Origin of the sequence: Sphingomonas sp. SFZ2018-12 (genome assembly GCF_022496715.1) — a bacterium.
Taxonomy (GTDB): Bacteria; Pseudomonadota; Alphaproteobacteria; order Sphingomonadales; family Sphingomonadaceae; genus Sphingomonas.
Genome location: NZ_WTFM01000001.1, coordinates 1,364,219 through 1,477,872, shown reverse-complemented (window position 1 = coordinate 1,477,872; position 113,654 = coordinate 1,364,219). Strand labels below are relative to the sequence as shown.

Annotated in this window: 110 protein-coding genes and 2 tRNA genes (2 of these 112 running past the window's edge); 60 read left to right on the top strand and 52 right to left on the bottom strand. The window is 67.4% G+C overall.

All coding sequences use genetic code 11. From position 1 onward, the window contains the following. Positions 1–684 carry the start of an endopeptidase La gene (gene lon / locus GO308_RS06880; RefSeq protein ID WP_240884772.1) on the bottom strand. Its footprint begins 1,713 nt before the window's first position, so only the first 684 of its 2,397 coding nucleotides appear in the window; its start codon is at positions 682–684; its stop codon lies beyond the left edge, outside the window. A 143-nt stretch (positions 685–827) separates the two neighbouring features. Here lon and GO308_RS06875 point away from each other — a divergent pair, with 143 nt between their 5' ends. Beyond that, positions 828–2,489 (top strand): M1 family metallopeptidase, encoded by a 1,662-nt coding sequence (locus GO308_RS06875; RefSeq protein WP_240885208.1) that lies wholly within the window; start codon positions 828–830, stop codon positions 2,487–2,489. A 281-nt stretch (positions 2,490–2,770) separates the two neighbouring features. On the opposite strand, the gene GO308_RS06870 is transcribed toward GO308_RS06875, so the two are convergent. The 6 genes from GO308_RS06870 to serS all read right to left on the bottom strand — a co-directional run bounded on the left by GO308_RS06870 (position 2,771) and on the right by serS (position 9,668). Continuing rightward, entirely contained in the window at positions 2,771–4,177 is a 1,407-nt protein-coding gene (locus GO308_RS06870) for a leucyl aminopeptidase family protein (RefSeq protein ID WP_240884770.1), read from the bottom strand. An 8-nt stretch (positions 4,178–4,185) separates the two neighbouring features. Next, positions 4,186–5,538 carry a 30S ribosomal protein S12 methylthiotransferase RimO gene (gene rimO, locus GO308_RS06865; protein ID WP_240884768.1) on the bottom strand — a complete coding sequence of 451 codons (1,353 nt, stop codon included), beginning with the start codon at positions 5,536–5,538 and terminating at the stop codon, positions 4,186–4,188. A gap of 524 nt (positions 5,539–6,062) precedes the next feature. After that, on the bottom strand, positions 6,063–6,407 hold the full coding sequence (locus GO308_RS06860; RefSeq protein ID WP_197417078.1) for a DMT family protein: 345 nt from the start codon (positions 6,405–6,407) through the stop codon (positions 6,063–6,065). Continuing rightward, complete coding sequence (locus tag GO308_RS06855) at positions 6,404–7,432, bottom strand: potassium channel family protein (RefSeq protein WP_066674457.1); 1,029 nt, start codon at positions 7,430–7,432, stop codon at positions 6,404–6,406. The genes GO308_RS06860 and GO308_RS06855 overlap by 4 nt, the downstream gene beginning before the upstream one ends. An 8-nt stretch (positions 7,433–7,440) precedes the next feature. Beyond that, a complete protein-coding gene (surE, locus tag GO308_RS06850) occupies positions 7,441–8,211 on the bottom strand; it encodes a 5'/3'-nucleotidase SurE (protein WP_066547401.1) in 771 nt (256 codons plus the stop codon). After that, positions 8,211–9,668, bottom strand: coding sequence for a serine--tRNA ligase (serS, locus tag GO308_RS06845; protein WP_240884766.1), 1,458 nt, complete (start codon positions 9,666–9,668; stop codon positions 8,211–8,213). Before serS ends, surE begins: the two co-directional genes overlap by 1 nt. A 102-nt stretch (positions 9,669–9,770) precedes the next feature. Between serS and GO308_RS06840 the strand changes: the two genes are divergently transcribed. Next, positions 9,771–10,247: a host attachment family protein gene (locus GO308_RS06840; protein WP_066479731.1), complete on the top strand. Its 477-nt coding sequence runs from the start codon at positions 9,771–9,773 to the stop codon at positions 10,245–10,247. 23 nt (positions 10,248–10,270) lie between these two features. Continuing rightward, positions 10,271–11,221 carry a hypothetical protein gene (locus GO308_RS06835; RefSeq protein ID WP_240884764.1) on the top strand — a complete coding sequence of 317 codons (951 nt, stop codon included), beginning with the start codon at positions 10,271–10,273 and terminating at the stop codon, positions 11,219–11,221. Positions 11,222–11,627: 406 nt separating this feature from the next. Here GO308_RS06835 and trpS read toward each other — a convergent pair whose 3' ends face one another. From trpS to secB, 3 genes are read right to left on the bottom strand one after another with little or no spacing between them, the layout of a single operon-like run. Then, the gene (trpS, locus tag GO308_RS06830; RefSeq protein ID WP_240884762.1) at positions 11,628–12,635 is read right to left on the bottom strand and encodes a tryptophan--tRNA ligase; all 1,008 of its coding nucleotides are present in this window, start codon (positions 12,633–12,635) and stop codon (positions 11,628–11,630) included. A gap of 20 nt (positions 12,636–12,655) precedes the next feature. After that, positions 12,656–14,218 carry a murein biosynthesis integral membrane protein MurJ gene (gene murJ, locus GO308_RS06825; protein ID WP_240884760.1) on the bottom strand — a complete coding sequence of 521 codons (1,563 nt, stop codon included), beginning with the start codon at positions 14,216–14,218 and terminating at the stop codon, positions 12,656–12,658. Between the two features lie 22 nt (positions 14,219–14,240). Continuing rightward, positions 14,241–14,762, bottom strand: a complete 522-nt coding sequence (gene secB / locus GO308_RS06820; RefSeq protein WP_066480156.1) for a protein-export chaperone SecB — start codon at positions 14,760–14,762, stop codon at positions 14,241–14,243. Positions 14,763–14,928: 166 nt separating this feature from the next. Here secB and GO308_RS06815 point away from each other — a divergent pair, with 166 nt between their 5' ends. The 4 genes from GO308_RS06815 to GO308_RS06800 all read left to right on the top strand — a co-directional run bounded on the left by GO308_RS06815 (position 14,929) and on the right by GO308_RS06800 (position 19,160). Further along, on the top strand, positions 14,929–15,573 hold the full coding sequence (locus tag GO308_RS06815; RefSeq protein WP_066480154.1) for a Tim44/TimA family putative adaptor protein: 645 nt from the start codon (positions 14,929–14,931) through the stop codon (positions 15,571–15,573). A gap of 17 nt (positions 15,574–15,590) precedes the next feature. After that, positions 15,591–16,847, top strand: coding sequence for a murein transglycosylase A (locus tag GO308_RS06810; RefSeq protein ID WP_240884759.1), 1,257 nt, complete (start codon positions 15,591–15,593; stop codon positions 16,845–16,847). Further along, positions 16,828–17,409, top strand: a complete 582-nt coding sequence (locus GO308_RS06805; protein WP_240884757.1) for a Smr/MutS family protein — start codon at positions 16,828–16,830, stop codon at positions 17,407–17,409. The genes GO308_RS06810 and GO308_RS06805 overlap by 20 nt, the downstream gene beginning before the upstream one ends. A gap of 71 nt (positions 17,410–17,480) precedes the next feature. Further along, complete coding sequence (locus GO308_RS06800) at positions 17,481–19,160, top strand: bifunctional diguanylate cyclase/phosphodiesterase (RefSeq protein WP_240884755.1); 1,680 nt, start codon at positions 17,481–17,483, stop codon at positions 19,158–19,160. Here the strand turns inward: GO308_RS06800 and dapE are convergent. The 9 genes from dapE to rpmH form a co-directional block, all read right to left on the bottom strand. Continuing rightward, the gene (dapE, locus tag GO308_RS06795) at positions 19,117–20,274 is read right to left on the bottom strand and encodes a succinyl-diaminopimelate desuccinylase (RefSeq protein ID WP_240884753.1); all 1,158 of its coding nucleotides are present in this window, start codon (positions 20,272–20,274) and stop codon (positions 19,117–19,119) included. The genes GO308_RS06800 and dapE overlap by 44 nt on opposite strands. Positions 20,275–20,359: 85 nt before the next feature. After that, positions 20,360–21,028, bottom strand: a complete 669-nt coding sequence (locus GO308_RS06790) for a glutathione S-transferase family protein (RefSeq protein ID WP_066547381.1) — start codon at positions 21,026–21,028, stop codon at positions 20,360–20,362. 36 nt (positions 21,029–21,064) lie between these two features. Continuing rightward, positions 21,065–21,664: a heme-binding protein gene (locus GO308_RS06785; RefSeq protein WP_240884751.1), complete on the bottom strand. Its 600-nt coding sequence runs from the start codon at positions 21,662–21,664 to the stop codon at positions 21,065–21,067. 74 nt (positions 21,665–21,738) lie between these two features. Next, complete coding sequence (locus GO308_RS06780; RefSeq protein ID WP_240884749.1) at positions 21,739–22,080, bottom strand: gamma-glutamylcyclotransferase family protein; 342 nt, start codon at positions 22,078–22,080, stop codon at positions 21,739–21,741. Continuing rightward, entirely contained in the window at positions 22,077–22,712 is a 636-nt protein-coding gene (yihA, locus tag GO308_RS06775) for a ribosome biogenesis GTP-binding protein YihA/YsxC (RefSeq protein ID WP_066547370.1), read from the bottom strand. Before yihA ends, GO308_RS06780 begins: the two co-directional genes overlap by 4 nt. Positions 22,713–22,860: 148 nt before the next feature. Further along, positions 22,861–24,567 (bottom strand): membrane protein insertase YidC, encoded by a 1,707-nt coding sequence (gene yidC / locus GO308_RS06770; RefSeq protein WP_240884747.1) that lies wholly within the window; start codon positions 24,565–24,567, stop codon positions 22,861–22,863. A gap of 28 nt (positions 24,568–24,595) precedes the next feature. Then, on the bottom strand, positions 24,596–24,808 hold the full coding sequence (gene yidD, locus GO308_RS06765; RefSeq protein WP_066546851.1) for a membrane protein insertion efficiency factor YidD: 213 nt from the start codon (positions 24,806–24,808) through the stop codon (positions 24,596–24,598). Then, a complete protein-coding gene (gene rnpA, locus GO308_RS06760) occupies positions 24,805–25,101 on the bottom strand; it encodes a ribonuclease P protein component (protein WP_240885207.1) in 297 nt (98 codons plus the stop codon). Before rnpA ends, yidD begins: the two co-directional genes overlap by 4 nt. Before the next feature lie 26 nt (positions 25,102–25,127). After that, positions 25,128–25,262 (bottom strand): 50S ribosomal protein L34, encoded by a 135-nt coding sequence (gene rpmH / locus GO308_RS06755; protein ID WP_010545931.1) that lies wholly within the window; start codon positions 25,260–25,262, stop codon positions 25,128–25,130. A 200-nt stretch (positions 25,263–25,462) separates the two neighbouring features. Here rpmH and GO308_RS06750 point away from each other — a divergent pair, with 200 nt between their 5' ends. Further along, positions 25,463–26,971 carry a YifB family Mg chelatase-like AAA ATPase gene (locus GO308_RS06750; RefSeq protein WP_240884746.1) on the top strand — a complete coding sequence of 503 codons (1,509 nt, stop codon included), beginning with the start codon at positions 25,463–25,465 and terminating at the stop codon, positions 26,969–26,971. 27 nt (positions 26,972–26,998) lie between these two features. Here GO308_RS06750 and GO308_RS06745 read toward each other — a convergent pair whose 3' ends face one another. Continuing rightward, positions 26,999–28,165 carry a hypothetical protein gene (locus GO308_RS06745; RefSeq protein ID WP_240884744.1) on the bottom strand — a complete coding sequence of 389 codons (1,167 nt, stop codon included), beginning with the start codon at positions 28,163–28,165 and terminating at the stop codon, positions 26,999–27,001. Between the two features lie 211 nt (positions 28,166–28,376). On the opposite strand from GO308_RS06745, the gene GO308_RS06740 reads away from it, so the two are divergent. Further along, positions 28,377–28,461, top strand: a tRNA-Leu gene (locus tag GO308_RS06740). Positions 28,462–28,499: 38 nt separating this feature from the next. On the opposite strand, the gene GO308_RS06735 is transcribed toward GO308_RS06740, so the two are convergent. Beyond that, a tRNA-Arg gene (locus tag GO308_RS06735) sits at positions 28,500–28,576 on the bottom strand. A gap of 83 nt (positions 28,577–28,659) precedes the next feature. Between GO308_RS06735 and GO308_RS06730 the strand changes: the two genes are divergently transcribed. Further along, complete coding sequence (locus GO308_RS06730; RefSeq protein ID WP_066479692.1) at positions 28,660–29,391, top strand: queuosine precursor transporter; 732 nt, start codon at positions 28,660–28,662, stop codon at positions 29,389–29,391. Positions 29,392–29,556: 165 nt separating this feature from the next. Here GO308_RS06730 and purQ read toward each other — a convergent pair whose 3' ends face one another. The 5 genes from purQ to GO308_RS06705 all read right to left on the bottom strand — a co-directional run bounded on the left by purQ (position 29,557) and on the right by GO308_RS06705 (position 33,523). Further along, positions 29,557–30,222 carry a phosphoribosylformylglycinamidine synthase subunit PurQ gene (gene purQ / locus GO308_RS06725; protein WP_066546845.1) on the bottom strand — a complete coding sequence of 222 codons (666 nt, stop codon included), beginning with the start codon at positions 30,220–30,222 and terminating at the stop codon, positions 29,557–29,559. Beyond that, positions 30,219–30,449, bottom strand: coding sequence for a phosphoribosylformylglycinamidine synthase subunit PurS (purS, locus tag GO308_RS06720; RefSeq protein WP_066546841.1), 231 nt, complete (start codon positions 30,447–30,449; stop codon positions 30,219–30,221). Before purS ends, purQ begins: the two co-directional genes overlap by 4 nt. 88 nt (positions 30,450–30,537) lie before the next feature. After that, positions 30,538–31,317, bottom strand: coding sequence for a phosphoribosylaminoimidazolesuccinocarboxamide synthase (gene purC / locus GO308_RS06715; protein WP_066479683.1), 780 nt, complete (start codon positions 31,315–31,317; stop codon positions 30,538–30,540). A gap of 104 nt (positions 31,318–31,421) precedes the next feature. Then, on the bottom strand, positions 31,422–32,612 hold the full coding sequence (kynU, locus tag GO308_RS06710) for a kynureninase (protein ID WP_240884742.1): 1,191 nt from the start codon (positions 32,610–32,612) through the stop codon (positions 31,422–31,424). Continuing rightward, on the bottom strand, positions 32,609–33,523 hold the full coding sequence (locus GO308_RS06705) for an alpha/beta hydrolase (RefSeq protein WP_240884741.1): 915 nt from the start codon (positions 33,521–33,523) through the stop codon (positions 32,609–32,611). Before GO308_RS06705 ends, kynU begins: the two co-directional genes overlap by 4 nt. A 48-nt stretch (positions 33,524–33,571) precedes the next feature. On the opposite strand from GO308_RS06705, the gene parC reads away from it, so the two are divergent. Both parC and GO308_RS06695 read left to right on the top strand, forming a co-directional pair. Beyond that, positions 33,572–35,818: a DNA topoisomerase IV subunit A gene (gene parC / locus GO308_RS06700; protein ID WP_240884739.1), complete on the top strand. Its 2,247-nt coding sequence runs from the start codon at positions 33,572–33,574 to the stop codon at positions 35,816–35,818. 138 nt (positions 35,819–35,956) lie between these two features. Further along, a complete protein-coding gene (locus GO308_RS06695) occupies positions 35,957–37,624 on the top strand; it encodes a bifunctional diguanylate cyclase/phosphodiesterase (protein WP_197417097.1) in 1,668 nt (555 codons plus the stop codon). Here GO308_RS06695 and GO308_RS06690 read toward each other — a convergent pair. From GO308_RS06690 to GO308_RS06675, 4 genes are read right to left on the bottom strand one after another with little or no spacing between them, the layout of a single operon-like run. After that, the gene (locus tag GO308_RS06690; protein ID WP_240885206.1) at positions 37,597–38,793 is read right to left on the bottom strand and encodes a CCA tRNA nucleotidyltransferase; all 1,197 of its coding nucleotides are present in this window, start codon (positions 38,791–38,793) and stop codon (positions 37,597–37,599) included. The genes GO308_RS06695 and GO308_RS06690 overlap by 28 nt on opposite strands. Positions 38,794–38,819: 26 nt before the next feature. Further along, positions 38,820–39,419, bottom strand: coding sequence for a CoA pyrophosphatase (locus GO308_RS06685; RefSeq protein ID WP_240884737.1), 600 nt, complete (start codon positions 39,417–39,419; stop codon positions 38,820–38,822). After that, on the bottom strand, positions 39,416–39,979 hold the full coding sequence (locus GO308_RS06680; protein WP_066479666.1) for a DUF1285 domain-containing protein: 564 nt from the start codon (positions 39,977–39,979) through the stop codon (positions 39,416–39,418). The genes GO308_RS06685 and GO308_RS06680 overlap by 4 nt, the downstream gene beginning before the upstream one ends. Positions 39,980–40,020: 41 nt before the next feature. Continuing rightward, positions 40,021–40,557, bottom strand: coding sequence for an N-acetyltransferase (locus tag GO308_RS06675; RefSeq protein WP_240884733.1), 537 nt, complete (start codon positions 40,555–40,557; stop codon positions 40,021–40,023). A gap of 100 nt (positions 40,558–40,657) precedes the next feature. Here GO308_RS06675 and GO308_RS06670 point away from each other — a divergent pair, with 100 nt between their 5' ends. The 3 genes from GO308_RS06670 to GO308_RS06660 all read left to right on the top strand — a co-directional run bounded on the left by GO308_RS06670 (position 40,658) and on the right by GO308_RS06660 (position 42,509). After that, positions 40,658–41,290 carry a glutathione S-transferase N-terminal domain-containing protein gene (locus GO308_RS06670; RefSeq protein WP_240884732.1) on the top strand — a complete coding sequence of 211 codons (633 nt, stop codon included), beginning with the start codon at positions 40,658–40,660 and terminating at the stop codon, positions 41,288–41,290. Positions 41,291–41,358: 68 nt separating this feature from the next. Continuing rightward, the gene (locus GO308_RS06665; RefSeq protein ID WP_240884731.1) at positions 41,359–41,730 is read left to right on the top strand and encodes a dihydroneopterin aldolase; all 372 of its coding nucleotides are present in this window, start codon (positions 41,359–41,361) and stop codon (positions 41,728–41,730) included. Beyond that, complete coding sequence (locus tag GO308_RS06660; RefSeq protein ID WP_240884729.1) at positions 41,727–42,509, top strand: SDR family oxidoreductase; 783 nt, start codon at positions 41,727–41,729, stop codon at positions 42,507–42,509. The genes GO308_RS06665 and GO308_RS06660 overlap by 4 nt, the downstream gene beginning before the upstream one ends. Positions 42,510–42,526: 17 nt before the next feature. On the opposite strand, the gene GO308_RS06655 is transcribed toward GO308_RS06660, so the two are convergent. After that, a complete protein-coding gene (locus GO308_RS06655) occupies positions 42,527–43,243 on the bottom strand; it encodes a hypothetical protein (RefSeq protein WP_240884727.1) in 717 nt (238 codons plus the stop codon). A 359-nt stretch (positions 43,244–43,602) separates the two neighbouring features. Between GO308_RS06655 and GO308_RS06650 the strand changes: the two genes are divergently transcribed. From GO308_RS06650 to GO308_RS06630, 5 genes are all read left to right on the top strand, one after another. Then, the gene (locus tag GO308_RS06650; RefSeq protein ID WP_240884725.1) at positions 43,603–44,277 is read left to right on the top strand and encodes a TonB family protein; all 675 of its coding nucleotides are present in this window, start codon (positions 43,603–43,605) and stop codon (positions 44,275–44,277) included. 81 nt (positions 44,278–44,358) lie between these two features. Then, positions 44,359–45,141, top strand: a complete 783-nt coding sequence (locus GO308_RS06645) for a MotA/TolQ/ExbB proton channel family protein (RefSeq protein ID WP_066479656.1) — start codon at positions 44,359–44,361, stop codon at positions 45,139–45,141. A gap of 122 nt (positions 45,142–45,263) precedes the next feature. Continuing rightward, a complete protein-coding gene (locus GO308_RS06640) occupies positions 45,264–45,731 on the top strand; it encodes a biopolymer transporter ExbD (protein WP_066479653.1) in 468 nt (155 codons plus the stop codon). A 27-nt stretch (positions 45,732–45,758) separates the two neighbouring features. Further along, positions 45,759–46,187, top strand: coding sequence for a biopolymer transporter ExbD (locus GO308_RS06635; protein WP_066479652.1), 429 nt, complete (start codon positions 45,759–45,761; stop codon positions 46,185–46,187). Positions 46,188–46,554: 367 nt separating this feature from the next. Further along, positions 46,555–46,932: a tetratricopeptide repeat protein gene (locus GO308_RS06630; RefSeq protein WP_066479650.1), complete on the top strand. Its 378-nt coding sequence runs from the start codon at positions 46,555–46,557 to the stop codon at positions 46,930–46,932. Between the two features lie 87 nt (positions 46,933–47,019). On the opposite strand, the gene dcd is transcribed toward GO308_RS06630, so the two are convergent. From dcd to GO308_RS06605, 5 genes are all read right to left on the bottom strand, one after another. Then, on the bottom strand, positions 47,020–47,571 hold the full coding sequence (dcd, locus tag GO308_RS06625) for a dCTP deaminase (RefSeq protein ID WP_066479648.1): 552 nt from the start codon (positions 47,569–47,571) through the stop codon (positions 47,020–47,022). Between the two features lie 83 nt (positions 47,572–47,654). Then, the gene (locus GO308_RS06620; protein WP_240884724.1) at positions 47,655–48,659 is read right to left on the bottom strand and encodes a phosphatase PAP2 family protein; all 1,005 of its coding nucleotides are present in this window, start codon (positions 48,657–48,659) and stop codon (positions 47,655–47,657) included. Positions 48,660–48,722: 63 nt separating this feature from the next. Then, complete coding sequence (locus GO308_RS06615; protein WP_197417098.1) at positions 48,723–49,178, bottom strand: cytidine deaminase; 456 nt, start codon at positions 49,176–49,178, stop codon at positions 48,723–48,725. Beyond that, positions 49,175–49,870 (bottom strand): GH25 family lysozyme, encoded by a 696-nt coding sequence (locus GO308_RS06610; protein WP_240884722.1) that lies wholly within the window; start codon positions 49,868–49,870, stop codon positions 49,175–49,177. The genes GO308_RS06615 and GO308_RS06610 overlap by 4 nt, the downstream gene beginning before the upstream one ends. A gap of 5 nt (positions 49,871–49,875) precedes the next feature. Beyond that, a complete protein-coding gene (locus tag GO308_RS06605) occupies positions 49,876–50,358 on the bottom strand; it encodes a UPF0262 family protein (protein WP_066671943.1) in 483 nt (160 codons plus the stop codon). A 140-nt stretch (positions 50,359–50,498) separates the two neighbouring features. Here GO308_RS06605 and GO308_RS06600 point away from each other — a divergent pair, with 140 nt between their 5' ends. Further along, positions 50,499–52,013 (top strand): replicative DNA helicase, encoded by a 1,515-nt coding sequence (locus GO308_RS06600; RefSeq protein ID WP_066479643.1) that lies wholly within the window; start codon positions 50,499–50,501, stop codon positions 52,011–52,013. Between the two features lie 46 nt (positions 52,014–52,059). After that, positions 52,060–53,010: a DUF808 domain-containing protein gene (locus GO308_RS06595; RefSeq protein ID WP_240884721.1), complete on the top strand. Its 951-nt coding sequence runs from the start codon at positions 52,060–52,062 to the stop codon at positions 53,008–53,010. Positions 53,011–53,016: 6 nt separating this feature from the next. On the opposite strand, the gene GO308_RS06590 is transcribed toward GO308_RS06595, so the two are convergent. Together GO308_RS06590 and GO308_RS06585 are read right to left on the bottom strand one after the other, a co-directional pair. Then, complete coding sequence (locus GO308_RS06590) at positions 53,017–53,400, bottom strand: hypothetical protein (protein ID WP_066479641.1); 384 nt, start codon at positions 53,398–53,400, stop codon at positions 53,017–53,019. 132 nt (positions 53,401–53,532) lie between these two features. After that, positions 53,533–55,611 (bottom strand): NAD(+) synthase, encoded by a 2,079-nt coding sequence (locus GO308_RS06585; protein WP_240884719.1) that lies wholly within the window; start codon positions 55,609–55,611, stop codon positions 53,533–53,535. Positions 55,612–55,756: 145 nt separating this feature from the next. Here GO308_RS06585 and GO308_RS06580 point away from each other — a divergent pair, with 145 nt between their 5' ends. Further along, positions 55,757–56,404, top strand: a complete 648-nt coding sequence (locus tag GO308_RS06580) for a L,D-transpeptidase family protein (protein ID WP_240884717.1) — start codon at positions 55,757–55,759, stop codon at positions 56,402–56,404. Here the strand turns inward: GO308_RS06580 and GO308_RS06575 are convergent. The 5 genes from GO308_RS06575 to GO308_RS06555 form a co-directional block, all read right to left on the bottom strand. Further along, positions 56,355–56,570: a hypothetical protein gene (locus GO308_RS06575; protein WP_066550791.1), complete on the bottom strand. Its 216-nt coding sequence runs from the start codon at positions 56,568–56,570 to the stop codon at positions 56,355–56,357. The two genes, GO308_RS06580 and GO308_RS06575, sit on opposite strands and share 50 nt — an antisense overlap. A 64-nt stretch (positions 56,571–56,634) precedes the next feature. After that, entirely contained in the window at positions 56,635–57,891 is a 1,257-nt protein-coding gene (locus GO308_RS06570; protein WP_240884715.1) for an N-succinylarginine dihydrolase, read from the bottom strand. Positions 57,892–57,905: 14 nt separating this feature from the next. Beyond that, positions 57,906–58,916: an arginine N-succinyltransferase gene (locus GO308_RS06565; RefSeq protein ID WP_240884713.1), complete on the bottom strand. Its 1,011-nt coding sequence runs from the start codon at positions 58,914–58,916 to the stop codon at positions 57,906–57,908. Next, the gene (locus GO308_RS06560; RefSeq protein ID WP_240884705.1) at positions 58,916–60,121 is read right to left on the bottom strand and encodes a hydrolase; all 1,206 of its coding nucleotides are present in this window, start codon (positions 60,119–60,121) and stop codon (positions 58,916–58,918) included. Before GO308_RS06560 ends, GO308_RS06565 begins: the two co-directional genes overlap by 1 nt. Positions 60,122–60,172: 51 nt before the next feature. After that, complete coding sequence (locus tag GO308_RS06555; RefSeq protein ID WP_240884703.1) at positions 60,173–61,090, bottom strand: DUF481 domain-containing protein; 918 nt, start codon at positions 61,088–61,090, stop codon at positions 60,173–60,175. 147 nt (positions 61,091–61,237) lie between these two features. Here GO308_RS06555 and GO308_RS06550 point away from each other — a divergent pair, with 147 nt between their 5' ends. After that, positions 61,238–61,729, top strand: coding sequence for a hypothetical protein (locus GO308_RS06550; protein ID WP_240884701.1), 492 nt, complete (start codon positions 61,238–61,240; stop codon positions 61,727–61,729). Here the strand turns inward: GO308_RS06550 and GO308_RS06545 are convergent. Further along, on the bottom strand, positions 61,695–62,213 hold the full coding sequence (locus GO308_RS06545) for an RNA pyrophosphohydrolase (protein ID WP_240884699.1): 519 nt from the start codon (positions 62,211–62,213) through the stop codon (positions 61,695–61,697). The two genes, GO308_RS06550 and GO308_RS06545, sit on opposite strands and share 35 nt — an antisense overlap. Positions 62,214–62,268: 55 nt before the next feature. On the opposite strand from GO308_RS06545, the gene GO308_RS06540 reads away from it, so the two are divergent. Genes GO308_RS06540 through GO308_RS06525 form a run of 4 tightly spaced genes read left to right on the top strand, consistent with a single transcriptional unit; the run spans position 62,269 to position 67,105 of the window. Further along, positions 62,269–63,198: a histone deacetylase gene (locus GO308_RS06540; RefSeq protein WP_240884697.1), complete on the top strand. Its 930-nt coding sequence runs from the start codon at positions 62,269–62,271 to the stop codon at positions 63,196–63,198. A gap of 13 nt (positions 63,199–63,211) precedes the next feature. Then, positions 63,212–64,591: a deoxyribodipyrimidine photo-lyase gene (locus tag GO308_RS06535; protein ID WP_240884695.1), complete on the top strand. Its 1,380-nt coding sequence runs from the start codon at positions 63,212–63,214 to the stop codon at positions 64,589–64,591. 52 nt (positions 64,592–64,643) lie between these two features. Next, positions 64,644–65,900, top strand: a complete 1,257-nt coding sequence (locus GO308_RS06530) for a cyclopropane-fatty-acyl-phospholipid synthase family protein (protein WP_240884693.1) — start codon at positions 64,644–64,646, stop codon at positions 65,898–65,900. Beyond that, entirely contained in the window at positions 65,897–67,105 is a 1,209-nt protein-coding gene (locus GO308_RS06525) for a beta-lactamase family protein (protein WP_240884690.1), read from the top strand. The genes GO308_RS06530 and GO308_RS06525 overlap by 4 nt, the downstream gene beginning before the upstream one ends. A 181-nt stretch (positions 67,106–67,286) precedes the next feature. Here the strand turns inward: GO308_RS06525 and GO308_RS06520 are convergent, their stop codons facing one another. The 3 genes from GO308_RS06520 to GO308_RS06510 form a co-directional block, all read right to left on the bottom strand. Beyond that, positions 67,287–68,003: an SDR family NAD(P)-dependent oxidoreductase gene (locus GO308_RS06520; RefSeq protein WP_066480126.1), complete on the bottom strand. Its 717-nt coding sequence runs from the start codon at positions 68,001–68,003 to the stop codon at positions 67,287–67,289. Between the two features lie 8 nt (positions 68,004–68,011). Then, positions 68,012–69,457 (bottom strand): amidophosphoribosyltransferase, encoded by a 1,446-nt coding sequence (gene purF, locus GO308_RS06515; protein WP_240884689.1) that lies wholly within the window; start codon positions 69,455–69,457, stop codon positions 68,012–68,014. A gap of 118 nt (positions 69,458–69,575) precedes the next feature. Beyond that, positions 69,576–71,201, bottom strand: a complete 1,626-nt coding sequence (locus GO308_RS06510; RefSeq protein ID WP_240884688.1) for an EAL domain-containing protein — start codon at positions 71,199–71,201, stop codon at positions 69,576–69,578. Positions 71,202–71,421: 220 nt separating this feature from the next. On the opposite strand from GO308_RS06510, the gene ffh reads away from it, so the two are divergent. From ffh to GO308_RS06465, 9 genes are all read left to right on the top strand, one after another. Beyond that, on the top strand, positions 71,422–72,921 hold the full coding sequence (gene ffh, locus GO308_RS06505; RefSeq protein WP_240884686.1) for a signal recognition particle protein: 1,500 nt from the start codon (positions 71,422–71,424) through the stop codon (positions 72,919–72,921). 123 nt (positions 72,922–73,044) lie between these two features. Beyond that, a complete protein-coding gene (gene rpsP, locus GO308_RS06500; protein ID WP_240884678.1) occupies positions 73,045–73,506 on the top strand; it encodes a 30S ribosomal protein S16 in 462 nt (153 codons plus the stop codon). 5 nt (positions 73,507–73,511) lie between these two features. Then, positions 73,512–73,988: a ribosome maturation factor RimM gene (rimM, locus tag GO308_RS06495; RefSeq protein ID WP_240884673.1), complete on the top strand. Its 477-nt coding sequence runs from the start codon at positions 73,512–73,514 to the stop codon at positions 73,986–73,988. A gap of 30 nt (positions 73,989–74,018) precedes the next feature. Further along, complete coding sequence (locus GO308_RS06490) at positions 74,019–74,300, top strand: hypothetical protein (protein ID WP_066674233.1); 282 nt, start codon at positions 74,019–74,021, stop codon at positions 74,298–74,300. After that, positions 74,297–74,677: a type II toxin-antitoxin system VapC family toxin gene (locus GO308_RS06485; protein WP_240884665.1), complete on the top strand. Its 381-nt coding sequence runs from the start codon at positions 74,297–74,299 to the stop codon at positions 74,675–74,677. The genes GO308_RS06490 and GO308_RS06485 overlap by 4 nt, the downstream gene beginning before the upstream one ends. Beyond that, positions 74,674–75,411 (top strand): tRNA (guanosine(37)-N1)-methyltransferase TrmD, encoded by a 738-nt coding sequence (gene trmD / locus GO308_RS06480; RefSeq protein ID WP_066479602.1) that lies wholly within the window; start codon positions 74,674–74,676, stop codon positions 75,409–75,411. Before GO308_RS06485 ends, trmD begins: the two co-directional genes overlap by 4 nt. Then, positions 75,408–75,797 carry a 50S ribosomal protein L19 gene (rplS, locus tag GO308_RS06475; RefSeq protein WP_066479600.1) on the top strand — a complete coding sequence of 130 codons (390 nt, stop codon included), beginning with the start codon at positions 75,408–75,410 and terminating at the stop codon, positions 75,795–75,797. Before trmD ends, rplS begins: the two co-directional genes overlap by 4 nt. A 267-nt stretch (positions 75,798–76,064) precedes the next feature. Further along, entirely contained in the window at positions 76,065–78,260 is a 2,196-nt protein-coding gene (locus GO308_RS06470; protein WP_240885205.1) for a S9 family peptidase, read from the top strand. Positions 78,261–78,267: 7 nt separating this feature from the next. Beyond that, complete coding sequence (locus GO308_RS06465; protein WP_240884664.1) at positions 78,268–79,728, top strand: ATP-binding protein; 1,461 nt, start codon at positions 78,268–78,270, stop codon at positions 79,726–79,728. A 6-nt stretch (positions 79,729–79,734) separates the two neighbouring features. On the opposite strand, the gene GO308_RS06460 is transcribed toward GO308_RS06465, so the two are convergent. Both GO308_RS06460 and GO308_RS06455 read right to left on the bottom strand, forming a co-directional pair. Then, positions 79,735–80,649 (bottom strand): AraC family transcriptional regulator, encoded by a 915-nt coding sequence (locus GO308_RS06460; RefSeq protein WP_240884662.1) that lies wholly within the window; start codon positions 80,647–80,649, stop codon positions 79,735–79,737. 49 nt (positions 80,650–80,698) lie between these two features. Next, entirely contained in the window at positions 80,699–80,845 is a 147-nt protein-coding gene (locus GO308_RS06455; protein WP_240884660.1) for a hypothetical protein, read from the bottom strand. Positions 80,846–80,882: 37 nt separating this feature from the next. On the opposite strand from GO308_RS06455, the gene GO308_RS06450 reads away from it, so the two are divergent. From GO308_RS06450 to GO308_RS06435, 4 genes are all read left to right on the top strand, one after another. After that, positions 80,883–81,911 (top strand): aspartate-semialdehyde dehydrogenase, encoded by a 1,029-nt coding sequence (locus GO308_RS06450; protein ID WP_066480122.1) that lies wholly within the window; start codon positions 80,883–80,885, stop codon positions 81,909–81,911. A 150-nt stretch (positions 81,912–82,061) separates the two neighbouring features. Continuing rightward, positions 82,062–82,709, top strand: coding sequence for a DsbA family protein (locus GO308_RS06445; RefSeq protein ID WP_066549795.1), 648 nt, complete (start codon positions 82,062–82,064; stop codon positions 82,707–82,709). 11 nt (positions 82,710–82,720) lie between these two features. Continuing rightward, complete coding sequence (locus GO308_RS06440) at positions 82,721–83,476, top strand: alpha/beta fold hydrolase (RefSeq protein ID WP_240884659.1); 756 nt, start codon at positions 82,721–82,723, stop codon at positions 83,474–83,476. 58 nt (positions 83,477–83,534) lie between these two features. Beyond that, entirely contained in the window at positions 83,535–85,343 is a 1,809-nt protein-coding gene (locus GO308_RS06435; protein ID WP_240884657.1) for a M2 family metallopeptidase, read from the top strand. Between the two features lie 251 nt (positions 85,344–85,594). On the opposite strand, the gene GO308_RS06430 is transcribed toward GO308_RS06435, so the two are convergent. Both GO308_RS06430 and GO308_RS06425 read right to left on the bottom strand, forming a co-directional pair. Next, positions 85,595–87,031, bottom strand: coding sequence for an AMP nucleosidase (locus tag GO308_RS06430; RefSeq protein WP_066479586.1), 1,437 nt, complete (start codon positions 87,029–87,031; stop codon positions 85,595–85,597). A gap of 82 nt (positions 87,032–87,113) precedes the next feature. Beyond that, on the bottom strand, positions 87,114–87,596 hold the full coding sequence (locus GO308_RS06425; protein ID WP_240884655.1) for a peroxiredoxin: 483 nt from the start codon (positions 87,594–87,596) through the stop codon (positions 87,114–87,116). Between the two features lie 114 nt (positions 87,597–87,710). On the opposite strand from GO308_RS06425, the gene GO308_RS06420 reads away from it, so the two are divergent. From GO308_RS06420 to mtnA, 19 genes are all read left to right on the top strand, one after another. Further along, complete coding sequence (locus GO308_RS06420; protein WP_240884654.1) at positions 87,711–88,271, top strand: YqgE/AlgH family protein; 561 nt, start codon at positions 87,711–87,713, stop codon at positions 88,269–88,271. Between the two features lie 132 nt (positions 88,272–88,403). After that, positions 88,404–89,816, top strand: a complete 1,413-nt coding sequence (gene ahcY / locus GO308_RS06415) for an adenosylhomocysteinase (protein WP_240884653.1) — start codon at positions 88,404–88,406, stop codon at positions 89,814–89,816. Between the two features lie 326 nt (positions 89,817–90,142). Beyond that, a complete protein-coding gene (locus tag GO308_RS06410; RefSeq protein WP_240884651.1) occupies positions 90,143–93,439 on the top strand; it encodes a TonB-dependent receptor in 3,297 nt (1,098 codons plus the stop codon). A gap of 157 nt (positions 93,440–93,596) precedes the next feature. Then, positions 93,597–95,954, top strand: coding sequence for a PAS domain-containing sensor histidine kinase (locus tag GO308_RS06405; RefSeq protein WP_240884649.1), 2,358 nt, complete (start codon positions 93,597–93,599; stop codon positions 95,952–95,954). Beyond that, positions 95,951–96,403, top strand: a complete 453-nt coding sequence (gene tsaE / locus GO308_RS06400) for a tRNA (adenosine(37)-N6)-threonylcarbamoyltransferase complex ATPase subunit type 1 TsaE (protein WP_066674220.1) — start codon at positions 95,951–95,953, stop codon at positions 96,401–96,403. Before GO308_RS06405 ends, tsaE begins: the two co-directional genes overlap by 4 nt. After that, on the top strand, positions 96,388–97,371 hold the full coding sequence (locus tag GO308_RS06395; RefSeq protein WP_240884647.1) for a phosphotransferase: 984 nt from the start codon (positions 96,388–96,390) through the stop codon (positions 97,369–97,371). Before tsaE ends, GO308_RS06395 begins: the two co-directional genes overlap by 16 nt. After that, positions 97,368–98,129, top strand: coding sequence for a nucleotidyltransferase family protein (locus GO308_RS06390; protein ID WP_240884646.1), 762 nt, complete (start codon positions 97,368–97,370; stop codon positions 98,127–98,129). The genes GO308_RS06395 and GO308_RS06390 overlap by 4 nt, the downstream gene beginning before the upstream one ends. Next, a complete protein-coding gene (gene addB, locus GO308_RS06385; protein ID WP_240884645.1) occupies positions 98,122–101,091 on the top strand; it encodes a double-strand break repair protein AddB in 2,970 nt (989 codons plus the stop codon). Before GO308_RS06390 ends, addB begins: the two co-directional genes overlap by 8 nt. Continuing rightward, positions 101,084–104,479: a double-strand break repair helicase AddA gene (gene addA / locus GO308_RS06380; protein ID WP_240884644.1), complete on the top strand. Its 3,396-nt coding sequence runs from the start codon at positions 101,084–101,086 to the stop codon at positions 104,477–104,479. The genes addB and addA overlap by 8 nt, the downstream gene beginning before the upstream one ends. A 51-nt stretch (positions 104,480–104,530) precedes the next feature. Continuing rightward, entirely contained in the window at positions 104,531–104,851 is a 321-nt protein-coding gene (gene trxA / locus GO308_RS06375; RefSeq protein ID WP_066479555.1) for a thioredoxin, read from the top strand. Positions 104,852–105,203: 352 nt separating this feature from the next. After that, on the top strand, positions 105,204–106,460 hold the full coding sequence (locus tag GO308_RS06370; RefSeq protein WP_240885204.1) for a dipeptidase: 1,257 nt from the start codon (positions 105,204–105,206) through the stop codon (positions 106,458–106,460). Between the two features lie 41 nt (positions 106,461–106,501). Continuing rightward, positions 106,502–107,290: a sulfite exporter TauE/SafE family protein gene (locus tag GO308_RS06365; protein WP_066480118.1), complete on the top strand. Its 789-nt coding sequence runs from the start codon at positions 106,502–106,504 to the stop codon at positions 107,288–107,290. Positions 107,291–107,324: 34 nt separating this feature from the next. Continuing rightward, positions 107,325–108,446 carry a histidinol-phosphate transaminase gene (locus GO308_RS06360; RefSeq protein WP_240884642.1) on the top strand — a complete coding sequence of 374 codons (1,122 nt, stop codon included), beginning with the start codon at positions 107,325–107,327 and terminating at the stop codon, positions 108,444–108,446. Between the two features lie 135 nt (positions 108,447–108,581). Further along, on the top strand, positions 108,582–108,959 hold the full coding sequence (locus GO308_RS06355) for a c-type cytochrome (RefSeq protein ID WP_066480116.1): 378 nt from the start codon (positions 108,582–108,584) through the stop codon (positions 108,957–108,959). Between the two features lie 83 nt (positions 108,960–109,042). Beyond that, a complete protein-coding gene (locus GO308_RS06350; RefSeq protein ID WP_231725992.1) occupies positions 109,043–109,594 on the top strand; it encodes a cytochrome b in 552 nt (183 codons plus the stop codon). 63 nt (positions 109,595–109,657) lie between these two features. Continuing rightward, positions 109,658–110,326 carry a methylthioribulose 1-phosphate dehydratase gene (gene mtnB, locus GO308_RS06345; RefSeq protein ID WP_240884640.1) on the top strand — a complete coding sequence of 223 codons (669 nt, stop codon included), beginning with the start codon at positions 109,658–109,660 and terminating at the stop codon, positions 110,324–110,326. Then, positions 110,323–110,868, top strand: coding sequence for a cupin (locus GO308_RS06340; protein WP_240884632.1), 546 nt, complete (start codon positions 110,323–110,325; stop codon positions 110,866–110,868). The genes mtnB and GO308_RS06340 overlap by 4 nt, the downstream gene beginning before the upstream one ends. 11 nt (positions 110,869–110,879) lie before the next feature. Continuing rightward, on the top strand, positions 110,880–111,527 hold the full coding sequence (gene mtnC / locus GO308_RS06335) for an acireductone synthase (RefSeq protein WP_240884630.1): 648 nt from the start codon (positions 110,880–110,882) through the stop codon (positions 111,525–111,527). Beyond that, entirely contained in the window at positions 111,524–112,567 is a 1,044-nt protein-coding gene (gene mtnA, locus GO308_RS06330) for an S-methyl-5-thioribose-1-phosphate isomerase (protein ID WP_240884628.1), read from the top strand. Before mtnC ends, mtnA begins: the two co-directional genes overlap by 4 nt. Here mtnA and GO308_RS06325 read toward each other — a convergent pair. Next, positions 112,554–113,654: the 3' portion of an aminotransferase gene (locus GO308_RS06325; protein WP_240884626.1), read on the bottom strand. It continues 66 nt past the right edge of the window; the window shows 1,101 of its 1,167 coding nt (coding positions 67–1,167); its start codon lies off the right edge, out of view; its stop codon occupies positions 112,554–112,556. The two genes, mtnA and GO308_RS06325, sit on opposite strands and share 14 nt — an antisense overlap.

Below are 113,654 nucleotides of genomic sequence, written 5' to 3'. Positions count from 1 at the left end.
CAGCTGCTCGTTCAGATAATATTCGCGCTGCGTCTTCTCCATCTGCCGCTTCACACGGCTGCGGATCTTCTTCTCCACCTGCAGCACGCCCAACTCGCCCTCCATGAAGGCGAACACCATTTCCAGCCGCTTGCGCGGATCGCGCTCGACCAGCAGCGCCTGCTTGTCGGCGACCTTGACCGCGATATTGGCGGCCACCGCATCGGCGAGCCGCGACGCATCGTCGAGCTCGGCCACCTGAACCGCGGTTTCCGACGGCAGCTTGCGGTTGAGCTTGGCATAATTCTCGAACTGGTCGACGACCGATCGCATCAGCGCCTGGACCTCGGCACCGTCCGCCTCGACATCGGCGACGGGGCTGACATCGGCGACCAGGAAATCACCCTCGCCGCGGACCTGGTCGAGCGTGCCGCGTTCGCGCCCGGCAACCAGCACGCGGACCGTGCCGTCGGGCAGCTTCAGCAGCTGGAGCACCTCGGCCGAAACGCCGGTGTCGTACAGGTCGTCGCGACCCGGATCATCTTCGGCCGGGTCAAGCTGCGCGACGAGAAAAATCTCCTTGTCGTCCGCCATGGCCGCTTCAAGCGCGGCGACCGACTTGTCGCGACCCACGAACAGCGGCACAATCATGTGCGGAAACACGACGATGTCGCGCAGCGGAAGGACGGGGTAAGATTTCTTCATATGAACTCCGGAACGCCGAACGCGGGCGTCTGATCGCTTTATATGGGACAGCCTGTCCCGCGCATCAATCATCCACACCGATGGAGGGTCAAATGGCAGGTCGTTTCGCCGTTGCCGGTCGCCATTTCGCGGCGGCGATCGCCATGCTGCTGACCGCCGCCGCGCCGGGCAAGGATGGCGAGCTCACCCCGCAGACGGCCCTCTCTGGCGGTCCGACCGATCCCGATCAGGCAAAGCTCCGTTTCGACACGGCCGATCTTGCGATCGAGGTGCTGCCGGAGCGCCAGGCGATCGCCGCGGTTGCGACGTTGCGCTTCACGGCGCGCGCCCCCGTGCAGGTGCTCGTGCTCGATCTCGATCGCAACCTGCCGGTGCGCGGCGTGCGGATCGGCGACGTCGCGCTGGCTGCGGGCCGATGGGCCAATCCGGACGGGCGGCTGCGCATCCAGCTCCCGGCGATGCAGCCGGCGGGCGCGGAAATCGTCGCGCGCATCGATTATGGCGGCGTGCCGCATGTCGCCAGGCGCGCGCCGTGGGACGGCGGCTTCGTCTGGTCGCACACCGCCGACGGCAAGCCGTGGATCGCGACCGCGGTGCAGGGCGAGGGGTGCGATCTGTTCTGGCCGTGCATCGACCAGCCCGATCAGGAGGCCCGGGCGGTCACGCTGCACCTGACCGTACCGGCGGGGCTGGCCGCGCCGTCCAACGGTCGGCTGCTGGGGGTCGACCGCCTGCCCGACGGGCGTTCGACATGGCACTGGCGCGCCGCGCATCCGACGAACTACGGGATCGCGCTCAATATCGGCCCCTATGTGCAGATCGCCGGCGACTATCAGAGCCGGTTCGGCAATGCCGTGCCAATGTCGTTCTGGCACCTGCCCGGTCGTGAGGTGCAGGCGCGCGAGCTGTTCGCCGAATTCGCGCCGACGCTCGATTTTTTCGAGGCCGTGATCGGGCCCTATCCCTTCGCCGACGAAAAGGTCGGCGTGGTCGAGACGCCGCACCTCGGCATGGAGCATCAGACGATCAACGCCTATGGCAACAATTATCGCAAGGCCGCCGAGGGCTTCGACTGGCTGTTCCACCATGAATTCGCGCATGAGTGGTTCGCCAACCAGCTGACCGCCGCCAATTGGGACGACTTCTGGCTCCATGAGGGGTTTGCGAGCTATATGCAGCCGCTTTACGGCCGCTGGCGCGAGGGCGAGGGGCGGTATCTGGCGATGATGCTGACGCAGCGCGAACAGATCGCCAACCAGTTCCCGATCGTCTCGGGCAAGCCCCAGGCGGCAGAGCAGGTCTATGATCGCGTCAAGGGGCCGGGCTCCGACATCTATTACAAGGCGTCGTGGATGCTCCACACGCTGCGCGGCCTGATCGGCGACGAGGCGTTTTTTGAGGCGACGCGGCGACTCGTCTATGGCCGGCCCGATCCCCGGCCGGGCAATTTCCAGCCGCGCTATGGCTCGACCGCCGAGTTCCAGCGCATCGTCAATCAGGTGAGCGGGCGTGATCTCGGCTGGTTCTTCGACGTCTATCTGCGCGAAGCCGCGCTACCGCGCCTGATCGAGCAGCGCGACGAAACGGGCCTGACGCTGACGTGGCAGGCACCGGGCGGCAAGCCCTTCCCGATGCCGGTCGAAGTGGCGGTGGACGGCCGGGTGCAGACGGTGGCCATGGCCGAAGGGCGCGGCCAGATCGCGCTGCCCGCAAAAGCGCACATCGTCATCGACCCGATGTCCCGCATCCTGCGCCACTCCGACGCGGTGGAGCGGCTGCAGGCCCAGCGGGCGCGGGGGAGTTAGGGAAAGTCCATTGCTTGGCTGGGTTGAGCACGGAAACGCAGGTCGAACCTTGCAATGCTCCAATGCTGACGCAGCGCGCACGTTGCCCCCGAGTAACCGGTCTTTCTGCTGTCACCCCGGCCCTGTGCCGGGGTCCACTGGGCCCCCTGGCGCGTCTCGCGCGGATTCCGCGCTGGCTGAAAGCCACAGAGCGATTAATCGACCGCTGTGGCCTGCTTCACGGTGGACCCCGGCACGAGGCCGGGGTGACGAATTTGATGCGTGCTCGCGAGAAAAGTTGATCAGGGCCGCCTCTCGGCTCCGTAACGCCCCTTCAGCATCGCCCAGCTCGCACGCAGACCCTGAGCATCGCCCCCCTTGGCTCGCCCCGGCTTGGCCGCCGGTCGCCACGAAAACGTGTCGAAATGCGCCCACGCGATCTCCGCCGGCACGAAGCGGCGCAGGAACAGCGCGGCGGTGATCGATCCCGCGAACGGCCCGTCGGCGGCGTTGACCAGGTCGGCGATGTCGGACTTCAGCATCTCGTCATAGCCGTCCCATAGCGGCAGCCGCCACATCGGATCGGACACCGTCTTGCCCGCGTCGAGCAAGGCGTCGGCCAGCGCATCGTCATTGGCGAACATCGCCGGCAGGTCCGGCCCCAACGCCACCCGCGCCGCGCCGGTCAGCGTGGCGAAATCAAGGATCAGCTCGGGCGCGCCTTCGACCGCGCGGGTCAGCGCGTCGCCCAGGATCAGCCGCCCCTCCGCATCGGTATTGGTATTCTCGACCGTCAGGCCCTTGCGCGTCGCCAGCACGTCGCCGGGGCGGAAAGAGTCGCCCGACACCGAATTCTCGACCGCCGCGACGAGCAGGTGCAGCCGCACGGGCAGCCGCGATGCCATGACCAGCTCGGCGAGCGCCAGCGCGTGCGCTGCGCCGCCCATGTCCTTCTTCATCAGCCGCATCGCCGCAGACGGCTTGATGTCCAGCCCGCCCGAATCGAAGCACACGCCCTTGCCGACGATCGCGATGCGGGGGTGAGCGGGGTTGCCCCATTCCAGTTCGATCAGCCGTGGCTCGCGGCCCCTTGCGGCGGCGCGGCCGACCGTGTGGATCATCGGATAGCCGCGTTCCAGGTCCGGCCCCTTGGTCACGGTGATGCTTCCGCCATGCGCCTTGCCTAACGCCTGCGCCTCGGCCTCCAGGTCGGCCGGCCCCATGTCGGAGGCGGGGGTGTTGACCAGATCGCGCACCTTGAAGGTCGCACGCGCGATCCTGACGGCTTCATCGACCCGCGCCGGATCGCCAGTCAGCAGCACGCGCGGCCCCGCCGCCTTGTCGTCGCGGCGATAGCGGTCGAAACGATATTGGCCCAGCAGCCAGCCGAGCAGCGCCGGGCCGGGGTCGCGCCCCGCCAGCCGATAAATGCCCTCGGGCAGCGTCTCCGCCAGCTTCGCCAGGCACCAGGGTGACAGGTTGTCGACATTGGCGACCACGCTCACCACCGACCATTGCTCCGGCCCGTCGCCGGGCAGGATCGCGTTGGCATAGCCGGTCGGCGTCAACCGCTGCGCCGCGATCGCGGCGCGATGCCGCGGCGGCTGCGCGGCGAACCAGGCGTCATAGCCCTTCGGATCGATCAGGTGGATGTCGCGCGCGTCCTGCCCGCGATCGGGCTGGATCAGGGAGGTGAGGTCGCGGTTCATCCCGCTATCTAGGTCGCGATCGGAACACCGAACAAGTCGTGATCGTCGGCATCCTCGATTTCCACCCGCACGATGTCGCCCTCGTTGAGGTGTCCTGCGTCGCGCAGATGAACCTCACCATCGATCTCCGGCGCGTCGGCGGTCGAGCGGCCGGTCGCGCCGCCGCTCTCCGCATCTACCGCATCGATGATGACAGCGACGGTGCGGCCGACCTTGGCCTGGAGCTTCTCAGCCGAAATGCGCGCGGTCAGCGCCATCAATCTGGCGTAGCGGTCTTCCTTGACCTCCTCCGGCACCGGATCGGGCAGCGCGTTGGCGGCGGCACCCGCGACGGGTTCGAAGCGGAACGCGCCGACCCGGTCGAGCTGCGCTTCCTCCAGCCACTCGAGCAGATACTGGAAATCGGCTTCGGTCTCGCCCGGAAAGCCGACGACGAAGGACGAACGGATCGCGATATCGGGACAGATCGCGCGCCAGTTGCGCAGCCGCTCCAGCACCTTCGCCTCGTTGGCGGGCCGCCGCATCCGGCGCAGCACGTCCGGCGCGGCATGTTGGAACGGGATGTCGAGATAGGGGAGCACCAGCCCCTCGGCCATCAGCGGGATGACCTGATCGACATGGGGGTAGGGGTAGACATAGTGCAGCCGCACCCACACCGGCTGCTCCGGCGTGCCGAGCCGGCCGAGTTCGCGGGCGAGGTCGGTCATGTGCGGCACGACTTCGCGCCCCTGCCACATCCGCGGTTCCTTGCGGATATCGACGCCATAGGCCGAGGTGTCCTGGCTGATGACCAGCAGCTCGCGCGTTCCCGCGGCGACCAGTTTCTCCGCCTCGCGCAGGATCGCGTCGGGGCGGCGGCTGACCAGGTCGCCGCGCAGCGACGGGATGATGCAGAAGCTGCAGCGATGGTTGCAGCCCTCCGAAATCTTCAGATAGCTGTAGTGGCGCGGCGTCAGCTTGAGGCCGGCTTCGGGCACCAGGTCGAGATAGGGCGACGGTGTGTGGGGTGCTGCGGCGTGGACCGCATCGACCACCTGCTCATATTGATGCGCGCCGGTGACGGCGAGGACGTTGGGGAAGCGCGTGCGGATGCGCTCGGCTTCCTCGCCCATGCAGCCGGTGACGATAACGCGGCCGTTCTCCGCCAGCGCCTCGCCGATCGCTTCCAGGCTCTCTTCCTTGGCGCTGTCCAGGAAGCCGCAGGTGTTGACCAGCACCACGTCCGCGCCGGCATAGTCGGCGGACAGGCCATAGCCCTCCGCACGCAGCTTGGTCAGGATCCGCTCGCTGTCGACCAGGTTCTTGGGACAGCCGAGCGACACCATGCCCACGCGGGGCGGTTCGGGAAGAATGGTTGCCATGATTGGCCGCGCACATAGGCGCTTTGGCGGAAAAAGCGAGTCGGGGGGGATGGTCGGCAACCGGTCGCCCGTCCGGGCAGGTGTCGGGGCCAGCAGGTCGCCGGGAAGTCGCTCATGCCGGGTGAACCCCTGTTACGGCTTCCGGACCCCAACCCGCTCACCCTGAGAAGCTGACCGGGAATAGGCATCGTTGCAAATTCTAGCCCCTTACTTCGCGTCACCCCGGGCTCGACCCGGGGTCCCGATGCTTCTTGCGCCGGATCAGGCAGTGGGACCCCGGCTCAAGGCCGGGGTGACGAGAGAAAATGCACCCCATTCCTCGATCAAATGCACATTCGGAAAACCCGGACACTCTTTCCTCGTCACCCCGGCCTTGTGCCGGGGTCCACCGCGCAACCCGCACGGGTCCATCCTCGACGCGCGCCGCTTGCCCCGCGCATTGGCTCGGCTCCAAATGGCGCGCAACGGCGCTTTGCGGCACAGTGGACCCCGGCACGGGGCCGGGATGACGGGAAAGTCCGGGCTCACCCCCGGAACAGGAAGAACGCCCCCGCCGCGATCAGCGCGAAGCCGATCAGGTGGTTCACCGTGATCTTCTGGCCCAGATAGGCGACCGAGAAGATCGCGAAGATGCTGAGCGTGATGACCTCCTGCATCCCCTTCAGCTGGGCCGCCGAATAGACCGCGCTGCCCATCCGGTTGGCGGGCACCGCCAGCAGATATTCGGGCAGCGCGATCAGCCAGCTGATCAGGATGACCGCGACGATCGACGCGTGCTTGAACTTCAGGTGCCCGTACCAGGCGAAGGTCATGAAGATGTTGGAGCCGATCAGCAGCAGGATCGGCAGGATGCGGGCGCCGTCGATCACGCCGACGCCATCCGCCGCGGCACGATTTCGACGATCACGTCGCCCGTCACCAACGCCTTTGCCTCGGGCTCGGCGAAGCTGAACGGCTTGCCGTCGCGATAGAGGCGGACGCCCAGGCCGGTGGTGATCGCCGATAGCGGCTGGCCGACCTCCTCATCCCGCACCCGGCGCTCGGCGAGCTGGACCCGCCCGTCGATCGAGGCGAGGTCCATCATGTAATCGGCGATGTGCTGGCCGCTGCACGAACTGGCGAGCAGCAGTCCGGCGAAACTGACGGGATTGATGACGGTATTCGCCCCCGCGGCACGCGCCGGAAATTCGTTGTCCTCCGCCTTTACGATGACGCTGATTGACAGGTCGGGCGCCAGGTGTCGGGCGGTGAGCGTGATGAGGATCGAGGTGTCGTCGCGCCCCGCCGCGACGATCAGTGTACGCGCGTCGGCGATGCGAACGTCGGTCAGCAGCTCGTCGCGCGTCGCATCGCCCTGGATCACGTTGCAGCCGCACGCCTCGGCGCGCGCCAGCCGTTCGGGATCGCCGTCGACCACGACGATGCTCGCTGGCGCCTCGCCGCGCGCGATCAGCTCGTCGACCGCCTCCGATCCGGTCCGGCCAAAGCCCGCGACGACGATGTGGTTGGTCAGCTTGCGCTGGATCGAAGCCATACGCCATTTCTCCCAGCTGCGCTTGAGCACGAAATCATAAGTGGTGCCGATGAACAGGAGGACCACGAACACCCGGATCGGGGTGACGACCAGCGCGTCGAACATGCGCGCCTGCGTGGTCACCGGCGCGATGTCGCCATAGCCCGTCGTGGTGATCGAGATCATGGTGAAATAGACGACGTCGAGAAAGCTGATCTCGCCATCGTAATTGTCGCGCAGCCCCGCGCGGTCGAACCAGTGCACCCCGATCGCCAGCCCGAGCAGCGCGAGCACCGCGACCACGCGCCAGCCGATCGATACCCACAACGGCAACCCCGACCGGCGCTTCAGCGTGTGATAGCGGCCGACCGGTTGGCTCATGCCGGCGCTCAGTCCTGCCGGTAGCGCGCTTCGAGCGCGGCCATCGATTCGTGATGGGTGAGGTCGAGGTGCAGCGGCGTCACCGCGACATAGCCGTCGGCGATCGCCTCAAGGTCGGTCGAATGCGCCGGGGTCTCGATCATCGGCCCCAGCCCGAACCAGAAATACTCGTAGCCGCGCGGGTCGCGGTTGCTGACGATCTGGAGCCGGCCATAGTCGCGCAGGCCCTGATTGGCGACGCGGATGCCCTTCACCTCTTCGGGCGCGAGCGCGGGGAAGTTGATGTTGACCAGCGTGCGGGGTGCCCAGTCCATGTCGATCAGCGGGCGGATCACTTGTTCGCCCCATGCCTTGGCCGCGCCGAACGGGACGGCGTCGCCCATGCCCTCTCGGCGATAGACCTGGCTGAGCGCGATCGATCGGACACCGGCGAGCGCGCCCTCCATCGCGGCGGAGACGGTGCCGGAGTAGGTCACGTCCTCGGCCAGGTTGGCGCCGCGATTGACCCCGGACAGGATCAGGTCGGGCGGGCAATCCTTCATGATCCGCGCCAGCGCCATCATCACCGCGTCGGTCGGCGTGCCCATCACCGCGTAACGCTGGTCGCCGAAGCGGCGCACGCGCAGCGGGCGGGTGAGGGTGAGCGAATGGCCCGCGCCCGATTGCTCCTCCGCCGGGGCGACCACCCAGACATCGTCGGAGAATTTGCGCGCGATTTCCTCGAGCACCGTGATGCCGGGGGCGTGATAGCCGTCGTCGTTGGTGACCAGGATGCGCATCAGGGGGTCGGCTCCAGGCGGGTGATGCCGCCCATATAGGGCAGCAACGCGTCAGGCACGGTGACGCTGCCGTCGGCATTCTGATAATTCTCGATCACCGCGACGAGCGTGCGGCCGACCGCAAGGCCGGAGCCGTTGAGGGTGTGGACGAACTCGGTCTTTTTCTGCTCGCCTGCGACGCGATAGCGGGTGTTCATCCGCCGCGCCTGGAAGTCGCCGGTGTTCGAGCAGGAACTGATCTCACGCCACGCGCCCTGGCCGGGCAGCCACACCTCCAGGTCATAGGTCTTGCGCGCGCCGAAGCCCATGTCGCCGGTGCACAGCAGCAGCTTGCGATAGGACAGGTTCAGCCGCTCCAGGATCGTCTCCGCCGCGCGGGTCATGCGCTGATGCTCGGCCTCCGAGTCCTCCGGGCGGACGATGCTGACCAGCTCGCATTTCTCGAACTGGTGCTGGCGGATGAAGCCGCGCGTGTCGCGGCCGGCTGCGCCTGCTTCGGAGCGGAAGCACAAAGTGAGGGCGGTGAGGCGCAGCGGCAGGGCGCTCTCGTCGAGCAGCTCGCCGATGACGCTGGCGGTGAGGGAGACTTCGCTGGTGGGGATGAGCCAGCGGCGGTTAGCCTGATGAACTTCGCGATCTGCCTGTGCGATTTGATCCTTAAGGTTCTGATAGCTCTCGCGAAACTCGTCACTATCAAGCTCAATAGCGCGCGTGCTAGCCGGTGCGCGTTCTCTCAAGCGAGCGAGCCAACCGTCCAACTCTATTTGTATGCTTTCGCGATCAATTGGGATCGCAGTCTCAAAGCTATCCTCCTTAAACTTCGGCAGCTTATCCGTGCCGTACATCGCCTCGTCCTTGACCAGCACCGGCGGGTTGCATTCCTCATAGCCATGCTCGCGCGTCTGGACGTCGAGCATGAACTGGCCGAGCGCGCGGTGGAGGCGGGCCATGTCGCCGCGCAGGAAGGTGAAGCGTGCACCCGACAGCCGCGCGCCGGTTTCGAAATCCATGCCGAGCGCGTGGGCGAGGTCGGCGTGTTCTTTTGGCGTGAAGTCGAAACTGCGCGGGGTGCCCCAGCGGGCGACCTCGACATTGTCTTCCTCGCCCGCGCCATCGGGCACGTCGTCGGCGGGGAGGTTGGGGATGATGTCGAGCGCGGCCTTCAACTGCGCGGCGACGTCCTTCTCCTCCGCCTCGATCGCGGGCAGGCGGTCCTTGAGCGCGGCGACTTCGGCCTTCAGCGCCTCGGCGGTTGCCGGATCGCCCTTGGCCATTGCCGCGCCGATCAGCTTTGACGCTTCGTTGCGCCGCGCCTGCGCCACCTGGGCCTCGGCGATCAGTGCCCGCCGCCGCTCGTCGAGCTTGCGCAAATCCTGAGCCACCGGCGGCAGCCCGCGTCGGGCGAGCATCTGGTCGAAACGGTCGGGGTCGTCGCGGATCAGGCGGATGTCGTGCATGGCGGCAGGCTATGGCGACCGCGACGAAGCGACGCAAGGCGCAACCCGTCGCGGTCCCCGGACGTTGGTCGAGGGCGAGTGAACAGGCAAGGAGGATAAAGGATGCAGATCGCTCATGACGCGCTGGTGCTGGTGGCGGATGGTCGCAAGATGCTGTGGTTGCGCAACGAAGGGGATGCGGTTCACCCCAATCTCGTGGTCGAGGACAAGCAGGTGCAGCCCAATCCGAAGGACAGCGAACAGAAGACCGACGCGCCCGGGCGCACCTTTTCATCGCTGGGCGGTGGCGGACCCGGTGGCAGCCAGTCGGGCGCGGATGGGCCCCGCAGTTCGATGGAGGAGACCGACTTTCATCAGCAAGCCGAAGACCGCTTCGCTGCCGAAGCCGCCGAGACGCTGCGGATGGGGGCGCTCGCCAACCAGTATGAACAACTGATCATCGTCGCCCCGCCGCGCACGCTGGGCGAGATGCGCAAGCATTATCACAAAGAGGTCGAGGCGCGTTTGGCGGGCGAGCTTGCCAAGGATCTGACCGATCACCCGATCCCCGAGATCGAGCGCCTGCTTATCGCCGCCTAGGGGCTTTCCGTCCTCAGCCGAGCATGCGGCCCAGGCGGCGGCGTAGCGCCAGTCCGCCCGCGGCCGCACCGAACAGCAGCAGCATCGGCGGCGCGGGCACCGGCGTCGGCGGCACGCCCGACGAGGTCGAGCTGGTCGAGGTGCTGCCGCTCGTCGACGTGGAGCCCGAGCTCGACGCCGAGGTCGAGCTTGAGGTGGAACCGGAAGTCGAGGTCGACCCCGATGTCGAGCTTGACCCCGAGCTCGACGCTGAGCTTGCGCTGGAGGTGGAGCCGGACGCCGAGCTGGAGGTCGAGCCGGTCGAGCCCGTCGAACCGGACGCAGAGGAGGTCATGTCACCGCTCGAGCTGGCCGAGCTCGAGCTCGCGCTGCTCGCCGAGCTGGCGCTGCTGGCCGACGATGTCGAGGTGGACGACGACACGTCGCCGCTCGAGCTCGACGTCGACGACACTTCGCCGCTGGAGGTCGAGGTGGAGGATCCGCCCGTGGACGAGGTGCTCGACACCTCGCCGCTCGATGTCGACGAACCGCCCGTCGACGTGGACGTCGAGGATCCCCCGGTCGAGGTCGAGGACCCGCCCGTCGACGTTGACGAACCGCCGGTCGAGGTGGAGGAGCCGCCGGTCGAGGTCGAGGACCCGCCCGATCCACCCGACGATGTCGAGGTCGAAGAGCCGCCCGACCCGCCGGTCGAGGTGGAGGTCGATCCGCTGCTGGTGCTGGTCGATCCGGTGGACGACACGACGACGCTGCCGCCGCCCGATCCGCCGCCGCCGAAGAACCCGCCCGCGAAAAATCCGCCGCCGCCAAAGCCGCCGCCGCCCGCGAATACCGCGGGGGCGATACCGCCCCCGCCAGTGATCAGCGGCGCCGAATCACGCGGCAACGGCACCGGCGTCCCCTGGGTGGTGACGACGACGGTGGTCGGCGCCGGCGCGGGTCGCGGCTGGGGCGCGGGCTTGCGCTTGGCGTAGCGCACCGCCGGGCGCACCGGCCGCTTGGTGATCGCGCGCTTCGTGATCCGCCGCTCCGCGACCTTGGACGAGAAGATGCGGGCACCCTGCGCGGACTCGGCGACATGGACCGCGCCGCCGCCGATCAGGGCACCGCCCGCCGCACAGGCGCAGAGTTTCGTCAAAGCCATCTTCACCGACATAGGTCACTCTTCCATCGTTGCGTGCGCCTGGCGAAAGCAGGTGATGCGAACACTGTTTCCGACTGACAGCAGCACAGAAGCCCGACCTCAGTTCAAGCGGCTTAACCACGTTTACTGTCTCGAATTGGCAAGATCGTGCGCTGCACGGCACGCGACTATGGTTAACGTCCGATTCAGGGACAGTTTTGCCGTGCCGCGTTGGTGCGACGGGCGTCGTCCCGCGATCAGCCGATCTGAAGCCCGACCGCCTGCTTGGCCGCGCGCAGCGTCGGGGCTGCAAGCGCGTGCGCGCGGGCCGCACCCTCGGCAAGCTGCCGCCCAACCTCCGCCCGGTCGTCGAGCAACCGCGTCAGCCGGTCGCGGATCGGTCCCAGCGTCGCGACCGCCAGTTCGGCGAGCGCGGGCTTGAACGCGCCAAAACCCTGCCCGGCAAAGCGCGCCAGCACCTCCGCCGGTGCCTCACCCGAAAGGGCGGCATAGATCGTCACCAGGTTGCGCGCCTCGGCACGTGCCTCCAATTCCGCCATCGTCGCAGGCAGCGGCTCGGGGTCGGTTTTCGCCTTGCGGATTTTCTGGACGATCAGGTCGTCGTCGTCGATCAGGTTGATCCGGCTCATGTCCGACGGGTCGGACTTCGACATCTTTGCCGTGCCGTCGCGCAGCGACATGATGCGCGGCGCTTCGGCCGACACCAGCGGCTCGGGCAGCGGGAACAGCTCGACCGCGAAATCGGTGTTGAACTTGGTCGCGATGTCGCGCGCCAGCTCCAGATGCTGCTTCTGGTCCTCGCCCACCGGCACGTGCGTGGCCTGATAAGCGAGGACATCGGCGGCCTGCAGCACCGGATAGGTGAACAGCCCGACGCTCGCGCCCTCGCGGTTCTTTCCGGCTTTGTCCTTCCACTGGGTCATGCGGTTGAGCCACCCCATCCGCGCGGTGCCCTGCAGGATCCAGCACAGTTCGGCATGAGCGGAGACGCGTGACTGGTTGAACAGGATGGCGCGCGCGGGGTCGATGCCGGCGGCCAGCAGCGTGGCGGCCATTTCGATCGTGCTCGCGGCCAGGTCGGCCGGGTCGATCGCGACGGTCAGCGCGTGCAGGTCGGCGAGGAAGAACAGGCACTGATCGTCCGCACCCATCGCGTCCTGCATCGCCACCCATTGCCGGATGGCGCCCAGATAATTGCCGAGGTGGAGGTTGCCGGTGGGCTGGATGCCGGACAGGACGCGCATGTTCTGAAGTTCCCTGCGGTTCAGGCGCGACGGCGGCGCGCGAGTTGACGAAGATCGGCGACCGCGAACGCGCCGGTCGCAAAGCACGCCGCGGCATAGACCGCGATGCCGCCCGCGACCAGCGCCGCCAGTGCCGCGATCCGCACCCACAGGCTGCCGGCGATGTAGGGCGTGGCGAGATGGTCGAGGGCATAGAGCGCGCCGCCCATCATCAGCGCGGCGAGCGCGAGACGCGGCAGGCGGCGGCGAAGCTGCGCGTCGGCGACGAAATCGCCGCGCCGCACCAGCGTGCGGTAAAGCATCGCCACGTTGACGAGTGCGGCCAGCGCGGTGGCCAGCGGCGGACCGACATGGCCGATCAGGGGGATGAGGATGAGGTTGCCCGCGATGTTCACGCCGATCGACCAGGTTGCATAGCGGACCGGTGTGCGCGTGTCGGACCGGGCGTAATAGCCCGGCGTCAGCACCTTGATCAGCACATAGGCGGGCAGGCCCAGCGAGAAGACCGCGAGCGCCAGCCCTGTTGCGCGGGTGTCGGCCGCGGTGAACGCGCCATGTTGGAACAGCCCGGCGACGATCGGCTCGGCCGCGACGATGAAGGCGACGGTGGCGGGGAGCGTAAGCAGCAGCGCCAGCTCGATTCCCCGGTTCTGCGTCGTCATCGCCACCTCGTCCTCCTTTGCGGCGAGCTGGCGCGACAGCGTCGGCAGCAGGATGGTGCCGAGCCCGATGCCGATCAGCCCGAGCGGCAGCTGGTTCAGCCGGTCGGCATAGTAGATGTACGAGATCGACCCCGCTTCGAGCAGTCGCCCGGCCAGCGCGGTCGAGATCAGCAGATTGACCTGGACCGCGCCCGCGCCGGCGGCGGCAGGGATGATGAGGCGCAGCAGCTCGCGCATTTCCGGGGTCAGGCGCGGGCGGCGGATGCGCAGCTTCACCCCCGCCGCGCGGCAGGCGAGGATGAGCCACCCGAGCTGAAGCGCGCCGCCCGCGGTCACCGCCCAGGCCTGTGCCCGGGCGGTCGCATAGGGATCACCGCCGCGAAAACCGACCAGCGCGACGATCATCGCGATGTTGAGCAGGATCGGCGCGGCCGCGTTGACCCAGAAGCGGTCGAGCGAGTTGAGGATGCCCCCGAGCAGCGACACGAGCGAGATCAGCATCAGATAGGGCAGGGTGATCCGCGACAGCGTGACCGCATAGGCGAACTGCTCTGGCGTCGGATCGTTGAACCCGCCCGACAAAGCGAAGGTGATCGGCCAGGCGAGCGCGATCATGATGCCGGTGAAGACGATCAGGATCGGCAGCAGCACCGCCAGCGCCTGTTCGGCAAAGGCGATGCCGGCGGCGCGGTCGCCGCCCTCGGCCACCTTGCGGTTGAACAGCGGGATGAACGCGGCCGAGAATGCGCCTTCGGCAAACAGCGCGCGGAACATGTTGGGCAGGCGGAACGCGACCAGAAACGCATCGGACGCAAAGCCCGCGCCGACAAAGGTCGCCTGTAGCGAATCGCGGCCGAGCGCCAGGAATCGGCTGACCAGGGTCAGCCCGCCGACCGATCCGAGCGCGCGCGCGAGCTTCATCGTCCTGCGCCCGGGCCGGTCGTCAGGCGTTGCCGGCGGGCCCGCCGAAATCGCCTTCGCCCGCCTCGACCTGGCGCGCCATCGCCTGCTGCATGAACAGCGCGCCGAAGTCGATCGGTTCCAGCATCAGCGGCGGGAAGCCGCCGTCGCGCACCGAATCGGCCAGCACGCGGCGCGCGAAGGGGAACAGGATGCGCGGCGCTTCGCCGAGCAGGAACGGCTGGAGATGCTCGGCGGGGATGTTGCGCAGCAGGAACAGTCCGGCATAGCTGAGATCAACGAGATACAGCACCTGGCCGTCGATCTCGCCACGCGCCTCGATCTTCAGGACGACCTCGTGCACGTCCTCGCCGACCTGGCCCGCGCCGATGTTGAACTGGACATCCATCTTGGGCTGGCCCTGGCGCTGGTAGATCGCCGGGGCGTTGGGATTTTCGAACGACAGGTCCTTCACATATTGCGAAATGACGCTGGCGACCGGTGCCTGGTCCTCGCCGTCCGGGCCGCCGGCGTTCGGCATCTGCGGGGTGTCTTGCTCGTCCATCGGGAAATCCATCTGTGGTGGGGTGGCGCACGGATGCGCGGTCGAATGATCGCGGCGCGTAGCAGGGGCAGGGGGGCAGTTCAACGCCCGTCGCACCTCGCCCGCGGGGCATTTGAACTCCGGGGCCCTTGCGCCTATGTTGGGGAGCGTGAATGGTGGAGCGATGATGCTGGTTGTAGTTTTGCTCGCGATGGTGGCGGCCTTTCTGGCGCTGCGCCTGTATTCGGTCCTGGGCAAGCGCACCGGGCATGAACAGCCGCTGCCCAAACCTGCGGAAGAGCGTTTCCCGCCCAGCAGCCTGCCGCGTCAGGTCGAAACGCCGGTCGAGCCGCGCGATGCAGGCGCGCGCGTTTTTTCCGACGGGGCCGAACGGGGCGTTCGCGCGCTGATCGCTGCCGATCCGTCGTTTGACGTCGCCCAGTTCCTCGACGGGGCCAAGGGTGCCTATCGCATGGTGCTCGAAGCCTTCTGGAAGGGCGATCGCGCCACGCTCGATTGGCTGACCGAAAGCGACGTGAAGGCGGCGTTCGAGGCGGCAATCGATGAGCGTGAAGCCGCCGGCCATGTCCTCGACAACCGGGTCGTGTCGATCGAGGAAGCGTTGATCGACGGCGCTTCGGTGGAAAACGGCGTCGCACGCGTCGTCGTCCGGTTCGACGCCGATATCGCTGCGGTCACGCGCGACGCCGATGGCAATGTGGTTGCGGGTTCGCTGAGCGATGCGGTTCAGACGCACGACGTGTGGACCTTCACGCGGCGGCTGCGCAGCGACGATCCCAACTGGAAACTGGCCGAGACCGACGAAGCCTGACCGGCGGGTTCGGGGGAATGCAGATGAAAGGTGTCGCCGGGCCGCTCATCGCGCTGATGCTGGCGGGATGTGCGGTCGTGCCGCGTGATGCGCGGCCGGCTCCCGGAGTTACAGGCTCCACGCCTGCCGCTCGCCAGCCGGTCGCGGCGACGCCGATCAAACCGGTTGCCGCGCCAACGGTCGCGAGCGGCGTCACCACCGCGGCGTTGGCGGGCGTGGTTGCCGGCCCACCGCTGACCGGCCTGCCGATCGAGGCGGCCGGCGCGGCCCGCGCACTCGCGGCCTTCGTCACCAGCTGCGGCACGCTGACGCGGCGCGCGGACAGTTCGGGTCTGTCGATGCCGGCCGACTGGGCGCCGGCCTGTGCCGCAGCGCGGACCACCGCACCGGGCGCCGCACGCGACTTTTTCGGGCGCTGGTTCGACCCGGTCCAGGTCGGCGACGGCAAGGCGTTTGCCACCGGCTATTACGAACCAGAGATCAGCGGGTCGCGTACCCGCACGGGCCCTTATCAGACGCCGATCTACGCGCTCCCCAAGGATATCGTGGAGGTGGATCTCGGGCTGTTTTCGAACGAGTTGGCCGAGCGCAAGGTGCGCGGGCGCGTGAGCGGCAATGCCCTTGTCCCTTATTTCGACCGGACCGAGATCGAGGAAGGTGCGCTTGCCGGGCGCGGCCTCGAAATCGCCTATGCGGAGGACCCGATCGAGTTCTTCTTCCTTCAGGTCCAGGGTTCCGGGCGGCTGAGGCTGCCCGACGGGGGCGTGATGCGGATCGGCTATGCCGGGCAGAACGGTCGCGAATATACCGGCATCGGCCGGCTGATGCGCGATCGCGGGCTGATCGGCCCAGACCAGGCATCGATGCAAGGGCTGATGGCGTGGCTGCGCGCCAACCCGGCCGAAGGGCGCGCGGTGATGCGCGAGAACAAGAGCTTCGTCTTCTTCCGCGAACTCACCGGCCCGGGGCCGTTGGGTGCGCTGGGCCTGCCCGTCGTCGCGCAGGCGAGCGTCGCTGCCGATCCGCGTTTCGTGCCGCTGGGCGCACCCGTCTTCTTGTCGATGGACCGTGTCGATGCCTCCGGACTGTGGATCGCGCAGGATACCGGCGGGGCAATCAAGGGGCCGAATCGCTTCGATACATTCTGGGGCGCGGGGGCGGAGGCGCGGGCGATCGCGGGCGGCATGTCCGCGCGCGGCACCGCCTTCATCCTGCTGCCCAAGCCGGCGGCGGCGCGGCTGACCGCGCGGGGCGATGACCGGCCGGCGCCTTAGCCCGGCCGAACAGGCGCTGTGGGCAAAGGTGATGGCGACGGTGCGCCCGCTCGCTCCCGCCGCCGCACGCGCGAAGGCTCCGGTGGAACCCGCCGCCGCCGCCGCGGCATCCACCGAGGTATCAACCCCGCGACGCAAGGGCCGCGTCCCGCCGCCGCCGCCCCTCGCCAAGCCGGCATCGGCACCCAAGTCGCTGGCGGAGGGCGGGCTCGACCGCAGCTGGGATCAGCGCATCCGGCGCGGCACGCTGGCGCCGGACTCCAGCATCGACCTGCACGGCCATACGCTGGCCAGCGCCCATGCCGCGCTCGACACCGGGCTCGCCAACGCAATCGCGCGGGGTGACCGGGTGCTGTTGCTCATCACCGGCCGCCCGCCTGGAAACGACGCGGCGCGACCCTATCCCCGCGGGGCGATCCGGGCGGCGGTTCACGACTGGCTCGCGGTATCGCGCCACGCCGATCGTATCGCCGCCGTGCGTCAGGCGCATCCGCGTCATGGCGGTGCCGGTGCACTCTATCTCGTGCTCCGCCGCCCGACGGTTGCGGCACCGAAATTTTAACGGTTTCCGGGCAAAAACGACGCGCCGTGCCGGACGAGGGTGGTTCGGCAAGCGGAGTTTCGGATCGGTCGATGGAAGTCTTCTCGCTCAAAAGCAAGGCGGTCGCCTTTGCCCTTTGCGCGGGCGGAATCGCCTTCATCCTGGCGCTCGCGGCCACCACCAACGGGCGGATCGACATATCGGGCACCGCCGCCTCTCTCGTCGCCGCAATCGTGTGTGCGACGATGTGCTGGGCCTATGCCGAACACGCCGTCGCCAACACCGCCGCTGCCATCGACGAAGCCATTGCGCGCTTGGCCCGCGCGGCGAACGGCGACCTTGAAGGCGAAGTGCCCGAGCAGGTGAGCCGTTTCGTGCCTACGCTCGCCGCCGCGATGGAGAGCCTGTTTCGTCAGATGCACGGCAATCTCGACACCGTCCAGCGCCTGGCCATGTTCGACAGCGTCACCGACCTGCCCAACCGCATCCACTTCAGGCGCTGCTGCGAGCGTGCGCTGGCCGAGCTGCCCGCGGACGCGGCCGCCGCCATCTTCTTCATCGATCTCGACCGGTTCAAGGCGGTGAACGACACGATGGGTCACGCCACCGGCGACGTCCTGCTCGGCATGGTCGCCAATCGCCTGCGAGCGGTGGCGGCGCGGTTCGCCGATGAACCCGCCGCAGGCACCGGACCGGTGCTGATCGGCCGGCTGGCGGGTGACGAATTCACCATGTTTTTTCCCGATATCCGTGAACCCCGGCGGATCGACCGGATCGGGCGCGCCATCCTGTTCGCGCTGGGCGAAAGCTTCGACCTCGGCGGTCAGTCGATCGAGATCGGCGCATCGGTGGGCGTAGCCGTCCGCCCCCGGCACGGCCGGTCGCTGAGCGAGCTGATGCGCGCGGCGGACGCGGCGATGTATCAGGCGAAGGCCAACGGGCGCGGCTGCGTCGAACATTTCACCGAGCAGCTGGCGACCGAGATCGACGCGCGGACGCGGCTCGAACAGGACCTGCGCACCGCGGTCGCGCGCGACCAGTTCACGCTGGCGTTCCAGCCGCAGGTGTCGGCGATCGACGGCCGGCTGATCGGCGCGGAGGCGCTGTTGCGCTGGCGACATCCCGATGGCCTCCGGCTACCCGGCAGCTTCATCCAGCGCGCCGAGGAAACCGGCCTGATCGTCGAGATCGGTGACTGGGTGATCCATCGTGTTGCCGAAACGATCGCCCGCTGGACGAAGCTGGGCGTCGAGCAGCGACTTGCCGTCAACATCAGCCCGCGCCAGCTCGATCATGCCGGCTTTTTCCGACGGCTGCGCGACGCGCTGCGTGCGGCCGGCGCGCCGGCGCGGCTGGTCGAGCTCGAGATTACCGAAAGCCTGGTAATGAGCTGTAGCGACGACGTCATCGATGCGATCGCGCAGCTTCGCGCCGATGGGGCGACCGTCGCGATCGACGATTTCGGAACGGGCTATTCGAATCTCGGCCGGCTGCAGATGCTGCCGGTCGATCGCGTCAAGATCGACCGGTCGCTGATCGAGCAGGTCGCCGAACGGACCGAGGCGCGCACCATCGTCCAGGCGGTGATCGGGCTGGTCCACGGGCTCGGGTGCGAGGCTGTGGCGGAGGGGATCGAGAACGCCGCGCAGGCCGAGGTCATGCGCGTGATCGGCTGCGACGTGCTCCAGGGCTATGCGATCGGGCGCCCGATGGAGGAGGCGACCTTCCTCAACTGGGCGCGTGACCGGCAGCTGATGCGGGCGGCAAGCTGAACGCGCCGCGCGCGATGTCGGCATAGATCGCGGCGAGCAACGTCAGGTCGTCGATCGCGACCGCCTCGTCGAGCTTGTGCATCGTCGCGTTGACCAGTCCGAACTCGACCACCGGGCACAGCCGTGACAGGAAACGCGCGTCCGATGTCCCGCCCGTCGTCGACAATTCGGGCGAATGGCCGGTATGTGCGGCGATCCGGTCGGAGACCAGGGTGGACCACGCGCCCGGCGGGGTCAGAAACGCCTCGCCCGACACCATCGCACGTACCTCCGCACCGGGGGCGTGCGCTTCGACGATGTCGCGCACACGCGCGACCAGCGCGTCGCCGCGATGCAGGTCGTTGAAACGAATGCCCAGCCGCGCCTGCGCCGCTGCCGGGATGACGTTGGTCGCCGGATTGCCGACCGTCAGGTCAGTGATCTCGAGGTTGGTGGGCTGGAACCAGTCGGTACCTTCGTCGAGGACGAGCGCGTCGAGCTCAGCCAGCGCCCTGACCAGTCGCGGGATCGGATTGTCGGCGAGGTGCGGGTAGGCGACATGGCCCTGCCGGCCCGGGACGTCGATCCAGATATTGACCGAACCGCGTCGCCCGATCTTGATCATGTCGCCCAGCCGGCTGACCGATGTCGGTTCGCCGACCAGGCAGTAATCGGGGCTTAGCCCGCGCGCCTTCATCCGCTCGATCAGCGCGATCGTGCCGTGGATCGCCGGGCCTTCCTCGTCGCCGGTGATGATCAGGCTCATCGTGCCGAGATCGGCGGGCGTCTGCGCGGCTGCGGCGACAAAGGCGGCGATCGCCCCCTTCATGTCGACGGCACCGCGGCCATGCAGCAATCCGCCGCGCAGCTCCGCCCGGAACGGGTCGGTGGTCCAGCCCTTGCCCGGCGGCACCACGTCGAGGTGCCCGGCAAAGGCGAAATGCGTGCCGCCGGCCCCGCGAACGGCGAGCAGGTTCTCGACCGGCCCGTGCGGGGGGCCGCCCGCGATAAAGCGATCGACATTAAAGCCAAGCGGGACGAGCGCCGCCTCAAGCACGTCGAACACGGCGCCGGTTGCGGGCGTGATGCTCTCGGCGTCGATCAGCGCACGGGTCAGGTCGAGCAGGTCGGTCAATCGCGGTTCTTTCGGCAGGGCGGGACACCGCCATCGCGCAAGCCCGCGCCCGACACAATCCCGCCAGCGGTGATCACGCGCGCGCTCAGGCCTGGACCGGCCCCTCGAACTTCTCGATCACCCATTCCTCCTCCTGCGCGGCGGCGAGCCAATCCTGCATGAACGGATGGGTGAGCACCGCGTGCATATAGGCCGGGGCAAAGCGGGCGACGGGCAGCGAATAGGTGACCAGCCGGGTCACGACGGGGGCGAACATGATGTCGGCCGCGCCGAAATCGCCGAACAGGAACTTGCCCGCGCCGCCATAACGGGCCCGCGCCTGTGCCCAGATTTCCATGAGCCGGTCGAGCTCCTGCAGCACGTCGTCGTCGGGCTGACGCGGCGGATAGACGTGGCGGACGTTCATGCTGTGCTTGCGCCGCAGCGCCGAGAAGCCCGAATGCATCTCCGCAGCCATCGACCGCGCCATGGCGCGCGCGGCGAGGTCCTCGGGCCAGAAGCACTGGCACGCGGTCTTCTCGTTCAGATACTCGATGATCGCCAGCGAATCCCAGACGACGATATCGCCGTCCCACAGGATCGGCACCTTGCCCGACGACGGCGCGAACTCGTCGCCCTCGCGCCGCCGGTCCCAGTCGGCGTCGTACAGCGGCACGACCACTTCCTGATAAGGCAGCCCCGACTGCCGCACCGCCAGCCAGCCGCGCAGCGACCACGAGCTATAGGCTTTGTTGCCGATGATGATCTTGAGCATGGTGCGGGGATAGCGGCCCGCATGGTGAGCGGCAACCTAACCCGCAATCGGCAGCAGGATTTCGTTGCGCTTGAGCGGACCCGGCACAAAGGGCGAGTTGTAGAACGCATATTCGACTGGCCCGGTCGGCAGGATGTCGCGCCCGGTCAGCCATTCGCGCAGCGCGCGTTCGTGCGTCTCGAGCGCCATTGCATCGGCGTTGCCGGAGAACCGGACCGCCGCGACCCGGCGTGGTGGCAACGTCGTCAGCGCGACGTTTCGGTGGGGCGTGGGAAGCGTGGCGCGGCTGCGCGCGGCGGGCATCACGAAGCGCGTGCGCCAGGCCGTGCCGCCGTCCTGATCCTGAAGCACGGGGGCGGTCATCGCGATCTTCTCCCCGGCGCGGTCCTTCGCGAAGATGTAATCGGCCAGGCGCCGGAACCCGGCATTGGTGGCTTCGCGCCGCGCGCCCGCCGCCACGGTTTCGGCGACGGTGATCTCCGGATAGTCGCGGATCTCGAAATCGCCGTCCTGCTCGACCAGGGTGAAGTCCGGCTGCTCGACCGATTTCTCGCGCCAGACGAACCATGCGCCCGCGCCCACCGCCAGCGCGGCGATCCCGCCGCCGATCTTCGCCCATTGTGCCGTCTTGCTCATCGAGTTTCCTTCCAAGCCATACCGCCGTCGGGCATCGGCCGCCCAACGCGCGAACCCGCCGGGCGTTGCGGCCGCTATGCCCGGATATAGACCCAGGCGCTACGCCCCGACATCAGCGTGACTGTGATGCGTCGGTAATTCGCGCTTTCGTAGACATCGGCGGCGGCCAGTTCGGCATTTGTCACGTCGAACACCTGTCCGGGGATCGGCGGGGCGTCCGGGTCGGCCACCAGCGCCGGGTGGGTGGCGATCCCGCTCGCATCGCGCACATCCGGGTCGTCAATCTCGATCATGATCCGGCGGAACCCGGTCAGTACGTCCGGCGTGCCCGCCAGCAACCGGCCGAACGTCGCACGCTGCACCTCGGGGAGCTGCAGCGTGCCATAGGAGAACAGCGCCTGATCTGCCGCGCTCACCCGATCGCTTCGAGGACGGCGGCGCGCAATTCGGGAATGCCCATGCCCTTTTCGCTCGAGGTCGCGAGGATGTCGGGATGCGCGGCCGGACGTCTGCGCGCCTCCGCGGTGGTGCGCGCGAACATGTCGGCCAGCTCGCTCGCCTTGATCTTGTCGGCCTTGGTGAGGACGACGCGATAGCTGACCGCCGCCTGGTCAAGCATGTCGAGGATTTCGCGATCGACATCCTTGATGCCGTGGCGCGAATCGATGAGTACCAGCGTGCGTTTCAGCACCGCGCGGCCGCGCAGGAAATCGTTCACCAGGAAGCGCCACTGGCGCAACATGTCCTTCGGCGCCTTGGCAAAGCCGTAGCCCGGCATGTCCACCAGGCGAAAGCGCAGCGGATCACCGATGTCGAAGAAGTTGAGCTCTTGCGTCCGCCCCGGCGTGTTCGACGTGCGCGCGAGCGCATTGCGCCCGGCAAGCGCGTTGAGCAGCGAAGACTTGCCGACATTCGACCGGCCCGCAAACGCGATCTCGGGCACCGTGGGTGCGGGCAGGTGCTGAAGCGAGGGCGCGGACTTCAGGAAAGCGACCGGACCCGCAAAGGTCCGGCGCGCGGCCTCGATGAGCTCGATGTCCTCGCTCATAAATCCTCCCCGAGCTCGACTCGGGGAGGGGGACCATTTGCGTAGCAAATGGTGGAGGGGTTTCGCCCCGCCATGCCCCTCCACCCCTCGCCTGCGGCGAGCGGCCCCCCTCCCCGAGCAAGCTCGGGGAGGATCTGGATGACCATCCTCATGTCGCCGGCTTTTGCTTGAGCGCGGGATGGCGCGAATAGAGCCATTGCTGCTGCGCGATGGTGAGTACGTTCGAGGTTATCCAGTAGACCTGCAGGCCGACCGCGAACGGTGCCATCACGAACATCAGCACCCACGGCATGATTGCGAACACCTGTTTCTGCGTTTCGTCCATCGGCGCGGGGTTGAGCTTGAACTGGAAATACATGCTGACGCCGAGCAGGATCGGGATCACGCCGATTGCCAGGAAAGCCGGGGGCGTGAACGGGATCAGGCCGAACAGGTTGACCGGTGTCAGCGGATCGGGCGCCGACAGATCCTTGATCCACAGCACGAACGGCTGGTGCCGCATTTCGATGGTCAGCATCAGCACCTTGTAGAGCGCGTAGAAGACCGGGATCTGGAGCAGGGTGGGGAGGCAGCCGGCGACCGGATTGACCTTCTCGTCCTTGTAGAGCTTCATCATTTCCTGCTGGAGGCGCGGTTTGTCGTCCTTCCAGCGTTCCTGCAGCGCCTTCAGCTTGGGCTGGATCGCCCGCATCGACGCCATCGACGCAAACTGGCGCTGCGCGATCGGGAACATCAGCAGCCGCACGGTGCAGGTCAGCAAGATGATCGCGAAGCCGAAATTGCCGACCATGTGGAACAGCCAGGTCAGATAGGTGAAGATCGGCTTCTCGATGATCTCGAACCAGCCCCAGTCGATCGCATTGCCGAACAGGGTGATGCCACCTTCATCCTCATAGCGGTCGAGCAGCTCGACCTCCTTGGCGCCGGCGAAGAAGCGGGTGGTCTGGGTAAAGCTCTGACCCGGCGCGACGACACGGGCCGGGGCACGGAAGTCGGCCTGATAGGCGTCGGCGCGCGGGCTGCGGAACTGCATTTCGGTCGGCTGCTTCTGGTCGGGCACCAGCGCGGTCAGCCAGTAGATGTCGGTGAAGCCGATCCAGCCGCCGGTCGAATTGTAACGCTGCGGCCCGTCCTCTCCCACGGTCGAATAATCCACGCCGTAATCGACCGCGCCGTTGTGCACGGCCAGCGGGCCGGCGTGGATGGTCCAGGTGTCGCGATCCTTCGACACGCCCTGGCGGCTGAGCAGCGCATAGGGGGTAAGGCTGACCGGCGCGGCACCGGCGTTGCGCACGCTCTGCTGGACGGTGAAAAGATAGCCGTCATCGATCGCGATGCGGATCTGGTACTGCTGGCCGCCGCTGGTGGTCGACAGCGTGACCGGGGTGGCCGGGGTCAGCCGCGCGCCGCTCGCCTGCCACAGCGCGTCCGGGGCCGGCGGCGCGACGCCGCTGCCCGACCAGCCGAACGCGGCGAAATAGGCGTCGCGCGCACCCGATGGCGACAACAGGCGGATGGGTGGCGACCCACGTTCGATCGTCTCGCTGTGGCGGACCAGCACGAGATCGTCGATCCGCGCACCCTTCAGGTTGATCGAACCGCGGAGCCGCGGCGTTTCGATGGCAATGCGCGGGGTTTCGCGCAACACGATCGCCCGGTCGCGGATCGCCGCCGGGCTGTCGGCGGTCGGGTCGGCATCGGGGGCAGGGGCGGTCTTGATCTCGCCCTTCTGCACGGTCGCGGGCGGGCGGCTGACCAGGTTGGGAAAGAAGGTGCCGAGGATCGGTTCCCAGGCGAACAGGATCACCGCGGCCAGCACCGCGAAGAGCAGGAAGTTTTTCTGTTCGTCTTTCACCGATCGTCCTCAAACGGAAAATTGCGTCTCACGGCACCGGATCATGGCCGTGCCCGCCCCAGGGATGGCAGCGCGCGATGCGCCGGGCGGCGAGCCATCCGCCCTTCAGCGCCCCATAGCGACGAAGCGCCTCGATTGCATAGGCCGAACAGGAGGGTTGATAGCGGCACGACGGCGGCAGGATGACCGATGGCCCCAGCTGCCAGCCGCGCACGAGCAGGATCATGACGCGCGCGATCACCGGGCGGTCTTGCGCAGCGCGCGGACCAGCTCGTCGCCCAGCTGGTGAAAATCGCGCTCGATTCCGCTGTTTCGCCCGATCAGGACATGGTCGGCACCGCGCACGCCATGGTCGGGCAGGATCGCGCGGGCGAGTTCGCGCAGGCGCCGCTTCATCCGATTGCGGATGACGGCGTTACCGACCTTCTTGGATACGGTATAGCCGACGCGCATGGCCGGGTCGCCGTCGTCGCGCGGCCGGACCAGCAGGACGAAGCCGGGGGTCGGCGCGCGGCGTCCGGCGTTCGCCGCCAGAAAGTCGCCGCGCCGGGTAAGTTGGATCAGGCCGACAGCTTCTTGCGACCGCGCGCGCGGCGCGCCCGGATCACGTTGCGGCCGCCCGGCGTCGCCATGCGGGCGCGAAAGCCGTGCCGGCGCGCACGCACCAGGTTGCTCGGCTGAAAAGTCCGCTTCATCGCTCATTCCCTGAAGTTCAAAACGCAAAAGGGCCGCCCATGGGACGGCCGTTGGTGGGACGCCGCTACTCGAAGCGCCTGCCCATGTCAATTCGCCATCGGCGTTGCGCGATCCCCCCGCATCGGACGCGATCGCCGGCCGCGCCCCATTCCCCGTCCCGCAAAAGCGGCTATGGTCGCCCGCGCGCAGGGGGAGTTTAATGGTCGCGATCGTTGCCACGGTGGCCTATCTGGGGCTGGAGGCCCGCGGTGTCGAGGTGCAGGTCCAGCTGGCGCCGGGGGTGCCCGCCTTCGTCGTCGTCGGCCTGCCCGACAAGGCGGTGGCCGAAAGCCGCGAGCGCGTGCGCGCCGCCATCGCCGCGATCGGCCTGGCGCTGCCGCCAAAGCGGATCACGGTCAACCTGTCGCCCGCCGATCTGCCCAAGGAAGGGTCGCATTACGACCTGCCGATCGCGCTCGGACTGCTCGCCGCGATGGGCGTCGTCGACGCCGAAACGCTCAGCGAGTATGTCGCGGTCGGCGAACTGGGGCTCGACGGGCGCATCGCCGCCTCGCCGGGCGTGCTGCTCGCCGCGCTCCACGCCTCCGAACAGGAACGCGGCCTGATCTGTCCGGCGGCGCAGGGTTCGGAAGCCGCCTGGGCGGGGTCGATCCCGGTCGCGGCGGCGCCCGACCTCATCAGCCTCATCAACCACCTGAAGGGTGCGCAGCTCCTGTCGCCGTCGCGCCCAGGCCAAGCCGACGACATGGCCGCCGGCCCCGATCTCGCGCAGGTCAAGGGTCAGGAAACCGCGCGCCGCGCGCTCGAGATCGCAGCCGCCGGCGGGCACAACCTGTTGATGGTCGGGCCGCCGGGGGCGGGCAAATCGCTGATGGCGGCGTGCCTGCCCGGCATCCTGCCGCCGCTCGACCCGGCAGAGGCGCTGGAGGTTTCGATGGTGGCGAGCGTCGCCGGCACCATTTCTGGCGGGCGGCTGACCCGTGCGCGGCCCTATCGCGCACCGCATCATTCGGCGTCGATGGCGGCTTTGGTCGGCGGCGGGCTGAAGGCGCGGCCGGGTGAGGTCAGCCTGGCGCATCTGGGCGTCCTGTTCCTCGACGAGCTGCCCGAGTTTCAGCGCGCCGTGCTCGATTCGCTGCGCCAGCCGCTGGAGACCGGCACCGTCACCGTCGCGCGGGCGAACGCCCACGTCACCTTTCCCGCGCGTGTCCAGCTGATCGCGGCGATGAACCCGTGCCGCTGCGGGCATCTGGGCGATCCGGCGCTGGCCTGCGCGCGGGCACCGCGGTGCGCCGCCGACTACCAGACCAAGGTGTCGGGCCCGCTGCTCGACCGCATCGACCTGCATGTCGAGGTGCAGCCGGTGTCCGCCGCCGATCTGGTGTTGCCCGCGCCCGCCGAGGGGTCGGCAGCGGTAGCCGCACGGGTCGCGGCGGCGCGGGCCTTGCAACGCGACCGCTATGCCGACGCTGCCGCGCGCACCAATGCCGAGGCCGATGGCGAGGTGCTGGGTGCCCATGCGACCCCCGATGTGGCGGGCCAGGAACTGCTGGCGCGCGCGGCGGAGGCGATGCGGCTGACTGCGCGCGGCTATACCCGCGTGCTTCGCGTTGCGCGCACCATTGCCGATCTGGCGCAGAGCGATCAGGTCGGTCGCGTGCACGTTGCCGAAGCGCTGAGCTATCGCCGCCGCGCGCCGGTCAATTAGCGCCTTGCGTGGGTCACGTGGCGCAGGTCACCCGAACAGATATCGCCGCGTATCCGGATTTTCCCGCCGCCACATGACGGTGTCGAGGAAATAATGGTGCACGTTGATGAATATCCACCCGACGAACAGGAACAGCGTGCTGCCGAACACCGCATCATCATAGGGTATGGTGGCGTTGAGCATGATCGGCAGCCCCCAGAAGCCGACAAAGCCCAGGATCACGCCGCTGAGGGTGAACAGGATCAGGTGGCCCAGCAGCTTGTTGCCCACCAGGCGGCGGGCGAGTGACGACGCCTCGGGTTCGGACGCGGCAAGCTGCGCCTTCTGGTAATTGGTCTGAAACCGCCAGACGACGACGAGATATTGCAGCGAATGCAGGGCAGGGGCGACCAGCAGCCACAGGGGATGGACGGTCACGAACCACAGCCAGATGTACAGGCTGACCGCATAGGCGATAACCCCGTTTACCGGCAGTCGCCCGGTGGACCGCCACCGCGTCGCGAGCATCCCGACCGCAGCGATCCCCGTGGCCGCCGCCACGACGGTCGAGACGATCACGATCGGATCGGGAAAATCGAAGGTAAAATACTGAAGACCCCACAATTTCCGCTCGCGGATCGCATCGTTAAAGCCAAGCCACGCCGCAACCCAGACCGCATAGCAATTGACCAGCAGGACTTTCTTCTCGGACGCGTTGAAATATTGGCGTTTCAACGCGGCATCGACCATCAGCATCCCATAGCCCTGCTTGACGTAATGCCAGCCGACAAACAGCGCCATCACATTGGCCGCGTAGCCGAGCAGGCGCGCGTCGGCGGTCAGCAGGCAGAAGGCGAAAAAGGCCGCCAGCATCGCGGGGACGACGATCCCGGAGAAGACGTACCGGAGCTGCATGGCGCGGCCGAGGTCGGCAGTGAACGCCTTTATCCGAAACCCGCGATAGAAGATTTGATAGGAATGCGCGAAGTGCGGATGATTGATCAGGTGCGCGATGATCAGCATCGTTCCCGCGACTTGCTCCTGATAACCGGTCACCGGCACCATCAGGATCAGCGGCAGGATGATCAGCGAACTGCCGCCAAGACAGATGAAATCGACCACCGGATTGAACAGGTAACGCTGATCTCGACTGACTTGCGGCGGCGGCACGACCACCTGCGGCGCAGCGTCCGGCCGGTAATATTGCGTCGCCATAAGCTCCCCCGCGGTCGGGGCGGAGGCATATCGCAGGCATAGCTAATGAATGGTTGAAGCGCGCGCGATTGCCCGTCCAGCGACCATGTCGGTCCGGACGGATCAAGCCCCAGGGCGATGGTGCGAGTTGGTCGCGTCGCGCGATCGAGAGCCGATGCTTGCGGCCCGGCGCGGCATCGGCTAGCGAACCGCGATCCCAGCCAGGGCCTGTGCGGGCGTGGTGAAACTGGTAGACGCGCCGGACTCAAAATCCGGTTCCGCAAGGAGTGTCGGTTCGAGCCCGACCGCCCGCACCATCTCGTTTCCCGTATCGCGCCGCCCCCCACCGGCAGGGTGGCGACCCCGGCGTGACTCGAACACGCAACATCCTGCTTAGAAGGCAGGTGCTCTATCCAGTTGAGCTACGGGGCCCCGCAATCGGGTCGAACGACCCCGGCCGGCGGTCCCTTTAGCGCGGATTGCGCTCGGGCAAAATGGCCATCATAGGTCGGGGCATGAACCAGGGGGCGATTCCGGCGGAGCCGCAGGCGGTGACCGCATCCAGGCTGGCGGGCACGCATTTCCGCTATTTCGATTTCGTCATGGCGGCATTCGTCACCGTCCTCGTGCTGTCCAACGTCATCGGCGCATCGAAGCTGGCCGAAGTCGGCGGCTTCGTGTTCGGCGCGGGCATCCTCTTCTTTCCGATCAGCTATGTGCTCGGCGACGTGCTGACCGAAGTCTATGGCTATGCCCGCGCGCGCCGCTGCATCTGGGCGGGCTTTGCGGCGCTGATCTTCCTCGCGGTGATGAGCTGGGTCGTGGTCAGCCTGCCCCCCGCCGCCGGCTGGGGCGGACAGGCCGCCTATGAACAGGTGTTCGGCCAGGTCTGGCGGATCGTCATCGCGTCGATCGTCGCCTTCTGGGCGGGCGAGTTCGCCAACAGCTTCGTACTCGCCCGCCTGAAGGTGCTGACCGGCGGCAAGCATCTTTGGACGCGCACCATCGGCTCGACCGTGGTCGGCCAGGCGATCGACAGCCTGATCTTCTATCCCATCGCCTTTCTGGGCATCTGGACGACCGAGCAGGTGCTGACGGTCATGGTGACGAACTGGGCGCTCAAGGTCGCCTGGGAGGCGCTGCTCACCCCCGTCACCTATGCGGTGGTCAACGGCCTGAAGCGCGCGGAAGGAATCGACCTGTTCGATACCGACACCGATTTCACCCCGTTCAGCGCGAAGGTTTGAGGAACGCGCCAGCGGTCTGGCTGGCAAGGATCGTCGCCACGGACTTGATCCGGGGCCCCGCTGCCTGCGCCGGCGCAACAAGAAGCGGGACTCCGGCGCGAGGCCAGGGTGACGGGAAGAATGAGGGGTATGTGGTCTCTTGTGCCTGCTACCCGAAGCGTCAACTCACGCGACGGCGGCGAGCAGCCCCTCGAACAACCGGCGGCCGTCGGTGCCGCCATGCGCGGCTTCGATCCGCCGTTCGGGGTGCGGCATCATGCCCAGCACATTGCCGCGATCATTGAGCAGCCCCGCGATCCGGTTGACCGACCCGTTGACGTTGTCCGCATAGCGGAACGCCACCCGGCCATCGCCCTCGATCCGCGCCAGCGTCGCGCTGTCGGCGAAGTAATTGCCGTCATGGTGCGCGACCGGAACGGTAATGCGTTCCCCCGCCTGATAGCCGCTGGTGAAGATCGACTGGCTGTTCTCGACCGTCAATGCGACGTCGCGGCAAACGAAATTGAGGCCGGCATTGCGCATCAACGCGCCGGGCAGCAGCCCGGTCTCGGTCAGGATCTGAAAGCCGTTGCAGATGCCGATCACCGGCACGCCGCGCTCGGCCGCGTCGATCACCGCGCGCATGATCGGCGATCGGGCGGCGATGGCGCCGCAGCGCAGATAGTCGCCATAGGAAAAGCCGCCGGGCAGGGCTATCAGGCCGAGATTGTCGGGCAGTTCGCTGTCGCGGTGCCACACCATCTGGGGCGCGCGACCCGTGACCTGCTCCAGCGCGACCGCGATGTCGCGGTCGCAGTTGGATCCGGGGAAGACGATGACGGCGGTGTTCACGCCCGCTCCACCCGGTAATTCTCGATCACGGTATTCGCGAGCAGCTGGCGGCACATCGCGTCGATCGCGTCGTCGCTGGTATCGTCCGACACGTCCAGTTCGAACAGCCTGCCCGCGCGCACATCCTCGACCCCGGCAAAGCCGAGCGCGCCCAGCGCGTGCTGGATCGCCTTGCCCTGGGGGTCGAGCACTCCGTTCTTCAACGTGACGATGATGCGCAGCTTCATGGCGAGCCGATGCTCCAGCAAGGGGCGGTTGGGAATGCCGGACCCTATGCCGCCGCAACTGCGATGCGGCAAGGGTGAAGCCGCGCGACTACTTGCCCCGGCGCTTGCGGTGCGATTCGAGGTCGAGCACGTCCGATTCGACGCCTTCGGGTAACAGGCCAAGCCGGCGCGCGACTTCCTGATACGCCTCGACCTCGCCGCCCAGATCGCGGCGGAAGCGGTCCTTGTCGAGCTTTTCGCCCGACGCCATGTCCCACAGCCGGCAGCCGTCCGGGCTGATCTCGTCCGCCAGGATCACCCGGCCATAGTCATTGTCCCAGATGCGGCCGAATTCGAGTTTGAAGTCGACCAAGCGGATGCCGATCGCCGCGAACATCCCCGACAGGAAATCGTTCACCCGGATCGCCATGTCGGCCATGTCGTGCAGTTCCTCCTGCGCCGCCCAGCCGAAGCACAAGATATGTTCGTCGGTGACCATCGGGTCGCCGAGCGCGTCGTCCTTGTAATAATATTCGATGATCGTGCGGGGCAGCGGCGTGCCTTCCTCGATCCCCAGCTTGGTCGCCAGCGAGCCGGCGACAACGTTGCGCACCACGACCTCGACCGGGATGATCTCGACCTGGCGGATCAGCTGCTCGCGCATGTTGAGGCGGCGGATGAAATGGGTCGGCACGCCGATATTGGCGAGCAGGGTGAAGACATGCTCGGAAATGCGGTTGTTGAGCACGCCCTTGCCGCTGATCGTGCCCTTTTTCTGGGCATTGAACGCGGTCGCGTCGTCCTTGAAATACTGGATGAGCGTCCCCGGTTCGGGGCCCTCATAAAGGATCTTGGCTTTGCCTTCGTAGATTTGGCGGCGGCGAGCCATGTCGGCATCTATCCCTGAAATGATCGGCCCCGGCAGCGCGGGTCGAGACGCGCTGGCCGGGGCTCCGTAGCGTTCCCTATACCCAAGCCGCGCGCGTCGCGCAATCAGCGCGCATGCGCCGTTTCCGCCAGTTCGGCGACGGTTTCGACGATCAGCTCGCCCGCGCGCTGGACCTCGGCATGGCTGAGGAACAGCGGGGTCAAGCCAAAGCGCGCGATGTCGGGGGTCCTGAAGTCGCCGATGACGCCCCGCGCGATCAGCCGGTCGATCAGTGCACGCGCGTGCGGATGGCGAAAGGCGATGTGGCTGCCGCGCCGGGCCGGATCGCGTGGCGTCACGCATTCCAGGCCGGCGCGGTCCCCTGCCGCTGCCAGCATGTCGAACAATCGCGCGCTCTTTGCCGCGACGTCGGCCATGTCGATGTCCGCGAACAGGTCGACGCCGCTTTCCAGCGCCTGCATCGCCAGCATCGCGGGGGTGCCGACCCGCCAGCGTTCCATGCCCGCGCCGGGGCGATAGGCGTCCTCGAACCCGAAGGGCGCGGCATGGCCCATCCAGCCGCTCAGCGGACTGGTCAGCTTCGCCTGATGCCGCCCTGCGACGAACAGGAACGCGGGTGCGCCGGGTCCGCCATTCAGGAACTTGTAGCCGCACCCGACGGCCAGGTCGGCGGCACCCAGATCGACCTGAACCGCGCCGGTCGAATGCGACAGGTCCCAGCACATCAGCGCGCCCGCCGCCTGTACCCGCGCGGTCCATGCCGCCATGTCGAAGCGTTCGGCGGTCTTGTAATGGACATGGGTGAGCAGCACGATCGCGGTCCTATCGTCGATCGCATCGTCCAACGCCTCGCGCGCCACCGCATGCACGCGCCCGCCGGGGACGCACGCCGCCGCCCCCTCGGCGATGTGCAGGTCGGTCGGGAAGTTGCCGGCTTCGGTGACGATCGTCCGGCGGGTGGGGTGATGGCGCAGCGCCGCGACGAGCAGCTTGAACAAATTGACCGAGACCGAATCGGCGACGATCACTTCGTCGGGGGCCGCGCCGATCAGCGGCGCGATCTTCGCGCCGATCCGCGCCGGGCTGTCCATCCAGCCTTCGTCCCAGCTGCGGATCAGCCGCTCGCCCCATTGCCGCTCGATCATGTCGCGGCCGGCGGCCATCGTTGCGCGCGGCAGCGGCCCGAGCGAGTTGCCGTCGAGATAGATGATGCCCTCGGGCAGCATGAAACGATCGCGCAGGGCGCGCAGCGGATCGTCGGCATCCAGCGCGCGGGCTTCGGCCGGCGTCGTCATCGGCCAAACGCCTTTGCGAGCAACGCCCGGGTCCGCGTCCACGAGTCGGTGCCGGGGGCGATCAGCTCGACATGCCCGGTGCGGTCGATGCGATGCAGCGTCGCGCGGTCGCCCGCTGCCTGCGCCCTGGCGACGAAGTCGGTCTTCAGCTCGATCGGGATGATCCGGTCCTGCAGGCCCGCGACATGGTCCTGCGGCACCCCGATCGGCAGCAGCCGCGCGACCGATGTGTCGGCGAAGCGATCGGCCGGATTGGCACCCGCGACCAGCTTGCCGACCACTTCGGTGCCGCAGCCATTGGCGGGGGTCGCGGCGGTGCGCTCGAGGTCGGGCAGGCCACCCAGGCTGATGACATGCGCGATCGGCAAGGGGGCGGCGCTCCGCAGCGGGCTGCCCGCCGGCAGCTTTGGCCGCGCCGCCAGCCAAAGCGCCAGGTGGCCACCCGCCGAATGGCCGATCGCGACGACGCGCCGGGTGTCGAGGCTGTATTGCGCGGCATGGTCCCGCAGCGCATCCGCCGCCGCGGCCACATCGGCAAAGGTGCCGGGATAGCCGCCGCCCGCGCGGTCCTGTCCGCGATAATCGATGTTCCACACCGCGTAGCCCGCGCCGCGCAGGTCGGCGGCGGCCCAGTCCATCAGCGTGCGATCGGCGATGTCGGTGGTCCAGCAGCCGCCATGCACCATCAGCACCGTCGGGTGCGGCCCGGCCCCGGCCGGCAGCCACAGGTCGACGCGTTGATACGGGTCGCTGCCATAGGCGATTTCGATCTTTCCCGTCGGCCGCGGCCGTGCCGTCAGGTCGGCCCAGCGCATCAACGCTGCGGCGGGTGCCGCCATTTCGGCGGGCCGCTCGACAGTAGTGCAGGCGGCCGTGGCCAGCAGCGTGGCGGCAAGGATCAGGCGGGTCATGCGGGCTTCCTAGCGCGCGGCGCGCGCCGCTGCTATCCACCCCGCCATATGGCCACCGACTTGACCGATCCCTTCGACCAGATCGTCGATCATCCCTTCGACAGCGCGCTTTCCGAACGCTATCTCGTCTATGCCCTGTCGACGATCACGGCGCGGTCGCTGCCCGATGTGCGCGACGGCTTGAAGCCGGTGCATCGCCGGCTGCTTTGGGCGATGCGGCTGCTGCGGCTCGACCCCGCGTCGGGCTACAAGAAGTGCGCGCGCGTCGTCGGCGACGTCATCGGCAAATATCATCCGCATGGCGACCAGTCGGTCTATGACGCGATGGTCCGCCTCGCCCAGGATTTCGCGCTGCGCTATCCGCTGGTCGACGGCCAGGGCAATTTCGGCAACATCGACGGCGATAACGCCGCCGCCTACCGTTATACTGAGGCGCGGCTGACGCCGGTCGCCATCGACCTGATGGACGGGCTTGACGAGGACGCAGCCGACTTCCGCCCGACCTATAATGGCGAGGAACAGGAGCCGGAGCTGTTTCCGGGCCTGTTTCCCAACCTGCTCGCCAACGGTGCCAGCGGGATTGCCGTCGGCATGGCGACGAGCATCCCGCCGCACAATGCCGCCGAGCTGATCGATGCCGCCATCCACCTGATCGACCAGCCCGCGGCCGACGATGCGGCGATGCTCCAGTTCATTCAGGGGCCCGATCTGCCCACGGGGGGGATCGTCGTCGACCCGCCCGCCGCGATCGCGGAGGCTTATGCCACCGGGCGCGGCAGCTTTCGGGTGCGCGCGCGCTGGTCGGTCGAGGACCAGGGCCGCGGCACGTGGCAGGCGGTGATCTCCGAAATTCCCTATGGGGTGCAGAAGGGCAAGCTGATCGAGCAGATCGCGGCGCTGATCAACGACAAGAAGCTGCCCATCCTGGCCGATGTCCGCGACGAATCGGATGCGGAGGTGCGCATCGTGCTCGAGCCGCGCAGCCGCACCGTCGACGCCGCGGTGCTGATGGACGGCCTGTTCCGGCTGACCGACCTCGAAACGCGCGTGCCGCTCAACCTCAACGTCCTCGACGCGACGCGAACGCCACGGGTGATGAGCCTGCGCGAGGCGCTGTCCGCCTGGGTCGATCACCAGTTCATCGTGCTCAGGCGGCGGACCGAGCACCGGCTGGCCAGGATCGCCGATCGCATGGAGCTGCTCGACGGCTACATCATCGCCTTCCTCAACCTCGATCGCGTGATCGAGATCATCCGGACCGAGGACGAGCCCAAGCCGGTAATGATTGCGGAGTTCGCGCTGACCGACCGCCAGGCGGAGGCGATCCTGAACATGCGCCTGCGTTCGCTGCGCCGACTGGAGGAGATGGAGCTGCGGCGCGAGCGCGACGGGCTGGAGAAGGAGCAGGGCGAGCTGACGCTGCTGCTCGGCAGCGAGGCACGCCAGCGGACGCGGATGAAGCGCGATCTGGCGAAGATCCGCGACCGCTATGGCCCCGAGACCGCGATAGGGCGGCGGCGCACGACCGTCGCCGAAGCCGCGCCCGCCGCCGACATCCCGCTGGAGGCGATGATCGAGCGTGAGCCGATCACCGTGATCCTGTCGCAGCGCGGGTGGATCCGCGCGCTGAAGGGGCATGGTGATCTGGCGGCTGCCGACACGCTCAAGTTCAAGGAAGGCGACGGGCCGCTGTTCGCCTTTCATGCCCAGACGACCGACAAGCTGCTGCTCGCCGCCGACAATGGCCGCTTTTACACGCTCGCCGCCGACAAGCTGCCGGGCGGGCGCGGTTTCGGCGAGCCGGTGCGGCTGATGATTGACCTTGCCGACGATGTCGGGGTCACCGCGCTGCTGCCCGCATCGGCGGCGGCGCGGCTGCTGGTCGCGGCCAGCGACGGGCGCGGCTTCATCGTGCGCACCGGCGACGTCATTGCCGAGACGCGCAAGGGCAAGCAGGTCGTGACGCCGCGGCCGGGCGCGCGGCTGGCGGTGGTGCGAGCGGTGCGCCCCGAAGACGATTATGTCGCGGTTGCCGGCGACAATCGCCGGCTGCTCGTCTTTCCGATGAGCGAGCTGCCCGAAATGGCGCGCGGGCAGGGGGTTCAGTTGCAGCGATATCGCGAAGGCGGCCTGGCCGACGTCCGTGCCTTCCGCTTCGCCGACGGGTTGAGCTGGACGATGGGCGGCGAACAGGGGCGTACCCGTACCGAGCCCGACATGAACCCGTGGCGTGCCGCACGCGGTGCGGCGGGACGCATGCCGCCGACCGGTTTTCCGCGCGACAACCGTTTCTGATCAAGGGGATGACCCCGCGATCTTTTCGCGCGCTGCGCAATTTTTGAACAGAGGTTGTTAATCAAGTCCGGTTAGACCGAACCGGTGTTCAAGTTCGGGTCTTCTTCGGTCACGATCGCAGGCGGTAAGGCTGCTGCCTTGCCGCGCACCGTGCAGCTGAGCGACGAAGAGGCCGAGGAAACCCAGGCAACGCTCGATTTGCTGCCGATCCCGGCGGCCGTGGTGCGCCGGTGCGACGACGATCTGGTGCTGATCGCGATCAACCGGCTGTTCCGTCTCGCGGGGCTCGGCACGATCGGCGACCGCTCGCTCCTGCTCGATGCGCTCGACGAACGGGTTCGCGGCTATCTCGCCTCCGACCGGGTCGAGGAACGCTTCCAGTGGCAGACTTCGGAAGACATCGACTGCCGCCATTATGCGGTGATGCTCTCGCGCCGGCCGCGCGACCGGGTGGCGAACCAGTGCGTTGTCACACTGGTCGACCATACCGCCGAACAGCGCACCGAAAACAGCCTGCGCCGCGAGATGCTGACGGATGCACTCACCGGGCTGCCCAACCGGGCGGGCTTTGCCGATCAGCTCGAGGCGGCCTGCGCCGAAAGCGGTACCGAGGCGTTTGCCGTGCTGGTGGTGGACCTCGATCGCTTCAGCCGCGTCAATGCCTGTATGGGCAGCCTTGCCGGGGACGAGTTGCTCATCTCGGTTGCGCGGCGGATCAAGGGCGCGTTGCGTGGCAACGACATCCTGTCGCGCATCGGCGGCGACGAGTTCGCGGTGCTCATGTCGCTCGAGGAGGGCGCCGAGGATGCGTGCCAGGTCGCACGCCGGATCGAATCCGCGCTCGCCACGCCGTTCCGGCTTTCCGACTTTGAAATCCGGATGCAGGTGTCGATCGGCATCGCGCTGGGTGCCGATGTCGACGCCGATAACGAGGACCTGATCCGCAACGCCCAGTTCGCGGTCAAGCGTGCCAAGTCGAGCGGCAAGATCGAGATCTATCAGGTGCGCGCCTTCGATCTGATGCGCAGCCAGTTCAGCATCGAGACCGAGCTTCGCCGCGCCATCGAACATGGCCAGATGCACCTGTGCTTCCAGCCGATCTGCGATCTCGGCACGGGGCGGATCGTCGCGTTCGAATCGTTGGCGCGTTGGACCACCGATACCGGTCTGGAACTGTCGCCGGGCGAATTCATTCCCGTCGCCGAGGAATCGGGGCTGATCCTGCCGCTGGGACGCTGGGCGCTGGCCGAAACCGCGCGCACGCTGTCGTCCTGGGACGCGCAGGCCGGCGGCAATTGCGGCGTCACCCTGTCGGTCAACATTTCCGCGATCCAGCTTCAGCGCGACAACGTCGCGGCGCTGGTACGCGACACCGTGGCGAATTACGGCATCGCCCCCAACCGGCTGACGCTGGAGCTGACCGAGAGCGCGATCGTCGCCGACCCGGATCGCAGCGCCAACACGCTGCGCGCGCTGAAGGACATCGGCGTTACCATCGCGATGGACGATTTCGGCACCGGCTATTCCAACCTCGGTTATCTCCAGAAGATGCCGATCGACATCCTCAAGATCGACCGCAGCTTCGTGACCGGGATGCTGGCCGATCGCGACAAGGTGGCGATCGTGCGCGCGATCCTGTCGCTGGCCCAGGCACTGGGGATGCGCACGACGGCGGAGGGCGTCGAAACCGTCGAACTCGAACAGACGCTGGCGGCGCTCGGCTGCACCTTTGGCCAGGGCTTCCTCTATTCGCGGCCAGCCAAGTCCGACCTCGCCTTTCAGCTCATCGGCCTGCGCAACAACTGATCGACGCCGCGCTCGGCCAGCGCGCGCACGCGCGCGTCGTCGGGAAAGCCCTCCGCGATCCAAGTCGTTTCGATCTCGCGCAGGATGCGCGCGACATCGGGGCCGGGCGGCAGTCCCATCGCGATCAGGTCGCCGCCGCCGATCGGCAGGCGGGGCGGTGTCCAGCCGTGGAGCGCAGCCAGGCCCGCCGCAATCTCGCCCGCGTCGCCGTGCAGCAGCAGCCGGTCGCGCGCGCCGTCGACACCCGTCCGATATGCAAGCGCGCGCGCGCCAGTGCCGGGTGGAAGCGGCTGAACGGCGTTCTCCAGTCGCTTGCGCCGCGCGTTTGAAAGCTTGAGCCGCGCGGCGACCGCACCCGCAACGCCGGGTTCCGCAGGCAGCAGCGCCGCCAGCCGGCGCACCGCGTCCGGTTCGACCGCGTGCGCGTGTTCGCGCGCGGCGAGTGCCGTCAGCCGCTCGGCCCCCGCGGCATCGATTTCGGGCAGCACCGGGCGCAGGATTGCGTGCGCGACCATCAGCGCGACGATGCGCGGCGCGTGGCGGGTGACGAGCAGCTTGAGGACCTCGTCCGCGATACGCTCGCGCGACAATGCCATCAGGTCGTTGGCGCGCGCCGCGCACGCCGCCAGCCCGTCGGCGTCGGGCCGGTCGCCGAAGCGGGCCATGAAGCGGAAGAAGCGCAGGATGCGCAGATGGTCCTCCGCGATCCGGCGCAGCGGGTCGCCGATGAAGCGTACCCGGCCCTGCGCAAGGTCCGCGACGCCGCCGAAATAGTCGTGGATCCGGCCGTTCATCGGGTCGGCATAGAGCGCGTTGATCGTGAAATCGCGTCGCGCCGCGTCATCGTGCCAGTCGTTGGTGAACGCGACTTCGGCGTGGCGGCCATCGGTCGCGACGTCGCGGCGCAGCGTCGTGATCTCGACCGGGCCGCCCGCCAGCACCGCGGTGACAGTGCCGTGCGCCAGCCCGGTGGGAACGACGCGAACGCCGGCGGCACGCAGCCGCGCCATTACCTCGTGCGGGGCATGCAGCGTCGCCAGATCGATGTCGCTCGCCTCGATCCCGACCAGCGCATCGCGGACTGCGCCGCCGACGAAGCGCACTTCGTCTTGCGCCGCGCCGAGCAGCTGGACGAGCGCGCCCAGCCCCTCGCGCGCGCGCCAGCGCATCGGCGGCAGCGTGACGTCAGACGTGCTCAACGCGGCCAGTCCAGCCGCCGGCCGAGATTGATCAGCATCGCGGCGGTCGCGCCCCAGATGCGGCGACCGTTCCATTCGATCTCGTAATAATGACGCATCCGTCCCTGCCATTCGCGCGCGCGCCGCACCTGGTTGCCGGGATCGAGCACGAAGGCGAGCGGCGCCTCGAAAATGTCGTGGACCTCCTGCGGCGCCGCCTGCAACGCGATATCGGGCGGGATGACCCCGATCACCGGGGTCACGTCAAAGCCGGTGACGGTGCGATAGCGATCGCCGACGCCCACGACCGTCACATGTGCCGGGTCGAGCGCAATCTCCTCCTGCGCCTCGCGCAGCGCCGCGGCGACCGCATCCGCATCCGACGCATCGATCCGGCCGCCGGGAAAGGCGACCTGTCCGGCATGGGTGCGCAGGCCTTGCGTCCGTTCGGTCAGGATCAGGCCGGGTGCGGCGCGGTCGGTGATCGCGACGAGCACCGCCGCGGGCAGGCCGTCACCGGGCGCTGGATCGGCAGGGTCGAAGGTGTCGCCGGGGATCGGCGCGGCGGCGTCCGACATTTCATCCAGCGCGCGGCGCAGGCGCTCGGCCAACGTCATGCCGCGGCAAACGGAAAGAATGCGCCGTCGCTCCACAGCCCGGGCGGTTCCGATCCGTTGGTTATCGCCGTTTCGGCCAGTTCGTAGAATACCGGTCGGGCGATCAGCGCGTCGAGTGCGTCGCGCACCCTCAGATAAGGGCGTGGCCCTTCGGCCGACTCCGCGATGCGGATCGGATGGGCGGCCCCCGCGGTGACCAGATCGCCGGTATTGAGCTGAAAGGCGAGCCGCGCCGCGCTGCCCGTGCCCGCCGCCTTCACCGCGACGGCGACGAACGGCGCGTCCTCGACCGCGATGTCGAGCTTTTCGACCGGCGTGACGAGGACGAAACCGCCGTCCGCCTCGCGCCGCAACAGGGTGGAGAACAGGCGGACCATCGCCGGCCGCCCGATCGGCGACCCCTGATGATACCAGGTGCCGTCGCGCGCGATCCGCATCTCGCTGTCGCCGCAATGGGGCGGGTCCCATTGCGCGACGGGGGGCAGGCGGCGCGCTTCGACCAGGCGCGCGATATCGGGAAGCGAAAGGCTCGACAGGTCGGGCGGCGGCGGCATCGGCATGGCTGCGTGGATACGCACGAACGGCGCGGCGCGCAAAGCCCTCACACGCCCGGCGGATCGACCAGCGCCGTCAGCCGCGCTTCGACGATGCCGGCGCAGTCGGGTACGTCCGCGCCGCGCGCCAGCAGCCGGTGCCGCTCGACCGGGCCGGGCAGCCGCCACGCGCCGGTCCGATCGGCGGTGAAGCCGAAGAACCGGCCATAATATTCGGGGTCGCCGACCAGCATCAGCCGCTGGAACTCCGGGCGTGGCCTGCGCTCGACGCGCTCGAGCAGCCGCTCCATCAATCTGCGCCCGATGCCGCCGCGCTGGAGGTCGGGCGCGACCGCAACCGGGCCGACCATCACCATCGGGACGGTCTCCCCCGAATCGCACCTGATCTGCACCGGCCAGCACTGGATGCTGGCGATCAAGCTGCCCTCTGCGTCGACGACAGCCTCGCTCAACGCGGCAATTGCGGCGGTCCCGGCGCGCACGCGATAGGCGGTGCGTTGTATCCGGTCCGTGCCGAACGCCGCGTCGAGCAGCGCATCGACGTCGTCGGGGGCGACCGAGGTCAGCGGGACAAAGCGAATCATCAACGGTTCCGTCTGCCCGGTGGACGCAGCGGGCGGCGCGCCTTAGCGTCGAATCGGTGCGCGGCAAAGCATCGCGCATGCGGGGAGGAACGCCATCGCCATGAAGCTTTATGATTCGCCCTGGGCACCCAGCCCGCGCCGGGTCCGCATTTACCTGGCCGAAAAGGGGATCGAGGTGCCGCGCGTCAACATCGACCTGCGCGCCGCGGAACATCTCGGCGCCGATTATCTGGCGGTCAATCCGCGCGGCGCGGTCCCCGCGCTCGAACTCGACGATGGCGAGGTCATTTGCGAATCCTCCGCGATCTGCCGCTATTTCGAGGCGCTGCATCCCGATCCCCCGCTGTTCGGCACGACGGCGGTGGAGATCGCCCGGATTGAGAGCTGGACGCGCCGGATCGAGCAGGACGGCTATGCCGCGGTCGTCCATGTCCTGCGCAACACCGCGCCCGCGTTCAAGGATCGCGCGCTGGTCGGCGCCGCCCCGGCCGCGCCGCAGATCCCCGAACTCGCCGCGCGCGGCACGTTGATGTGGCGGGCCTTCGTCGCCACGCTCGACCAGCGGCTGGGGGCGAGCGAATGGGTGGCCGGCGACCGCTTCAGCTTTGCCGACATCACCGCGCTGATCACCGTCGACTTCGCCGCGCGGTGCAAGCTCGACACGCCGGAGGATGCCACCCACCTGCGCCGCTGGCACGCAGCCGTCAGCGCCCGACCGTCTGCGGCCGCCTGATTTCCGGCTTTGCGTGGCGGGAGGCGAGGATTAAGGGGCGGGACGAAATTGTTTCGGGAACCGCCTCCTTGTCCGATCGCCTCCAGCTTCATGTCCTCGATTTCGACGTCAATGTGCTGACCGGCATCTATTCGGAGGAAACGCACCTTCCCCAGCCGCTGCGCATCTCGATCACCGTCGACCTCGACTGCGCCGAACATTACGCGCCCGACACACCCTTGTCGGCGTCCAAGAACTATCTCGACCTCAAGCACGCGGCATCGACCGCCTTGCCGCCGGGCGTCCACTTCACATTGATCGAAGGGGTGGCGGATCACATCGCCGAAACCTTGTTCGTCCAGGATGATCGCGTGCGCCGGGTCGAGGTAAAGATCATCAAGCTCGCGATCGCCGAAGCCGGCGAATCGATCGGCATCACCCTCGAGCGGCATCGCCGGTGACCGGGCGGCGCCCGATCGCGCTGGTGACCGGCGGGTGCCGCCGCGTCGGCGCGGCGATCGCCGCGCGACTGGGGGAGGGGGGCTATGACCTCGCGCTGCACGGTGGCCACCGCCTCGATCCCGATCCCGAACTGATTGCGCGGCTCGATCGTGCCGGCGCGGCGTACCGATTGCTCCGTGCCGACCTGAGCATCGCGGCACAGGTCGACGGGTTGATCGACGATGCGGCGGCGGCGTTTGGGCGTCCGGTACGTCTGCTCGTCAACAACGCGTCGCGTTTCGACGCGAACGAGGCTGGGCTGCCCGACATGGCGGCGCTGATCGACTATTTCGCGGTGAATGCGGCTGCGCCCTTCCGCCTGGCGGTTCGGCTGGCGGCCCAGGCAGACGACAATGCCGACGCGGCGGGCGGGCGCGCCGTCGTCAACCTGCTCGACCAGCGCATCGACCATCCCAATCACGACCAGATCGCCTACACGCTGTCGAAACAGGCGCTGGCGGCGGCGACGCGCACGCTCGCGGTGGCGCTTGCACCGGGGGTGCGCGTGAACGGCGTCGCGCCGGGGCTGACGCTGCCGACCGCAGATTATGACGCGGTCCAGATGGAAAGACTGGCGTCGATGATGCCGCTGCGCCGTCTACCCAACCCTGCCGATATCGCGGAGGCGGTCCATTATCTGGCGACCGCGCCCGCAGTGACCGGACAGACGCTGTTCGTCGACGGCGGCGCGGCGATGACCGGCTTCGAGCGAGATTTCGTCAACCTCGCCCGCGACTGAGCGCCGGGGGGGCGACGTCAGCGGCGCAGCGGGTCGCCACAGGCGCCGACCTGGCGGCGCACGAAGTCGTAATCTTCGCGCGCGGCGTCCGCGGTGCCGGGTTCGGTGTTGGCGAGGCTCGATTCGGGCAATTGCGCGGGCAGCTCGCACGCCAGCCGGTAGCCGAGCAGGCTGTCGCGCGGCGGGGGCGGCGCGGCTTCGCCGACGATGTCGCCGAGCGCCACCGACCAGCTGCGCGCCTGGCCCGGACGGCGCAGGACGAGCAGCGATACGGGGGTGCCGTCGGCGGTGTTCAGGAACACCTGCGTCTCACCTTCGCCCGGCAGCGTCCCGGGGACATGAAAGGCGTTGCCCGGCGAAGAGATCGCGGGCGGCGCATCGGGGCTGAGTGCCGCGGTCACCACGGCGCGGACCCGCGCGTCGGCAGGCGCGGTCCAGTCGAGCGTCGCCGACGGGTCGATCAACTGGACCTGGTCGGCGCGTCCCGAAACGGAACGGGCGAACAGGATCAGGCGACGCTTGGCGAGCTTGGGCGCGCGACCGCGCGCGTCGAGCGGAACGTCGATCAGGAAACCGATCCGCGGCGGCAGGGCGCTGCTCCCGCGAATCAGCGCGCCGACGTCGGCGTTGACATAGAATCGCGCATGCCCTGCAGGAACGCCAGCAGCCTCCGGCCCCGTGATTCGGGCGGTTGACCGCACCGTCGCGTCGATCACCAGCGGGGCGCGAAACACCAGGCCGGCGACGCGATGATAGTCGGGTGCTTCGATAACGGCCGCGGGCGGCCCGGATCGGGTCTGTGCACCGGCCGGCAAACCCGGCAAAATCAAGGCAAATAAAGCGGTTATGGAGGTAAATCGGGACATGACGGTTCCATTACGCGGAAAATCGGGCGTCATATAGCAACAAAAACCAGCCCTGCGGCTTATACATTTGTTGCGCCTGACAAAGCGTTTGCGTCATCCCGGACGGCGGGATACAGGTTTGGCAGACATCATGTCGTGCGCGGCATCGGTGTGTGCGGTGTTGTCGGTGCCTTCGATGAAGGGCCGTCGCCGTGTCCATGTCGGGATTTAGGGAGTTTGGTTGCGGAATGGCCTATGCTGACCGGAACACTGGAAGCAGCCGTTTGGTGGCGATCGTTACGGTCACCATCATCATGGCTGTGCTGGGCTACGCGTTTATAACCGGCCTGGCCTATAAATATGTTAAGAAGGCCCAGGCGGATCTGGAGGCGTTCGATATCATCGAACCGCCGCCGCCGCCGGAGGAAGTGCCGCCACCGCCGCCGCCGCCGGATCAGCCGGTGACCCAGCCGCCGCCGGTCGTGACGCCGCCGCCGATCGTGCGTTCGAACACGCCGCCGCCGGTCGTGATCCAGTCCGTGACGACGCCGCCCGCCAATTATGCGCCGATTCCCACGACCGCGCCGCCGGTTCCTGCCGCTCCCGTCGCGCCCCCCGCGCCGGTGGTCAGCAAGGCTGCGGGTCCGAAGGGAAATCCCGCCGAGTGGGTGACGACCGACGATTATCCGTCGCGTTCGCTCAGCGCCGGCGAGGAAGGGACGACCGCGGTCAGCTGGGACATTAACGAACAGGGCCGGATCGAGAATTGCCGCGTCACCGCGTCGAGCGGATCGCAGGCGCTGGATCGTGCGGCGTGCGCCGCGCTGACCCGCCGCGGGCGCTACACGCCCGCGAAGGATCAGAACGGCAATCCGATCCGGTCGTCGTCGTCGCGCCGGATCGTCTGGAAAATTCCTCAATAGTCGGGGCCGCGGCGCCGTCGTGGCGCGCGCGATCCACCATGCTGAAACTTAAAAACCGTTGATCAAGGGAAACCATTGAACATGCTGACCACCATTCTTGCCGCTGGCGCTCCGGCCGGTGAAAATCCGTACGGGCTGTCCGCTGCGCTGCGCGAAGGCGGGCTGATCGCCCAGGGTACCTTCACGATTCTGGTGCTGTTCCTCTTCGTTTCGCTCTACATCATGATGACCAAGCTGTTCGAACAGCAGAAGATCATGAACCAGGCCAAGCGGGTCCGCGCGACCTTCTGGTCGTCGAACAGCCTGCGTGAGGGCGCGACGAAGCTCGAGCAGAACAGCGCCTATCGCCAGATCGTCGACGACGGCATCGCCGCTCAGGAGCAGCACAAGCTGCTGACCGATCCGGTCGAGGCGCATGACTGGCTGCACGGCTCGCTGGCGCGTTCGGAAGCGGCGATCAATTCGCAGCTCACCGCCGGTCTTGCCTTCCTGGCGACCGTCGGCGCGACCGCGCCGTTCATCGGCCTGTTCGGGACCGTGGTCGGCATCTATCGCGCGCTGATCAAGATCGGTTCGTCGGGCCAGGCGTCGATCGACGCGACCGCCGGTCCGGTGGGTGAGGCGCTGATCATGACCGCGCTCGGTCTGGTCGTCGCGGTGCCTGCGGTGCTTGCCTTCAACTGGCTGCAGCGCCGCAACAAGGCGATCGCGGAAGAGCTCAGCGCCTTCTCGAACGATGTGCTCGGCTATCTGGCGTCGAACGGCGCGGTCCGTCCGGTCGCCGCGACCAAGAAGGGTCCGACCCCGCCGGCCCCGAAGACGACCGCCGGTCAGGCCGGTGGCGTCAAGACCACTGCGGCGTGACGTGAAGCGGCGCGCACATCCGGGCGCGCCGTTCTTGCTGTTGCGCGGAAAAATGGGACATGCCCTTGTTATCCCCTGCGGATCGCCGGGCATGTCTCGCGACATTGTGTAGGAACTGAAGAATGGCAATCAGCACAGGCGGTGGTGGCGACGATGCCCCCCTGTCGGACATCAATACCACGCCGCTCGTCGACGTGATGCTGGTGCTCCTCATCATCTTCCTGATCGCGGTGCCGGTGGTGCTCGAGACGGTGAAGCTGGACCTGCCCAAGGTGGAGTACGAAGTGACTGTCACCAAGCCCGAGAACGTGCTGCTGTCGGTGAAGGGTGGCGCGGACGGCTGCGAGGTCTATTGGCTGACGAGCCGACTGACGAGCGAGGAGCTGCTGACGCGCGCGGTCAAGAAGCTGGAGGACGAGGTCGCGCGTCAGGGCGGACCCAACGCAGCCGGCCTCGAGCTTCCCGAAGTGCATATCCGTGGCGACGTGAACACCCCCTATCGGTGCATCGGCGGCGCCATCTATACGATGCAGCAGGCCGGTTTTCCCAAGGTCGGGTTCATTTCCGAGCCGCAAAAGCTCGGCAGCTGATTTCGTCGCGTGAAGGAGTAGTTTGACATGGCAATGAGCGCAGGCCGCGACGACGGCGAGCCGATGATGGAAATGAACACCACGCCGCTGATCGACGTGATGCTGGTGTTGCTGATCATGTTCATCATCACCATCCCCGTGCAGACGCACGCGGTGAAGATCGATCTGCCGCAGCCGGACCCGAACCAGCAGAAGGACATCATCGACAGCCAGAAGAACAAGGTGCTGATCGATGCCAACGGGAACATCCTGTGGAATGGCGCGCCGGTCGACGAAGTGACGCTCGCCCAGTATCTCGACCAGACGACGGCGATGAGCCCGGAGCCCGAGTTGCACCTGCAGCCCGACGCGGCCGCGCGGTATGAAAAGGTCGACCAGGTGCTGGCGATCATCAAGCGCGCGAATGTGACCAAGCTGGGTTTTGTCGGCAACGAGCAGTATCGCTCCGATTTCTGACCCTGGAAACCATATCACGACAAAAGGGCGGTCCCGCGGGGCCGCCCTTTTTTGTTTCGTCCGCCGTCGTCGACCGTGCTCGCACGGGTGAGCGCGACCTTGTATGCGTTGCGACCCTTGCGACTTGGCCTGTGGCGGCTGTCACCGGGTCCGACCCTCGCGGTTCGCTGCATGTTTACAACCGCGTCGCGGCAAAAATGTCGCCATTTTGTCATATTCGTTGCCGCGTATCGCTGTGCCACGCGCCGGGCGGTCGTGGAAAAACAGTCTTTCGGAACAAATTTGCCTAAAATACTGGCTTGTCCTGTCGTCATATAAGTGTCACAACAAAGACACCGAAACGTAACATTAGGACAGGAGCCCAATCATGAAGCACGTTGTTACCCTCCACCTTGTCGCGGCGCTGGCTGCGGTCTCCACCGCACCAGCGTATGCGCAGGAACGCGCCGATCCCTATGCCCAGTCGCTGATCGCGCGCGGTGATTATGACACGGCGGAAAAGCGGCTGATGGCCGAAGCGCGGATTTATCCTGACAAGCCCGAAGTCCTGATCAACCTTGCCGCCGTCATGGCGCGGACCAACCGTCCGGAAAAGGCGGCGCAGCTCTATGCGCGCGTGCTGGCAGGCGAAGATGTCGAAATGCGGCTCGCCGGCGACCGCGTGGTCATGGCGCACCAGATCGCCGCCACCGGCATGTCGCGACTGAAGCCTGCAGTGAGTGCCACCGCGCTCGGCGCACGCTGACCGTCAGACAGCCCGGCGTGGTATCTCACGCCAAGCCGGGCGTACGACCGGGTGTCGCAAGGGCATCCGGCATTACCCTTCGCAAACCTAAAGCCGGGGCAGGGTGACACCACGCTGCCCCATATATTTGCCGGCACGGTCGGCATAGCTCGTCTCGCAGCTCTGATCCCCCTTGAGGAACAGGAACTGGCACGCGCCTTCGTTGGCATAAATCCGCGCGGGCAGTGGGGTGGTGTTCGAAAACTCCAGCGTCACATGCCCCTCCCATTCGGGTTCGAGCGGGGTTACGTTGACGATGATGCCACAGCGCGCATAGGTCGACTTGCCGAGGCAGATCACCAGCACGTCGCGCGGCACCCGGAAATATTCGACGGTGCGCGCCAGCGCGAAGCTGTTGGGCGGGATCACGCAGACATCGGTCTGGCGATCGACGAAGCTGTTCGCGGCAAAGTTCTTGGGATCGACGATGGCGCTGTCGACATTGGTGAAGATCTTGAACTCGTCGGCGACCCGTGCGTCATAGCCGTAGGAGGACAGACCATAGCTGATGCAGCCCTCGCGCCGCTGGGCCTCGACGAACGGCTCGATCATGCCGTGCGCCTGCGCCTGTTCGCGAATCCACCGGTCGGACATGATCATCTTAACGTCGCCCCTTGCTCGTGCGCACGGCTTTCGCGGGAATCGCCGGGTTGGGCAAGAGCGGGCGTGCGTGGCAGATCGGACTAGGCCCGCGTCGGGGTGGTCGCGATCGGTCCCGCCTGGCTTTCGGGCGACGCGCTTCCCGTTCGCGTTGACACCCACCAATGGATCGCCGCCCACAACAGCGTCCCTGCGATCAGGTCGATGCCGTAATGCCCGCCGATCGGGATGGTGGAGACGATGACCAGCGCGTTCCACGCCAGCATGAGCATGAAGATCGGCCGTGTCTGGCGCCACGCGAACGCAGTCATCCACGCGAGCGCGGTGTGGAACGAGGGAAAGGTCACGACGCCCTGGAGCTTGAGCATGTCGAGCGTGATCGGTCCGCCGCCGCGAAAATGATCGAAGGCGGGCAGATGATAGACACCGGCCCCTGCCGGCAGGCGCGCGGCGACATCGGGGGCGAGCCCGAGATGAGGAAAGGCACCGATCGCGGGGAACAGCGCCGCGCACCCTGCACAAAGTACGATCGCCGCCGCGAAGCTGAAGATCAGTCCCCACAGCGCCTCGCGGGACCCGCGCAGCGCAAGCACGACGGCGCTCAGGAAGATCAGCGGAAAGGAGCTGAGATAAGCGGCACCGAGCAGCGCGATGCGCACCGGCGACGCCGCCAGGTCCGCCGTCACCGCGGTGCTCGCAAAGCCGGTCGCGCGATCGATGGTCGCCAGCCACGGGTCGATCAGGGGCCGGTGGAGCGCGAGGCCAAGCTGGCTGATCGCACCGGCCGCCGCGCCGGATGCGATCAGCAGGGCCAGCGCGCCCAGCGCTTCACCCAGCCGCTGCGTATCGCCGCGCGCGCGATGGTGCCGATGCGCGCCCCACAAGATGGCGAGCAGGCCGGCCATCGACAGTAAAGGCAGTACGGTAACACTCGCACCGACACGAACACACAGCAGCACGGCGATCGGCAGGGCAACCAGCACGACCGCGATCGTCGCGTGATAGCCGCGGACCGGTACGGGCGGTGCGGGCACCGCGCGCGTGTGCGGATCGGCATGGGCGGAATTGGCCGGGGCCATCGTCGACATGGCCTAGGCTCTAGCGGTTACGGGTTAAGGCCGGCTCTACGACGCCCGCGCGTCAGGCGACCGCTACATGCCCAGGCTGGCGGGACCGAAGGCATAGGGCAGCAGGTCGGACAGTCGGTGATGCTCGATCTGGCCCCCCGACAGCCCGGAGCAGTAAATATCCAGCTCGCGATGCCCCATCTGTGCCGCCTCGTTCAGCACCTGACGACATCGCCCGCACGGCCTTACGGGCGTGTCGCCCGCTTCATCGGTCCGCATCATGCCGCCGACAATGCCGACCGCGACGATGTCGGTCAGCCGCCCCTGGCTGTTCGCCGTGGCGCAGGCGACGGTTTCGGCACATAGCGACAGGCCGTAGCTCGCATTCTCGAAATTCGCGGCGCGGATGATCGATCCGTCGGTCAGAAGCAGCGCCGCGCCGACCGCGAAACCCGAATAGGGCGCATGCGCGCGCGTTGCCGCCTCGCGTGCGGCGGCGATCAGGCGGTCGGCGACCGGGTGGTCCGAAATCACGTTCATGGGGCCACCACACTCCATCTGACCGGTCCCGCGACGCCGTCGATCCGGCGCATGTCGCTTGCCTGCCACAATCGCCACGGCCGCGCGAGGTAATCGGGCGCGAACCAGTTGCGCGCGGCCCATAACGGACGGTCGACGGCACGGCTCAGCGCGAAGCGCGCCTCGACCGCGGGTGCGATGCGGATCAGCATCGGCAGCTGCATGTGCCGCTCGGCGATCGCCAGGAAGCGGCGGACATGATTTGCAGCGGCTGCCGGGGTCATCGCGCGCGCGCAGTCGGGGACCTCGTCGATTGCGAGCACGCCCGGCAACGCATCTTCGGTTCGCGGCACCATGCGCAGGTACAGCGCGGCCTGCGCGCCCGCGGGTTCGCACAGCGACAGGACATGTACGGCACCGCGCCGCACATTGCCGTGGGCCAGCGCCGCCCAGTGCGCGGCGAAGCGCCGATCGCGGGTCGCAATGCCCGCGGTCGCCCTGAGATAGACGAAATCGACGCCCTGTGCCGCGGCAATCGGCCAGTCGACAGGACCGTCGGTCTCGTCGATCGTCATGCCCTGCAGCGCGAAATCGCTCCGGTCCGGTGCCCATCCCGCCGCCAGCGCGCGCGCGCCCGCGACCAGCAGCGCCGCCGCCACCACGAGCGCGACGACGATCGCGACCTGGCCGCGATAGGATGGGCCGCCCGTCACGCCCGTCAGCCGCGGATGTGGAGGACGCAGATCAGCGTGAACAACCGGCGCGCGGTATCGAAATCGATCGCGATCTTGCCATCCAGCCGCTCGCGCAGCAATTCGGCGGCTTCGTTGTGGATCGCGCGCCTGGCCATGTCGACGGTCTCGATCTGCATCGGCGTCGCCTGGCGGATCGCCTTGTAATAACTGTCGCAAATCGCGAAGTAATCACGGATCGGCCGGCGAAACCGGGCCAGCCCCAGCACCAGCGTCTCCAGATGCGCGCCATTGTCGCGCATGATGTCGATGGCCAGCCGCCCTTCCTCGACATGCAGGTGGATGCGATAGGGCCCGGCATAGCCGTCCTCATGCGCGCGCGCCGGCTTGAAATAATTGCCCTCGAGCAGGTCGAAGATCGCGATCCTGCGCTCCTGTTCGATGTCCGCGTTGCGCCACAGGATGGTGCGTTCATCCAGCGAGATGTCGATGATGCGCGGGTCGGACATGACATCGTCAGCGATGGCGGTTTCGCCGCGCCAAATCAACGGGCCAATTCGGCGCGCCGATCGCCTGTCCACAGCTTTACCAACCGCAATCTTGCACCACGGCGCTTGAGGTGCGTCGCCCCGTCTGAAAGAGAGGGGGGATGGCGCGTGACGATTCCCCTTCGACCCCCGGCGGCGATCCCGTTCGCCTGCCCCAGAATGTCGAGGCGGAGGCCGCGCTGCTCGGCGCGATGATGATCGACAACCGCCTGGCCGACGACATGATCGAGGAGCTGGAGCCCGACCATTTCTTTGAACCCGTGCACGGCCGGATTTTCGAGAAGATTGCGCGGCTGCGCCAGTCGGACATGCTGGCGACCCCGGTGACGTTGCGCCCGTTGTTTGTCGACGATGCCGGCATGGCGCAATTGGGCGGCCCGGCCTATCTCGCCCAGCTGACCGGCAGCGGCGCGGCGCTGATCGGCGCGCGCCAGTTCGCGCGGCAGATTCGCGATCTCGCCATGTTGCGGGCGCTGATTACCGTCGGGCGCGGTCTGGTCGAAAAGGCGATGGACACCAGCGAGGCGGTCGATCCCGCCGCGCAGATCAAGGAAGCCGAAGAAGCGCTGTTCTCGGTCGCCGGCGACGCCGGGTCGGCGAACACCGTCAAGAGCTTTGCCGAGGCGACCAAGCTGGCGGTCAAGATGGCCGACCGCGCGCTCAATTCGGGCGGCAATTTGTCGGGGATCACCACCGGGCTGGAAAGCGTCAATGCGCGCACCGGCGGGATGCAGCGCTCCGACCTCATCATCCTGGCCGGACGTCCGGGCATGGGCAAGACGTCGCTGGCAACCAACATCGCCTTCAACGCCGCGCGCCGGTGGATGGACGACCAGAAGCTGGGCATCGGCAAGGATCGCTCGCCCGGTGCTAAAGTCGCCTTTTTCAGCCTCGAAATGTCGGCGGACCAGCTCGCGACCCGTATCCTTGCCGAACAATCGGGGATCAGTTCCGAAGCGCTGCGCATGGGCAAGATCAGCAAGGCCGAGTTCACGCGCCTGGCCGACGCGGCCGCGGATCTCGAGCAATTGCCGCTCTATATCGACGATACTGCCGGGCTGACGATCAGCGGGCTGCACACGCGCGTCCGCCGCCTGCAATCGCGGCTCAATTTCGAGCTGGGGCTGGTCGTCGTCGACTATCTCCAGCTGCTGCAGGGCAGCGGGCGCAATTCGGGCGACAATCGCGTCCAGGAAATCTCTGAAATCTCGCGCGGGTTGAAGACGCTGGCCAAGGATCTGAACGTGCCGGTGATCGCGCTGTCGCAGCTCAGCCGCGCGGTGGAGCAGCGCGAGGACAAGCGGCCGCAGCTTTCCGACCTGCGCGAGTCCGGTTCGATCGAACAGGACGCCGACATCGTGCTGTTCGTCTATCGCGAGGATTATTACGTCGCCGCCAAGGAGCCGAAGCGGCCGCGCGAGGGCGACGATGCGCGAATCTTCGAGGATCACGCGCAATGGGCGCAGGATATGGAGCGCGTCTTCGGCCTGGCCGAGCTGATCATCGCCAAGCAGCGCCATGGTGCGACGGGCAAGGTGACGCTGAAGTTCGAGCCTCAGATCACGCGGTTCAGCGATTATGTCGGCGACGGTTTCGCGGGGGGCATAGGCGACTGATTTCGCCCTCGTGCGTTGAGCGCCGGCCGAAAAGGGGAATACAGCAATGCCGGGTGGTTTGATCGCACTGCTTGACGATGTCGCCGCGCTGACCAAGATCGCGGCGTCCTCGCTCGACGACGTTGCGGCGGCGGCGGGGCGTGCGGGCACCAAATCGGCGGGGGTCGTCATCGACGACGCGGCGGTCACGCCCAGTTATGTCGTCGGCCTGTCGCCCGATCGCGAAGTGCCGATCATCGCGAAGATCGCGGTGGGGTCGCTGCGCAACAAGCTGCTATTCATCCTGCCCGTCGCGCTGGCGCTCAGCGCGCTGGCACCGTGGCTGATCACCCCGATCCTGATGCTCGGCGGGACCTATCTGTGTTTTGAAGGGGCGGAAAAGGTCTGGGAGAAGCTGTCGGGTGCGCATCATGCCGATGAAGTGATCGAGATCACCGATCCCAAGGCGCTCGAAGCGCGCCAGGTCGGCGGGGCCATCCGAACCGACTTCATCCTGTCGGCGGAGATCATGGCGATCGCGCTCGCCGACCTGACCGGCCGCAGCATCGGGACCCAGGCGGCGGTGCTCGCGCTGGTCGGAATCGGCATCACGATCGCGGTCTACGGCGTCGTTGCGCTGATCGTGAAGATGGACGATTTCGGCCTCTATCTGGCCAAGCGCCCGGGCGGTACCGCGCAGATGCTGGGCCGCGGGCTGGTGCGCGGGATGCCGGCGCTGCTCCGCGCGCTCAGCCTGATCGGTACCGCCGCGATGGTGTGGGTCGGCGGCGGCATCATCATCCACGGGCTGGCGGCATTCGGCTTTGCGACGATCGAGCACATCGTACACGACGCGGCGGTGGCGGTCGGCCATGCCGTGCCGGCGATCGGCGGGATCCTCGAATGGCTGGTCACGGCGATCGGCTCGGCGATCGTCGGGCTGGCGGTGGGTGCAATCGTCGTCCTGGTCGTGTCGCGCTTTCACCGCGACGGACATGGCGAGGCGCAGGTCGCCTGAGCGCGGTCAGCCGAAGGGCAGGCGGTGCCGGATCGGCTCGGGGTCGAGCATGATGCGGATGTCGCGGATCAGCCCTGACGTGTGGCGGACGATGATCGCGCACGGAATGGTGCCGAGCCCGCCATGTTCGGCGTGGAACGTGAACTCGGTTTCGACCAGTAGCGTGTCGGCGCACGACCAATAGTCGAGGAAACTCCCGCCCACCGATTCGAGCGCGTCGAACAGACGCATCAACTGGCGCAGCGAAGCGATCTTCTCCACGGCGGGGGCACGGTTGCCGATGCGCAGATGGCAATCGTCACCCATCAGGACCGCCCAGCCGCTATGGTCGGGATGCTCCAGCAAGGCCGCGAGCGTCTGGCGGATAATATCGTCGTCGGCCCTGGTCACTGCGCCTCCGACTCGATGTGATAAGCTGACCCGCTATACCACCCCGCCGGTTTTGCCGGTGTCGCGTAACTGCTTGAAAGGCGCGACACTTGCGATGTTGTGGTACCGCCGGCGCCGCATCGCACGAATTCGTCAGTCGCGTGGCGGTAGACCCGCGCGCAGCTCGTCCAGCCACGTGGTCGCCACGCTGTCCGACGGCGCGCGCCAGTCGCCACGCGGGCTCAGCCCCCCGCCGGCCGAAACCTTGGGACCGTTGGGCATTGCCGAACGCTTGAACTGGCTCGTCTGAAAAAAGCGTTTGAGGAACCGTTCGAGCCACATCGCGATTTCGCCCAGATCATGGCCGATCCGGCGGGCATCGGGATAATCGGGCGGCCATTCGCCCGCCGCCGCATCGCGCCAGGCATGCCAGGCGAGGAACGCGATCTTCGACGGCTTGAGCCCCTGGCGCACGACATGGTGAAGGAAGAAGTCGTTGAGCGGGAAGGGGCCGATCAGCGCCTCGGTCCGCTGGATCACGCCATCCGCGCCTGCGGGCACCAGTTCGGGCGAAATCTCGGTCGCCAGGATCGCGTCGAGCACGCGATCGGTGTCGGCGTCGAACTGGCCGGTCCGGATACACCACCGGATCAGGAACTGGATCAGCGTCTTGGGCACGCCGCAATTCACCGCGTAATGGCTCATCTGGTCGCCGACGCCATAGGTGCACCAGCCCAGCGCCAGCTCGGACAGGTCGCCGGTGCCGACCACCAGCCCTTCGCGCTGATTGGCGATGCGGAACAGATAATCGGTGCGCAGCCCCGCCTGGACATTTTCGAACGTCACGTCATGCACCGGCTCGCCGGCGGCAAAGGGGTGGCCCAGATCGCCGAGCATCTGGCGCGCGGCGGGGCGGATGTCGATTTCGGCGCCCGTGATCCCCAGTGCGCTCATCAGCGCCCACGCATTGGCGCGGGTCGCCTCGCCCGTCGCGAATCCCGGCATGGTGAAGCCCAGAATGTCGGTGCGCGGCCGGTTCAGCCGGTCGAACGCCTTGGCCGCGACGATCAGCGCATGAGTCGAATCCAGCCCGCCCGAAATGCCGATCACCAGCCGCTTGACGCCGCTTGCGACGACGCGCTGGCGCAATCCCTCCACCTGGACGTTGAACGCCTCATAGCTGTCGGCGTCGAGCGTCACCGGATCGTCGGGAACGAACGGAAAGCGCGCGATCGCCCGGATTACGCCGCGATCGGCGAACTCCGGCCGGTGATCGAAGGTGATGCGCCGAAATCGCTGTTCCGGATGACCCCTGGCGGCGGCGCAGTCGTTGAACGTGCCCGTCCGCATCCGCTCCAGCCTCAGGCGCTCGACATCGACATCGGCGAGCAGCAACTCGCACGCGACATCGAACCGCTCGGACGAGGCGATCTGTTCGCCCAGTTCGTGCACCATCCCCTGGCCGTCCCAGGCGAGATCGGTGGTGCTTTCGCCGGGTCCCGACGCCGAATAGACATAGGCGGACATCGTCCGTGCCGATTGCGCGGCGCACAGCAGCGCGCGCTCGCGCGCCTTGCCGATCAGGATGTTGGACGCCGACAGGTTGCACAGGATGAGCGCGCCGGCCAGCGCCCCCTCGGTCGAGGGCGGCAGCGGTGCCCAGTAATCCTCGCAGATCTCGGCGTGAAACACGAAGTCGTCGAGGTCCCCGGCGGCAAAGATCAGATCGGTGCCGAATGGTGCCCGCTGGCCCGCCACTTCGATATCCAGGCCGACGAGCCCCATTCCCGACGCGAAATACCGCTTCTCGTAATATTCACGGTAATTGGGCAGGTAGGTTTTGGGGACGACCCCCAGCACGCGCCCGCGCGAAACCGCGACCGCGCAGTTGTAAAGTCGCCCGTTGCGCCGCAGCGCCGCGCCAAGCAGCAGCACCGGGGCCAGGTCGCGGCTGGCGGCGATGACCTCGGCCAGCGCGTGTTCGCTGGCTGCGATGATCGCGTCCTGCAGGTGAAGGTCGTCGAGCGCATAGCCGGTCAGGTTGAGCTCGGGATAGACCAGCAGGTCGGCATGGGCGTCGTGCCCCTGCCGCGCGAGATCGATCGCGGTGCGCGCATTATATGCTGGGTCCGCGACCCGGCTGAGTGGGGTGCAGGCAGCGACGCGGATCAGCCCCTGCGCCTGGCCGGCGTAGAAGCGGTGCGGAGCGGCGGCGGGGGCGGGACCGGTCATGCGCCGCAGGCTTAAGCCGTTCCGCCGCGCAACGCCACACCCTGCGGCACCTGATCGACCGCGGTACCGATCTTGAACGCAATGCGTTGAAACGGTTCCGCGCCCCGGTGCATTCCGCTATTCGTGCAGGCGACAGGAGGGTGCGTTGACCCATCTCAGGACGATTGCGGCGGGCCTTGGTGCTGCGCTGACATTGGCGACAGCTACGGTGGCGGATGCCCGGCAAGTCTCCGGGTTGGACGTCGAACGCGCGGCGATATCGATGCGCCCCGGACAGTCCTTCTGGTCAGCCGACCGTGGTGACCCGCGCCAGCCGGTGCGGATCGTGGTCAGCCTGCCGATGCAGCAATTGTTCGTCTATCGCGGCCGGGCGCTGATCGGCGCGTCGACCATCTCGTCGGGCACCCGCGCCAAGCCGACCCCGGTCGGTGAGTTCACCATTCTGCAGAAACGGCCTTTCCACCGTTCCAACCTCTACAGCGACGCGCCGATGCCGTTCATGCAGCGGCTAACCTGGGACGGCATCGCGCTTCATGGCGGTGATCTGCCGGGCTATCCTGCGTCGCACGGCTGCATTCGCCTGCCCACGGATTTCGCGCGCGAGCTGTTTGCGCTGACCGGATTGGGTGCCGAAGTCGCGGTGCTCGGCCGCGCGGTGCCCTATCCGGCGTTCCGGCCCCAGCTGGCCGCACCGATGCTGAACGTCGCGCCCGACCTGCTCGCCGACGAGAGCCTTGCCTCGGTCAGCCTTCCTCGCTTTCGAGTGAATGGAGGATCCGCGCGCCGGCCATGAACACCGCCACCGGGCACAGTGCGAACAGCATCCAGCCGCCGAAGCCTGGGTATTGCTGGAGGTAATGCACGCCGCGCTCCGTCGCCCCCAGGCTCAGGCCGTAAATCACGGCAAAGGCCTCGAACTTGGTCTTGATGACGAACAGACGCGCGAACTTGGTAAACATGCCGTTAGTAAAGCAAGCCCCGGACCACTCGCGGCAATCCGCGAGTCGTCGTCGAGCGCCCAGTTCAATCTGTCAAAAGTTCCGACAACTCCATGGCGCTGAGCAGGGCATGACGCGCCGATTCGATCTGCAGGATCAGCTCAGGATCGGCGATCTGGTCGGGCGCGATTTCTTCGGGCCAGCGCGCGGCGACGATCTCGGCGATGCGATCGAGCCGTGCCTCATCGACGATGAAGCGCGGATCGACCCGCTCTGGATCGGCGACGACGCGCAGGCGCAGACAGGCGGGCCCGCCGCCATTCGCCATCGACTGGCGAACGTCGACGACCTCCAGCCGCCGGATCGGGCCGTTGCCCGCGACATGCTCCTGCAACCAGTCCCAGACGGCCGGCGTGTCGCGTGCCTCGGTCGGCAGGATCAGCGCCATCCCGCCATCGCCGGGCAGCGTCACCAGCTGGGCATTGAACAGATAGGAGCTGATCGCGTCGGCCAGGCTGACCCGAGCGGCCGGCACCTCGACGATCTCGACCTCGGGCATGCGCGCGCGCAGCTCGGCATGGGTGCCCAGCCGGTCGGCAAAGGCGAATTCGTGCGTGAACAGCACCGGACCGTTGGCGACCGCCACCACGTCGTTGTGGAATGCGCCCGCCGCGATCGCGATCGTCGACTGTTCGACGAACAGGCAGCGTTCGGGCGACAGCCCGTGGCGCCGCGCGATCGCCTCGCTGGCATCGCGCGACTGGCGGGCGGGGAAGGGGCCACCCGCCACGCCATAGACGAACACCTCCAGCCCCGCCGCGTCATGCGTGCGAGTCAGCCGCATATGGTTGGCCGCGCCCTCGTCGCCGAACGGCGGCGGGACGGGGGCGTGGACGACGAACGCTGGATCCGCAAACGCCACGCGCAGCTGCGCGAGCGTGCCCGGCCATTCATGGCTGCGATGCTTCATCGTCACCAGATTGGCGACGCTCAAATGGCACTTGCCGTCGGCGGTGTCGGGGGCGGGCGACACGGTCGCGGCATTGGCGGCCCACATCGCGGATGCCGACAGGGCCTGGGCCTGCAAATGCCGCGGCGCGTCGGCGTAGCGCGTGCCCAGCGACGCCAGCCATGCGTGGTCGGGGCGTGCGAGTGGATAGAAGATGCCCTGCGCCAGCCCCAGGCGCAGATTGGCGCGCATCTTCTCGATCCCCTGCAGCGCGGCGGCGCGTGGCGCGGAAATATTGCCGGAGTTGCGGGTCGCCGCCAGATTCCCCGGGCTCAACCCGGCATAATTGTGGCTGGGGCCGATCAGCCCGTCGAAATTGATTTCCCGCAGCATGAGGGTCCCCTGTTTCAGCGCGCGACGTGGTGGATGACGTCGCCGGTCGCGATGCCCAGCAATTCCGCGCTGCGCTCGTCGATCAGCACGCCGTCATGCTGCGGCTGGACGCAGCCCTGGGTCGCGCGGAAGCTGCCCAGCCTTCCGGTCGCGATCAGCGCCGGTTCGCCGGCATCGCTCAGCCCGGTGACCGCCGACTGGCGCGCCGAACGAATGCTCTGCACCTGATCGGTGCGCGCGATCATCGTCGGCCCGCCGTCAAAGATGTCGACATAATTCTCGAACGCGAAGCCCTCATTCTCCAGCATCCGCATCGCGGCGCGGCCGCTGGGGTGCGGGCGGCCGATCACCTGGCGCGCGGTTTCGGGCAGCATCGCGGTATAGACCGGGTGCTTGGGCATCAGGTCGGCGATGAACTGGTTGCCGTGGATCGCATTGAACTGGTCGGCTTCCTGGAAACTCATGCCGAAGAAGCGGCCCGCCACGCCGTCCCAGAAGGGTGACCCGCCCGCTTCGTCGATCACGCCGCGCAGCTCGGCCAGGATGCGGTCGGCGAAACGTTCGCGATGCGCGGCGATGAACAGGTAGCGGCTGCGCGCCAGCAACAGCCCCAGCCCGCCGGCACGCTCGCCGGGGTGCAGGAACAGCCCGCCGACCTCGCTCGCCCCCTCCAGATCGTTGACCAGCGACAGCAATTCGGCGCGGAACGTGCGATTGAGCGCCTCGCTATGCTTGGTGACGGTGCCCAGTCGATAGCTGTAGAACGGCCAGCGCTGACCCACCTGACTGAAGATCTGGCAGGTCCCGCGCACTTCGCCGGTCGCGGCGTTTTCCAGCACCATGACGAACAACTCGTCGGCCAGGCTGCCTTCGTCGCGTGCAAAGGCCGCGTGGCTGCGCGCCAGCTTCGCCTCCAGCGACGGGCGGTCGGGCGGCAGGTTGGTGAAGCCGCCGCCGGTCAGCTTGGCCATTTCATAAAGATGCTTGAGGTCGCCGTCGGTGGCAGCGCGGATCACGAATGTCATCAAAGCCCCTGTGTGACCAGCCGGTGGATCGTCACCGCGCTCAACGCCGCGCGCTCGGGCAGGCTGTCGGGGATCAGAAACTCGTCGGCGGAATGGATGGCACCGCCGCGCGCGCCCATCGTGTCGATGACCGGCACGCCGCACGCCGCGATATTGTTGCCGTCGCACACGCCGCCGGTCGCGCGCCAGCTGACCGGGATGCTCAGATCCGACCCGGCCGCGGCGACGAGCGCGAACAGCCGCTCCGCGCCGGGATCGATCGGCTTGGGCGGGCGGTTGAAGCTGCCGTGGCGCGCGATCGCCACGTCATGCGCCGCGGTAACCGCGGCGATCGCTTCGTCGAGCAGCGTGTCGGCACGCGCGATCGCGTCGACGCTGCGCGGGCGGAAATTGACGCGCAGGATCGCTAGGTCGGGGACGACGTTGTTCGGTCCGCCGCCGTCGATGCGCGCCGGATTGACCGACAGGCCGTCATCCTTCCCCGCCGCCAGCCGCACCGCCAGCGCCGCCGCCGCGACGATCGCATTGCGGCCATCGTCGGGGTTGCGCCCCGCATGGGCGCTGCGCCCGCGCACGACGATCGAGAAATTGCCGGTGCCGCCCCGCGCGCCCGCCAGCGTCCCGTCGGGCAGCGCGGGCTCGTAGGTCAGCGCCGCGCGCTTTCCAGCCGCCGCGCGCGCAATCAGGCCGGCGGACGACAGCGACCCGGTTTCCTCGTCCGAATTGATGACGACCTCATAGCCGAAGCGATCGGCGACCGGGCTCGCCTCCACTGCCTCGAGCGCGGCGAGCATCAGCGCCAGCCCGCCCTTCATGTCGGCGGCTCCCGGCGCGTTGAGCGTCCCGTCATCCAGCCACCGCGCCTGCTGAAACGGGTGATCCGCGCCGAACACGGTATCCATGTGGCCGGTGAACAGCAGTTGCACCGGCGCATCGGGGCGGACGGTCAGGTGCAGGTGGTGGCCATGGCCGATCGCGCGCACCTCGCCCTCCGTGCTCACGCTGTCGACGGCGTCGGGTGCGACGAGCGCGACGTCGCCGGGCAGTGCGGCGAATGCGTCGGCGAGTGTCGCGCCCATCGCCGCGACCCCCGCCAGGTTGCGCGTGCCGCTGTTGATCGCCACCCAGCGTTCGGTCCGCGCCAGCATCGGTGCGGCGCGGACATGGTCGACAAGGTCGCGCTCGATCGCGCTCAATCCGCTCATGCCGCGTCCCCTAGCCGGTTCGGCGACGCAACGGAACCCGGCTCGGCGTGCTCAGAACTGATAGACGAGCGACGCCCGGCTGGTCGTGTCTGTTGTCTGCCGGCCGGCGGGCGGGTCGCTTTCATATTGCACCGTATAGGAAAAGCGCCCCGACAGCGGCCCGATCAGCCGCGCGTTGATCGCGCTCACGCTCGATACCGTGCTGTTGGCGCTTTGCAGATAGGCCGATGCGTTCTGCGTCAGCGTCAGACCTGCCGTCGCCTTCCACATCAGGTCGAGCGAACCGCGCGCGGCGACGTTGTTCTCGTCGGGCGAATTGGTGAAGTCGGTCGCGCGATAGGCCGGGCCAAGCTCGAGATCCAGCGTCAGCCGGGGCCGCCGGATCGCGTTGTAGCCAACCCCCAGCGAAGTCGAATAGCGCGAGGAATAGCCGAAGAACCGGTCGCTTTCGAACTGTGCGGCGCCATAAGCGTAGAGGCGGTCGCTGATCTTGTAGTTGGGTTCATAGGCGAACAGGTAATGTTCGCGTGTCGGCACGCCGTTGCTTTCCTGATATTCGATCATGCCGCGCAGCTTGTGCCGCCACACCAGCCCTTCGCGCTTCACGTCCAGGATCGCGTGCGCGCCGATATTGTCGGTGTTGCCGGTGGTCTGAAACCCGCCCAGCTCGATCCGCCCCTCAACCAGTTCCCAGAACGTCGCGTCGCGGATGCGCTGGACGGCTTCCTCGCGGCGTTCCTCCTTCCACCGATTGGCAAGCGCGTTGATCGCATCGGTGCTTTCCGGGCTGATCGTGCGCGCATATTTGGCGATCACCTCGACTTCCGCCTCGTTGCCGCTGGCCAACGCAGCTTCGAGCATCCGCGTAAGGTCGGGCGACAGCGGGGCATCCTGGCGCCCCTGTGCGCTCGCGTCGGCGATCGCGAACGAAGTCAGAGCGGCGGCGAGCAAGGGGAGGGTCGGGCGCACGCGCGCTAACCTAAGCGCGGAATAGGGCAAGATCAAAGCAATCCACCCGCAATCCGCGCGCGTTCCGGCGCTCGCGAGAGTTGAACGACTGGACCCGCCGGCACGGACTTCTAAGGAGGGCCTGGGTGGAACAGGGGCCGGTATCGCATGATCGAGATGCACGAGCGCGTCCTGCTGTCGCACTGGCGTGCCTTGCTTGCCTGCCTTCCGGCATGGCGCTTGTTGGTGCCTCAGGTCGGCGCGGCGAGCTTTGCCAGCCGCACGCCGTTCGACTCGATTTCGGGCTTGATGCGAAATCGCGGCTTTGCGCGCGTTCTGGCGATCGTAGCATCGCGCAGCGATGCCGAGGTGGCATCGCTGCTGGCGCTGGCGCAGATCAACCAGGACCGCCAGACCTATTTCGCGCGGCTGCTGCTGCTTGCCTATGTGACCGTTCCGCTGACCGTCTTTGCACTCGCCGCCCAAATGTCGCCCGCGTGGCTGGCGCGGATTTTCGAACAATATCCGTCGGCGATCGGCGGAGGCATGGCTGGGGCCGGACTGGCGGTCGTAATCGCGCATGTCAACGAAGCCCGTGCCCGGTCGCTGATTGCAATGCTTCAGGTCATCCAGCTTGTCCGGGCGCACCCCGATCCGTAGGGCCCGCGCTGACCCACGGCGCGAACGCGGCGAGCACGTCCTCATAGAGCGCGCGCTTGAAGTCGACGACGATGGCGGGCAGCTCGCGCGGGTCGGCCCAGCGCCAGGCGCGAAATTCCTGATGCGCCGTTGCGATGTCGATGTCGTGGTCCTCGCCCAGGAAGCGAAAGGCGAACCACATTTGACGCTGGCCACGCCACTTGCCCTGCCACACCTTGCCGATCAGCGCGTCGGGCAGGTCGTACCACAGCTCGTCGGGGGCCTGCGCGATCAGCTCGACGAGATGCGGCGCGACGCCGGTTTCCTCGCCCAGTTCGCGGATCGCGGCGGTCAGCGCGTCCTCGCCTGGATCGATCCCGCCCTGCGGCATCTGCCACGCCTCGAGTGTCGAATCCATGCGCTGGCCGACAAACACATGGCCGTCGCGATTGATCAGCATCACGCCGGCGCAGGGGCGATAGGGCAGGGTGGAGACGTCGTTCACCGGATGGTCCTTCGGCACGGTTGGAAGCGGGCGGGCCCGGCTCTACCTAGGTGCGGTGATCCACATCGTCCACCATCCCGACTATGTCGCCGCCGCGCCCGCGCGCAGTGCCTATGAATGGAACAAGAACGGCCTGGTTCGCGACCTGTTGCGCGCCCGGGACGAGGCGATCGTCTGGCACGCGCCCGAGGCGATGCCGCGTGACTGGCTGGAGGCGGTGCACGATGCCGAGTATGTCGATCAGGTGCTCGCCGCGCGCGTGCCGCCCGAGAAGGAACGCCGCATCGGCTTTCCCGTGACCCCGACCGTCGCCGCGCGCGCGCAGAAGGTGCCGGGCGGCACCTGGCTCGCCGCACGTCTGGCTCAATCGCACGGTTTCGCCGCCAACACCGCGGGGGGCAGCCATCATGCGCTGGCCGACACCGGCGCCGGATTCTGCGTGTTCAACGATCTGGCGATCGCCGCGGTCCGGCTGGTCGAGGCGGGCGATGCGCGCCGCGTGCTGATCGTCGATTGCGACGTGCATCAGGGCGACGGGACCGCCGCGCTCACCGCCGGGCGGCCGGGCATTGCCACCTATTCGATCCATGCGGAAAAGAATTTTCCGGTGCGCAAGGCGCGCTCGACCCTCGACGTCGCCCTGCCCGACGGGGTCGGCGACGCCGAATATCTCGATGCGCTCGCGACGACGCTCATGCCCCTGCTCGACGATTTCGCGCCCGACCTCGTGCTCTACCAGGCCGGGGTCGATCCGTTCGCGGGCGATCGGCTGGGACGGCTGGCGCTCAGCCGGGAGGGGCTGGTCGCGCGCGACACCTGGATTGCGCGGACCCTTGCTGTGCGCGGGGTACCGCTGGCGAGCGCGCTCGGCGGCGGTTACGGTCATGACGCCATGGAAGTCGCCGACCGCCATGTCGCCTCGCTGTTGACGCTCGCCACCACCTACGCCGCGCACATGCCGGCATCGCACGCCACCGCCGCCTGACAGGAAGACTATTTTGACCGCGCCCACCATCGTCTGGTTCCGCCGTGACCTTCGCCTGTCGGATCAGGCCGCGCTTGCCGCCGCCGCGTCGGAAGGCCCGGTGATCCCCGTCTACGTGCTCGACGACGAGACGCCCAAGCACCGCAAAATGGGCGGGGCGTCGCGCTGGTGGCTGCACCACAGCCTGGCCGCACTCGACGCCACCCTCCACGAAAAGGGCTCGCGGCTGATTCTGCGCCGGGGCCGCGTCGACGATGTGCTGGCCAGGCTGGCCGAGGAAACCGGCGCGACGCGGGTCCATGCGTTGCGCCATTACGAGCCTTGGTGGCGCAATGCCGAACGCGCGTTGGCCAAGCGGGTCAAGCTGGTCTGCCATGACGGCAACTATCTGGTCCCGCCCGGATCGGTGACGACCGGCAGCGGTCAGCCCTACAAGATCTACACCCCGTTCTGGCGCGCGCTGCAGGATCATATGCCGCCGCCCGCGCCCGCCAACCGTCCGCGCGAAATTCCCTCGCCCGCGCGATGGCCGAAGAGCGAGCGGCTCGACGATTGGGGCCTGCGCCCCACCCGACCCAACTGGGCGACCGGCTTCGAGGCCGAATGGACCCCCGGCGAGGCGGGTGCGCGGGCGCGCATCGACTCGTTCCTCGACCGTGCGTCGGCCTATGGCGATGCGCGAAACCTGCCCAGCGTCGAGGGGACGTCGCGCCTGTCCCCGCATTTGCATTTCGGCGAGGTCTCGCCCGGCTATGTCTGGCACCGCACGATGGATCGCGGCGGATTGGTCGAGACCTTTCTGGGCGAGCTTGGCTGGCGCGATTATGCCCAGAACGTCATCCTGCAATTTCCCGACTATGCCTCGCGCAACGCGCGCGACAAGTTCGACGCGCTGGAATGGCGCGCGCTTGGCGATGCGGCGGTGAAGCGGGATTTCGAAGCCTGGACGCGCGGGCAGACGGGCTATCCGATCGTCGATGCCGGGATGCGCCAGCTGTGGGCCACCGGCTGGATGCACAATCGCGTCCGGATGATCGCGGCCAGCTTCCTGATCAAGCATCTGCTGATCGACTGGCGCGAGGGCGAACGCTGGTTCTGGGACACGCTGGTCGATGCCGATTACGGGTCGAACGCGACCAACTGGCAATGGGTGTCGGGGACCGGCATCGATTCCAACATGTTCGTGCGGATCATGGCGCCGCTCGGCCAGTCGGAAAAGTTCGATGCCGGTGCCTATATCCGCCACTGGGTGCCGGAGCTGGCCGGGGTGCGCGGCGATGCGATTCATGATCCGGAAGCGGCCGGCGAGCGCCCGTCTGGTTATCCGCGCAAGATCATCGCGCACCGCGCCGCACGCGAACGGGCGCTGGCGGCGGTGAAGGCAATCGCCTGAACGGCGCGGTTGCGACTTGCAGCCGTCATCGTCGCGTGCATTGAGGGGCGCGATGAACGCACCCTCACGCAATCGGGGACGCCGCACCGGCCGCAACACCCACTCGCCGGTCGCGGGGCGGGGCACGCTGCGCTGGCTCGCGCCGGCGTTTCACCGCTTGCTCGACCGGCTCGACCGCGGGCTGGCGGCGGGCACGATCGAGGCGTCGTTGCCCGACGGGACCACCCGCTTTCTGGGCGCGCGATCGCCCGGCCCGGTGGCGGAAGTGCGGGTACACAGCTGGCGGGCGCTGCTGCGCCTCGTCACCGGCGGTTCGGCGGGATGGTATGAAGCCTGGGCGGCGGGGGAGTGGAGCAGCGCCGATCCGGTGCCGCTGTTCGACCTGTTCATGCGCAACCGCGTGCCGCTCGGCAATCTCGCGCGCGCCAGCGGCCCGACGCGCGCGGTCAAGCGCTGGCTGCACTGGCTCCACCACAACGACCGGGCGGGTGCGCGGCGCAACATCCGTTACCATTATGACCTGGGCAATGATTTCTACCGGCTGTGGCTCGACCCGAGCCTGACCTATTCGAGCGCGCTGTTCGACACGAGCGACGATCTCGCGGCGGCACAGGCGCGCAAGCTCGACGCCATCCTGGCGCGCACCGGCACGAAGTCGGGCGAGCGCATCCTGGAAATCGGCTGTGGCTGGGGCTCGTTTGCCGAACGCGCGGCGCGTGCCGGTCGACGGGTTCATGCGATTACCCTGTCCGAACATCAGGCCGAAGCGGCGATTGCGCGCAACGCGGGGCTCGACGGGGTGACGGTGGCGATCACCGACTATCGCGACGTCGATGGGGAATATGACGCGGTCGCCAGCATCGAGATGGTCGAGGCGGTCGGCCAGGCCTATTGGTCCGACTATCTGGCGACGATCGCGCGCGTGCTGAAGCCCGGCGGCCGCGCGGCGATCCAGTATATCGCGATCGACGACGCGATCTTCGACGCCTATGCCGCCAATGTTGATTTCATCCAGACCTATATCTTTCCCGGCGGGATGCTGCTGTCCACCTCACGCTTTCGCGCGCTTGCCGAACGCCACGGGCTTGCATGGCGCGATCCGCACGCATTCGGCCCGGACTACGCCCGCACGCTGCGCGAATGGCGGCACGCGCTCGACCGCGCGGTCGCAGAACACCGCCTGCCGGCCGATCTCGATCGCGGCTTTGTCGACCTGTGGCGCTACTATCTGATGTATTGCGAGGGCGGCTTCGCGGGTGGCGGCATCGATGTGGTTCAAGTCACGCTGGTCAAGGGAGGGAAGACATGACCGTTTGGACGAGACTGGCCTGTGCAGGTGCGCTGGCGCTGGTGCTGGGCGGATGCGGCGCGACGACGCAGGGCACGCGCGTGGCGACGGATGCCGCCATCCCCTCGCCACAGGTCGCGCTGACGCCCGAAAATGCCGACGGTCTGCGCCAGGTCGGCGCACGCGTGCTGTTCTGGTCGCAGGCCGAGCGCGACCGGAATTTCATGGCGATGGAGACCTTGTTCCCGGGCCATATCGTCAAGGCGGGCGGCAAGGTCCGCGCGCTGCCCGCCGGCGAGCCGCTGCCGCTACCCGCCGCCGACGTGGATGCGTTCATGGCGGCGCAGAATGTGACCGGGCTGATCGTGGTTCAGGACGGCCGCGTCCGGCTGGAACGCTATGCGCGCGGTTTCGGGCCGGACCAGCGCTGGACCAGCTTTTCAGTCGCCAAGTCGTTCACCTCGACCCTGGTCGGCGCGGCTATTCGTGACGGTGCGATCAAGTCGGTCGACGATCCCGTCACGCGCTACATCCCCGAACTGGCCGGCAGCGGCTATGACGGCGTGACGGTGGCGCAGCTCCTCACCATGACCTCCGGCGTCAAGTGGAACGAGAATTATACCGACCCGAACTCGGACGTCGCCCGGCTTTATGCGAAGCCCGCGCCGCCCGGCGTCGACCCGACGGTCGCCTATATGCGAACGCTGGTGCGCGAGGCTGAACCGGGCAGCAAATGGGTCTACAAGACCGGCGAGACGAACCTGATCGGCGTACTCGTCACCCGCGCGACCGGACGGCCGCTCGCCAACTATCTGAGCGAGAAGGTCTGGAGACCCGCGGGCATGCAGCGCGATGCCTTTTGGATGGTCGATCCCTCGGGTCAGGAAATCAGCGGTTGCTGCCTGTCGGTCACGCTGCGCGACTATGCCCGCATGGGGCTGTTCGCGCTCGAAGGCGGGGCGGGCCAGGTGCCGCCCGACTGGTTCAAGACCGCGACCGCGCCGCTCGCCAGCATCGGCGCGCCGGGCTTCGGCTATGGCTATCAATGGTGGACCTATCCCGGCGGGCGCTTCGGCGCGCAGGGGATTTTCGGCCAGGGCATCGCCATCGACCCCGCGACCCGCACCGTGATCGCGATCACTTCGTCCTGGCCGAGCGCGACGGGGCGCGAATTGTCGGGGCAGCGGCTGGCGTTCGTCGCGAAGGTGCTGGCGGCGGTGGAGTAGGGGGCGGGGTGGCTCTGCGTCCTTCGATACGCCGCTTCGGCAAGCTCAGCGGCTACTCAGGATGAGCGGTTCTCTACTCTTAATCCAAGACTACTACCGCTCATCCTGAGTAGCGACTGAGCGAAGTCGAAGGCGCGTATCGAAGGACGCGTATGCTCTCATCGAAAGACGCAGCGCAGCCTCACCCCACGCGTTCGAAGTGCCCGGTCTCGAAATCGCTCGCGGCCAGCGCCACGATCCGTTCCGCCACCGTCTCCGGCGGCTTGACGCTGGCGGGGTCCTCGCCGGGATAGGCGCGCGCGCGCATCTTGGTGCGCGTGGCGCCGGGATCGACGATCGCGACGCGAACCTTGCTGACGTTGCGCACTTCCTCGGCATAGGCGAGCAGCAGATTCTCGAACGCGGCCTTGGACGCGCCATAGAGCCCCCAATAGGCGCGCGGCTGCCGCGCCACGCTGGAGGTCAGGCCGATGATCCGGCCGGCGGGTGCCGCGCGCAGCAGCGGGTCGAACGAAGTCAGCAGCGCCGCCTGCGCGCTGACGTTCAGCGTGAATACGCTCGAGACTTCCTTGGCATCGAACGCCGGCACCGCCGCCAGCGACCCCAAGGTCGCGGCGTTGAGCACCAGGAGGTCGAGCGTCGGCCAGCGCCCGGCGATCGCATTGCCCAACCGGGCCACGCCGTCGGTCTGCGCCAGGTCGAGCGGCGCGATGGTCGACGTGCCGCCGGCGGCGTGGATCGCTTCCTCCACTTCCTCGAGCCCGCCGGTCGTCCGCGCGGTCAGGATGACGTGCGCACCCGCGGTTGCGAGCGCGCGGGCGGTCGCGGCGCCGATGCCGCGGCTTGCGCCTGTGATCAGCGCGGTCCGGCCGGCGAGCGGCTTTGCAGGGTCGGTCATCGCGTCGCTCACTCCGCCAGCAGTTCGAGCTGCCCGGCCGCGCGCTCGTCGCAATCGGTCAGCGGGGTGGGATAATCGCCGGTGAAACAGGCGTCGCAATAGCGCGGTCGCACGGCCGCCCGCCCGGCCTCGCCCAGCGCCTTGTAGAGCCCGTCGATCGAGATGAACGCGAGGCTGTCGGCATGGATGAAATCGGTCATGCCGCCGACGTCGAGCTGCGCGGCGAGCAGCTTGGCGCGCTCGGGCGTGTCGACGCCGTAGAAGCAGCTGTGGCGCGTCGGCGGGCTGGCGATGCGCATGTGCACCTCCGCTGCGCCGGCTTCGCGCATCATCTGGACGATCTTCAGGCTGGTCGTGCCGCGCACGATCGAATCGTCGATCAGGACCACGCGCTTGCCCTGGATCAGCGCGCGGTTGGCATTGTGCTTCAGCTTGACGCCCAGGTGACGGACCTTGTCGCCCGGCTGGATGAAGGTGCGCCCGACATAGTGCGAGCGGATGATGCCCAGCTCGAACGGGATGCCCGACCGCTGCGCATAGCCCAGCGCGGCGGGGGTGCCGCTGTCGGGCACCGGAATGACCAGGTCGGCGTCGACCGGGCTTTCGTCGGCCAGCTGTGCGCCGATCGCCTTGCGCACCGAATAGACCGATCGGTCCTCCGCGATCGAATCGGGGCGCGAGAAATAGACCCATTCAAAGATGCACGGCCGCGCCGCGACCGGCGCGAAGGGGCGCACCGACGTCACCTTGTCGCCCTCGACGATCACCAGCTCGCCGGGATCAACCGAGCGGACGAACTCCGCCCCGACGACGTCGAGCGCGACGGTTTCCGACGCGAAGATCACCGAGTCGCCCAGCCGCCCGATGACCAGCGGACGGATGCCCAGCGGGTCGCGACATGCGATCATGCCGCTTTCGGTCAGGCAGATCAGCGAATACGCCCCCTCGACCTGCTTCAGCGCATCGATGAACCGGTCGAGCAGCGTGCGGTAGCTCGACGTCGCGACCAGGTGGATGATCGTCTCGGTGTCTGACGTCGACTGAAAGATCGAACCCGACCGGACCAGCTCGCGCCGCAGATGCGCCGCATTGGAGATGTTGCCGTTGTGGGCGATCGCAAAGCCGCCGGTGGCGAGGTCGGCATAGAGCGGCTGCACGTTGCGCAGCGCGGTCTCGCCGGTGGTCGAATAGCGCACATGGCCGGCGGCGACTCGTCCCGGCAGCGCCTCGATCACCTCCGGACGGTCGAAATTGCCCGCGACATGCCCCATCGCGCGATGGGTGTGGAACAGCGCGCCGTCGAAGCTCGAAATGCCCGCCGCCTCCTGGCCGCGATGCTGGAGCGCGTGGAGCCCGAGCGCCACCAGAGCGGCGGCACCATCGGCGTTCGATACGCCGAAAATGCCGCATTCCTCGCGCAGTTTGTCGTCGTCGAATGGATTGGTCGTCAACATGGATACTCGCCGCGCGTGCTGGTTGGCGCGGCATATAGGCATGGCTGACGGCTTTGTCGCCCTTTTGTCACATCGGCCGCCGGGCGCGGATGTCCCGGGCCGGACGCCAGCGGCGCGATCAGCCCGCCAGGCGGTGCTCGCCGAGTTCGCCGGCATCGTCGCCGCCGCGGCTCGACCCGAGCAGCAGCCGGCGCTCTGCCAGCATCCGGCGCACGCCCGCCGCGCCCAGCGGCTTGCCATAATGCCAGCCCTGACCCTTGGCGCAGCCGATCGCACGCAGGCGGTCGGCGATTGCCTCGTTCTCGATCCCCTCCGCGGTGACCGGCAGGTTCAGGCTTTCGCCCAGCCGGACGATCGCATTGACGATCGCGGCCGAATCCGGGTTCTCGATGATCGAACTGACGAAGCTGCGGTCGATCTTGATCCGGTCGAACGGCAGCGCGCGCAAATGGGCGAGCGACGAATAGCCCGTGCCGAAATCGTCGAGCGCGATGCGGATGCCCTGGTTCTTCAGACTGCCGATGATCGATTGGGCGAGCGCCAGATTGTCGAACAACGCGCTTTCGGTGACCTCGATCTCCAGCCGGCTGGCGGGAAAACCGCTTTCGGTCAGGCTCTTGATGATCTTCTGCGCCAGCCAAGCGTCGCGCAGCTGCCAGGGCGAGATGTTGATCGACAAGACGAGCGCCGGGTCCCAGTCGCGCGCGATGCCGAACGCCTGGCGCATCACCGACAGCGACAGGTCGTTGATCAGGCCCGAATCCTCGGCGATCGAGATGAAACGGTCGGGGCCGATCACGCCCTGCGTCGCATGCTCCCACCGCGCGAGCACCTCGAAGCCGATCAGCTTGCCGGTTTCGAGCTCCACCTGCGGTTCGAAATAGGGCACGATCTCCTGTGCCGGGATCGCCGAGCGCAGACCGTTTTCCAACTCGTTGCGGATCTTCAGCTCGCGCTCCATCGACCGGTCGAACCACGTCGCGCGCCCGCCACCCGCGCGCTTCGCGCTGGCCATGGCGATGTCCGCGGCGCGGATCAGCGAATCGACCGAGGCGGAGTCGAAGTCGGATCGCGCCATCCCCGCCGACGCGCCGACGTGACAGATGACGCCGTCCGCATCGATCGGCTGACTGATCCGGGTCAGCAGCCGGTCGGCAAAGCGTTCTACCGGATCGTGATGCGACGGGTCGAAGACGAAGGCGCAGCCGAATTCGTCGCCGGCAAATCGCGCCAGCAACGCGCCCGACGGTGCGATGTCGGAGATTTCGGTGGCGATGCGGCGCAGCAACGCGTCGCCGATCTGATGCCCGTGCATGTCGTTGACATGCTTGAACCCGTCCAGGTCGACGATGACCATCGCGACCGCCTTGTGCTGCTTCTGGGCGCGCACGAACATCACCGTCGCATCCTCCACGAAGCTGCGGCGGTTCAGGAATCCGGTGAGCATGTCCTGCGCCACCAGCAGCGCGGCGCGTTCGGCACTGATGCCCGCCAGCGGCGACAGGCCGCGCGAACCGCTGTTGCGACGCCATCCGAACAGGATGAGCGCGACGTTCAGGATCAGCGCCACGGTCATCACCCGGTCGGGTTGCGCGGCGTTGCCGAAATAGGCCGAGGCGATCTGGGCCAGCACGGTGCTGGCGATCCCGACGAACAACAGGATCGACGCGACCGAAATGGCGATGCGCGTCGTGTCGCGCTGCGATGATCGCCGGTGTGCTGTCGGAACCTGCTGCGAACGCATTCATGCTTCTCCGTGGCGGAACGGCCAAGCTATCGGCGCGGCAGGTATAGATCAGGTTAAACCGGTGCCGGCTTGCGGAATCCGCGCCCTGCGGTTATGTGCCGCGCCAAGCAGTCCCGACGGAATGCGATATCGACGTCCCCAGCGGGGATGAGGCCGGCCGACGAGGTTTCGTTCGCCGGCTCATTTTGCGTTTGGGATCGACGGAAGTGGAGTTGGCATGTTCGACAGTCTGAGCGACCGGCTTGGCAGCGTCTTCGATCGGTTGAAGGGCCGCGGTGCCCTGACCGAGGCGGACGTGCGCGCCGCAATGCGCGAGGTGCGGATCGCGTTGCTCGAAGCCGATGTCGCTTTGCCGGTCGCGCGCGAATTCGTCGACAAGGCGACCGAGCAGGCCGTCGGCCAGCAGGTGCTGCGGTCGGTCACGCCCGGGCAGCAGGTCGTCAAGATCGTCCATGACGCCCTGGTCGACATGCTCGGGCCGGATACGGCGGAACTCGAGATCGGCGTCACCCCGCCCGCCGTCATCATGCTGGTAGGCCTTCAGGGGTCGGGCAAGACGACGACGACCGCCAAGCTCGCCAAGCTGCTGTCGGGCAAGGAGCGCAAGAAGGTCCTGATGGCGTCGCTCGACGTCAACCGCCCGGCCGCGCAGGAACAGCTCGCGGTGCTCGGCCAGCAGACCGAGGTCGCGACGCTGCCGATCGTTCCCGGCCAGCAGCCGGTCGATATCGCGCGGCGCGCGCTGCAGGCGGCAAAGCTTCAGGGCTATGACGTGCTGATGCTCGACACCGCCGGGCGACTGCACGTCGACCAGGCGCTGATGGACGAGATGAAGGCGGTCGCCGACATCAGCCGGCCCGATGAAATCCTGCTCGTCGTCGACTCGCTGACCGGCCAGGACGCGGTCAATGTCGCGCAGAACTTTTCCGATCAGGTGCCACTGACCGGCGTGATCCTGACCCGGATGGACGGCGATGCGCGCGGCGGCGCGGCGCTGTCGATGCGCGCGGTCACCGGCAAGCCGATCAAGTTCGCCGGCATGGGCGAGAAGCTCGACCAGATCGAGGCGTTTCATCCCAAGCGCGTTGCGGGCCGCATCCTGGGCATGGGCGACGTCGTCTCGCTGGTCGAGCGCGCCGCGGAAGCGATCCAGGTCGAAGATGCCGAGAAAATGGCGCAGCGGCTCGCCAAGGGCCAGTTCGACATGAATGACCTGCGCAGCCAGTTGCAGCAGATGCGCCGCATGGGCGGCCTTGGCGCGCTGGCCGGCATGATGCCCGGCATGAAAAAGGCGCAACAGGCCATGGCGTCGGGCGCGGTGGATGAGAAAATCCTGCTGCGCATGGACGCAATGATCACCTCGATGACGCCCAAGGAGCGGGCCAAGCCCGAACTGCTCAACGCCAAGCGCAAGATCCGCGTCGCCAAGGGGTCGGGCACCACCGTGCAGGACGTCAACCGGCTGCTCAAGATGCACCAGGAAATGTCCACAGCCATGAAGAAGATCAAGAAGATGGGCGGGATCAAGGGGATGCTGGCGATGCTCGGCAAGGGCGGGCCCGGCGGCGGCATGGGTGGCATCGGCAATGCGCTGGGCGGTCCGCAGCTGGGTGACATGATGGGCAAGGCGGGCGCGGGCCTGCCTGGCCTTGGCGGGCCGGGGGGCAACATGCCCAACCTGCCGCCCGGGTTCGAGAATTTGTTGAAGAAGAAGTGACTTAACCTGCCGTTGCCGTCACCCCAGCGAAGGCTGGGGTCTCGTGCGGCAACGGCAACCCATGACCACCACGAGACCCCGGCCTTCGCCGGGGTGACGAATTGCAGAAGGAAGAAAGATCAAATGGCAACCAGCATGCGTCTGTCGCGCGGCGGATCGAAGAAGCGGCCTTATTACCGGATCGTGGTTGCGGATTCGCGCGCCCCGCGCGACGGCAAGTTCATCGAAAAGATCGGCACCTATAATCCGCTGCTCGCCAAGGATTCGCCCGATCGCATCAAGCTCGACAACGATCGCGCCGCGCACTGGCTCAAGATGGGCGCGCAGCCGACCGATCGCGTCGCGCGCTTCCTCGACGCCGCCGGGATCAAGGAGCGTCCCGCGCGCAACAACCCGAACAAGGGCAAGCCGGGTGAAAAGGCCACCGAGCGCGCCGAAGAGCGGGCGGAGAAGCTGAAGGCGGCTGAAGAAGCGGCGGCAGCAGCGGCTGCCGCACCCGCAGTCGAGGAAGCGGCACCCGCTGAGGAAGCCGCCGCCGAAGAGACCCCGGCTGCCGAAGCTGCCGGGGAACAGGCCGAGGGCTGATCGCCTTGCCGTCCGACCGCCCCGTCACGCTTGCCGTCGTCATCGGCGCGCACGGCGTGACGGGCGAGGTTCGCCTGAAGATCTTCGCCGAACGGCTCGAGACCTTCGGCGCTTTCAACGCCGGCACCTTGACGCTGAAATCACTGCGTCCTGGCTCGAACGGTGCCATTGCCCGTTTCGCCGAGGTCACGGACCGCAACGCTGCCGAGGCGCTGCGGGGGACCGAGCTGACGGTGCCGCGATCGGCGCTGCCCCCGCTCGGCGAGGGCGAATATTACCATGTCGATCTGCTCGGCCTGCCGGTGGTCGACCATGCCGGTGCATCCATCGGCACGGTCGCCGCGATCGACAATTTCGGCGCGGGTGATGTGCTCGAAATCGAACGTCCCGACGGCCGGCGCTTCATGGTGCCGATGACGCCTGCGGCAGTGCCCGAATGGGACGACGCAAGGCTCGTGATTGACGCGCGCTTTGTCGAATAGTATATACATATCGTATATACGGAGGCGGCGATGGGCGAGGAACGTGCGGAGTGGGCGGGCAAGACCTTCAAGTCGGGCAACTCGGTCGCGCTGCGTCTGCCCAAGGGACTTGGTATTCCGGAGGGTACTGAGGTGCGCGTGGTCAAGGAGGCACCGATGACATTTCGGGTGGAGCCGGTCGATGCGCCGAGGCGCAAGATCGACATCAGCGGTTTCGCGGGGAAAGCACCCGGTGCAAGACTGATACCGCATGGCGATTTTGACGAGCGGCCGAGTGCCATCGCGCGCCGATTGGCCGCAACTGAGAAGTGACCAAGTATCTCATTGATGCTGACTCCGCCATCTACGCGATGGCGGAGCGGCACTCAGCTTTGAATCAGAGGTTGGCCGATTGTTATCCGGGCGACGTCGCCATTTCCGTCATCAGCTTTGCCGAGATCGCAGTGGGAAGCTATGTCGGCAAGCCGCCAAGTCCTGAGGTTCTTTCCGCCTTCATCAGGGTTGTGCCGATCCTGTCTTTTGACGAGGTAGCGGCCCACGCTTACGCCCGTTTGCCCTTCAAGCGCGCCCGTTTCGACCGCCTGCTCGCCGCGCACGCGCTCAGCCTAGGCGCGACGATCGTTACCAATAACGAAGCCGACTTCGCCGACATCCCGGGACTGCGGCTTGAGAACTGGACGGTGGCGTGACCTTCGCCGCGACCATCCTCACCCTCTACCCGGACATGTTTCCGGGCCCGCTCGGCCATTCGCTGGCGGGGCGGGCGCTGGCGGAAGGACTCTGGTCGTGCGATGCCCGCAACTTCCGCAACTTCGCCACCGACAAGCACCGCACGGTCGATGACACCCCGGCGGGCGGCGGTGCGGGCATGGTGCTGAAGGCGGACGTGCTGGCGGCGGCGTGCGATGCAGTCGGCTATGACCGGCCGATGCTGGCGATGACACCGCGCGGGCGGCCGCTGACCCAGGCGCGGGTGCGCGAGCTGGCGGCGGGCCCGGGCGTGTCGATCCTGTGCGGCCGGTTCGAGGGGTTTGACGAGCGGCTGTTCGACGCGCGCCCGATCGAACAGGTGTCGATCGGCGACTATGTGCTGTCCGGCGGCGAGATGGCGGCTTTGGTGCTGCTCGATGCTTGCATTCGGCTGATTCCCGGCGTAATGGGCGCGACCTTGAGCGGGGAGGACGAGAGCTTCGAAACGGGGCTGCTCGAATATCCGCAATATACCCGACCTGTCGAATGGGAAGGGCGCACGATCCCCGAAGTGCTGCGATCGGGGGATCATGCGAGGATCGCGGCCTGGCGCAAGCAACAGGCAGCGGCCGATACACGGCTAAGGAGGCCGGACCTTTGGGAGCGCCATGACGGCGTTCGGGTCGGTACTCCCTCTGGCGCGCAGCGACGAGAACAGGACGAGACGACATGAACCTCATTCAGACGATCGAGGCGGAACAGATTGCCAAGTTCACCGCTGCCAAGAAGATCCCCGAATTCCGCCCCGGCGACACGCTGAAGGTCGGTGTGAAGGTGGTCGAAGGCGAGCGTACCCGCGTCCAGAATTTCGAAGGCGTGTGCATCGCACGCTCGAACAAGGGCATGGGCAGCAACTTCACCGTCCGCAAGATTTCGTTCGGCGAGGGCGTCGAGCGCGTCTTTCCGCTCTATTCGCCCAACGTCGAGTCGATCGAGGTCGTGCGCCGCGGCGTCGTGCGGCGTGCGAAGCTCTATTATCTGCGCGGCCGCACCGGCAAGTCGGCGCGCATCGCCGAGCGCCGCGACATGCGCCCCGCCAAGACCGAAGCCGCCGAATAATTCGGCGACTTCGCGACGATCTTACGGGCGTGGAAGCATCCGCTTCCACGCCCGTTTCGCGTCCGGACGCATCGGTTTCACGACATCCCCGCCCGCCGGCAACCCTTTACCGCGCGCAGCCGAGCCGCAATAACGGTCGCGCCAGCCCTCGCGTTCGTCGGGGTGCCTTTAGCGGAGAGAATGAGGATGTCGAAATGGGCGGCTACGGCCCTGTTCGTGAAATCGGGGCTCGTCGCCTCTCTGTTGAGTGCAGGAATGCTGATCACCATGGATGCTGATGCCCAGACGCCGCAGGCGAACGCAGCCGCTGCCCGTGCCGGCGACCTGACGCTGCAGCGGGTGTTCGCCAGCCCCGACCTGTCGGGAGCGACGCCGCGCCAGTTGAAACTTTCCCCGGACGGCAAGCTGTTGACGCTGCTGCGCAACCGGGCCGACGAGCGCGAGCGGTTCGACCTGTGGGCGATGGATACCGCAACGGGCGAATGGCGCATGCTGGTCGACAGCCGGAAGATCGGCACCGGTGCAGAGCTGTCCGAAGCCGAGAAGATGCAGCGCGAGCGCGCGCGCATCGGCGGCACGCGGGGTATCATCGCCTATGACTGGACGCCCGATGGATCGGCGATCCTGGTGCCGCTCGACGGCGACCTGTTTCTCGCCACGCTCGACGGGCAGGTGCGCCGCCTGACCGAGAGCACTGCCGGCGAGCTCAATCCCGCAATCAGCCCGGCGGGGCGCTATTTGAGCTTCGTGCGGGACCAGAATCTGTACGTCCAGCCGATCGCAGGCGGCGACGCACGCCGCATCACCCCCGACGGCACGGGCACGGTGCATTGGGGCGAGGCAGAGTTTGTCGCGCAGGAGGAGATGGACCGTTCGGACGGCTATTGGTGGTCGCCCGACGACACCCGGATCGCAGTCCAACGCTTCGACGAAGCGACGGTCGGGATCGTCAGCCGCGCGGCCATCGGTGCCGAGGGTACCCGCGTCTATGACCAGCGTTACCCCAGGGCGGGGACGGACAATGCCCGGGTCGACCTCTATGTCATGGCGCCGGACGGATCGGGACGGGTCAAGGTCGATCTGGGCACCGACCCCGACATCTATCTGGCGCGTGTGGACTGGACGCCCGACGGCCGCGCGCTGCTCGTCCAGCGCCAGAGCCGCGACCAGCGCACGCTCGACCTTTTGCAGGTCGATCCCGCAACCGGCGCGTCGAAGCTGCTGTTCACCGAGCGCGCGGGCGAGCGAAGCTGGATCAACCTCCACAACGCGCTGCGGCCGATGCGCGACGGGTCGCTGATCTGGTGGTCGGAGCGTGATGGCCATGGCCACCTCTATCGCTGGAAGGGCGGGCGCTGGACCCAGCTGACCAAGGGCGAGTGGGAAGTCGCCGGGATCGTCGGCGTTGACGAGGCCAAGGGCCGGATTACCTTCCTCGGCAACAAGGACGGCGTGCTCGAGCGTCATCTTTACGCCGTCGACCTGGCGAAGCCAGGTGCCGTGACCCGCTTGTCCGAGCCGGGCTGGTGGCATGGTGCGACCGCGAATCGCGACGCCAGCCGGATGATCGTCACGCGCTCCAGTCCGGATCAGCCGCCGCAGGTCTATCTGGCGGATGCGACGGGCCGACGTACCAGCTGGGTCAACGAAAACAAGGTTGCCGGCGATCATCCCTACGCGCCGTTCATGGCGAGCCACGAGCCCAAGAAGTTCGGGACGATCAAGGCCGCCGACGGCACCGTGCTGCATTGGGAGATGATCACGCCAAAGCTGGAGCCGGGCCGGAAATATCCGGTGTTCTTCCAGCATTATGGCGGCCCGCATGCCCAGACGGTCAGCCGGCAATGGGCGGGCGCGCTCCAGCAATATTTGGTCGACCGCGGCTATATCTGGTTCCAGCTCGACAATCGCGGCGCGGCCAATCGCGGCAAGGCGTTCGAGGACCATTTGTTCCAGGCGATGGGATCGGTCGAGGTCGCCGATCAACGCGCCGGGGCCGAATGGCTGAAGCAGCAGGCGTTCGTGGATGCCGACCGCATCGTCACCTATGGCTGGTCCTATGGCGGCTATATGACGCTCAAGATGCTGGAGGCGGACCCCGGGCTCTATGCGGCCGGCATTGCCGGTGCCCCGGTCAGCAAGTGGGAACTGTACGACACCCATTATACCGAGCGTTACATGGGCGATCCGCGCCGCGTGCCCGACGCCTATCTGAAGTCCAACACGGTCGAGGATGCGCTCAAGATCCGCGATCCGCTGCTGCTCATTCACGGCATGGCGGACGACAATGTCGTGCTCCAGCATTCGACCGTGATGATGTCGAAGCTTCAGGGCGGGGCGGTGCCGTTCGAGCTGATGCTGTATCCCGGCCAAACGCACCGGGTCGGTGGGCCGGGGGTCAGCGAACATCTGTGGACAACCATCCTCGACTTCCTCGACAGGCGGGTCGTGAAGCCGCAATAGCGCGGGCATGACGGTTCAGGTGGAAATGGGGGTCGACGTCACGGGCAAGCCGGTGGCGATGGACCTTGAGGAACTGCTTGCCACGCGATTGCTCGTCCAGGGCAATTCGGGCTCGGGCAAGTCGCACCTGCTCCGCCGCCTGCTCGAACGCAGCGCGGGCCGCGTGCAGCAAGTGGTGATCGACCCCGAGGGCGATTTCGTCACGCTTTCCGACGCCTATGGTCATGTCGTGATCGAGGCGGGCGACTATTCGGAGCGTGAGGTTGCCCGCTTTGCCACCCGCATCCGCGAACACCGCGCGTCGGTGGTGCTCAGCCTCGAGGGGCTGGAGGCGGAGGGGCAGATGAAATGCGCCGCAGCGTTCCTCAACGCGCTGTTCGAAGCGCCGCGCGAGCATTGGTATCCGGCACTGGTCGTAGTCGACGAGGCGCAATTGTTCGCGCCCGCCGGTGGCGGCGAAGTGGCCGAGGACGTGCGGCGCGCGTCGCTGTCGGCGATGACCAACCTGATGTGCCGGGGGCGCAAGCGTGGCCTTGCCGGCGTGATCGCGACGCAGCGGCTGGCCAAGCTGGCGAAAAACGTCGCGGCGGAGGCGTCCAACTTCCTGATGGGGCGCACCTTTCTGGACATCGACATGGCGCGCGCCGCCGACCTGCTCGGCATGGAGCGGCGCCAGGCGGAAGCGATCCGCGATCTCGCGCGCGGCACCTTCCTCGCGCTGGGGCCGGCGGTATCGCGGCGGCCGGTGGCGGTGACGATCGGCGCGGTCGAAACCTCGGCGCGCAGCGGCAGCCCGAAGCTGGTGCCGCTGCCCGAGGCACCGAGCGGCGACCTGAAGGAGCTGTTGTTCGACACCACCGACGATCTGCCGCTGTTCACCCCGCCGCCCGCACCTACGCCAGTGCCGGCCGAGCGCGTGATCGCCGACATCGCCGCGCCCGTGGCGACGCCCCGCGATGTTGCGGTCGATCGGCCTGGATTGAGCGCGACCGAGGCGGAAGCGGTCGTCGCGCAGGTGCTGCGCGCCATCGTCGATGAGGCGGGTTCATCGACCCGGTCGGCGGCGGTGCTTTTCCAGGATTTCCAGGTCCGATGCCGGATGCTGGGGCTGGCTCAGCCCCCGCTCGACCTCGCCCAATTTGCCCGCCGGCTGTCGGCGGCGCGTGCGGGGATTGTCGAGGGCATCGACGGCGACTGGGCTCCCGCCTTCGATGCGGCGCGCGAGCTGCCCGACGATATGCTCGGCCCGTTCCTGCTCGTCGCCCGCGCGGCCCGAGACGGGGAGCCGTGCCCGACCGATGCCGATATCGCGCATGTCTATGGCACCAGCTCGCTCGGCCGAGTCAAACGGTTGATCGCCTATATCGAGGGGCGCGAGCTGTTCGTGTGCCGCACCGACCTGTCGGGCAAGCGATCGATTGCGATCCCGCGCCTCGGCTGGACGACGCGCCCCGCCGACGCGGCCTGACGTTGCTCAATAGATGTCCCGGTGCGCACGGCGGTATCGGCCGGGCGATACGCCGATTTCGCGCCGGAACGCGGTCGTGAAGTGCGAGACATTGGCGAACCCGCAGGATTGGGCAACCGCGTCGAGCGGTGTCGCCGTCTCGCTCAACAGGCGCGCGGCGCGCGTCAGCCGTTGCCAGGCGACATAGTGATAGGGCGAATAGCCGGTGGCGAGCTTGAACATCCGGCAGAAATAATAGGGCGAAAGCCCTGCCACGTCGGCCAGTTCGTTGAGGGTGAGCGGCCGGGCGAGGTACGCGTCGATATACTCACGAACCCGGCGCAACGCCGCCGGCGCGATGTAGAGGCGGTCCGGCTGTCCGCGGCGGACGCGCGGCTGTCGGGTCACCATGTGGACCAGCGACGCCAGCAGGCGGTCGAGCGCAAGGTCCGAGGCGAAGCCGGGGGCTGCGATCTCGCGGGTGAGCATCCGGAACAGATCGGCGGCACGATCGTCGGGCTCGCACAGCACCGGCTCGGCAAGGCGGTCGGCTGCTCCTGCGGTTGCGGCGAGCAGATGGTCGGGCACGTAAAGCGCGACGCAGCTGTGCTCGGCCGGAAACTCCAGTTCAAGCGGCAGACCGGCCGGGATAAAGCTGAACTGGTTTCGACGGAACGGCTTGCGGTAGCGTTGTCCGTCGATGGTCGCTGCACAGGTGCCGACGGCGCCGAGATCGAGCGTCAAGGTGGCGATGTCCAGCTTGTGGCTGGCCGCATGGCAGGTGCCCGAGCCGTGCAGCCCGAAATGGCGGATCGCCGAAATGCCGCTGCGCTCGTGAAAGATCAGATCGGCGACGGGCGGTGCGGAAAAACCCACCGCGTCGTAGCCCGCCGCACCGGTGCGGCCATGATGCCGTGTGGAGGCCTCCGCTCCTGCGTGCATGTCTTCCCCCGGTGCTCGTATCGCCGCACCACATTCAGCGTAGCACACGCTACGAAATCAAAACAGCAATTCGCGTGAAATTCGGCGTCCATTCGACAAGAAGCGCAATATCCGAAAAACGCGATCCCGGCGTGAAGGTAGCTGACGCACCTTTCAATCTGGCGCCGGATGCGTAAATGACGGCGCGGACGGTCATGCGGCCGATCGATCATTCAGAACGGGACACAAGCTTCATGGGTTACCGCATCGTCGTGGCGGGTGCGACCGGCAATGTCGGACGCGAAATGCTCAATATCCTGGCGGAACGGGAGTTTCCCGTCGACGAGCTTGCGGTGGTGGCGTCGTCACGCTCGACCGGCGACATGGTCGACTATGGCGAAACGGGCAAGCAGTACCGCGTCCAGAATATCGACCATTTCGATCCGGCCGGTTGGGACATGGCATTGTTCGCGATCGGCAGCGAGGCGACGAAAGTCCACGCGCCGCGTTTTGCCGAGGCCGGCTGCACCGTGATCGACAATTCGTCGCTCTATCGCATGGACCCCGACGTGCCGCTGATCGTCCCCGAGGTGAACCCGGAGGCAATCGACGGCTACACCGCGCGCAACATCATCGCGAACCCCAATTGCTCGACCGCGCAGATGGTCGTGGCGCTGAAGCCGCTGCACGACGCCGCGCGGATCAAGCGGGTCGTGGTGGCGACCTATCAATCGGTGTCCGGCGCGGGCAAGGCGGGGATGGACGAGCTGTTCGAGCAGTCGCGCAACATCTTTGTCGGCGACCAGGCCGAGCCCAAGAAGTTCACCAAGCAGATCGCGTTCAACGTGATTCCGCACATCGACAGCTTCCTCGACGACGGATCGACCAAGGAAGAATGGAAGATGGTGGTCGAGACCAAGAAGATCCTCGATCCGCGGATCAAGGTGACCGCGACCTGCGTGCGCGTGCCGGTGTTCGTCGGCCATTCCGAAGCGATCAACGTCGAGTTCGAGGACGAGCTGTCGGCCGAACAGGCGCAGCGGATTCTTCGGGAGGCGCCCGGCGTCATGCTGGTCGACAAGCGCGAGGACGGCGGCTACGTGACCCCGATCGAATGCGTCGGCGAATATGCGACCTATGTCAGCCGCGTGCGCGAGGATCCGACCGTCGACAGCGGCCTTTCGCTGTGGTGCGTCAGCGACAATCTGCGCAAGGGCGCGGCGTTGAACGCCGTCCAGATCGCCGAGCTGCTCGGGCGCAGGCATCTCAAAAAGGCGGCTTGAGCGGCTGCGAGCAAGGTGACATCATCCGTGGATGTCACCGCACCGCATCCAGATCGTTTCGCCGCCGGCGATCACGGTTTTGCGTGGCTGGACCGTTGGCGGTCACTGTTGCCGGGTGGCGGGGCGGATGTCGTCGGGGATCGTGACCGCATGACCTTTCATGCCGACCTCTACTGGTCGTTTCGCAGCCCCTACAGCTATCTCGCCACCGCGCGCTATCGGCGGCTGGTCGAGAAATACGACCTCGAGATCGCGCTACGCCCGGTCTATCCGCTGGCGATCCGCCAGCCCGACTTTTTCGAGCGCAATCACCCAAACTGGCTGCGCTACACGCTGATCGACGTGGTGCGCGTCGCGCAGTTCCACGGCATTCCATTCGGGCCGCCGCGCCCCGATCCGGTCGTCCAGAACATGGCGACCAAGCGCGTCGCGGAGGAGCAGCCGCACATCTTCCGCCTCGTCCGCCTGGGCCAGGCAGCTGCGCGGCGGGGACGCGGGCTCGACTTTGCCGATGAGGTCGGGCGCATCGTGTGGGGCGGCGTCGATGGCTGGAATACCGGCGACCACCTGGCCGGAGCGGCGGCGCGCGCAGGTCTCGACCTTGCCGAACTCGAGCGCGAGGTCGCATCCGAGGTCGACCAGCTGGAGGCCGAGATTGCGGGCAACCAGGCCGCGCTGGAGGCGGCGGGCCATTGGGGCGTCCCGACGCTGGTGTTCAACGGCGAGCCGTTTTTCGGCCAGGATCGCATCGATCTGGCGCTGTGGCGGATGCAGACCGCCGGCCTGATCGAGCGCTGAGGCAAGGCGGCATGGCAGCGACGACCCATCACCGTTTTGCGGGTTTCGACGGCGCCGACCTTGGCTGGACCGAGCTGGGGCAGGGGCGTCCGGTCGTCCTGATCCATGGCTATTTCTCCGACGCCGCGACCAACTGGATCAAATACGGCCACGCCGAAGCGATTGCGTCGCGGGGATTCCGCGTCATCATGCCCGACCTGCGCGCGCATGGCATCAGCGCGCGGCCGCACGATCCGGCCGCCTATCCGCCCGATGCGCTGGCGATGGATGGCGAGGCGCTGATCGCGGCGCTCGGGCTCAGTGATTATGACCTCGGCGGCTATTCGCTCGGCGCACGCACCGTCATCCGGATGATGGCGCGCGGGGCGTCGCCGCGCCGCGTCGTCCTGTCGGGCATGGGGCTTGCGGGTGTCGTCGATACCGGCGCGCGTGCCGGTCATTTCCGCCGCGTGCTCACCGGGCTGGGCAGCTTCGCGCGGGGCTCGCCGGAATGGATGGCGGAGGCGTTCCTGAAAACCACCGGCGGCGACCCCGTGGCGCTGCTGCGCATCCTCGGCACCTTTGTCGATACCGACCCGGCGGCGCTGGCGCAGATCGTCCAGCCGGCGCTGGTCGTCTCCGGCGTCGACGATGCCGACAATGGCAGCCATGCCGAACTTGCCGCCGCGCTGCCGAACGCAACGCTGGTCGAGGTGCCGGGCAATCACATGAGCGCGGTGACGCGGCCCGAACTGGGCGCGGCGATCGCCGACTTTCTCGCCGCTTGACCGCGGGGCGGTCGATCCGCCAGTCTTTGACGCATCAAATCATTTGTCGGGAATTTCAATGCTCCGCACCGGTATCTCCGCGCTCGCCCTGTCGACCATGCTCGCGCCGGCCGCTTTTGCCCAGTCCGCGCCGAACGCCGCGGCCGCCGATGCCTTCGTCGCCAAAGTCGAGGCCGACCTGTACGAATTCAACCAGACCGCGGCCAAGGTCGCGTGGATCAACGCGACCTATATCACCGACGATACCGACGCGCTTGTCGCGCAGGTCTCGGCGGAGGGCACGCAGAAGTCGGTCGATTATGCGATCGAGTCCGCCAAGTTCGCCAGGGCGACCGCGCTGTCGCCCGACACGCTGCGCAAGCTCAATTTCATGCGCAGCGGCCTGACGCTCCCCGCGCCGACCCGCGAAGGGGCGGCGGCGACACTGGCGACGATCTCGACGCGGATGTCGTCGACCTATGGCAAGGGCAAGGGCACGCTGAATGGCCAGCCGATCAGCGGCAGCGACATCGAAGCCGCGATGGGCACCGAGCGCGATCCCGATCGTCTGAAGGAAATGTGGGTCAGCTGGCACGACAATGTCGGCGCGCCGATCCGCCAGGATTATGCCCGTACCATCGGCATCAGCAACGAGGGCGCGCGCGAGCTGGGCTTCAAGGACGTCGGCACGATGTGGCGGTCGAACTACGACATGCCGCCCGAGGAGTTCGCCAAGCTGACCGACAAGCTGTGGAACGAGGTGAAGCCGCTCTACCAGTCGCTGCACACCTATGTCCGCTGGAAGCTCAACGAGAAATATGGCGACGCGGTCCAGCCCAGGACCGGGCCGATCCGCGCCGACCTGCTCGGCAATATGTGGGCGCAGGAATGGGGCAACATCTACGAACTGGTCGCGCCGTCGGGGGCGGGCGATGTCGGCTATGACGTCACCGAGCTGCTGACCGCCAAGGGCTATGACCCGATCAAGATGGTGAAGGTGGGCGAGGGCTTCTATTCGTCGCTCGGTTTCGATCCGCTGCCGGAAACCTTCTGGACGCGGTCGCAATTCGTGAAGCCGCAGGACCGCGAAGTGCAGTGTCATGCCTCGGCGTGGGACCTGGACGACAAGGACGACATCCGCATCAAGATGTGCATCAAGGTGAACGCCGACGATTTCGTCGTCATTCACCACGAGCTCGGCCATAATTACTATCAGCGCGCCTATAAGGGCCAGTCGCTGCTCTATCGCGACGGGGCCAATGACGGCTTCCACGAAGCGATCGGCGACTTCGTCGCGCTGTCGATCACCCCCGACTATCTGGTCAGCATCGGGCTGCTCGACCAGGCGAAGGTGCCGAGCGCGGACAAGGATATCGGCCTGCTGCTGCGCCAGGCGATGGACAAGGTCGCATTCCTGCCGTTCGGGCTGCTGATCGATAAATGGCGCTGGGGCGTGTTCGCGGGACAGATCCCGGCAACCGGCTATCAGGGCGCGTGGGATGCGCTGCGCCTGCAATATCAGGGCGTCGCCCCGCCGGTCGCGCGCGACGAGACGCGGTTTGACGCGGGTGCGAAATATCACATCCCGGCGCACGTGCCCTATACCCGCTACTTCCTGGCGCGGCTGCTGCAGTTCCAGTTCTACAAGGCGGCGTGCGACCAGGCGGGCTGGCAGGGCCCGCTCCACCGCTGTTCCTTCTATGGCAACAAGGAAGTCGGCGCGAAGCTGAACGCGATGCTGGAACTCGGCAAGTCAAAGCCCTGGCCGGACGCGCTCGAGGCGTTCACCGGGAGCCGGGAAATGTCGGGCAAGGCGATGGTCGAGTATTTCGCGCCGCTGAAGGCGTGGCTGGACGAGCAGAACAAGGGGAAGCCGACCGGGTGGTAAGGTCCGTCGCCCCGGCGTAGGCCGGGGCCGGTGGCTAAGGGGGTGCTCCGACGGTGAGCGGCCCCGGCCTGCGCCGGGGCGACGCATGTTGCGTGGGTCCTTCGATACGGGTCTTCGCCAGGCTCAGCCCCTACTCAGGATGAGCGGATAAAGATGGGCAACCGAGAATTGTCTTACGCCCAACCGCTCATACCGAGTAGCGACTGAGCGAAGCCGAAGGCGCGTATCGAAGGACACACACGCCCCTCAACTCACCGAAACGGCGGCTCGTTGAACGCGCGGAGCTTGCGGCTGTGGAGGCGGGGGCCTTCGCGGATCAATTCCTCGACGGTGGCGATGCCGATGCGCATATGTTCGTTGATCGCGCGTTCGTAGAATTTGTTGGCCTGCCCAGGCAGCTTCAATTCGCCGTGCAGCGGCTTGTCCGAAACGCACAGCAATGTGCCGTAGGGCACGCGGAAACGATAGCCCTGGGCGGCGATCGTCGCGGACTCCATGTCGATCCCGACCGCGCGGCTCAGGGAAAAGCGTAGCGCCGACTGCGAATAGCGCAGCTCCCAGTTGCGATCGTCGGTGGTGACGATCGTGCCGGTGCGCAGCCGCCGCTTCAGCTCCTCGCCCGACTGGCCGCTCACCGTTTCCGCCGCGCGGGCCAGCGCCTGTTGCACTTCGGCGATCGCGGGCACCGGGATTTCCGGGGGCAGCACGTCGTCGAGCACGTGATCGTCGCGCAGATAGGCGTGCGCGAGCACATAATCGCCGATCCGCTGGCTAGGGCGCAGGCCGCCGCAATGGCCGATCATCAGCCACGCCTCGGGCCGCATCACCGCCAGGTGATCGCAGATCGTCTTCGCGTTGCTTGGGCCCACACCGATATTGACCAGCGTGATGCCCGCGCGATTGGGCGCGATGAGGTGATAGGCGGGCATCTGGTGCCGCCGCCATGCGCTGTCGGTCACCAGCCGTTCGGGATCGTCGCCCGCGCGGATGACGACGCCGCCCGCGCCCGACAGCGCGGTGTACGGCCCGTCGCCCTCGAGCTGCTGGCACCCCCAGCGGACGAATTCGTCGACATAGCGGTGATAGTTGGTAAACAGCACGTAACGCTGGACGTGCTCGGGCGGGGTGCCGGTGTAATGGCGCAGGCGCGCGAGCGAGAAGTCGGTGCGCAGGCCGTCGAACAGCGCGAGCGGCCGCACGCCTTCATGATCGGACCAGACGCCATCCGCGATCTCGTCGCCGATATGGGCGAGCTCGGTCGCCGGGAAATGGCGCGCCAGCTCGGAGGCGGAGACCTCGTCGAGGCTCAGCGCATGGCCGGGATCGAGCACATAGGGAAACGGGATTTCCTGCCGCCCCGGCACCGCGTCGACCACGACATCATAATCCTCGATCAGCAGTTCGAGCTGTTCGGTCAGATAGTCGGCGAAAATGGCGGGCTTGGTCACGCTGATGCGATATTCGCCCGCGGTGACCAGCCGTCCGAACGACCGGAGCGGTGCGGGCCGGTCCGGCCCGCCGGCATAGCGCAGCCGGATCTCGGGATAGGCGAAGCTGCCATCGCCGCGCATCGCGACCGGCGGCGGGGTGCGGTCCGCCAGATAGCGTTCAAGTGCCTCCTGGAGGCGGGACACGGAGGCGCGATAGAGCCGGTCGAGCTCCGCGACGATTGCAGCTGCTTGAGTCATCGACCGTGGTTAGGACGGTGTCGTTACGCTGGCAAGTCAGCCGGCCCCGGACGCGCATCGGCGCCGCCGGGGCCGGGAGGGCTCACAACCGGTCGAGCAGATATTCGGCGCTGCTGACCTTGAATTCGCCTGGTGTCTCGACGAACAGATGCTCGACGACGCCGTCATTGACCACCATCGTGTAACGCTGGCCGCGTGTGCCCATGCCGAACTTGCTGCCGTCCATGCTGAGCCCGGTGGCGACGGCGAATTCGCCATTGCCGTCGGCCAGCATCGTCACCTTGTCGTTGACGCCCGACGCCTTGCCCCACGCCGCCATGACAAAGGCGTCGTTGACGGCGGTGCAGGCGATTTCGTCGATCCCCTTGGCCAGGATGGCGTCGGCATGCTCGACGAACCCGGGCAGGTGCTTGGCCGAGCAGGTCGGCGTAAAGGCACCCGGCACCGAAAACAGCGCTACGCGGCGGCCCGCGAAGTAGCTCTCGCTGTCGGTCGCGTCGGGGCCCTGGTCAGTCACGCGGATCAGCGTGGTCTTGGGCAGGCGGTCGCCCACTTGGATCGTCATGTCATTCTCCCTCGGTGGCGTGCATCAACATCAACGCCTGCAGCGCCTAGTTGTGCCGAACGCGCCGGTTTTCAAGCATGGTCGCGGGCGGCGATCGACGTTATGCTGTAAACCATGTCGACGCCTGCGTTCCTGACCGGCCAGTTCCTGCTTGCGATGCCCGGGATCGGCGATCCGCGTTTCGAGCGTTCGGTCATCGCGATGTGCGCGCATGATGAAAATGGCGCGCTCGGCATCGGCATCGGCAGCGAGATCGAGGGGCTGGGGCTGCACGAGCTGCTGGGTCAGTTCGATATCGCGCCCGGCGATGCGCCCGATGCCCCGGTTCATGCCGGCGGCCCCGTCGAGCCGATGCGCGGTTTCGTGCTCCATTCGACCGACTGGGGCGGACAGGACACGATCGAGGTCGCCGGGCGCTGGAACCTGTCGGGCACGATCGACGTGCTGCGCGCCATTGCGGAGGGCACCGGGCCGTCGCGCTGGCTGGTCGCGCTGGGCTATGCAGGGTGGGGCGAGGGGCAGCTGGACGGCGAAATGACCCGACACGGCTGGTTCAGCACGCCCGGCGAGCTGGCGCTGCTCTATGACATCCCGGCCCGGTCGCGTTGGGAGCGGGCATTTTCGGGCGCGGGCATCGATCCCCGGCTGCTGGCGAGCAGCGCCGGGCGCGCCTGATCGCTTCAGGACCGCATATAAAGATATCTTTATATAGCATTTGCGTTGCACCGGGCTTGCCGGTAAAGGCGCGGGCAGGATCGCGCGGGCGCATCGCCCGCGACGGCACCCAACTTGCCCAGGAGATTTGACGTGGCCACCGCGACGCTCGCCCCCGCCCAGGATTATGTGATCAAGGACATCGAACTTGCCGCTTTCGGCCGCAAGGAGATCGAGATCGCCGAGACCGAAATGCCCGGCCTGATGGCGCTGCGCGACGAATTCGGCGCGACCAAGCCGCTGAAGGGCGCGCGCATCACCGGGTCGCTGCACATGACGATCCAGACCGCGGTGCTGATCGAGACGCTGATCGAGCTGGGCGCCGAAATCCGCTGGGCGTCGTGCAACATCTATTCGACGCAGGACCACGCGGCTGCCGCGATCGCCGCGCGCGGCATTCCGGTGTTCGCCGTCAAGGGCGAGACGCTGGAGGAATATTGGGACTATGTCGTGCGCATCTTCGACTGGGGCCAGGACACGACCTGCAACATGATCCTTGACGATGGCGGCGACGCGACGATGTTCGCGCTGTGGGGCGCGCGGGTCGAAGCGGGCGAGGAACTGTTCGTGCCCGGCAACGAGGAAGAGGAAATCTTCGTCGCCACGCTCAAGCGTTTCCTGGCCGAGCGTCCGGGCTACCTCACCAAGACCGTCCAGAGCATCAAGGGCGTGTCGGAAGAGACCACCACCGGTGTCCACCGCCTGTATGAACTCGCCAAGAAGGGCAAGCTTCCCTTCCCGGCGATCAACGTCAACGACAGCGTGACCAAGTCGAAGTTCGACAATCTTTATGGCTGCAAGGAATCGCTGGTCGATGCGATCCGCCGCGCGACCGACGTGATGCTCGCCGGCAAGGTCGCGGTCGTCGCCGGCTTCGGAGATGTCGGCAAGGGTTCGGCCGCGTCGCTGCGCAACGGCGGCGCGCGCGTCATCGTCACCGAAGTCGATCCGATCTGCGCGCTGCAGGCGGCGATGGAGGGCTATGAGGTCGTGACGATGGAGGAAGCGGCCAAGCGCGCCGACATCTTCGTGACCGCGACGGGCAATGCCGACGTCATCACGCTCGATCACATGCGCGACATGAAGAACATGGCGATCGTGTGCAACATCGGCCATTTCGACAGCGAGATCCAGATCGCGGCGCTCAACAACTACAAGTGGACCGAGATCAAGCCGCAGGTCGACGAGGTCGAGTTCCCCGACGGCAAGAAGATCATCGTTCTGTCCAAGGGCCGCCTGGTCAATCTGGGCAATGCGACGGGTCATCCCAGCTTCGTCATGTCGTCGAGCTTCACCAACCAAGTGCTGGCGCAGATCGAGCTGTGGACCAACACCAGCGCATACCAGAACGAGGTGTACGTCCTGCCCAAGCATCTCGATGAGAAGGTCGCCGCGCTCCACCTCGAAAAGCTGGGCGTCAAGCTGTCCAAGCTGACCGAGAAGCAGGCGAGCTACATCGGCGTGCCGGTCGAGGGCCCGTTCAAGCCGGATCATTACCGCTATTGATCGGGATTTGTTGCCAGTGATGTTTCGGGAGAGCGCCGTTCGCGGCGCTCTCTTTTTGTCTGCGGCGAACGGGCTTGCGATGCCTTGCCGTGACCGGCCGCTGCCTTTGCGCACCATTTTTGTCACAACATTACGCCGGAGCCGGTTTTTTCGTAACACTAAGTTGACATTGGCTGATCCTGAGGCATCATTTCCGCGCTGCACAACTTGCGCGGCGGACGAGCCTGGATAGGCTCGACCCGCGCAATAAGTCCGGGGTTGGAGGAGCCCCGGCTGGTCGCCTGATCCTGATGACAGGCAACTTATTGTTAAGCGGGGATTTCCTAATGCGTTTCAATCACATTGCCGGGCGCGCTGGTCTGATGATCGGCAGCGGCCTTTCGCTTGTCCTGTCGACGGCGGCGTTCGCCCAGGATTCGGCGCCGGTCGATGCGCCCACCGGTCAAGCGGAAGCGAGCGGAGAAGACATCGTCGTCACCGGATCGCGCCTGACTCGCGATCCGAATGCCACCGGACCCGCGCCGGTAAGCGCCGTGTCGTCGGCTGACATTTTGGCGACCGGTGCGACTGACGCGAGCCAGGCGCTTCGCCAGATTCCGGCCCTTTTGGCGTCCACGACGGTGGCGGACTCGATCGAACGCGGCGATGCGGATGTCGGTATTGGCCAGGCAACCCTCAATCTCCGCCAGCTCGGATCCAACCGCACGCTGGTTCTGGTCGATGGGTATCGCCACGTGTCGGGCGTTGCGGGCGCGCAGACGGTCGACGTGTCGACCATTCCGACCGCGCTGATCCAGAGCGTCGAAGTGCTGACGGGCGGCGCGTCGGCCGTCTATGGTGCCGACGCCGTTACCGGCGTGGTCAACTATATCCTGCGCAAGGATTTCGAGGGTTTTCAGCTCAATGGCCGGTCGAGCATTGCGACGTCGGGCAATGGCTCGTCGCAATCGATCGATGGGACTTACGGGCGCAACTTCGGCGGCGGCCGCGGCAACATCACCTTGTCCGCAGGCTACACCAATGATCAGGAAGTGCTGCTGGGCGATCGTCCGTTCACGCGTGACAACGGACGTGGCAACAACAGCACCACCTACGCCAATCCGCTGCGCCGTTTCCAGCGCGGGGACATCAGCGCGGCCGCAACGCCGAACTTCGCCCAGCGGTTCTCGAACGCTGCCGGCCGTTTCCCGATCGGTTTCGCGATTCCGACCGCCCAGCAATTCTCGACCTTCTTCCCTGGGCGGACGCCGACCGCGGCCGAACAGGCCCTGATCGACCGTGCGGCCAACGCGCCACTGTTCGTGATCGGTGCCGATCCCCGGTTCGCGATCAGCTCCGGCTCGGGGTTGATCTTCCGCAATGATTTTGGGTTCTTCAACGCGGACATCAACAATAACGGCGTCAACGACTGCGAAGAAAGCTATATCGGCCTGACGGGCTTCGGCGGCGGCGGCTGCTACATCTCGACGCCGGGTGGCGGCGTCAAGATTTTCGAGGACGGCGTCATTTCGACCAGCCAGAACCAGTTCGGCGGCGATGGCGCGGTGGAGCGGACGAACCAGACGTCGCTCATTCCCCGGAGCGAGCGCATCTATGCCAATCTGCGCGCCAACTACGAATTTTCGCCCGCCGCAGAAGTCTTCGTCGACGCGAAATATGCCCGCAACAACACGCTGTCGCGCAACAATTACAACACCTTCTATGACAGCCTGCTGATCTTCCCCGACAACCCCTTCATCCCGGATGTGCTTCAGGCCGATGCGGATGACGCGGGCGGTCTGCGGATCAGCCGCGACTTCCTCGATCTCGGTCCGAACACGCAGGAGGCCAATCGCGATACCTATCGCATCGTCGGCGGCGTGCGCGGCGCGATCGACAGCCATTTGAACTATGAGGTTTCGGGCAATTACGGCCGGACCGAGAGTTCGGTCACCCAGTCCAACCGCGTGCGTTATGACCGCCTGTTCGCATCGATCGACGTGGTCACTGGTCCCAATGGGCAGCCGATCTGCCGTTCGGACATCAGCTCCGTGCCGCATCCGGGCAGCGAAGTGTTTCCCGTGATCGCGCCCGGCTTCTTCACCTTCCGCCCCGGTGACGGCCAGTGCCGCCCGGGCAACATCCTGGCGGGGGAAAACTCGCTGAGCCCCGAAGCGGTCGCGTTCATTACGACGCCGACCACCAATCGGTTCGTGCTCCAGCAGTTCGTCGTCAACGGGATCATCACGGGCGATACCGGCGGGTTCTTCAATCTGCCCGGCGGCGCGGTCAAATTCGCGGTCGGCGGCGAATATCGCGAGGAGCGTTCGAGTTCGCGGTTCAGCGATCTCGAGCTTGGCCTGCTGCCGGAAGGGTCGCCCGCCGGTCCCGCCGGCACCTTCATCGGCGACGTCTCGGACAACCAGCAGCTGGTTTTCGACGCACAGACCCGCACGTTCAATACCGGCGGGTCGTTCGACGTGAAGGAAGTGTTCGGCGAAATCTCGCTGCCGATCCTCAAGGACACGCCCTTTTTCTACGAGCTGACGCTCGGCGCCGCCGGGCGCTATGCCGATTACTCCACGGTCGGTGGCGCGTTCACCTGGAACGTCAACGGCGTGTGGGCGCCGGTCCAGGATATCCGGTTCCGTGGCACGTATGCGCGCGCAATCCGTGCCCCGAACATCGCGGAACTGTTTGAACCCGCGCAGGGCGCGACGTTCCGTCCTTCGGATCCGTGCGATGTGCTCAACCAGAACGCGACACCGAACCGCCTTGCCAACTGTATCGCCGCGGCAACCGCGCTCAACATCCCCAATGCCGCGAGCTTTATTGCAAGCTACAGCGATCCGCTGACCGCGCGCTTTTCGGGCACGAGTGGCGGCAACCCCAACCTGTCCGAGGAAACCGCAACCACCTGGACGGTGGGCGGCGTGATCCAGCCACGGTTCATCCCCGGGCTGACGCTGACCGCGGACTATTACTCGATCGAAATCGAGGATGCGATCGCCGCGGTGACATCGCAGGACATCGTTAATACGTGCTATGACAACACGACCTTTCCGAACCAGTTCTGCGATCTGATCAGTCGCAATGGTCCCGGATCGGGGCCGACGACGTTCGGCTTTAATTTCCTGCGCCAGACCCAAATCAACTTCGGACGCATCGAGACTTCGGGCATCGACTTCACCGCCGCCTATCAATTCGACATCGGCGACCATGATTTCGGTTTGCGGGTCAGCGGCAACTGGACCGAAAAGGTCGATCGTTTCTTCGATCCGATTGACACCACGCTGGTCAATCCGGGCCTGCGCGAAACGGGCGCGCCGGAATGGTCGGGGCTCGGCACGTTCACCTATGGCTATAAGGGCCTCGGCTTCAATTACACCGTCCAGTATATCGGCGAGCAAGCCGTGGCGTCGGCTGTGCAGATCGAACGGGTGGACCGGGAATTCGGTCCGGCGGGTCTGGCGCGGGAGTATTTCGTCCATAACGTCGCGGTCAATTACGACGTGACGGAGTCGTTCTCGCTCAACGCCGGTGTCAACAACCTGACCGATGCGCGTCCCTATCTGTCGAGCTCGGCCTATCCGGTCAGCGGCATTGGTCGCGTCGCGTTCATCGGCGCGCAGGCGCGGTTCTGATCGCGGCTCGCGAAAGCTGACGTGATCCGCTCGCGCAAGCGGGCGGGTCGCTCAGCGTGGCTTCAGCCCCCTTGGTGCCCCGCGGCATCAAGGGGGTTTCGCTTGGGCGCAGTGATGGCTACCCGTTGGCCATGCGTGCGTGTCTGGCCCATCCTCAATGACGATAGCTGAGCCGATTGCGCTCCTTGTCCTCGGCGCGGTCCTGGCGATCCTTGTCGCGCTGGCGGGCTATGCCTTCTACCGGAGCGTCCAGGGCGCGCGCATCGCGCGGGTTCAGCGTGCCGAGGCCGAGCGCGCGCACGCCCTGATCGGCCATTCGCCGGCGATGGCGATGCGCGTCGATCCGGATCAGCGCGTATCCTTGCCCCTCGCGCTCGTCGACCGGCTGGGCTTCGGCCGTGCGCCGGAGCGGCTTGAGGAATTGCGCAACGAACCGGGCGTGGTCGCTGAAACCGAGTTTCCCGACGGTGCGCGGCTGGTGGCGGCGATTATCGAGGCGCAAAGCGCCGCGCGGCCGTTTCGGCTCGCGCTGCGCCCGCCGGGTTCGGCACGGCGGTTGATCGCGATCGGCGATCGCGCGCCCGAAACGCTGGGACCGGCCGGCACCGTCATCGTCTGGTTCTTTGACGCAACCGACATCCAGACCGAGCTCGACCGCGCCGAAAGTGAGGCCGACCGGCTGCGTGCCGCGTTCGAATCGCTGACCGGGCTGATCGAAGCCGCGCCGATGCCGATGTGGTATCGCGGCCCCGACCTCAGGCTCGCGATGGTCAACAGCGCCTATGTCCAGGCGGTCGAAATGTCCGACGCGGCCGGGGTCATCGCGCGCCAGGTCGAGCTGGTCGAAACCGCCGGACATCTGGGTCCGATCGTCAACGCGGCCGAAGCGCGCGACAGCGGCCGCGCGCAGGTGACCGCGCTGCCCGCGACGATCGGCGGGGCACGCCGGATGCTGCGCTTTCACGACGTGCCCATGCCCGACGGCGGCACCGCCGGCTACGCGATCGATATCGAGGAGCTCGAACAGGCGCGCGCGGGGATCAAGCGTTTTGCCGATGCGCAGCGGTCGATGCTCGACCGGCTGTCGTCCGCGGTCGCCCAGTTCGGTGCCGACCGCACGCTCGTCTTCTGCAATCAGCCCTTCCAGCGCATCTTTGCGATGCGGCCCGAATGGCTCGCCGACCGGCCGGAGTTCGACCGGGTGCTGGAGCGGATGCGCGAGGCCAACCGCCTGCCCGAAGTCCGCGACTTTCCGGGCTGGAAAGCCGAGCGCCGCGCATGGTTCCACGCGACGCAGGACGAAATCGAGGAAAATTGGCACCTGCCGGGTTCGGTCCATTTGCGCGTCGTGGCGCAGCCGCTGCCCGAAGGCGGCTTGCTGATGATCTTCGAGGATCGCACCGAACAGGTCCAGCTGGCGAGCGCGCGCGACACGCTGCTGCGGGTGCGCACCGCGACCTTCGACAATCTGTTCGAGGCGCTGGGCGTGTTTTCCGCCGATGGCCGGTTGCAGATCTGGAACGCCAAGTTCCGGCAGGTCTGGGCGCTCGAGGAGAGTTTCCTCAGCACGCATCCCCGCGTCGATCTGTTGGCGGAGGAAGTGGCGCCGCGTCTCGCCAATCCGGCGCGCTCGTCGCTGATCCCCGACCTTGTCCGCTCCGCCGCCAACGAGCGCCAGCAGCGCGGCGGCCGCGTCGCCTTTGCCGATGGCCGGCACTATGAATTCGGTGCCGTGCCGCTGCCCGACGGCAACGCATTGCTGACCATGATCGACATTTCCGACAGCCGGCGCATCGAACAGGCGCTGCGCGACCGCAACGATGCGCTGGAGGCGGCGGACCGGGTGAAGACCGCGTTCGTCGCGAACATGAGCTATGAGCTGCGCACCCCGCTCACGTCGATCAAGGGTTTCGCGGAGATGCTGCACGCCGGATATGCAGGCGAATTGAGCGAGTCCGGGAGCAGCTATGTCGGCGCCATTTTGGAATCGGTCGAACGCCTGGGTGGCCTGGTCGACGATGTGCTCGACCTGACTGCGACCGAAGCGGCGGCGCTCGATGTCCAGCCGGTCGATCTGGATGCGACCGCACGCGCCGCGGCCGAGCATCTGGTGTCTCTGGCCCGGGAGCGCGGGATCGAACTTGCCGTCGACGTCCAGCGGTCGTCAGGCACGGTGCAGGGCGATCCGCGCCGTCTGCGCCAGGCGATCGAGCATATGCTGCGCCACGCGCTCTGCACGCTGGACGAGGGCAATCGCGTGCTGCTGCACGTCGACGGGACGCGTGAAGCCGCGCGCGTGGTCGTGTCCGACGACGGGGCGGGGATGAGCCCGAGCGCGCAGGCGCGTGCATTCGATCGCTTCGCACAGCCCGCGGTGGCGCGGCCCGGCGATCGCCATCTCGGGCTCGACCTGCCGCTCGCGAAGCAATTCATCGAAGTTCATGGCGGGGAATTGTCGCTGGTGTCCGAGCTGGGCCACGGCACCATCCTGACCGCCACGCTGCCGCGAAAATGAGCGCCAACCTGCTCTGGTCGATCGAGGACTCGCTGGCGCTTGGCGCGCGGATCGCGCGCGTCGCGCGTCCGGGCGACGTCGTCACGCTCAGCGGACCGCTGGGCGCGGGCAAGACCAGCATCGCGCGCGGCCTGCTGAACGAACTCGGGCTAGAGGGCGAGGCACCGTCGCCGAGCTACGCCATCGTCCAGCCCTATGCGCCGCCCGAGGTGCAGTTTCCGGTGCTGCATGTCGACCTGTACCGGATCGAGGACGCAGAGGAAGCGGTCGAGCTCGGCTTGTGGGAGGCACGCCACGATTCGCTGCTGGTCGTCGAATGGCCCGAACGCCTGCCCGAGCTGACCTGGGTGGACGCCCTGCGGCTGACCCTGTTGATCGAAAGCGATGGCGTGCGGCGCTTGACAGCGATGGTGCCGGAGGCATGGAGGCAGCGATGGTCGCTGATATGAATCCACCCCCCGCCGCCGCCGAATTTCTGGCGGCAAACGGCTGGGGCGATGCCGAATTGCTGCCGCTGGCGGGCGACGCGTCGTTTCGCCGCTATTTCCGCGCAGTCGCGCCGGGGCGCTCCGCGGTGCTGATGGATGCGCCGCCGCCGCATGAGGACGCGCGCCCGTTCCTGGCCATCGCGCGCTGGCTGGGCGATCGCGGGTTCGCCGCGCCGGCGATCCTGGGCGAGGACGCGGTCGCCGGCCTGGTGCTGATCGAGGATTTCGGCGACGCCCGCATGCGCGAGACCGTCGATGCAGCGCCGGAGAGCGAGCTTCGGCTCTATGGCGAGGCGGTCGACCTGCTGGTACGGCTCCATCGCGAGGATGCGGCACCGTTGCGCGGCTATGATCGTGCCGAATATCAGCGCGAGGCCGGGCTGCTCACCGAATGGTATTGTCCGGCGGTGGGGATCGAACCCGATGTCGTGGCCTATCGCGCCGCGTGGGACGCGGTGCTCGATCATGTCGAGCCCGCGCCGCCGGTCACGGTGCTGCGCGACTATCATGCCGAGAACATCATGCTGATCGAGGGTCGCGAGACGCTGGGCCTGCTCGATTTCCAGGACGCGCTGACCGGCCACGCCGCTTATGACCTCGTCTCGCTGCTTCAGGACGCGCGGCGTGACGTCGCCCCCGAGCTCGAGGCGCAGATGCTCGACCGCTATCGGCGCACGACGGGCGCGGGTGAAGGGTTCGACGCCGCCTATCATGTGCTGGGCGCGCAGCGGAATGCGAAGATCATCGGCATCTTCACGCGGCTGTGGAAACGTGACGGCAAGCCGCGTTATCCCGGGCTTTGCCCACGCGTCTGGCGTTATCTGGAACGCGATCTGGCGCATCCGGCACTGGCACCGGTGCGCGCCTGGTTCGATGCCAATATCCCCGCGGCCCGGCGCGGCGACCCGATCGTGATCGCCGGCGAATGACGACCGCGCACACGCTGGCGCTGCGCCCCAATCCGGACGCGCCAGTGCCTGAAATCGCGATGGTGATGGCGGCGGGCCTGGGCAAGCGGATGCGCCCGCTCACCGCGACCCGCCCCAAGCCGCTGGTCGAAGTGGGCGGTCGCGCGCTGATCGATCATGTGTTCGACCGCCTGCGCGCGGCTGGCGTGCGCAGGGCGGTCGTCAACGTCCATTATCTCGCCGACACGCTCGAAGCGCATCTGCACCACCGGGTGAAGGGCATCGATATCGTCATCTCGGACGAGCGGCGGCAGCTGATGGAAACCGGGGGCGGGCTGGTTCAAGCGCGCGCGCTGCTCGGCGATCGCCCGTTCCTGTGCGTCAACAGCGACAATCTGTGGATCGACGGGCCGATCGACGCGATCCGGCTGCTGGCCCAGCACTGGGACGATGCCCGCATGGACGCGTTGCTGCTGATGGTGCCGCTGGCTCGCGCCAACAGCCATGGCGGGCGCGGCGATTTCCATCTCGACAGCTTCGGCCGGATCACGGGGCGCCGCGCGCCAGGACGTGTCGCGCCGTTCGTCTTCACCGGCGTCCAGATCCTGTCGCCGCGCGTGATCGCGGACTGGCCGGAGGGACCGTTTTCGACCAACCTGTTCTGGCAGCGCGCGATTGAGGCCGGGCGTGCCTGGGGCCTGCCGCATCAGGGATTGTGGTTCGACGTCGGCACGCCGCGCGCAATCGTCGAAACCGAAGCCTTGCTCGCGGATGCCTGATCGCGCCCACCTGCGCGTCTACACCATCCCGGTTCATCGCGCGTTCGCCGACGCGCTCGCGACAGGGTTGATCCGCCAGCATGGCGGCGAGCCACTCGCCCTGGCCCGCGGCACCATCCTGGTTCCCAACCATCGCGCCCGCCGGGCGATCACGGATGCGTTCGTCCGCGCGAGCGGAAGCGGGCTGCTGCTGCCGCGCATCGTTGCGATCGGCGATCCGGAGCTGGACGAGGCCGCCGGCGCGATGTTCGATCCCGCGGATGCCGCCGACCCGGTACCGCCGGCGGTCGATCCACTCGCGCGCCGATTGATCCTGTCGCGCCTGATCGAGGCCGAGCGCGCAGCAGCCGGTGCACCGGTCGATGCCGCGGAGGCGCTGCGGCTGGCGGGCGACCTTGCGCGTACCCTGGACCAGTTGCTGGTCGAGGATGTCACGCCGCGCGCGCTCGCCGCGCTCGAGCTTGCGGAGCAGCCGTCCGAGCATTGGCAGCGGGCGCTGGAGGTGTTTCGCATCCTGCTCGATCGCTGGCCGGCGGAGCTTGCGCGGCTGGGGTGCATCGACCTCGCCGAACGACGGTCGCGGCTGATGCGTCGTGCTGCGGACCGATGGCGCGCGGGGACATCCGCGGGCTTCATCTGCGCCGCCGGCGTGACGAGCGCGGCCCCCAGCGTCGCGCGGCTGCTCCGCCGCGTCGCCGAACTCCCGCAGGGGCTGGTGGTGTTGCCGGGCGTCGCGACCGACATGCCCGACGACCAGTGGGATGCGCTCGGGCCGTACCCGCGTGACGCCGTGACCGGGAAGCGCCCGCCATCGATTGAAACGCACCCGCAGTTTCACCTGAAGCTCCTTCTCGATCGCATGGGGGTGGCGCGCGGCGAGGTGATGGCGTGGCGGCACGGCAGCGACCATGATGCCGCACCCGCGCGCGGCAAGGCGATCGCCACCGCTCTGGCACCCGCGCAGTTCACTTATGGCTGGAACGAGGTACCGGCGCGCGAGCGTCGGTTGACCGGCGTCGCGATGCTCGCCGTCGCGACCCCCGCCGAGGAAGCGCAGGCGATCGCGATCGCGCTGCGCGAGGCGCTCGAGGCGCCGGGGCGGACCGCCGCGCTGGTGACCCCGGACCGCGCACTCGCCATCCGCGTCGCCGCGCATTGCCGCCGCTGGGGGATCGCGATCGACGACAGCGCGGGCGCGCCGTTGTCGACGCTTGCGCCCGGCACCTTGCTGCTCGCCATCGCGGAAGCCGCCGCCGCCGGATTCGCGCCGGTGCCCTTGCTCGCGCTGCTCAAGCATCCGCTGGTGCGATCGGGCGATGCGCGCATCGAATGGTTGGACGGCGTGCGGTCGCTCGACCTGGCGCTGCGCGGGCCACGTCCGGCGGCGGGACTTGAGGGCATCGCGCGGCATTTGTCCGATCCCGACGCCGCGGATGCGCATCGTCGTCGACCCGCCATCGCGTTCTGGAAGCATGCCCAGGCGTTGCTACGGCCGATCGCCGCGATCTTCGGCCGCGATGCCGCACCGCTCGTCGATCTGGTCGCGGTGCTGCGCGAGTCGGCGGATGCGTTGGCCGGCGAAGCCGCCTGGGCGCGACAGGGGGGGCGGGCGGCGGCGGACCTGCTCGCGGGGCTGGAGGCAAACGCGGCGCACGGCCCGGCCCGGATCGCTCCGGCGGCATTGCCCGTGATGCTGCGCACGCTGATGGATGAAATTGCGATCCGGCCGCCACAGGGCGGGCATCCGCGCCTGGCCATCTACGGCTTGCTGGAGGCGCGGCTGCAGACCGCCGACCTGATGGTACTGGGCGGATTGAACGAGGGCGTCTGGCCGGGATTGCCCGCCCCCGACCCGTGGCTGGCGCCGCGCATCCGCAGCGAACTCGGCCTGCCGGGGCTTGAACGGCGGATCGGGCTGTCGGCGCATGATCTGGCCGGGGCAATGGGCGCGCGCGACGTGTTGATGACGCGGGCCGAGCGCGACGCGAGCGCGCCGACGATCGCTTCGCGCTTCTGGCTGCGCCTGCAGGCGCTGGCGGGCGAGCAGCTGCACGCCGCCGATGACCTGGCGCGGTGGTGCGCCGACATCGACAATCCGCGCGAGCACGCGCCGTCGGCGCAGCCCGCGCCCCGTCCGCCCGTCGCTGCGCGGCCGCGCATCATTTCGGTGACGGAGGTCGACCGGCTCAAGGCCGACCCCTTCGCCTTCTATGCGCGGCGAATGCTCAAGCTGACCCCCCTCGACCCGGTCGATGCGGACGCGAGTGCGGCATGGCGCGGCACCGCGATCCACGCCGTGTTTGAACGCTGGGCGCGGGAGGATCGCGATCGCCCCGAGCGGCTGGCCGATCACGCGCTGGCGCTGATGCGCGATGATCGCACCCACCCGTTGATGCGCGCGCTGTGGCAGCCGCGGCTGATGGAGGCGGTCGACTGGATTGCGAGCCAGCTGGTCGAGTTGCGCGCGGGCGGCAGGCAGCTGATCGATGTCGAGCGGGAGGGGCGGATCGAGATCGCCGGCGTCACGCTCAAGGGCAAATATGACCGGATCGACCGCAATGCGGACGGAACGCTGGCGATCGTGGACTACAAGTCCGGCCAGCCGCCCTCGACACGCGCGGTGCGTGAGGGGTTCAGCCTGCAGCTGGGACTGCTCGGACTGATCGCCGAGCGCGGCGGGTTCGAGGGGATCCAGGGCACCGCGACCGCGTTCGAATACTGGTCGCTGGCGCGCAACCGCCAGGGCGGTTTCGGCTTCGTCGCCTCACCCGTCGATCCCAAGAGGAAGGATCCAATACCTGCCAACCGCTTTGTCGAAATTGCTGCGCACAATTTCATCGAGGCCACCGCAGCATGGCTCACCGGCGACGCGCCCTTCACCGCCAAGCTAAACCCGCTCTACGCGCCCTATGGCGACTATGACCAGCTGATGCGCCGCGACGAATGGTGGGGCCGTGAGTAAGGCCGGCAGCCTCCTGCCCAGGCTGAAGGGCGATCAGGCGCGCGCGAGCGACCCGGAAGGCCATGTCTGGCTGTCGGCGTCGGCGGGGACCGGCAAGACGCAGGTGCTGACCGCGCGCGTCTATCGCCTGTTGCTGCGCGGAGTCGACCCCGCTGCGGTCTTGTGCCTCACCTTTACGAAGGCGGGTGCGAGCGAGATGGCCGGACGGATCAATGGCCGGCTCGCGCGCTGGGTGCGGATGCCCGAGCCCGATCTGCGCAAGGAGCTGTTTGCGCTTGGCGAGAATCATCTCGATCCCGCTGTGGTGGCGCGCGCGCGCACGCTCTTCGCGCGGGTGCTCGACGCGCCCGGCGGCGGCATCCGCATTCAGACGATCCACAGCTTTTGCCAGAGCCTGCTCGCCGCGTTTCCGCTCGAGGCCGGCCTGCTTCCCGGCTTCCGCCCGCTTGAGGGGCGTGAGGAACAGGTGCTGGCGCGCGAGGCGCTGGCGGAACTGCTGGTTGCGCAGGAATCGCTGCACGGTTCCGACGTGCTCGATGCGGTACGGGCGCTCAGCCTGCGCATGGGCGAGGGGCGGGCGGAGGCCTTTCTGCGCGCCTGTGCCGCCCGCCCCGACGCGATGGCGCGGCTGCCCGGATTGATTCAGCCCTTCGTCCGCGACTGTCTCGATCTGCCCCCTGGCGATGTCGAGGCGGCGATCGCTGCGGCGTGCGCGGATGACGCGTGCGACATTGCCGGGCTGCGCGCCGTCGCGGCGATGAACGCGGGGTGGGGGACCAAGAACGGCCTGGCGCGGGCGGATGCGATCGCGCAATGGCTCAGCCGCGATCCGGGCGGGCGCGCCGCGGGACTGGGCGAACTGCACCTTGTCTGGGCAAAGGCGGACGGGGACCTCCGATCGTTCGCCAAAGGGCAGGCGCCGCCGGTCGCCGACTATGCCGATCTGGCGACGCGCTTTCACGGCTGGTGCGGCGAGCTGGTCGGGCTGCGCGCCCGTGCCGGCTTTGCGGACCTGCTTGCGCAGGGGCTGACCGCTGGACGCGCTTATGCCGAAACCTATGCGGCGTCGAAGCGGCGCATCGGCGCGGTCGATTTCAATGACCTGATCCGCGAGACCGCCAGGCTCCTCGCGCTGCCCGGCATCGGCGACTGGGTGCGCTACAAGCTCGACCAGGTGACCGAGCATATCCTGATCGACGAGGCCCAGGACACCAACTGGCCGCAATGGGAAATCGTCCGCCGCATCGCCGACGAGTTCTTTGCCGGTGAAGGCGCGAAAGGCGACCGGCTGCGCACGCTGTTCACCGTCGGCGACTATAAACAGGCGATTTTCGGCTTTCAGGGCACAGACCCCTATAATTTCGCGCTCGCGCACCGGATGTTCGAACGGCTCGCCGGACCCGATCAGCCGTTCACGACGCTTTCGCTCACCGACAGCTTCCGGTCGACCGAGCCAATCCTGACCTTTGTCGATGCCGCGATCGCGGAGCTGCCCGACGATGCGCTGGGCGCGCACAGCACGGTCGAGCCGCATGGCAGCAACGTGCCGGGGCCGGGGCGGGTGACCCTGTGGGCACCGGTGATCGAAGGCGGCAGCGACGAGGATGCCGAGGGCTGGGCCGACGATGCCGCGCGCGGCATGGCGACCCGGATCGCGACCGAGGTCGCCGCGTGGATCGATCAGGGTCGGATCACGCCGGGGGAGGTGATGATCCTGGTCAAGCGGCGCGGCGAGCTGGCGGCGCTGATCGTCGCCCGCCTCTATGCCGCCGGGGTGCCGGTGGCCGGTGTCGACCGGCTGCGCCTCAACGCACCGCTGGCGGTCCAGGATCTGCTCGCCGCGATCCGCTTCGCACTCCAGCCCGACGACGACCTGTCGCTCGCCAGCCTGCTCGTCTCGCCGCTGATCGGGTGGAGCCAGGACGAGCTGATGGCCGCCGCGGTGCGCGAGCGCGGCAGCCTGTGGCGTCACCTGCGCGCGACGCAGCCGGACGACCGGCTGGCGCCGCTCTATGCGATGCTGGCGCAGGCCGATTTCACCACGCCCTATCGTTTTCTGGAGGACCTGCTGAGCGGCGCGCTCGACGGGCGGCGCAAGCTGATCCGGCGGCTCGGTGCGGAGGCGCGCGACCCGATCGAGGAACTGCTGACCGCGGCGCTGGGTTTCGAGCGGCTGGCGACGCCGTCGCTGCAACGCTTCATCGACTGGTTCGATCGCGGCGATGTCGACATCAAGCGCGACCCGTCGCAGGCGGCGAGCGCGGTCCGCGTGATGACCGCACACGGTGCCAAGGGGCTGCAGGCGCCGCTGGTCATCCTGGCCGATGCGACGGTCGACCCGACGCGCAACCGGCGCGACCTGCTCGACTGGCCGGTGTTCGGCGATCGCGAACCGGCGCTGCCCCTGATCCGGCCGCGTCGTGACGAACGCAGCGCCGCGCTGGAGACTTTGCTCGATGCGAGCGACGCGCGCGAGATGGAGGAGCATTGGCGGCTGTTCTACGTGGCCGCGACGCGCGCCGAACGCTGGCTGGTGATCGGCGGTGCGCTAGGACCCAAGGCGAATGGCAGCCCGCCTGAACAAAGCTGGTATGCCGCCGCCGCCCGCGCTTTCGACCGACTCGGCGTCGCCGAAGCCGATGCCGGCGGTGATCGGGACTTTACCGGGGTCGGCGTGACGCCTGCTGGCGGGGGCGCTGCACGGGCCGAGCGGCCACCGCAGCATGACGCGGTCGATCTGCCCGACTGGCTGCGCGCGCCCGCGCCCGCCGAAGCGCGTCCGCCCCGTCCGCTCGCGCCCTCGGCAATCGGCGACGACGCGATCGCCGACCCCCCGCTTCCGCCGAAAGCGCGCGCGGCGGCGGTTCGCGGTCAGCTGCTCCATCGGCTGTTCGAGCGGCTGCCCGCCGTTTCACCCGCCGCGCGCCGCGATGCGGCGTTGCGCTGGCTGATGCAGGCCGCCGGGGCGTCTGACGTGACGCTGGTGACCGCGCTGGCCGATGACGCACTCAGGGTAATCGACGACCCGCGCTTCGCCGGCCTGTTCGGCATCGACGCCCTCGCCGAGGCGCCGATCGCGGCGGTCGTCGACGGCCTCGTCATTTCCGGTACGGTCGATCGGTTGCGCGTCGAGGAGGATCGGGTGCAGGTCGTTGATTTCAAGACCGGGCGCATCGCACCGGCGACCCTGGCCGACGTGCCCGAATATCATCTGCGCCAGATGGCCTCCTATGCCGCCGCACTCGCGGTGATCTTTCCCGGCCGCACGATCGAGGCGTCGTTGCTCTACACGTCCGGACCCGTCCTGCACACGCTGCCCGCTGCGCTGCTGGCTCGGCACAAGCCCGGCTATGACCCCGCGCAGTTAAGGTTGAGCGGCGGCGCTTGAGGCGCGCGGGCGCACCGCCTAGATTGTTGGGCACAGTCAAGGAGACAGAATATGGCGACCAAAGCCGTGACCGATGCCAGCTTCCAGAGCGACGTGCTCGAAGCCGAAAAGCCCGTGCTCGTCGATTTCTGGGCGGAATGGTGCGGCCCGTGCAAGATCATCGGCCCGTCGCTGGAGGAAATTTCCGACGAGCTGGGCGAGCAGGTGACGATCGCCAAGCTCAACATCGACGACAATCCCGACGCGCCCGGGCGCTACGGCGTGCGCGGGATCCCGACGATGATCCTGTTCAAGAACGGCGAACCGAGCGCGGTCAAGGTCGGTGCCGAGCCGAAAAGCGCGCTCAAGGCGTGGCTGCAGGGCGCGCTCTAGGCCTCGTCACAGATCCACCGGATCAAGGGTCGCGCGATCGCCCGGATTGCGCGGCCCTTTTCATGTTCATGACGGGACGGCACGAAGCTGCTTGCATTTCTTTCGTTCGCGACGCTAGCTTGGTGGTTGCGGGTTGTGTCGTCGTGGCCCGTGCGCTGGTAACGACATTGCCCGTGCGGGTGTCGATCCAGGTCGCCCAGTTGCGCTGACAGCCGGAAACCGGCGCGCGCGTCTGAACGCGAACGACCGGGGGAGGCCCGAACAGCGATCGCAAAAGCGGGGGCTTTCCGTGTCGATGAACAATGCCGGTCCGTTCACATCTTCCAAAAAATCGTCGCGCCGGTCGCGCGCGATGGGCTACCTGCTCGGCGCGGCGCTGCTCGCCGTGGCGACGGGACCGTCCGTGGCGCAGGATGTGCCGGCCGTCCCTGCGGCGACCCAGCGCCTTCATGACCGGCTGATCACGCTCGATTCGCACCTCGACACCCCGGCGTCGCTCGACTTGCCCGGTTGGTCGATCCTCGAGCGTCACGACGCCGCGCAAGACTATACCCAGGTCGACCTGCCCCGGATGAAGGCCGGCGGGCTCGATGGCGGCATGTGGGCGATCTACACGGCGCAGGGACCGCTCGATCCCGCAGGTTATCGTGCGGCGCGCGATTTCGCGGTGATGCGCGGCGTGTCCATCCACAAGATGATCGCCGCCGCGCCCGACCAGTTCGAATTGGCGCTGACCGCCGCGGACGCCGCCCGCATCGCTGCGACGGGCAAGCGCATCGTCTATCTGTCGATGGAAAACGCCTATCCGCTGGGCGAGGATATCGGGCTGATCACGCTCTTTCATCGCATGGGCGTGCGGATGATCGGCTTTACCCACTTTGCGCACAACCAGTTCGCCGACAGTTCGACCGACCCGTCGAAGACGCCGCGCTGGCAGGGGCTGAGCCCGCTGGGACGCGACCTGCTGGTCGAAATGAACCGGCTGGGCATCGTCCCCGACCTGTCGCACAGTTCGGATGCGGCGCTCGACGACGCGCTGGCGCTGTCCAAGACGCCGCTGGTGCTCACCCATTCGGGGTGCAAGGCGATCTATGACCACCCGCGCAATGTCGACGACGCCCGGCTGCGCGCGCTTGCGGCGAAGGGCGGCGTCATCCAGATGAACGCCTATGGCGGCTATCTGCGCGCGCTCAAGCCCAACCCGGCGCGCGAACAGGCGCTCCGCGCGCTGAATGCCGATCGGCCGGCGGGCGCGATGACCGCCGCGCAGCGCGAGGCGATGCTGGCCAAGCGGCGCGAGATCGATCGCCTGTATCCCGAAACCGATCCGGCGACGTTCGAGGATTTCATGGCGCACCTGCTCCATGCGCTCAAGGTCGTTGGCCCCGACCATGTCGGGATCGGGCTCGACTGGGACGGCGGCGGCGGCACGGTCGGAATGCGCGACATCACCGCATTGCCCCGGATCACCGACGCGCTGCTGAAGGCCGGCTATAGCGAGCGCGACATCGCCAAGATCTGGTCGGGCAACTTGCTGCGCGTGCTGCGCGCCGCCGAGGCCGCCGCCGCACCGGATGCGAGGGCGGCCGCGCCCTCCGAAGGCCATTGAGCGCGGCGGGCGCCGTGCACTGGCTGCTGCCGCTGCTGGCGATGCTCGCCGCGGGGCTGTTCGCCGGCTTTGCGGGCGGGCTGTTCGGAATAGGGGGCGGGTTCGTCGTAGTGCCCGCGCTCTTCGTGCTGCTGCCGCTGCTCGGCGGCAATCCGGCCGAGCTGGCGCACGTCGCGATCGGCACGTCGCTGGCGACGATCGTCACGACTTCGCTGCGCTCGGTTCAGGCGCACGCGCGCCGCGGTGCCGTCGACTTCGATGTGCTCAGGGCGTGGGCGCCATGGATCGTGCTGGGTGTCGGCATCGGCGTCGTGCTCGCCGCGCGGTTGAGCAGCGATGGGCTGGCATTGATCTTCGGCGCGGGCGTGGCGCTGATGTCGCTGCATTTCCTGTTCCCGCTGCTGGCCGACCGGCACCTGGCGACGGACATGCCCGGCGGCCTGACCCGCGCCGGGATTGCCGGCGGGCTGGGCGCTTTTTCGTCGCTGCTCGGCATCGGCGGCGGCACGATCGCGATCATCGTGATGACATTGTGCGGCAAGTCGATCCACCGTGCGGTCGCGACCGCATCGGGGATCGGCGTGATCATCGCGCTGCCCGGCATGATCGGCTTCGTCGCGATCGGCCTCGGCGTGCCCGATCTGCCCTGGGGATCGCTCGGCTTCGTCAACGTGCCGAGCGCGCTGATCGTCACATCGATGTCGATCGTCACGGCACCCTGGGGGGTGGCGGCGGCGCATCGGTTGAGCCCGGCGCTGCTCCGTCGCGCCTTTGGCATCTACCTGTTGTTCGTGGGCGTCGTGATGATCCGCAACGGGATCATCGGATGAGAGATTGAGACTGCAACCAAGGGGAGAAACCGCCATGTCGATCGAGCTTTCCAGACGCGCCTGGCTGGGCGCCGCCGCCGTCGCCGGGGGTGGGGCGATCGCCGCCACGCGCAGCGCCTATGCCTTTCCGTCGGCCGAACCGCCGGTGTTCGGTCCCGCGCCCGGCGTCGCGCTGCTGTCGCGCAACGAAAATCCGTTCGGCCCGGCGCCCAGCGCGATCCGCGCCATGGCCGACGCGGCGGGGAAGGGGTGCTATTATTCCGACGGTGGGCTGCGTCGCCTGACCGACATGATCGCCGAGCGATTCGCGGTGTCGCGCGATCATGTCGTCATCGGCAACGGATCGACCGAAGTGCTTTCCGCCATCGCGCTCGCATACAGGGACAAGGGCGCGATCCTGGGTGCGGACCTGTTCTGGGACACGACGGTCCAATATGCCGAGCGCCAGGGCGCTAAGGTGCTGCGCGTTCCACTCGCCGCCGACATGGGCGTCGACCTCGACGCGATGGCGGCAGCGGTCACGCCGGACATCGCGCTCGTCCATCTGTGCAATCCCAACAACCCGACCGGCATGCTGATCGACGGCGACCAGGTCCGCGCCTTTGTCCGCAAGGTCGGGCCGAAGGCGACCGTGCTGGTCGACGAAGCCTATAACGAGCTGACCGACCGGCCCGAGCACAATTCGGTCGCCGATCTCGTCAAGGCGGGCGAGAATGTCGTCGTCTGCCGGACCTTCTCGAAGATCTACGGCATGGCGGGCCTGCGCGTCGGTTATGCGCTGGCGCGGCCGGAGGTTGCGAAGCGGGTGAGCGAGCACCTGATGAGCTTCGGCGGCAACAGCGCCGGGCTGGCGGCGGCGATCGGTTCCTATGGCGATATCGCGTTCCTCAATTATTCGAAGGCGCGGATCGTCGAGGGGCGCGGCATGATCATGGATGCGGTCAAGGCAGCGGGGCTCACCGCGCTCCCCAGCCAGACCAATTTCGTGTTCGTGAAGGTGCCCGACGCGAATGCCGTGCAAAAGGCGATGGCCGCGCGCAGCGTGATGATTCGCGGCAGTTACGGCAAATGGACGCAATGGTCGCGCGTGAGCACCGGCCGGATCGAGGACGTACAGCGATACGCCGCCGCACTGCCCGAAATCATGCGCGCCTGAAGGCAATCGGGGCGGCCAGGGCACATGCCGCAGCAATATCGGCACCTGGCCTTCCGGACCACCTTGTCTGCCCGCCCCGCAACAGGCTAATCGGCGGCAGTGGATGCCCACGAGAAGCGCAAGGAGTGGTTCAAGATGCTGAAGGTCGTGAAGACGAGTTTGAGTGCAGCAGTCGTGATCGGGCTGACGGCGATCGCGTCGCAGGCGTCGGGCCAGGGCGCGCCGAACAAGGCCGCGTTCGCACCCTGCTCCGTCTGCCATGCGGTGACGCCCAAGACGAACAAGATCGGGCCGAGCCTGCACCAGATCGTCGGCCGCAAGGTCGGCACCTATCCCGGTTACACCTATTCCCCGGCGATGAAGGCCAAGGGTGGCGTGTGGACCGAAGCTGCACTCGACACCTACCTGACCAAGCCGCAGGCCTATGTTAAGGGGACCAAGATGGCCTATCCCGGCCAGCCCGACCCGGCGAAGCGCAAGGCGATCATCGCTTATCTCAAGACGCTGAAATAAGCGACGGGCGCCTCGCCCGGCAACGGGCGGGGCGCCGATTGCGCCTGACACCGGCGTGACGGCACTGGGACGAGGAGACGGGCGTGACGAGCGATCTGGGCGGGGCCCTCAGATACAACGCAATTGCGCGTACGCTGCATTGGGTGATCGCCATCCTGATCATCGCCAATGTCGCAATCGGTCTGCTGGGTGACGCGATCGAGGAAGCGGTGGGAAGCAGCCCGTTCCCGCTGCACAAGTCGATCGGTCTGACCGTGCTGGTGCTTTCGTTGCTGCGCCTCGGCTGGCGCATCGCCAATCCGCCGCCGCCGCTGCCCGCACATACCGGCCGCAACGAACGGCGTCTCGCCGCGATCATGCACGGCGTGCTCTATGCGCTGATGATCCTGGTGCCGTTTACGGGTTATGCGATGAGTTCGGCGGGCAAATATCCGCTGTCCTGGTTCGGCTTGGTCACGGTGCCGAAACTCCCGATCGAGCGGGAAAGCGCGCTGGCCGACCTGATGCACGAGGGGCATGAAGTGCTGGGGATCGCCATTGCCATCCTGGCTGCGGGCCACATCGTTGCCGCGCTGCGTCACGGCTTCCTGCTTCGCGACGGGGTGCTCCAGCGGATGACCGGCGGACGCGGCTGATCGCACCGGCTCATCTGCCTGCAACCCGATGGCCATATCGTGCGAATTGGTTAAACTGTGACGATGCATATCGCCCCCATTTCCCCGCCGCCCGTCCATGGCGATCCCACGGCGCTGGTCGTCGATATGCTGATCGCTGCCGGGGCACGGCTGGATGCGCGCGGCTTGGCGGCGGCGACGTCGGGTAATTATTCGGCGCGGCTGGCCGACGGCAATGTGCTGGTTACGCGATCGGGGCGGCACAAGGGGCGGCTAACCCGCGCGGATTTCATGGCGCTGTCGCCCGAGGGCGTGGCGCTGGAGGCGGGACGACCCTCGGCAGAGGCCGCGCTGCACCTCATGCTCTACGAGCATTTCCAGCACGCAGGGGCGATCCTTCACTGGCACTCGCCGTCAGCGGTCGCGCTGTCGCGCGCCGTCGACTCGGAAGAGTGGGTGATCGAGGGGCATGAGATGCTGAAAGCCTTTCCGGGCGTCGATACCCACGCGACGCGACGGATCGTCCCGATCGTCGACAACAGCCAGGACATGGCGGTGATCGACGCGGCGATCCGCCCCCGGCTGTACGGATCGGAACGCGCGCCCGTGTTCCTGATCCGCGGCCATGGGGCCTATGCCTGGGGCGTCGACGTCGCCGAGGCTGAGCGGGTGAGCGAGGCCGTCGAGTGGCTGGTCGCCGCGGAGCTTGCCGAACGCCAGTGGCATGTAACGCGGGAGGCGCAAGGATCATGACGCGCCTGACCATTCGCGGTGCCGTCGATGGCGCACTGATCGTCGAGACGGTCGATCCGGTCCGGATTGCCGAAGATCTGGCCGGGATCGGCGTGCGGTTCGAGCAATGGCCGTTGCGCGACGTCGCAGACATGCCGGCGGATGCCATCCTCGCCGCCTACGCACCCGAGATCGACCGGCTCAAGGCACAGGGCGGCTATCGATCGGTCGACATCGTCGCGCTGACCCCCGACCATCCCGATCGGGTCGCGCTGCGTGCCAAGTTTCTGGACGAGCACCGGCATGCCGAGGACGAAGTGCGTTTCTTCGTCGCGGGCGAGGGGCTGTTCTGCCTGCGCACCGACGATCGCGTTCATGCGCTGCTGTGCACCGCTGGCGATTTGGTTTCGGTGCCCGCGGGGATGCGCCACTGGTTCGACATGGGGCCCGCGCCGCGCTTTACCGCGATACGTCTCTTCACCAATCCCGACGGCTGGGTGGCGAAATTCACCGGCGATCCGATTGCGTCGCGCTTTCCCCGCCACGAGCCGGCCGCGGCCTGACGCTGCCCTTCATGCCGAGCGCCGGGCCCATCCTGCTCGATATCGAGGGCACGACGAGCAGCATCGCGTTCGTCGCCGAGACGCTGTTCCCCTATGCCCGCGCGCGCCTTCGCGCGTTCGTCGCCGCCAATGCCGCGCGGTGCGCACCGATCCTGGCGGAGGTCGCCGCGGTGGCACCGGGGGATCCGGTCGCCACTCTGATCCAGTGGATCGACGAGGATCGCAAGGCGACCCCGCTCAAGACGCTGCAGGGAATGATCTGGGCCGAGGGTTATGCCGATGGCAGTCTGTCGGGGCATGTCTACCCCGATACGCCGCGCGCGCTTGCCCGCTGGCAGGCGCAGGGTCGGCGCATATTCATCTATTCCTCCGGGTCGGAGGAAGCCCAGCGGCTGTTGTTCGCGCACAGCGTCGCGGGCGACCTGACGCCCTTTCTCGCCGGTCATTTCGACACCCGGATCGGGGCCAAGCGCGACGCGGCCTCCTATGCAGCGATCGCCCGCGCGATCGATGCCCATCCGTCCGATATCCTGTTCATTTCCGACATTGCCGCGGAGATCGACGCCGCACGCGCCGCCGGGCTCTCGGCGTTGCGGATCGACCGCGAGGGCGGCACCGACGCCGATATCACCAGCCTGGACGAGGTACTCGCGACATGATTCTCGCCGGCGAAGCGACCCGGTCGATCCAGCGTACCGCCGATGGGCGCGGCGCGCGCATCCTCGACCAGCGGCTGCTGCCCTGGGAAATTCGCTGGGTGGAGCTGCGCGACGCCGACACCGCCGCGCGGGCGATCCGCGAGATGTGGACGCGCGGCGCGCCGATGATCGGGGCGACCGCCGCCTATGGCCTCGCCATGGCGCTTGCGGTCGACGCGAGCGACGACGGGCTCGCCGCTGCCTATGCAATGCTGGTCGAGACGCGGCCGACCGCGGTCAATCTGCGCTGGGCCCTCGATCGGGTGCGCGAGGCTGTCGCGCCGCTCGACCCTGCCGATCGTGCGGCCGCCGCCTTCGCACGCGCCGACGCGATCTGTGACGAGGATGTCGCGCTGTGCCGCGCGATCGGCGAGCATGGCCAGGCGCTGCTGCGCGAGCTGGCGGTGGCGAAGGGCGGTGCGCCGCTCAACCTCCTGACGCATTGCAACGCCGGGTGGCTCGCGACCGTCGACTACGGCACCGCGACCGCACCGATCTATCTCGCGCATGATGCCGGCATCGCGCTGCACGTGTGGGTCGACGAGACCCGGCCGCGCAATCAGGGGGCGCTGCTGACCGCGTTCGAGCTTGCCAATCATGGCGTGCCGCATACCGTCATCGCCGACAATGCCGGCGGGCTGCTGATGGCGCGGGGTCAGGTCGACGCGGTGATCGTCGGCACCGACCGGGTCACCGCCAATGGCGATGTCTGCAACAAGATCGGCACCTATCTGAAGGCGCTGGCGGCGGCGGACAACGCGGTACCCTTCTATGTCGCGCTTCCCTACACGACGTTCGATCCCGTCACCGCTGATGGCGCATCGATCCCGATCGAGGACCGCGATCCCGACGAACTGCGCCTGCTGACCGGCCCGACGGGCGATGGCATGGCGACGGTGCGGGTGACCGATTCACCGGCGTATAACCCCGCGTTTGACGTCACGCCGGCGCGGCTCGTGGCCGGTTACATCACCGAGCGGGGCGTGCTCAGCCGGCTGTAGCCTTCAGTGCGGGCACGGCGCGGCCAAGCCGCGCGACCGCTTCATCCAGCGTCGCGTCGACCTTGGCAAAGCAGAATCGCACCAGGTGCCGCACCGGATCCTCGGAATAGAAGGCGGAAATCGGGATGGCGGCGACCCCGGCATGGTCGATGATCCAGTCGCAGAAGGCCACATCGTCGATCGCGATCCCCGATCGTTCGAGATCGACCGACAGGAAATAGGTTGCTGCGCTCGGCACGGTGGCAAGCCCGATCGCGTTCAGCCCGCCGGCGAGCCGGTCGCGCGATCGCTCGAACGCCGCGCTCTGGGCGCTGATCCAGTCGCGCTGCGTCGCCAGCCCCTCCGCCACCGCATATTGCAGGTTGGGCGGGGTGGTGAAGGTCAGGAACTGATGCGCCTTGGCCAGCACGGATGCGATCGGCGGCGCCGCGCACATCCATCCGACCTTCCAGCCCGTGAGTGCGAACATCTTGCCCGCCGATCCGATCTTGACCGTCCGGTCGCGCATCCCCGGCAGCGCCATCAGCGGAACATGCACCGCACCGTCGAACACCACCTGCTCCCAAACCTCGTCGCAGATCGCGACGACGTCGCGTTCGACACAGAAGCGCGCAATCGCCGCCAGCGCGTCTGTCCCCAGCATTGATCCGGACGGATTGAGAGGGTTGTTGAGCAGCAGGAGCCGCGTGCGCGGCCCGGCGGCAGCGGCCAGGGCGGCAGGGTCGATCCGCCAGTCGGGGGGCGTCAGCCGCACCAGCCGTGCGACACCGCCGGCGCGCCGCACCAGCGGCAGGTAGGCATCGTAGAGCGGCTGGTACATCAGCACCTCGTCGCCCGGCGCGATCAGCGCGAGCAGCGCCGCCGCCAGCGCCTCGGTCGCCCCCGAGGTAACGATGACTTCGCCGGGGTCGAGGTCGAGCTGTTGCGTGTCGCGATAGAAGTCGGCGACTGCCTGGCGCAGTTCGGGGATGCCGGCCATCGGCGGATACTGGTTCGACCGGTGGTCGAGCGCGCGTGCGGCGGCGGCGCGCACCGCGTCCGGCCCGTTTCCGTCGGGAAAGCCCTGGCCCAAATTGATCGCGCCGGC

What these genes read in the sequence shown, in the direction of transcription:
- GO308_RS06875 (WP_240885208.1), top strand. Translation starts at nt 828, where the DNA reads ATGCTGCTGACCGCCGCCGCGCCGGGCAAGGATGGCGAGCTCACCCCG.
- GO308_RS06870 (WP_240884770.1), bottom strand. Translation starts at nt 4,177, where the DNA reads ATGAACCGCGACCTCACCTCCCTGATCCAGCCCGATCGCGGGCAGGAC.
- rimO (WP_240884768.1), bottom strand. Translation starts at nt 5,538, where the DNA reads ATGGCAACCATTCTTCCCGAACCGCCCCGCGTGGGCATGGTGTCGCTC.
- GO308_RS06855 (WP_066674457.1), bottom strand. Translation starts at nt 7,432, where the DNA reads ATGAGCCAACCGGTCGGCCGCTATCACACGCTGAAGCGCCGGTCGGGG.
- surE (WP_066547401.1), bottom strand. Translation starts at nt 8,211, where the DNA reads ATGCGCATCCTGGTCACCAACGACGACGGCTATCACGCCCCCGGCATC.
- serS (WP_240884766.1), bottom strand. Translation starts at nt 9,668, where the DNA reads ATGCACGACATCCGCCTGATCCGCGACGACCCCGACCGTTTCGACCAG.
- GO308_RS06840 (WP_066479731.1), top strand. Translation starts at nt 9,771, where the DNA reads ATGCAGATCGCTCATGACGCGCTGGTGCTGGTGGCGGATGGTCGCAAG.
- GO308_RS06835 (WP_240884764.1), top strand. Translation starts at nt 10,271, where the DNA reads ATGCGGCCCAGGCGGCGGCGTAGCGCCAGTCCGCCCGCGGCCGCACCG.
- trpS (WP_240884762.1), bottom strand. Translation starts at nt 12,635, where the DNA reads ATGCGCGTCCTGTCCGGCATCCAGCCCACCGGCAACCTCCACCTCGGC.
- murJ (WP_240884760.1), bottom strand. Translation starts at nt 14,218, where the DNA reads ATGAAGCTCGCGCGCGCGCTCGGATCGGTCGGCGGGCTGACCCTGGTC.
- secB (WP_066480156.1), bottom strand. Translation starts at nt 14,762, where the DNA reads ATGGACGAGCAAGACACCCCGCAGATGCCGAACGCCGGCGGCCCGGAC.
- GO308_RS06815 (WP_066480154.1), top strand. Translation starts at nt 14,929, where the DNA reads ATGCTGGTTGTAGTTTTGCTCGCGATGGTGGCGGCCTTTCTGGCGCTG.
- GO308_RS06810 (WP_240884759.1), top strand. Translation starts at nt 15,591, where the DNA reads ATGCAGATGAAAGGTGTCGCCGGGCCGCTCATCGCGCTGATGCTGGCG.
- GO308_RS06805 (WP_240884757.1), top strand. Translation starts at nt 16,828, where the DNA reads ATGACCGGCCGGCGCCTTAGCCCGGCCGAACAGGCGCTGTGGGCAAAG.
- GO308_RS06800 (WP_240884755.1), top strand. Translation starts at nt 17,481, where the DNA reads ATGGAAGTCTTCTCGCTCAAAAGCAAGGCGGTCGCCTTTGCCCTTTGC.
- GO308_RS06790 (WP_066547381.1), bottom strand. Translation starts at nt 21,028, where the DNA reads ATGCTCAAGATCATCATCGGCAACAAAGCCTATAGCTCGTGGTCGCTG.
- GO308_RS06785 (WP_240884751.1), bottom strand. Translation starts at nt 21,664, where the DNA reads ATGAGCAAGACGGCACAATGGGCGAAGATCGGCGGCGGGATCGCCGCG.
- yihA (WP_066547370.1), bottom strand. Translation starts at nt 22,712, where the DNA reads ATGAGCGAGGACATCGAGCTCATCGAGGCCGCGCGCCGGACCTTTGCG.
- rpmH (WP_010545931.1), bottom strand. Translation starts at nt 25,262, where the DNA reads ATGAAGCGGACTTTTCAGCCGAGCAACCTGGTGCGTGCGCGCCGGCAC.
- GO308_RS06750 (WP_240884746.1), top strand. Translation starts at nt 25,463, where the DNA reads ATGGTCGCGATCGTTGCCACGGTGGCCTATCTGGGGCTGGAGGCCCGC.
- GO308_RS06745 (WP_240884744.1), bottom strand. Translation starts at nt 28,165, where the DNA reads ATGGCGACGCAATATTACCGGCCGGACGCTGCGCCGCAGGTGGTCGTG.
- GO308_RS06730 (WP_066479692.1), top strand. Translation starts at nt 28,660, where the DNA reads ATGAACCAGGGGGCGATTCCGGCGGAGCCGCAGGCGGTGACCGCATCC.
- purS (WP_066546841.1), bottom strand. Translation starts at nt 30,449, where the DNA reads ATGAAGCTGCGCATCATCGTCACGTTGAAGAACGGAGTGCTCGACCCC.
- purC (WP_066479683.1), bottom strand. Translation starts at nt 31,317, where the DNA reads ATGGCTCGCCGCCGCCAAATCTACGAAGGCAAAGCCAAGATCCTTTAT.
- kynU (WP_240884742.1), bottom strand. Translation starts at nt 32,612, where the DNA reads ATGACGACGCCGGCCGAAGCCCGCGCGCTGGATGCCGACGATCCGCTG.
- GO308_RS06705 (WP_240884741.1), bottom strand. Translation starts at nt 33,523, where the DNA reads ATGACCCGCCTGATCCTTGCCGCCACGCTGCTGGCCACGGCCGCCTGC.
- parC (WP_240884739.1), top strand. Translation starts at nt 33,572, where the DNA reads ATGGCCACCGACTTGACCGATCCCTTCGACCAGATCGTCGATCATCCC.
- GO308_RS06690 (WP_240885206.1), bottom strand. Translation starts at nt 38,793, where the DNA reads ATGCGCTGGCGCGCGCGCGAGGGGCTGGGCGCGCTCGTCCAGCTGCTC.
- GO308_RS06685 (WP_240884737.1), bottom strand. Translation starts at nt 39,419, where the DNA reads ATGACGTTGGCCGAGCGCCTGCGCCGCGCGCTGGATGAAATGTCGGAC.
- GO308_RS06680 (WP_066479666.1), bottom strand. Translation starts at nt 39,979, where the DNA reads ATGCCGATGCCGCCGCCGCCCGACCTGTCGAGCCTTTCGCTTCCCGAT.
- GO308_RS06675 (WP_240884733.1), bottom strand. Translation starts at nt 40,557, where the DNA reads ATGATTCGCTTTGTCCCGCTGACCTCGGTCGCCCCCGACGACGTCGAT.
- GO308_RS06670 (WP_240884732.1), top strand. Translation starts at nt 40,658, where the DNA reads ATGAAGCTTTATGATTCGCCCTGGGCACCCAGCCCGCGCCGGGTCCGC.
- GO308_RS06650 (WP_240884725.1), top strand. Translation starts at nt 43,603, where the DNA reads ATGGCCTATGCTGACCGGAACACTGGAAGCAGCCGTTTGGTGGCGATC.
- GO308_RS06645 (WP_066479656.1), top strand. Translation starts at nt 44,359, where the DNA reads ATGCTGACCACCATTCTTGCCGCTGGCGCTCCGGCCGGTGAAAATCCG.
- GO308_RS06640 (WP_066479653.1), top strand. Translation starts at nt 45,264, where the DNA reads ATGGCAATCAGCACAGGCGGTGGTGGCGACGATGCCCCCCTGTCGGAC.
- GO308_RS06635 (WP_066479652.1), top strand. Translation starts at nt 45,759, where the DNA reads ATGGCAATGAGCGCAGGCCGCGACGACGGCGAGCCGATGATGGAAATG.
- GO308_RS06630 (WP_066479650.1), top strand. Translation starts at nt 46,555, where the DNA reads ATGAAGCACGTTGTTACCCTCCACCTTGTCGCGGCGCTGGCTGCGGTC.
- dcd (WP_066479648.1), bottom strand. Translation starts at nt 47,571, where the DNA reads ATGATCATGTCCGACCGGTGGATTCGCGAACAGGCGCAGGCGCACGGC.
- GO308_RS06620 (WP_240884724.1), bottom strand. Translation starts at nt 48,659, where the DNA reads ATGTCGACGATGGCCCCGGCCAATTCCGCCCATGCCGATCCGCACACG.
- GO308_RS06615 (WP_197417098.1), bottom strand. Translation starts at nt 49,178, where the DNA reads ATGAACGTGATTTCGGACCACCCGGTCGCCGACCGCCTGATCGCCGCC.
- GO308_RS06605 (WP_066671943.1), bottom strand. Translation starts at nt 50,358, where the DNA reads ATGTCCGACCCGCGCATCATCGACATCTCGCTGGATGAACGCACCATC.
- GO308_RS06600 (WP_066479643.1), top strand. Translation starts at nt 50,499, where the DNA reads ATGGCGCGTGACGATTCCCCTTCGACCCCCGGCGGCGATCCCGTTCGC.
- GO308_RS06595 (WP_240884721.1), top strand. Translation starts at nt 52,060, where the DNA reads ATGCCGGGTGGTTTGATCGCACTGCTTGACGATGTCGCCGCGCTGACC.
- GO308_RS06585 (WP_240884719.1), bottom strand. Translation starts at nt 55,611, where the DNA reads ATGACCGGTCCCGCCCCCGCCGCCGCTCCGCACCGCTTCTACGCCGGC.
- GO308_RS06575 (WP_066550791.1), bottom strand. Translation starts at nt 56,570, where the DNA reads ATGTTTACCAAGTTCGCGCGTCTGTTCGTCATCAAGACCAAGTTCGAG.
- GO308_RS06570 (WP_240884715.1), bottom strand. Translation starts at nt 57,891, where the DNA reads ATGCTGCGGGAAATCAATTTCGACGGGCTGATCGGCCCCAGCCACAAT.
- GO308_RS06565 (WP_240884713.1), bottom strand. Translation starts at nt 58,916, where the DNA reads ATGACATTCGTGATCCGCGCTGCCACCGACGGCGACCTCAAGCATCTT.
- GO308_RS06560 (WP_240884705.1), bottom strand. Translation starts at nt 60,121, where the DNA reads ATGAGCGGATTGAGCGCGATCGAGCGCGACCTTGTCGACCATGTCCGC.
- GO308_RS06550 (WP_240884701.1), top strand. Translation starts at nt 61,238, where the DNA reads ATGATCGAGATGCACGAGCGCGTCCTGCTGTCGCACTGGCGTGCCTTG.
- GO308_RS06530 (WP_240884693.1), top strand. Translation starts at nt 64,644, where the DNA reads ATGAACGCACCCTCACGCAATCGGGGACGCCGCACCGGCCGCAACACC.
- GO308_RS06525 (WP_240884690.1), top strand. Translation starts at nt 65,897, where the DNA reads ATGACCGTTTGGACGAGACTGGCCTGTGCAGGTGCGCTGGCGCTGGTG.
- GO308_RS06520 (WP_066480126.1), bottom strand. Translation starts at nt 68,003, where the DNA reads ATGACCGACCCTGCAAAGCCGCTCGCCGGCCGGACCGCGCTGATCACA.
- purF (WP_240884689.1), bottom strand. Translation starts at nt 69,457, where the DNA reads ATGTTGACGACCAATCCATTCGACGACGACAAACTGCGCGAGGAATGC.
- GO308_RS06510 (WP_240884688.1), bottom strand. Translation starts at nt 71,201, where the DNA reads ATGCGTTCGCAGCAGGTTCCGACAGCACACCGGCGATCATCGCAGCGC.
- ffh (WP_240884686.1), top strand. Translation starts at nt 71,422, where the DNA reads ATGTTCGACAGTCTGAGCGACCGGCTTGGCAGCGTCTTCGATCGGTTG.
- rpsP (WP_240884678.1), top strand. Translation starts at nt 73,045, where the DNA reads ATGGCAACCAGCATGCGTCTGTCGCGCGGCGGATCGAAGAAGCGGCCT.
- GO308_RS06490 (WP_066674233.1), top strand. Translation starts at nt 74,019, where the DNA reads ATGGGCGAGGAACGTGCGGAGTGGGCGGGCAAGACCTTCAAGTCGGGC.
- rplS (WP_066479600.1), top strand. Translation starts at nt 75,408, where the DNA reads ATGAACCTCATTCAGACGATCGAGGCGGAACAGATTGCCAAGTTCACC.
- GO308_RS06470 (WP_240885205.1), top strand. Translation starts at nt 76,065, where the DNA reads ATGGATGCTGATGCCCAGACGCCGCAGGCGAACGCAGCCGCTGCCCGT.
- GO308_RS06465 (WP_240884664.1), top strand. Translation starts at nt 78,268, where the DNA reads ATGACGGTTCAGGTGGAAATGGGGGTCGACGTCACGGGCAAGCCGGTG.
- GO308_RS06460 (WP_240884662.1), bottom strand. Translation starts at nt 80,649, where the DNA reads ATGCACGCAGGAGCGGAGGCCTCCACACGGCATCATGGCCGCACCGGT.
- GO308_RS06455 (WP_240884660.1), bottom strand. Translation starts at nt 80,845, where the DNA reads ATGACCGTCCGCGCCGTCATTTACGCATCCGGCGCCAGATTGAAAGGT.
- GO308_RS06450 (WP_066480122.1), top strand. Translation starts at nt 80,883, where the DNA reads ATGGGTTACCGCATCGTCGTGGCGGGTGCGACCGGCAATGTCGGACGC.
- GO308_RS06445 (WP_066549795.1), top strand. Translation starts at nt 82,062, where the DNA reads ATGACCTTTCATGCCGACCTCTACTGGTCGTTTCGCAGCCCCTACAGC.
- GO308_RS06440 (WP_240884659.1), top strand. Translation starts at nt 82,721, where the DNA reads ATGGCAGCGACGACCCATCACCGTTTTGCGGGTTTCGACGGCGCCGAC.
- GO308_RS06435 (WP_240884657.1), top strand. Translation starts at nt 83,535, where the DNA reads ATGCTCCGCACCGGTATCTCCGCGCTCGCCCTGTCGACCATGCTCGCG.
- GO308_RS06430 (WP_066479586.1), bottom strand. Translation starts at nt 87,031, where the DNA reads ATGACTCAAGCAGCTGCAATCGTCGCGGAGCTCGACCGGCTCTATCGC.
- GO308_RS06425 (WP_240884655.1), bottom strand. Translation starts at nt 87,596, where the DNA reads ATGACGATCCAAGTGGGCGACCGCCTGCCCAAGACCACGCTGATCCGC.
- GO308_RS06420 (WP_240884654.1), top strand. Translation starts at nt 87,711, where the DNA reads ATGTCGACGCCTGCGTTCCTGACCGGCCAGTTCCTGCTTGCGATGCCC.
- GO308_RS06410 (WP_240884651.1), top strand. Translation starts at nt 90,143, where the DNA reads ATGCGTTTCAATCACATTGCCGGGCGCGCTGGTCTGATGATCGGCAGC.
- GO308_RS06405 (WP_240884649.1), top strand. Translation starts at nt 93,597, where the DNA reads ATGACGATAGCTGAGCCGATTGCGCTCCTTGTCCTCGGCGCGGTCCTG.
- tsaE (WP_066674220.1), top strand. Translation starts at nt 95,951, where the DNA reads ATGAGCGCCAACCTGCTCTGGTCGATCGAGGACTCGCTGGCGCTTGGC.
- GO308_RS06395 (WP_240884647.1), top strand. Translation starts at nt 96,388, where the DNA reads ATGGTCGCTGATATGAATCCACCCCCCGCCGCCGCCGAATTTCTGGCG.
- GO308_RS06390 (WP_240884646.1), top strand. Translation starts at nt 97,368, where the DNA reads ATGACGACCGCGCACACGCTGGCGCTGCGCCCCAATCCGGACGCGCCA.
- addB (WP_240884645.1), top strand. Translation starts at nt 98,122, where the DNA reads ATGCCTGATCGCGCCCACCTGCGCGTCTACACCATCCCGGTTCATCGC.
- trxA (WP_066479555.1), top strand. Translation starts at nt 104,531, where the DNA reads ATGGCGACCAAAGCCGTGACCGATGCCAGCTTCCAGAGCGACGTGCTC.
- GO308_RS06370 (WP_240885204.1), top strand. Translation starts at nt 105,204, where the DNA reads ATGGGCTACCTGCTCGGCGCGGCGCTGCTCGCCGTGGCGACGGGACCG.
- GO308_RS06365 (WP_066480118.1), top strand. Translation starts at nt 106,502, where the DNA reads ATGCTCGCCGCGGGGCTGTTCGCCGGCTTTGCGGGCGGGCTGTTCGGA.
- GO308_RS06360 (WP_240884642.1), top strand. Translation starts at nt 107,325, where the DNA reads ATGTCGATCGAGCTTTCCAGACGCGCCTGGCTGGGCGCCGCCGCCGTC.
- GO308_RS06355 (WP_066480116.1), top strand. Translation starts at nt 108,582, where the DNA reads ATGCTGAAGGTCGTGAAGACGAGTTTGAGTGCAGCAGTCGTGATCGGG.
- mtnB (WP_240884640.1), top strand. Translation starts at nt 109,658, where the DNA reads ATGCATATCGCCCCCATTTCCCCGCCGCCCGTCCATGGCGATCCCACG.
- GO308_RS06340 (WP_240884632.1), top strand. Translation starts at nt 110,323, where the DNA reads ATGACGCGCCTGACCATTCGCGGTGCCGTCGATGGCGCACTGATCGTC.
- mtnC (WP_240884630.1), top strand. Translation starts at nt 110,880, where the DNA reads ATGCCGAGCGCCGGGCCCATCCTGCTCGATATCGAGGGCACGACGAGC.
- mtnA (WP_240884628.1), top strand. Translation starts at nt 111,524, where the DNA reads ATGATTCTCGCCGGCGAAGCGACCCGGTCGATCCAGCGTACCGCCGAT.